Annotated in this window: 111 protein-coding genes, 1 tRNA gene and 1 pseudogene (1 of these 113 only partly in view); 67 read left to right on the forward strand and 46 right to left on the reverse strand. The window is 61.9% G+C overall.

The window, feature by feature from the left end:
- Positions 1 to 2: 2 nt before the first annotated feature.
- The 4 genes from EET67_RS16160 (at position 3) to EET67_RS16175 (ending at position 4307) form a co-directional block, all read left to right on the forward strand.
- Positions 3 to 1091, forward strand: a complete 1089-nt coding sequence (locus EET67_RS16160) for an ABC transporter substrate-binding protein (protein ID WP_128627233.1) — start codon at positions 3 to 5, stop codon at positions 1089 to 1091.
- Between the two features lie 285 nt (positions 1092 to 1376).
- Positions 1377 to 2414, forward strand: coding sequence for an ABC transporter ATP-binding protein (locus EET67_RS16165; RefSeq protein ID WP_128627234.1), 1038 nt, complete (start codon positions 1377 to 1379; stop codon positions 2412 to 2414).
- 238 nt (positions 2415 to 2652) lie between these two features.
- A complete protein-coding gene (locus tag EET67_RS16170) occupies positions 2653 to 3507 on the forward strand; it encodes an ABC transporter permease (RefSeq protein ID WP_128627235.1) in 855 nt (284 codons plus the stop codon).
- Entirely contained in the window at positions 3504 to 4307 is an 804-nt protein-coding gene (locus EET67_RS16175) for an ABC transporter permease (RefSeq protein WP_128627236.1), read from the forward strand. The genes EET67_RS16170 and EET67_RS16175 overlap by 4 nt, the downstream gene beginning before the upstream one ends.
- A 9-nt stretch (positions 4308 to 4316) precedes the next feature.
- Here the strand turns inward: EET67_RS16175 and EET67_RS16180 are convergent, their stop codons facing one another.
- From EET67_RS16180 to EET67_RS16215, 8 genes are all read right to left on the reverse strand, one after another.
- Positions 4317 to 5732 (reverse strand): MATE family efflux transporter, encoded by a 1416-nt coding sequence (locus tag EET67_RS16180; RefSeq protein ID WP_128627237.1) that lies wholly within the window; start codon positions 5730 to 5732, stop codon positions 4317 to 4319.
- A gap of 247 nt (positions 5733 to 5979) precedes the next feature.
- Positions 5980 to 7080: a DUF1513 domain-containing protein gene (locus tag EET67_RS16185; protein WP_128627238.1), complete on the reverse strand. Its 1101-nt coding sequence runs from the start codon at positions 7078 to 7080 to the stop codon at positions 5980 to 5982.
- Between the two features lie 2 nt (positions 7081 to 7082).
- Complete coding sequence (locus EET67_RS16190; protein ID WP_128627239.1) at positions 7083 to 8156, reverse strand: imelysin family protein; 1074 nt, start codon at positions 8154 to 8156, stop codon at positions 7083 to 7085.
- Complete coding sequence (locus tag EET67_RS16195) at positions 8156 to 9733, reverse strand: di-heme oxidoreductase family protein (protein WP_128627240.1); 1578 nt, start codon at positions 9731 to 9733, stop codon at positions 8156 to 8158. The genes EET67_RS16190 and EET67_RS16195 overlap by 1 nt, the downstream gene beginning before the upstream one ends.
- A gap of 13 nt (positions 9734 to 9746) precedes the next feature.
- A complete protein-coding gene (bfr, locus tag EET67_RS16200; RefSeq protein ID WP_128627241.1) occupies positions 9747 to 10232 on the reverse strand; it encodes a bacterioferritin in 486 nt (161 codons plus the stop codon).
- Positions 10198 to 10509 carry a (2Fe-2S)-binding protein gene (locus tag EET67_RS16205; protein ID WP_128627242.1) on the reverse strand — a complete coding sequence of 104 codons (312 nt, stop codon included), beginning with the start codon at positions 10507 to 10509 and terminating at the stop codon, positions 10198 to 10200. The genes bfr and EET67_RS16205 overlap by 35 nt, the downstream gene beginning before the upstream one ends.
- 64 nt (positions 10510 to 10573) lie before the next feature.
- Entirely contained in the window at positions 10574 to 11878 is a 1305-nt protein-coding gene (locus tag EET67_RS16210) for an imelysin family protein (RefSeq protein WP_165899928.1), read from the reverse strand.
- A gap of 10 nt (positions 11879 to 11888) precedes the next feature.
- Entirely contained in the window at positions 11889 to 12380 is a 492-nt protein-coding gene (locus EET67_RS16215) for a hypothetical protein (RefSeq protein ID WP_245450951.1), read from the reverse strand.
- 477 nt (positions 12381 to 12857) lie between these two features.
- On the opposite strand from EET67_RS16215, the gene EET67_RS16220 reads away from it, so the two are divergent.
- Positions 12858 to 14087 (forward strand): NAD(P)/FAD-dependent oxidoreductase, encoded by a 1230-nt coding sequence (locus EET67_RS16220; RefSeq protein WP_128627244.1) that lies wholly within the window; start codon positions 12858 to 12860, stop codon positions 14085 to 14087.
- 14 nt (positions 14088 to 14101) lie between these two features.
- Here the strand turns inward: EET67_RS16220 and EET67_RS16225 are convergent, their stop codons facing one another.
- Positions 14102 to 15541, reverse strand: a complete 1440-nt coding sequence (locus tag EET67_RS16225) for an aldehyde dehydrogenase family protein (RefSeq protein WP_128627245.1) — start codon at positions 15539 to 15541, stop codon at positions 14102 to 14104.
- Between the two features lie 415 nt (positions 15542 to 15956).
- Here EET67_RS16225 and EET67_RS16230 point away from each other — a divergent pair, with 415 nt between their 5' ends.
- A complete protein-coding gene (locus EET67_RS16230; RefSeq protein WP_128627246.1) occupies positions 15957 to 16313 on the forward strand; it encodes a septal ring lytic transglycosylase RlpA family protein in 357 nt (118 codons plus the stop codon).
- Here EET67_RS16230 and EET67_RS16235 read toward each other — a convergent pair.
- The 4 genes from EET67_RS16235 to EET67_RS16250 all read right to left on the reverse strand — a co-directional run bounded on the left by EET67_RS16235 (position 16283) and on the right by EET67_RS16250 (position 19764).
- Positions 16283 to 17362 carry a D-alanine--D-alanine ligase family protein gene (locus EET67_RS16235; RefSeq protein WP_128627247.1) on the reverse strand — a complete coding sequence of 360 codons (1080 nt, stop codon included), beginning with the start codon at positions 17360 to 17362 and terminating at the stop codon, positions 16283 to 16285. The two genes, EET67_RS16230 and EET67_RS16235, sit on opposite strands and share 31 nt — an antisense overlap.
- A gap of 119 nt (positions 17363 to 17481) precedes the next feature.
- Complete coding sequence (locus EET67_RS16240) at positions 17482 to 18363, reverse strand: SMP-30/gluconolactonase/LRE family protein (protein ID WP_128627337.1); 882 nt, start codon at positions 18361 to 18363, stop codon at positions 17482 to 17484.
- A 47-nt stretch (positions 18364 to 18410) separates the two neighbouring features.
- Positions 18411 to 19178, reverse strand: a complete 768-nt coding sequence (locus EET67_RS16245) for an SDR family NAD(P)-dependent oxidoreductase (RefSeq protein WP_128627248.1) — start codon at positions 19176 to 19178, stop codon at positions 18411 to 18413.
- Between the two features lie 175 nt (positions 19179 to 19353).
- Entirely contained in the window at positions 19354 to 19764 is a 411-nt protein-coding gene (locus tag EET67_RS16250) for a hypothetical protein (RefSeq protein ID WP_128627249.1), read from the reverse strand.
- A 145-nt stretch (positions 19765 to 19909) separates the two neighbouring features.
- On the opposite strand from EET67_RS16250, the gene EET67_RS16255 reads away from it, so the two are divergent.
- Positions 19910 to 21214 carry an amidase gene (locus EET67_RS16255; protein ID WP_128627250.1) on the forward strand — a complete coding sequence of 435 codons (1305 nt, stop codon included), beginning with the start codon at positions 19910 to 19912 and terminating at the stop codon, positions 21212 to 21214.
- Between the two features lie 10 nt (positions 21215 to 21224).
- On the opposite strand, the gene EET67_RS16260 is transcribed toward EET67_RS16255, so the two are convergent.
- The gene (locus EET67_RS16260; RefSeq protein WP_128627251.1) at positions 21225 to 21545 is read right to left on the reverse strand and encodes a YnfA family protein; all 321 of its coding nucleotides are present in this window, start codon (positions 21543 to 21545) and stop codon (positions 21225 to 21227) included.
- 122 nt (positions 21546 to 21667) lie between these two features.
- Here EET67_RS16260 and EET67_RS16265 point away from each other — a divergent pair, with 122 nt between their 5' ends.
- Positions 21668 to 23905, forward strand: coding sequence for a heavy metal translocating P-type ATPase (locus EET67_RS16265; protein WP_128627252.1), 2238 nt, complete (start codon positions 21668 to 21670; stop codon positions 23903 to 23905).
- Between the two features lie 130 nt (positions 23906 to 24035).
- Positions 24036 to 24440 (forward strand): Fur family transcriptional regulator, encoded by a 405-nt coding sequence (locus tag EET67_RS16270; RefSeq protein WP_128627338.1) that lies wholly within the window; start codon positions 24036 to 24038, stop codon positions 24438 to 24440.
- 24 nt (positions 24441 to 24464) lie between these two features.
- Here the strand turns inward: EET67_RS16270 and polA are convergent, their stop codons facing one another.
- A complete protein-coding gene (gene polA, locus EET67_RS16275) occupies positions 24465 to 27458 on the reverse strand; it encodes a DNA polymerase I (RefSeq protein WP_128627253.1) in 2994 nt (997 codons plus the stop codon).
- 782 nt (positions 27459 to 28240) lie between these two features.
- On the opposite strand from polA, the gene EET67_RS16280 reads away from it, so the two are divergent.
- The gene (locus EET67_RS16280; protein WP_128627254.1) at positions 28241 to 29629 is read left to right on the forward strand and encodes a M20/M25/M40 family metallo-hydrolase; all 1389 of its coding nucleotides are present in this window, start codon (positions 28241 to 28243) and stop codon (positions 29627 to 29629) included.
- A gap of 17 nt (positions 29630 to 29646) precedes the next feature.
- Complete coding sequence (locus tag EET67_RS16285) at positions 29647 to 30264, forward strand: ribonuclease D (protein ID WP_128627255.1); 618 nt, start codon at positions 29647 to 29649, stop codon at positions 30262 to 30264.
- A gap of 33 nt (positions 30265 to 30297) precedes the next feature.
- Here EET67_RS16285 and EET67_RS16290 read toward each other — a convergent pair whose 3' ends face one another.
- Together EET67_RS16290 and lepA are read right to left on the reverse strand one after the other, a co-directional pair.
- Positions 30298 to 30708 (reverse strand): group II truncated hemoglobin, encoded by a 411-nt coding sequence (locus EET67_RS16290; protein WP_128627256.1) that lies wholly within the window; start codon positions 30706 to 30708, stop codon positions 30298 to 30300.
- Positions 30709 to 30881: 173 nt separating this feature from the next.
- Entirely contained in the window at positions 30882 to 32693 is a 1812-nt protein-coding gene (lepA, locus tag EET67_RS16295) for a translation elongation factor 4 (RefSeq protein WP_128627257.1), read from the reverse strand.
- Positions 32694 to 32927: 234 nt separating this feature from the next.
- Between lepA and EET67_RS16300 the strand changes: the two genes are divergently transcribed.
- The gene (locus EET67_RS16300; RefSeq protein WP_128627258.1) at positions 32928 to 34070 is read left to right on the forward strand and encodes a GGDEF domain-containing protein; all 1143 of its coding nucleotides are present in this window, start codon (positions 32928 to 32930) and stop codon (positions 34068 to 34070) included.
- Positions 34071 to 34365: 295 nt separating this feature from the next.
- The gene (gene selD / locus EET67_RS16305) at positions 34366 to 36708 is read left to right on the forward strand and encodes a selenide, water dikinase SelD (protein ID WP_128627259.1); all 2343 of its coding nucleotides are present in this window, start codon (positions 34366 to 34368) and stop codon (positions 36706 to 36708) included.
- On the opposite strand, the gene EET67_RS16310 is transcribed toward selD, so the two are convergent.
- From EET67_RS16310 to fdnG, 13 genes and pseudogenes are all read right to left on the reverse strand, one after another.
- Complete coding sequence (locus tag EET67_RS16310) at positions 36654 to 37100, reverse strand: glycine cleavage system protein H (protein ID WP_165899929.1); 447 nt, start codon at positions 37098 to 37100, stop codon at positions 36654 to 36656. The genes selD and EET67_RS16310 overlap by 55 nt on opposite strands.
- A gap of 8 nt (positions 37101 to 37108) precedes the next feature.
- Positions 37109 to 37486, reverse strand: a complete 378-nt coding sequence (locus EET67_RS16315; protein WP_128627261.1) for a DsrE family protein — start codon at positions 37484 to 37486, stop codon at positions 37109 to 37111.
- Positions 37483 to 38250, reverse strand: a complete 768-nt coding sequence (locus EET67_RS16320) for a lipoate--protein ligase family protein (protein WP_128627262.1) — start codon at positions 38248 to 38250, stop codon at positions 37483 to 37485. The genes EET67_RS16315 and EET67_RS16320 overlap by 4 nt, the downstream gene beginning before the upstream one ends.
- Positions 38247 to 38648, reverse strand: a complete 402-nt coding sequence (locus EET67_RS16325) for a hypothetical protein (protein WP_128627263.1) — start codon at positions 38646 to 38648, stop codon at positions 38247 to 38249. Before EET67_RS16325 ends, EET67_RS16320 begins: the two co-directional genes overlap by 4 nt.
- Positions 38635 to 39099, reverse strand: a complete 465-nt coding sequence (locus EET67_RS16330; RefSeq protein WP_128627264.1) for a hypothetical protein — start codon at positions 39097 to 39099, stop codon at positions 38635 to 38637. Before EET67_RS16330 ends, EET67_RS16325 begins: the two co-directional genes overlap by 14 nt.
- 92 nt (positions 39100 to 39191) lie before the next feature.
- Positions 39192 to 39287, reverse strand: a tRNA-Sec gene (locus EET67_RS16335).
- Positions 39288 to 39416: 129 nt separating this feature from the next.
- Positions 39417 to 41249: pseudogene (gene selB / locus EET67_RS16340) on the reverse strand (selenocysteine-specific translation elongation factor); the annotation flags it as partial.
- Positions 41246 to 42043 (reverse strand): tetratricopeptide repeat protein, encoded by a 798-nt coding sequence (locus EET67_RS16345; RefSeq protein WP_128627265.1) that lies wholly within the window; start codon positions 42041 to 42043, stop codon positions 41246 to 41248. The pseudogene selB and the gene EET67_RS16345, both read right to left, overlap by 4 nt.
- Positions 42043 to 43464 carry an L-seryl-tRNA(Sec) selenium transferase gene (gene selA, locus EET67_RS16350; RefSeq protein ID WP_128627266.1) on the reverse strand — a complete coding sequence of 474 codons (1422 nt, stop codon included), beginning with the start codon at positions 43462 to 43464 and terminating at the stop codon, positions 42043 to 42045. The genes EET67_RS16345 and selA overlap by 1 nt, the downstream gene beginning before the upstream one ends.
- Positions 43465 to 43470: 6 nt before the next feature.
- Entirely contained in the window at positions 43471 to 44388 is a 918-nt protein-coding gene (gene fdhE / locus EET67_RS16355) for a formate dehydrogenase accessory protein FdhE (protein WP_128627267.1), read from the reverse strand.
- Between the two features lie 53 nt (positions 44389 to 44441).
- On the reverse strand, positions 44442 to 45146 hold the full coding sequence (locus EET67_RS16360) for a formate dehydrogenase subunit gamma (protein ID WP_128627268.1): 705 nt from the start codon (positions 45144 to 45146) through the stop codon (positions 44442 to 44444).
- A complete protein-coding gene (fdxH, locus tag EET67_RS16365; RefSeq protein WP_128627269.1) occupies positions 45143 to 46084 on the reverse strand; it encodes a formate dehydrogenase subunit beta in 942 nt (313 codons plus the stop codon). Before fdxH ends, EET67_RS16360 begins: the two co-directional genes overlap by 4 nt.
- A 9-nt stretch (positions 46085 to 46093) precedes the next feature.
- Complete coding sequence (gene fdnG / locus EET67_RS16370) at positions 46094 to 49168, reverse strand: formate dehydrogenase-N subunit alpha (RefSeq protein ID WP_128627270.1); 3075 nt, start codon at positions 49166 to 49168, stop codon at positions 46094 to 46096.
- 309 nt (positions 49169 to 49477) lie between these two features.
- Between fdnG and EET67_RS16375 the strand changes: the two genes are divergently transcribed.
- The gene (locus EET67_RS16375; RefSeq protein ID WP_128627271.1) at positions 49478 to 49705 is read left to right on the forward strand and encodes a sulfurtransferase TusA family protein; all 228 of its coding nucleotides are present in this window, start codon (positions 49478 to 49480) and stop codon (positions 49703 to 49705) included.
- A 74-nt stretch (positions 49706 to 49779) separates the two neighbouring features.
- On the opposite strand, the gene EET67_RS16380 is transcribed toward EET67_RS16375, so the two are convergent.
- Both EET67_RS16380 and EET67_RS16385 read right to left on the reverse strand, forming a co-directional pair.
- Positions 49780 to 50874 carry a transglutaminase-like domain-containing protein gene (locus EET67_RS16380; RefSeq protein ID WP_245450967.1) on the reverse strand — a complete coding sequence of 365 codons (1095 nt, stop codon included), beginning with the start codon at positions 50872 to 50874 and terminating at the stop codon, positions 49780 to 49782.
- Complete coding sequence (locus tag EET67_RS16385) at positions 50861 to 51412, reverse strand: TlpA disulfide reductase family protein (RefSeq protein ID WP_245450955.1); 552 nt, start codon at positions 51410 to 51412, stop codon at positions 50861 to 50863. Before EET67_RS16385 ends, EET67_RS16380 begins: the two co-directional genes overlap by 14 nt.
- 232 nt (positions 51413 to 51644) lie before the next feature.
- On the opposite strand from EET67_RS16385, the gene EET67_RS16390 reads away from it, so the two are divergent.
- The 16 genes from EET67_RS16390 to EET67_RS25675 all read left to right on the forward strand — a co-directional run bounded on the left by EET67_RS16390 (position 51645) and on the right by EET67_RS25675 (position 66456).
- Positions 51645 to 52913: an amino acid ABC transporter substrate-binding protein gene (locus EET67_RS16390; RefSeq protein WP_128627274.1), complete on the forward strand. Its 1269-nt coding sequence runs from the start codon at positions 51645 to 51647 to the stop codon at positions 52911 to 52913.
- A 165-nt stretch (positions 52914 to 53078) separates the two neighbouring features.
- The gene (locus EET67_RS16395) at positions 53079 to 53957 is read left to right on the forward strand and encodes a branched-chain amino acid ABC transporter permease (RefSeq protein ID WP_128627275.1); all 879 of its coding nucleotides are present in this window, start codon (positions 53079 to 53081) and stop codon (positions 53955 to 53957) included.
- The gene (locus tag EET67_RS16400) at positions 53954 to 54904 is read left to right on the forward strand and encodes a branched-chain amino acid ABC transporter permease (RefSeq protein WP_128627276.1); all 951 of its coding nucleotides are present in this window, start codon (positions 53954 to 53956) and stop codon (positions 54902 to 54904) included. The genes EET67_RS16395 and EET67_RS16400 overlap by 4 nt, the downstream gene beginning before the upstream one ends.
- Positions 54901 to 55626 carry an ABC transporter ATP-binding protein gene (locus tag EET67_RS16405; protein WP_128627277.1) on the forward strand — a complete coding sequence of 242 codons (726 nt, stop codon included), beginning with the start codon at positions 54901 to 54903 and terminating at the stop codon, positions 55624 to 55626. Before EET67_RS16400 ends, EET67_RS16405 begins: the two co-directional genes overlap by 4 nt.
- Positions 55607 to 56338: an ABC transporter ATP-binding protein gene (locus EET67_RS16410; protein ID WP_245450957.1), complete on the forward strand. Its 732-nt coding sequence runs from the start codon at positions 55607 to 55609 to the stop codon at positions 56336 to 56338. The genes EET67_RS16405 and EET67_RS16410 overlap by 20 nt, the downstream gene beginning before the upstream one ends.
- 153 nt (positions 56339 to 56491) lie before the next feature.
- Positions 56492 to 57292, forward strand: coding sequence for an IclR family transcriptional regulator domain-containing protein (locus tag EET67_RS16415; RefSeq protein WP_128627278.1), 801 nt, complete (start codon positions 56492 to 56494; stop codon positions 57290 to 57292).
- Positions 57293 to 57494: 202 nt separating this feature from the next.
- Entirely contained in the window at positions 57495 to 58133 is a 639-nt protein-coding gene (locus tag EET67_RS16420) for an NADPH-dependent FMN reductase (protein WP_245450959.1), read from the forward strand.
- Positions 58134 to 58156: 23 nt separating this feature from the next.
- Positions 58157 to 58969, forward strand: a complete 813-nt coding sequence (locus EET67_RS16425; protein WP_128627279.1) for a citryl-CoA lyase — start codon at positions 58157 to 58159, stop codon at positions 58967 to 58969.
- A gap of 8 nt (positions 58970 to 58977) precedes the next feature.
- Positions 58978 to 60168, forward strand: coding sequence for a CaiB/BaiF CoA transferase family protein (locus tag EET67_RS16430; protein ID WP_128627280.1), 1191 nt, complete (start codon positions 58978 to 58980; stop codon positions 60166 to 60168).
- Between the two features lie 35 nt (positions 60169 to 60203).
- Complete coding sequence (locus EET67_RS16435) at positions 60204 to 61064, forward strand: DODA-type extradiol aromatic ring-opening family dioxygenase (RefSeq protein WP_128627281.1); 861 nt, start codon at positions 60204 to 60206, stop codon at positions 61062 to 61064.
- A complete protein-coding gene (locus EET67_RS16440) occupies positions 61061 to 61426 on the forward strand; it encodes a hypothetical protein (RefSeq protein WP_128627282.1) in 366 nt (121 codons plus the stop codon). The genes EET67_RS16435 and EET67_RS16440 overlap by 4 nt, the downstream gene beginning before the upstream one ends.
- Positions 61427 to 61772: 346 nt before the next feature.
- Positions 61773 to 62561 (forward strand): ABC transporter ATP-binding protein, encoded by a 789-nt coding sequence (locus EET67_RS16445; protein WP_210211132.1) that lies wholly within the window; start codon positions 61773 to 61775, stop codon positions 62559 to 62561.
- A 52-nt stretch (positions 62562 to 62613) separates the two neighbouring features.
- A complete protein-coding gene (locus EET67_RS16450; protein WP_128627283.1) occupies positions 62614 to 63474 on the forward strand; it encodes an ABC transporter permease in 861 nt (286 codons plus the stop codon).
- A gap of 78 nt (positions 63475 to 63552) precedes the next feature.
- Positions 63553 to 64575 carry an ABC transporter substrate-binding protein gene (locus EET67_RS16455; protein WP_128627284.1) on the forward strand — a complete coding sequence of 341 codons (1023 nt, stop codon included), beginning with the start codon at positions 63553 to 63555 and terminating at the stop codon, positions 64573 to 64575.
- A gap of 140 nt (positions 64576 to 64715) precedes the next feature.
- The gene (locus EET67_RS16460; protein ID WP_128627285.1) at positions 64716 to 66113 is read left to right on the forward strand and encodes an amidohydrolase family protein; all 1398 of its coding nucleotides are present in this window, start codon (positions 64716 to 64718) and stop codon (positions 66111 to 66113) included.
- 28 nt (positions 66114 to 66141) lie between these two features.
- A complete protein-coding gene (locus EET67_RS25675) occupies positions 66142 to 66456 on the forward strand; it encodes a DoxX family protein (protein WP_165899930.1) in 315 nt (104 codons plus the stop codon).
- A gap of 76 nt (positions 66457 to 66532) precedes the next feature.
- On the opposite strand, the gene EET67_RS16470 is transcribed toward EET67_RS25675, so the two are convergent.
- On the reverse strand, positions 66533 to 67237 hold the full coding sequence (locus EET67_RS16470; RefSeq protein ID WP_128627287.1) for an SDR family oxidoreductase: 705 nt from the start codon (positions 67235 to 67237) through the stop codon (positions 66533 to 66535).
- 192 nt (positions 67238 to 67429) lie between these two features.
- Here EET67_RS16470 and EET67_RS16475 point away from each other — a divergent pair, with 192 nt between their 5' ends.
- On the forward strand, positions 67430 to 67765 hold the full coding sequence (locus EET67_RS16475; RefSeq protein WP_128627288.1) for a hypothetical protein: 336 nt from the start codon (positions 67430 to 67432) through the stop codon (positions 67763 to 67765).
- Between the two features lie 148 nt (positions 67766 to 67913).
- Here the strand turns inward: EET67_RS16475 and EET67_RS16480 are convergent, their stop codons facing one another.
- Entirely contained in the window at positions 67914 to 69905 is a 1992-nt protein-coding gene (locus EET67_RS16480; RefSeq protein ID WP_128627289.1) for a PhoX family protein, read from the reverse strand.
- 134 nt (positions 69906 to 70039) lie between these two features.
- On the opposite strand from EET67_RS16480, the gene EET67_RS16485 reads away from it, so the two are divergent.
- From EET67_RS16485 to EET67_RS16510, 6 genes are all read left to right on the forward strand, one after another.
- Positions 70040 to 70741 carry a phosphatase PAP2 family protein gene (locus EET67_RS16485; protein ID WP_128627290.1) on the forward strand — a complete coding sequence of 234 codons (702 nt, stop codon included), beginning with the start codon at positions 70040 to 70042 and terminating at the stop codon, positions 70739 to 70741.
- 87 nt (positions 70742 to 70828) lie between these two features.
- A complete protein-coding gene (locus tag EET67_RS16490; RefSeq protein ID WP_128627291.1) occupies positions 70829 to 71098 on the forward strand; it encodes a helix-turn-helix domain-containing protein in 270 nt (89 codons plus the stop codon).
- Between the two features lie 52 nt (positions 71099 to 71150).
- Positions 71151 to 72887, forward strand: a complete 1737-nt coding sequence (locus EET67_RS16495) for a SulP family inorganic anion transporter (RefSeq protein WP_128627292.1) — start codon at positions 71151 to 71153, stop codon at positions 72885 to 72887.
- 54 nt (positions 72888 to 72941) lie between these two features.
- A complete protein-coding gene (locus EET67_RS16500; RefSeq protein WP_128627293.1) occupies positions 72942 to 73286 on the forward strand; it encodes an ArsR/SmtB family transcription factor in 345 nt (114 codons plus the stop codon).
- Positions 73283 to 73714: an SRPBCC family protein gene (locus EET67_RS16505; protein WP_128627294.1), complete on the forward strand. Its 432-nt coding sequence runs from the start codon at positions 73283 to 73285 to the stop codon at positions 73712 to 73714. Before EET67_RS16500 ends, EET67_RS16505 begins: the two co-directional genes overlap by 4 nt.
- Positions 73715 to 73738: 24 nt before the next feature.
- Positions 73739 to 74461 carry a DUF899 domain-containing protein gene (locus tag EET67_RS16510; protein ID WP_128627295.1) on the forward strand — a complete coding sequence of 241 codons (723 nt, stop codon included), beginning with the start codon at positions 73739 to 73741 and terminating at the stop codon, positions 74459 to 74461.
- A gap of 19 nt (positions 74462 to 74480) precedes the next feature.
- Here the strand turns inward: EET67_RS16510 and EET67_RS16515 are convergent, their stop codons facing one another.
- The gene (locus EET67_RS16515; protein ID WP_128627296.1) at positions 74481 to 75335 is read right to left on the reverse strand and encodes a YiiX/YebB-like N1pC/P60 family cysteine hydrolase; all 855 of its coding nucleotides are present in this window, start codon (positions 75333 to 75335) and stop codon (positions 74481 to 74483) included.
- Entirely contained in the window at positions 75332 to 75805 is a 474-nt protein-coding gene (locus EET67_RS16520; RefSeq protein WP_128627297.1) for a CYTH domain-containing protein, read from the reverse strand. The genes EET67_RS16515 and EET67_RS16520 overlap by 4 nt, the downstream gene beginning before the upstream one ends.
- Positions 75806 to 75883: 78 nt before the next feature.
- On the opposite strand from EET67_RS16520, the gene EET67_RS16525 reads away from it, so the two are divergent.
- The 4 genes from EET67_RS16525 to EET67_RS16540 are packed head-to-tail and all read left to right on the forward strand — an operon-like array spanning position 75884 to position 79614.
- Entirely contained in the window at positions 75884 to 76600 is a 717-nt protein-coding gene (locus EET67_RS16525) for a CerR family C-terminal domain-containing protein (protein ID WP_128627298.1), read from the forward strand.
- The gene (locus EET67_RS16530) at positions 76597 to 77544 is read left to right on the forward strand and encodes an HlyD family secretion protein (RefSeq protein ID WP_128627299.1); all 948 of its coding nucleotides are present in this window, start codon (positions 76597 to 76599) and stop codon (positions 77542 to 77544) included. Before EET67_RS16525 ends, EET67_RS16530 begins: the two co-directional genes overlap by 4 nt.
- Before the next feature lie 16 nt (positions 77545 to 77560).
- Positions 77561 to 78478 (forward strand): ABC transporter ATP-binding protein, encoded by a 918-nt coding sequence (locus tag EET67_RS16535; RefSeq protein ID WP_128627300.1) that lies wholly within the window; start codon positions 77561 to 77563, stop codon positions 78476 to 78478.
- Positions 78475 to 79614, forward strand: coding sequence for an ABC transporter permease (locus EET67_RS16540; protein ID WP_128627301.1), 1140 nt, complete (start codon positions 78475 to 78477; stop codon positions 79612 to 79614). Before EET67_RS16535 ends, EET67_RS16540 begins: the two co-directional genes overlap by 4 nt.
- A gap of 58 nt (positions 79615 to 79672) precedes the next feature.
- On the opposite strand, the gene EET67_RS16545 is transcribed toward EET67_RS16540, so the two are convergent.
- Positions 79673 to 79990, reverse strand: coding sequence for a hypothetical protein (locus EET67_RS16545; protein WP_128627302.1), 318 nt, complete (start codon positions 79988 to 79990; stop codon positions 79673 to 79675).
- Positions 79991 to 80143: 153 nt separating this feature from the next.
- Here EET67_RS16545 and mbfA point away from each other — a divergent pair, with 153 nt between their 5' ends.
- Positions 80144 to 81127: an iron exporter MbfA gene (mbfA, locus tag EET67_RS16550; protein WP_128627303.1), complete on the forward strand. Its 984-nt coding sequence runs from the start codon at positions 80144 to 80146 to the stop codon at positions 81125 to 81127.
- Between the two features lie 409 nt (positions 81128 to 81536).
- Here the strand turns inward: mbfA and EET67_RS16560 are convergent, their stop codons facing one another.
- Positions 81537 to 82040: a YciE/YciF ferroxidase family protein gene (locus EET67_RS16560; RefSeq protein ID WP_128627305.1), complete on the reverse strand. Its 504-nt coding sequence runs from the start codon at positions 82038 to 82040 to the stop codon at positions 81537 to 81539.
- A 361-nt stretch (positions 82041 to 82401) separates the two neighbouring features.
- Here EET67_RS16560 and EET67_RS25680 point away from each other — a divergent pair, with 361 nt between their 5' ends.
- Positions 82402 to 82563: a hypothetical protein gene (locus EET67_RS25680; protein ID WP_165899931.1), complete on the forward strand. Its 162-nt coding sequence runs from the start codon at positions 82402 to 82404 to the stop codon at positions 82561 to 82563.
- Between the two features lie 65 nt (positions 82564 to 82628).
- Here the strand turns inward: EET67_RS25680 and EET67_RS16565 are convergent, their stop codons facing one another.
- From EET67_RS16565 to cysK, 4 genes are all read right to left on the reverse strand, one after another.
- A complete protein-coding gene (locus EET67_RS16565) occupies positions 82629 to 83015 on the reverse strand; it encodes a DUF1850 domain-containing protein (RefSeq protein WP_128627342.1) in 387 nt (128 codons plus the stop codon).
- A complete protein-coding gene (locus EET67_RS16570; RefSeq protein ID WP_128627306.1) occupies positions 83012 to 85123 on the reverse strand; it encodes a TRAP transporter permease in 2112 nt (703 codons plus the stop codon). The genes EET67_RS16565 and EET67_RS16570 overlap by 4 nt, the downstream gene beginning before the upstream one ends.
- Positions 85124 to 85260: 137 nt before the next feature.
- Positions 85261 to 86220: a TAXI family TRAP transporter solute-binding subunit gene (locus EET67_RS16575; protein WP_128627343.1), complete on the reverse strand. Its 960-nt coding sequence runs from the start codon at positions 86218 to 86220 to the stop codon at positions 85261 to 85263.
- A gap of 123 nt (positions 86221 to 86343) precedes the next feature.
- On the reverse strand, positions 86344 to 87324 hold the full coding sequence (cysK, locus tag EET67_RS16580) for a cysteine synthase A (protein WP_128627307.1): 981 nt from the start codon (positions 87322 to 87324) through the stop codon (positions 86344 to 86346).
- Positions 87325 to 87584: 260 nt separating this feature from the next.
- Here cysK and EET67_RS16585 point away from each other — a divergent pair, with 260 nt between their 5' ends.
- Together EET67_RS16585 and EET67_RS16590 are read left to right on the forward strand one after the other, a co-directional pair.
- The gene (locus EET67_RS16585; protein ID WP_128627308.1) at positions 87585 to 88160 is read left to right on the forward strand and encodes a cytochrome b; all 576 of its coding nucleotides are present in this window, start codon (positions 87585 to 87587) and stop codon (positions 88158 to 88160) included.
- Between the two features lie 4 nt (positions 88161 to 88164).
- Complete coding sequence (locus EET67_RS16590; RefSeq protein ID WP_245450961.1) at positions 88165 to 88749, forward strand: YceI family protein; 585 nt, start codon at positions 88165 to 88167, stop codon at positions 88747 to 88749.
- Between the two features lie 29 nt (positions 88750 to 88778).
- Here EET67_RS16590 and EET67_RS16595 read toward each other — a convergent pair whose 3' ends face one another.
- Both EET67_RS16595 and hrcA read right to left on the reverse strand, forming a co-directional pair.
- Entirely contained in the window at positions 88779 to 88976 is a 198-nt protein-coding gene (locus EET67_RS16595; protein WP_128627309.1) for a hypothetical protein, read from the reverse strand.
- Between the two features lie 72 nt (positions 88977 to 89048).
- On the reverse strand, positions 89049 to 90119 hold the full coding sequence (gene hrcA / locus EET67_RS16600; protein WP_128627310.1) for a heat-inducible transcriptional repressor HrcA: 1071 nt from the start codon (positions 90117 to 90119) through the stop codon (positions 89049 to 89051).
- Positions 90120 to 90260: 141 nt separating this feature from the next.
- Here hrcA and rph point away from each other — a divergent pair, with 141 nt between their 5' ends.
- The 8 genes from rph (at position 90261) to EET67_RS16640 (ending at position 96777) form a co-directional block, all read left to right on the forward strand.
- Positions 90261 to 90977 carry a ribonuclease PH gene (rph, locus tag EET67_RS16605; RefSeq protein ID WP_128627311.1) on the forward strand — a complete coding sequence of 239 codons (717 nt, stop codon included), beginning with the start codon at positions 90261 to 90263 and terminating at the stop codon, positions 90975 to 90977.
- A gap of 13 nt (positions 90978 to 90990) precedes the next feature.
- A complete protein-coding gene (locus EET67_RS16610; protein WP_128627312.1) occupies positions 90991 to 91404 on the forward strand; it encodes a VOC family protein in 414 nt (137 codons plus the stop codon).
- The gene (rdgB, locus tag EET67_RS16615) at positions 91401 to 92048 is read left to right on the forward strand and encodes an RdgB/HAM1 family non-canonical purine NTP pyrophosphatase (RefSeq protein WP_128627313.1); all 648 of its coding nucleotides are present in this window, start codon (positions 91401 to 91403) and stop codon (positions 92046 to 92048) included. Before EET67_RS16610 ends, rdgB begins: the two co-directional genes overlap by 4 nt.
- A 6-nt stretch (positions 92049 to 92054) precedes the next feature.
- Positions 92055 to 93212 (forward strand): radical SAM family heme chaperone HemW, encoded by a 1158-nt coding sequence (gene hemW, locus EET67_RS16620; RefSeq protein WP_128627314.1) that lies wholly within the window; start codon positions 92055 to 92057, stop codon positions 93210 to 93212.
- A 100-nt stretch (positions 93213 to 93312) separates the two neighbouring features.
- Positions 93313 to 93714 carry an EamA family transporter gene (locus EET67_RS16625; RefSeq protein ID WP_281011127.1) on the forward strand — a complete coding sequence of 134 codons (402 nt, stop codon included), beginning with the start codon at positions 93313 to 93315 and terminating at the stop codon, positions 93712 to 93714.
- Between the two features lie 89 nt (positions 93715 to 93803).
- A complete protein-coding gene (rsmI, locus tag EET67_RS16630; protein ID WP_128627345.1) occupies positions 93804 to 94676 on the forward strand; it encodes a 16S rRNA (cytidine(1402)-2'-O)-methyltransferase in 873 nt (290 codons plus the stop codon).
- Complete coding sequence (locus EET67_RS16635) at positions 94660 to 95040, forward strand: YraN family protein (RefSeq protein WP_128627315.1); 381 nt, start codon at positions 94660 to 94662, stop codon at positions 95038 to 95040. The genes rsmI and EET67_RS16635 overlap by 17 nt, the downstream gene beginning before the upstream one ends.
- A 105-nt stretch (positions 95041 to 95145) precedes the next feature.
- Positions 95146 to 96777 carry an FGGY-family carbohydrate kinase gene (locus EET67_RS16640; protein WP_128627316.1) on the forward strand — a complete coding sequence of 544 codons (1632 nt, stop codon included), beginning with the start codon at positions 95146 to 95148 and terminating at the stop codon, positions 96775 to 96777.
- 62 nt (positions 96778 to 96839) lie between these two features.
- Here the strand turns inward: EET67_RS16640 and EET67_RS16645 are convergent, their stop codons facing one another.
- On the reverse strand, positions 96840 to 97316 hold the full coding sequence (locus tag EET67_RS16645; protein ID WP_128627317.1) for a PAS domain-containing protein: 477 nt from the start codon (positions 97314 to 97316) through the stop codon (positions 96840 to 96842).
- 281 nt (positions 97317 to 97597) lie between these two features.
- Here EET67_RS16645 and EET67_RS16650 point away from each other — a divergent pair, with 281 nt between their 5' ends.
- The 3 genes from EET67_RS16650 (at position 97598) to EET67_RS16660 (ending at position 100743) form a co-directional block, all read left to right on the forward strand.
- Positions 97598 to 98293 carry a hypothetical protein gene (locus tag EET67_RS16650; RefSeq protein ID WP_128627318.1) on the forward strand — a complete coding sequence of 232 codons (696 nt, stop codon included), beginning with the start codon at positions 97598 to 97600 and terminating at the stop codon, positions 98291 to 98293.
- 172 nt (positions 98294 to 98465) lie between these two features.
- Entirely contained in the window at positions 98466 to 99446 is a 981-nt protein-coding gene (locus EET67_RS16655; protein WP_128627319.1) for a PDR/VanB family oxidoreductase, read from the forward strand.
- 172 nt (positions 99447 to 99618) lie between these two features.
- Positions 99619 to 100743: an ABC transporter substrate-binding protein gene (locus tag EET67_RS16660; RefSeq protein ID WP_245450964.1), complete on the forward strand. Its 1125-nt coding sequence runs from the start codon at positions 99619 to 99621 to the stop codon at positions 100741 to 100743.
- 13 nt (positions 100744 to 100756) lie between these two features.
- Here EET67_RS16660 and EET67_RS16665 read toward each other — a convergent pair whose 3' ends face one another.
- Positions 100757 to 101752, reverse strand: coding sequence for a LysR substrate-binding domain-containing protein (locus EET67_RS16665; protein WP_128627321.1), 996 nt, complete (start codon positions 101750 to 101752; stop codon positions 100757 to 100759).
- A gap of 642 nt (positions 101753 to 102394) precedes the next feature.
- On the opposite strand from EET67_RS16665, the gene EET67_RS16670 reads away from it, so the two are divergent.
- From EET67_RS16670 to EET67_RS16720, 11 genes are all read left to right on the forward strand, one after another.
- Complete coding sequence (locus EET67_RS16670; RefSeq protein WP_128627322.1) at positions 102395 to 103267, forward strand: branched-chain amino acid ABC transporter permease; 873 nt, start codon at positions 102395 to 102397, stop codon at positions 103265 to 103267.
- Positions 103264 to 104304 carry a branched-chain amino acid ABC transporter permease gene (locus EET67_RS16675; protein WP_128627323.1) on the forward strand — a complete coding sequence of 347 codons (1041 nt, stop codon included), beginning with the start codon at positions 103264 to 103266 and terminating at the stop codon, positions 104302 to 104304. The genes EET67_RS16670 and EET67_RS16675 overlap by 4 nt, the downstream gene beginning before the upstream one ends.
- Complete coding sequence (locus EET67_RS16680) at positions 104301 to 105095, forward strand: ABC transporter ATP-binding protein (RefSeq protein ID WP_128627324.1); 795 nt, start codon at positions 104301 to 104303, stop codon at positions 105093 to 105095. Before EET67_RS16675 ends, EET67_RS16680 begins: the two co-directional genes overlap by 4 nt.
- Positions 105088 to 105807, forward strand: coding sequence for an ABC transporter ATP-binding protein (locus EET67_RS16685; RefSeq protein WP_128627325.1), 720 nt, complete (start codon positions 105088 to 105090; stop codon positions 105805 to 105807). The genes EET67_RS16680 and EET67_RS16685 overlap by 8 nt, the downstream gene beginning before the upstream one ends.
- A 324-nt stretch (positions 105808 to 106131) precedes the next feature.
- Positions 106132 to 106797 (forward strand): NADPH-dependent F420 reductase, encoded by a 666-nt coding sequence (gene npdG, locus EET67_RS16690; RefSeq protein WP_128627326.1) that lies wholly within the window; start codon positions 106132 to 106134, stop codon positions 106795 to 106797.
- 5 nt (positions 106798 to 106802) lie between these two features.
- A complete protein-coding gene (gene cofE, locus EET67_RS16695; RefSeq protein WP_128627327.1) occupies positions 106803 to 107573 on the forward strand; it encodes a coenzyme F420-0:L-glutamate ligase in 771 nt (256 codons plus the stop codon).
- Positions 107570 to 108577 (forward strand): 2-phospho-L-lactate transferase, encoded by a 1008-nt coding sequence (cofD, locus tag EET67_RS16700; RefSeq protein WP_128627328.1) that lies wholly within the window; start codon positions 107570 to 107572, stop codon positions 108575 to 108577. The genes cofE and cofD overlap by 4 nt, the downstream gene beginning before the upstream one ends.
- On the forward strand, positions 108577 to 109281 hold the full coding sequence (cofC, locus tag EET67_RS16705; RefSeq protein WP_128627329.1) for a 2-phospho-L-lactate guanylyltransferase: 705 nt from the start codon (positions 108577 to 108579) through the stop codon (positions 109279 to 109281). The genes cofD and cofC overlap by 1 nt, the downstream gene beginning before the upstream one ends.
- Complete coding sequence (gene cofH / locus EET67_RS16710; RefSeq protein WP_128627330.1) at positions 109278 to 111698, forward strand: 5-amino-6-(D-ribitylamino)uracil--L-tyrosine 4-hydroxyphenyl transferase CofH; 2421 nt, start codon at positions 109278 to 109280, stop codon at positions 111696 to 111698. The genes cofC and cofH overlap by 4 nt, the downstream gene beginning before the upstream one ends.
- Before the next feature lie 243 nt (positions 111699 to 111941).
- Positions 111942 to 112862 (forward strand): CoA transferase subunit A, encoded by a 921-nt coding sequence (locus EET67_RS16715; RefSeq protein WP_128627346.1) that lies wholly within the window; start codon positions 111942 to 111944, stop codon positions 112860 to 112862.
- Positions 112855 to 113501, forward strand: the 5' portion of a protein-coding gene (locus tag EET67_RS16720; RefSeq protein ID WP_128627331.1) for a CoA-transferase subunit beta. It continues 124 nt past the right edge of the window; 647 of the gene's 771 nt are visible here — the first part of the coding sequence; it begins with the start codon at positions 112855 to 112857; its stop codon lies beyond the right edge, outside the window. The genes EET67_RS16715 and EET67_RS16720 overlap by 8 nt, the downstream gene beginning before the upstream one ends.

The raw sequence follows: 113501 nt of genomic DNA on the forward strand, positions 1-113501 counted from the left end.
ACATGACCGCATTTCTGGACAACAGATTGACCCGTCGCGGCGTGCTTGCCGCAGGCACGGCCGGCGCCGCGCTTCTTGCCATGCCGGCGGTGCTGAGGGCGCAGGACAAGTCGCTGAAGATCGGCGTCTATGGCGGCTATTTCAAGAAGTCCTTTGACGAACACATCTTTCCCGAATTCACCAAGGCGACCGGCATTGCCGTCGAATCAATCGCGGAGCCGACGGGCGAGGCCTGGCTGGTTCAGCTCGAACAGGCGGCCAAGGCCAACCAGGCGCCGGCCGATGTCTCGATGATGTCGCAGACCTCGACCTTGAAGGGACAGGCGACCGAATTGTGGACGCCGATCGATCTTGCCAGGATCAAGAGCGGCGGCGACCTCCTGGAGCGCTTCGTCAACAAATATCCCGACGGGCGCGTAGCCGGCGTCGGTGCGGTGGCGTGGTACATCACGCTGGTCACCAACACCGACGTCTACAAAGAGGCGCCGACTTCCTGGGCGGCCCTGTGGGACCCGGCCAATGCCGACAAGCTCGGCCTGCTGGCGCTTGCCTCGAACTCCTTCCTGCTGGAAGTGACGGCCAAGACCTATCTGGGCGGCACCAATGCCCTCGACACTGAGGAAGGGCTGTTGAAGGCCTTCGAGAAGCTGGCGGAGGTAAAGCCCAATGTCCGGCTCTGGTATCGTGACGAAGCGCAGTTCGAACAGGCGCTGAAATCCGGCGAGATTCCGATGGGCCAGTATTATCACGACGTCACCGGCCTTGCCGCTGCCGATGGCCAGCCGGTGCGCTCGACCTTCCCGAAAGAAGGCGGCATCCAGGATTCCGGCAACTGGGTCCTGTCGCGCGCCTCCACCAAGGTGGAGGAAGCGCATGTCTTCATCGACTATATGAGCCAGCCGGCAATCCAGGGCCTGATGTCGCGCAAGGTCGGCACCGCGCCGACGCTGAAGAAAGAGGTGCTCGATTTGTCGCCCGAGGAGTTCGCGGCCGTGTCGTCGGACATTGATCCGATCATCCCGCGCTACGACCTCTACACGACCAAGGCCGACTGGATTAACCAGAAATGGACCGAGCTGATCGTAGGGTGAGCTGCCGGTTCGCGAAGCGAAGTAATCGTGCCGGTGGCACGATTACAGGCCAGCGAACGCCGGGACGCTGCGGAGCAGCGGGGACCCCGGCCGGGGGAGGCATGATGCAACCCTCTTCACCCGGCCTCCGTTACGCTCGACTGACCTCTCCCCGCCGGGGAGAGGAGAAATGTCGGCGGCACGCTTCCCTCTTCTCCCCAGCGGGGAGAAGGTGGCGCGTAGCGCCGGATGAGGGGCAGATTAATAGGTCCTGATCCTAACCTATTTATATCCAGCAGGTATGCCATGTCCGGCCTGTCATTGAACGACATCACCAAGGAATTCGGCAATTTCACTGCCGTCGACCAGGTGACGCTGAATGTACCGCACGGAACCTTCGTGTGTCTGCTCGGGCCATCGGGCTGCGGCAAGACCACGCTGTTGCGCATGGTGGCCGGGCTGGAGGAGCCGAGCGCCGGAACCATCGTCCTTGACGGTCAGGACATAACCTCGGCGCCGACGCATAAGCGCAATTTCGGCATGGTGTTCCAGTCGCTGGCGCTGTTTCCGCATCTGACGGTGGGCGACAATATCGCCTATTCGCTGCGCATCAGGGGCGCTTCCAGGGATGAGCAGAATACGCGCGTCGATGAGCTTTTGAAGCTCATCCATCTGCCGGGCTTTGCCGATCGGCCGGTGGCCAAGCTTTCCGGCGGCCAGCGCCAGCGCGTGGCGATTGCCCGAGCGCTCGCATTGTCGCCGCGCCTGTTCCTGCTCGACGAGCCGATGTCGGCGCTCGATGCCAAGCTGCGCGAATCCATGCAGGTGGAACTGCGCCAGTTGCAGCAACAACTCGGCATCACCACCATTGTCGTCACCCATGACCAGCGCGAGGCGATGACCATGGCCGATCTGGTGGTGGTGATGGGCGAGGGCCGGATCAGGCAGGCCGCCGCGCCGGTGGAAATCTATCGCCGCCCGGCCGACGCCTTCGTCGCCGATTTCATCGGCTCGACCAATCTTCTGGAGGTGAGTGCCGACAGCGCCGGCCGCGCGACGGTGCTGGGCACGGCTGTTGCCGGCCTTGAACTTCCCGCGCAGGTGGCGCACGCGTCGATCTCGATCCGCCCCGAGGACATTCATCTTACAACGCCCGGCAATGGCGCGATCACCGGCACCGTGACCTTCATCCGCGATCTCGGCGGCACGGTCGAAACCTTCGTGGAAGCCTCCGGCAAGACCATCGTCGCGGTGGCCACGCCGCGCGAGCGGCCGAATGTGACGGTCGGCGCCCAGGTCGGCATCGTGCTGCCGCCCGAAAGCTGTGTGGTGCTGAAAAAATGAGAGGCGCAGCATCCTCCATATGCGACTTCGCCGGGGGCGAGGTGGTTGCATCTGGAATTACCCCCACCCCTAACCCCTCCCCACAAGGGGGAGGGAAATCCTGCCGCCCGGGCCGCCGGCACCAGCATTCAACGCCATCGGCACCCATGACGGCGAAACCATCCCCCTCCCCCTTGTGGGGAGGGGTTAGGGGTGGGGGTACAAGGTCGGCACTTTCTCTTCACACGGAGCGTCGCCCATGAGACGCGAAGCGCCAAAAGCGATCACCGACTACGCGCCGCTGCTCTTTCCGGCTCTGATGCTGATCGTGTTCTTCGTGGTGCCGTTCTCGACCATGATCGCGGTGAGCTTCTTCAAGCGCCAGCAGGGCGGCTTTTACACGCCCGATTTCGTGCTCGACAATTATGCGCGCTTTCTGTCGACCTTCTTCGGCACGGTGCTCGGTTTTTCGCTGATGCTGGCCGTTCTGGTGGCGGTGTGCTGCGTCGCCATTGCTTTCCCCTTCACCTATCTTTTGACCAAGCGCTCGCGCAAGGTGCAGACGCTCTGGCTGGTCGGGCTTCTCTCGGTGCTGTCACTGTCGGAGGTCATCATCGGCTTTGCCTGGTCGACGCTGTTTTCGCGCACGGCAGGCATTACCAATCTTCTGGTTGCGCTTGGATTGATGGCCGAGCCGCAAGCCCTGCTGCCGAGCTTCGGCGCGGTGCTGACCGGCATGGTCTATCAGGCACTGCCCTATACGATTCTCGTTCTTTACCCCGCGCTGGTGCGGCTCGACCCCACATTGCTCGAGGCTGCGCGCACGCTTGGCGCCTCACCGGTGAAGGCCTTTTTCAACGTGGTGACGCCCGCACTTCGCAACACCATAGTGGCGACCTTGATCATGGTCTTCGTCTTTGCGCTTGGCTCCTATTTGCTGCCGCAGATTCTCGGGCGGCCGCGGCACTGGACCCTGTCGGTGCTGATCACCGATCAGGCGATCTACCAGTCGAACATGCCGTTTGCCGCCGCCATGGCCGTGTTCCTGGTGCTGATCTCGCTGGCGCTGGTCGGGCTTACCCTGCTGGTCGGCCGCAGGGAGGCTGCGGCATGATCGAGAAATTTCTGCGCCGGCTATATTTCATCGCTGTTGCGCTGTTCCTCGCCGCGCCGCTGATCGTGGTGCTCGGGGTCTCCGTCAATGAAAGGCAGGACCTGGCCTTTCCGCCGAAGGGCTTCTCGCTGGCATGGTATGCGCAGATATTTACCGATGAGGGCTGGCGCAATGCGCTGTTCGCCTCGGTGGTTCTGGCGCTGACGGCGGCGGCTCTTGCGGTCGCCATCGCGCTGCCGCTCGCCTGGTTCCTGTGGCGCCGCCATGCGCCCTGGGCGCATATTTTCCAGCTTCTCGGCGTGGCGCCCTTCATCCTTCCGCCGGTCATTACCGCGCTCGGCCTGCTGACCTTCTGGGCGACCACCGGCTTTTACGGCCAGCCATGGACGGCGGCGATCAGCCACGCCATCTTCTTCGTCACGCTGCCGCTGGTGACGTTGTCGCTGGGATTTGCCTCCATCGACCGCTCGCTGGTTGAGGCGGCTTCCACCATGGGTGCCGACGACCGGACGGTGGCCAAGACCGTAGTGCTGCCGCTGATCCTGCCCTATCTGGTCTCCGGCTACGCCTTCGCCTTCGTGCTGTCGCTCAACGAATATATCGTCGCCTATATGACAGTCGGCTTCACCATGGAGACGCTGCCGATCAAGATATTCAACGCGCTGCGCTATGGTTACACGCCGACCATGGCGTCGGTGACGGTGTTCTTCGTGCTGATCGCCGCCATCGTGTTCGGTCTTATCGCCAGGTTCGGGGACATCAGGCGGCTGCTTGGGGCGATGAGTTCGGACGGAAAATGAGGCCCGGCGTCAGGCGCCCAAGCCGACGCGCATAGGCGCCGCGCCCATGAGGCCCAGCCGATCGCGCCGCAGCCAGCGGATGAGCAGCAGAAGGGCGACAGCGGCAAGACCCGCCGAAAGCCCCATCCAGATGCCGTTGCCGCGAAAGCCGAAATGGAAGGCGAGCACCACGCCAAGCGGCAGGCCGATGCCCCAATAGCCGATCGCGGCTATGACCATTGGAATGCGGGTATCGTGCAGGCCGCGCAGCATGCCGGCACCCACCGCCTGCGCACCGTCGACGATTTGGAACAGCGCGGCAAAGGCAAGGAACGTTACCGCAATGGTGACCACCTCGGCATTGGCGGGGTTGCCGATGTCGATGAAAATGCTGATCAGCGAGTGCGGCACGGTTATCATGGCAAGGGCGGCAAACGCCATGAAACCGACGCCGATTACATAGGCTGTCCAGCCCGCCCGGCTGATGCCGCTGGGGTCGCGCGCGCCATAGGCGATGCCGACGCGCACCGTCGCCGCCTGGTTGACGCCGAGCGGAACCATGAAGCTGATCGAGCAGACCTGCATGGCGATAGCGTAGGCCGCCAGTGATGCCGCATCGATCAATCCCATCAGGAAGGCGGCGGCATTGAACAGCGTGACCTCGAAAGCCATCATGCCGGCGATCGGCAGGCCAAGCCACAGAAGCTCACGAAAGCGCGGCCAGTCGGCGCGCCAGAAGCGCCCGAACAGGTGGTAGCGCCGAAAGCGGCGATCCAGAGAAACCACCAACGCCATGCCGGCAAACATCAGGAAGCTGGACAGGCTGGTCGCGATGCCGGAGCCGACGATGCCCATTTCGGGGAAGCCGAAATGCCCGAAGACCAGCGCCCAATTGGCGAGCGCGTTGAAGGCAACCGCAATGAAGGCCACCACCAGCGCCCAGCCCGGACGTTCCAGCGTGGCGATGAACGAACGCAGCACGATATAGAAATAAAACGGCAGCAGCCCCCATTGCAGCGCATGCAGATAGTCGCCCGCCTCGGCGGCCAGCGCCGGCTCCTGGCCCATGGCAAGCAGGATGGCCTCGCCGTTCCACAGCAGGGCCCAGACCGGAATGGCAATGAAGACAGCTGCCCATAGGCCCTGGCGCACGGTGCGGCGCAGGTCGCGCACCGAATGGCGGTTGCGGCCGACCTCGCGCGCCATCATCGGCACGGTGGCCAGCATCAGGCCAAGTCCGAACACCAGCGGTGCGAAATAGAGATTGGCGCCAAGCGCGCTCGCGGCCAGCGTGTTGGGTCCGACACGGCCGAGTATCATGACATCGGTCGCCGTCATTGCAGTCTGTGCAAGATTGGTCAGCACCATCGGCCAGCTCAGGGCCAGCATCGCACGAATCTCGGCGCGCCAGGGGCTTGCGCCCGCATAGGCTTGGGTCGACGACATGTGTTTGTCTTTCTGTCGCGCAGCGGTGCAAAACCGCACCGCCCATCGCATTTTTAAATGTAGTGTCCTGAAGCAGGCGCTGCCGCACCATGTGGCCGTTTTTGCAGCAAATCCGTTCGGCAATACTCTAATTTCAGCCGAAAGCTTCCAGGCCAGAGCGTGCTTTTGGACTAAACGCTCGCATTAGGCAAGACGCCAGCGGCCGTAACGATGAGGCCACGATATCGAAGGAGGCGCAGCCGACAGATCAGGCGGTGATGCGCAGCAGGTGATTGTCCCAGACGAATTCTTGCGCCTGAACGGCGCTGCCTTGCGCCGCGACGATTTCGCCGGTGCCGGTGGTGGCTCGGAAGGAGGCGTGGTCGGGCGCTAGGCCGCACACTTCCGTCAGGTCGTGGCGTGCCACAACGCGGCCGCTGGCGGCTTCGATCACGGCGTAGGAATTGCCCTGCGGCGAGGAAACCGCAATGGTGCCGGCATCGCGATTGGCCGCGACCGAGCCGATATAGTTGCGGAAGCCGCCGAGGATGGTTTCGGGCATGTCGAGCAGGTGCAGATTCTTGCCGCGAACGGCGCGGCCGACGAGCAGCGGCTTTTCGGTTGCCGGGCCTTCGTGCTGGCAGCCAAACCACACGGTGCCGGACGCATCCACATCCATATGCCGTATGGACAGCTTGTGCAGGGCAGGCGGCAATTCGTGCCGTTCGATGAGATCGCCGGAGAGCCGGTCGATGAACACCAGCGACGGCTTCATGGTCGAGAGATTGAGTTTGGCGCGGCCGAAATCCGGATGGGTCTCGATGCCGCCATTGGCGATGGCGAGCGTTCTGCCGTCACCGAGCAGCAGCAATTCGTGCGGGCCGACACCGTGGGTCGGGAACTCGCCGATCCGGCGGAAATGATCGTGCGCATCATAGATGCCGATCATGCCGACGGCATTGTCGAAATCGTTTTCGGTCGCATAAAGCAGCGCGCCGTCGGGTGAAAACACGCCATGGCCGAAGAAGTGGCGGTCCGGCGGGCTTGCAATGGTCAAGGGTTCGCGCTGGCCGGAATGATCGAACACCACAGCAAAGGTGCCCGGCTGGCGCGCAAACACGACCGACTGGCGTGATACGGGATCGAAGGTCACGTCATGGCCGCGATCCGGCAACGGCACCTGATGAAGGAGCTTGCCTTCTTCCGAAAGGATTGCCGCGCCGAAACTGCCGTCGCGCTTCTGATAGGCGGTGGCGAACACCGCGTCGGTGGTAAGCGTTGCCGCTGACGCCGCCGGCGAGAGCCCGGCGAAGAAGGCGGCTCCGGCGCCCTTCAGGAAATCGCGGCGATCGATCAGGGGCGAGCGCAAGTTCAATCCCCGTCGAGCGAGGAAAAGCCGGCAGTGAGGCCGAATTCGGCTGACAGCCTTGTGCCGAACAACTCGCTTAGGCTCGAAGTGACAACGCCGGTATAGGTCAGCCGGCCACGCTTGGCGGAATCGGCCAGCACGTCTTCGATTGGCCCATCGGCGCTGGCAAGCGCGTTCAGCGCATTGTTGAACTCGAAGCCGATCGACTTGGCGATCCATTTCTTGTCGGCGGGCAGCGCTTCGGCGAGACCCGATATGTCGAACAGCGCCTTCATGCCCGACAGGTTTCCGGCCAGCGACGGGATCGTTTGTCCCGAGCGCCAGAACAGCGCCTGCTTCGGCTTGTCCTTTTCCGTAGCCTCTCCGAGGAAGCCGCCGATGCGCACGTCGCGTTCCATCTCCAATCCGGTGACGAAAACATCCAGCAATTCGCCCAAAACCTCGCCATTATTGCGATAAAGCGGGTTGGTTTCGGACGGATTTTGCCAGGATTTGGCAAAACCGTCGGGTTTTTCCCAGGCATTTTCGATCTTTCCGGCGATGGAATCGAGATTTTCAGCAATTGCCGCGCCGAATGAGCAGCGATAGGGCGCGTCGCTGGCAAGGGATTCCGAGTCGGTTCCGAACAATACGAATTCGAGCGCGCCCAGCCCCTGCATGGCCACGCTCTTGCCGGAAAGGGTATCGGGGTTGGTGGCGGTCGGGTCCTCTTTCTGGATCGCCGCCTGAACCTGCCTCAGGCCGGTGCTCTTGCGGTCGGGCCAGAACAGGATGCGTTCAAGCCGGTTCTGTTCCGTTACGGGTCCGAAACGGATGATTTCCACCCGCGACCAGCTATCGACGGTCTCACTGAATGTACTGCGCGCTTGTGCCAGAAGGTTCTCGGAAGGCATGGTGCAGAGCTTGCTTGTCACCTCGTTGAGGCGTGACGTCGCGGCGTGAAAGTCGCGATAGGCAGGCCGTATGAAATCATCCACCGCCCTGGAGATGATCGGGCCTGCATCAGGGGTTTCGGTCGCCAGAACAGGAGCGGTGAATACAAGGAAGCCGGCAGCGATGATCGGTAACCTCCGCATCACAAGGACTCCAGGAACCGGATCAGCGCCTCGCGATCGCTCTTGGCCAGTGCAGCGAACCCATCGCGCGCCTTCTGCCCTTCACCACCATGCCATAGAACGGCCTCGGTGAGATTGCGGGCGCGTCCGTCATGCAGGAAGAATGTATGGCCGTTGACGGTCTTGGTCAGGCCGATCCCCCAGAGTGGCGGCGTGCGCCATTCGCGGCCGTCGGCATCACCCACCTGCTGGCCGTCGGCCAAGCCTTCGCCCATGTCGTGAAGCAGGAAATCTGAATAGGGCCAGATCAGCTGGAAGGCCTGCGCCTTGTTTGGTGCGTCGCGGCGGGTGACGAATTTCGGCGTGTGGCAGGAGGCGCAGCCGAGGTCGTAGAAGACTTTTTTGCCGGCAAGAACGTCCGGCTTGTCGATGTCGCGACGGGCCGGAACCGCCAGGTTCTGCGAATAGAATGTCACCAGATCCATGATCGGGTCGGGCAATTCGGTGTCGCCAAGCCGCTGCTGCACGCCGTTCGGCATGGTAAAACAATCCTTCTGCGCCTCGGTGCAACCTCCCCAATGCAATGGGACATCGGGGTTGGAGAGGCCGATGTCATTGGCGAAGGCCTCGGCCGCCTGCCGGCGCACGGTGGGGTTGGACGCCTTCCAGCCGAAGCGGCCGAGCGTGAGCTCGCCGCTTGTGTGGTCGCGCACTATGGACGGCTTGCCGGAAATACCGTCGCTGTCGCGATCGTCGGAATCGGCATGGCCGAGAATATCGGCGGGATGGATCTGCTCGATCAGGCCGAGCCCGATCATCTGCGGGGTGACCCGTGGCGAGAGCGTCGTGCGCGGGTCGAGCGGCCCTTGCGAGAGATCGGTGACGGAATAGCTGGGCTGGCGCACCGAGAGCTTCGTGCCGTCGGCGAGCGTGACGGGGATTTCCTGATAGGAGATCGCCATCTTGCCCTCGGACGCAAGGCCGGGGACGGCGAGGTCCTGGAACTGGCCGCCATAGACCGGATCGGGAAAATTCAGCACCGTACGTTCGGCGACGGCCTTTTTCTCGGCTTCCGTTTCAGCTGTCCGTGCCAGCCGCAGGAACATGGAGGTCGCGTCCGGATTGCCCTCCGGCGGGTGGCCGCGGCCGTCCTTCAGATGGCAGCTTTGGCAGGCGCGGGCATTGAACAGCGGGCCGAGCCCATCGGAAGCCTGCGTCGAGGAGGGGGCCGAAACCCACAATTTACGGAACAGGCCGTTGCCGACCTTGAAAGTTGCCTCTTCCTCGAAGGTGATATTGGCGGAGGAATGCGAGAAGGCATCGCGATTGGCGGCCTTGGTCGAGGTGCCGGCTCCGCCCTGCATGACTTCGAACTGTTCGGCCTTGGAGAAATCCGTCGTCGGGCGGGTGACGGCAAGAACGCGGCGCAAATCCTTCGCTGAAAGGTCGCTGCGTGTCGTGGCCAGCCCTGAGGGCTCGGCCTCGCTGGCCAAGGCCGGCAGTGGCAGGACGAACAAGACAGTCACGCAGGCAAGCCACGCGCGGGCAAAAATGGCGGCAGGTTGGACGCGGCGCGTCAGGAGAATGTCGCGCCGCATGGGTCCATGGCTCCTATTCGGCCTCGTTGGCCGAGGCTGCATTGAGCAGGCCGTATCTCTCTTCGCCGATCGAGTTGAGAAGATCGAGCTGCGTTTCGAGGAAGTCGATATGGCCTTCCTCGTCCTTCAGCAGTTCCTCGAACAGCTTCATGGTCACATAGTCGCCGAGTTCCTGGCAGATCTCGCGCGATTTCTTATAGGAGGTACGAGCGTCATATTCGCCGGCAAGGTCGGATTCGAGCACTTCCTTGACGTTCTGGCCGATGCGCAAGGGAGCCACCGACTGCAGGTTGGGATGGCCCTCGAGAAAAATGATGCGCTCGATGATGTGGTCGGCGTGATGCATTTCCTCGATCGATTCCTCGCGTTCCTTCTTGGCGAGCTTGTTGTAACCCCAGTCGTCCAAAAGCCTGTAGTGCAGCCAGTACTGGTTGACGGCGCCGAGCTCCAGGAAAAGAGCCTCGTTAAGCCGCTCGATGACCTGCTTTTCGCCCTTCATGGTGTCTCCTCCCATATTCGGCCCGCAACGCTCTGACGCGGTCCAGGTGTGAAACGACATCTACCCCGCTTGCGTTCAAACGGGAATGGTAGCTTTCGGTGACCCGAATGATCGTTTCCACCACATTTGGGAAGCAGCCGCAACAACGTCCGCGTTTTTGCATGAAATGATAGACCTTCGCCGGGACGATCAGCGTCCACGGGTCTGCGTCCAGAAGCGCGACTATGGCCTCTTCGACCTCCTTTTGCGTGATCAGGTTACATTGGCAGATAAGCATGGTTCACACTGTCGGCTGACGGCGCCCGTAGCGCCGTTTGGCTATATTATGTCTTCGCCTGGGCTTACTGGAAGACCTTGTCCGGGGCGTCGAGACTGTCGGAGCCTTCGAAGGCGATGGCATCGAGTTTCAGGCTGGCCACGGCGCGTTCGATCGACCTTGTCTGGTCGATCAGCCCGTCGATCGCTGCCTGCACGGCGGCATTTCCCTCAGCATTGCCCTCGCCGATCTGCTGGTCATAGGCCTCGCCACCTTCGGCGCGCTTGGCGACCGCTTCCATGGCGGCAACAGTCGTATCGAGCTTGCCGAGCAACTCGCTGTCGACCACGGGGTCGGCCTCCTTGACCAGCGCGGATAGGGATGGACCCTCGACCACCGAGCCGTCGATGCGCTTGTAGCTGCCCGTGTAGGCATTGCGGATGCCGATCGCATCATAGAGATGCGAGATATGGGTGTTGTCGGAGAAGCAGTCATGCTCCTCCTCCGGATCGTGCAGCAGGAGACCGAGCTTCATGCGCTCGCCCGCCAACTCGCCATAGGACAGCGAGCCCATGCCGGTCAGGATGGTCGAGAGACCGGCATTGACGTCGCCCTCGGCCAGCGCCTTGCGCGCGGCACCGTCGGCAGCCCAGTTGCCCACCATCTCCTCAAGATCGCTCACAAGCAGCTTTGAGGCGGCGGAAAGATACTCGGCGCGCCGGTCGCAATTGCCGCCGGTGCAATTGGCGGTGTCGAAATCGGTATGGGGACGGTTGCCGGCGCCCGGCCCGGTGCCGTTCAGGTCCTGGCCCCAGAGCAGGAATTCGATGGCATGATAGCCGGTTGCGACATTGGCCTCGATGTCGCCGGCCTCTTGCAGCGTCTCCGACAGCACTTGCGGCGTGATCTTGGAGACATCGACCTTGGCGCCGTTGATCTCGATTTCCTTGTTGGCGATCACATTGGCGGTATAGAGCGTGTTCTCGTCGGATTCGGTGCCGTAGCCAGCATCGACATAGTCGATCAGCCCTTCATCCAGCGGCCAGGCGTTGACCCGGCCTTCCCAGTCATCGACGATCGCATTGCCGAAGCGGTAGACCTCGGTCTGCTGATAGGGAATTCGCGATGCCTTCCACGCCGCGCGCGCGGCCTCCAGCGTCTCGGCCGAGGGCTTGGCGACAAGCGCAGCCACGGCCTCGTCAAGCTGCTTGGCGGTGGCCAGTGAATCCTCGTATTTGGCGAGCGCAATATCGGCATAGGTGGCGATCACCGCTTTCGGATCGGTATCGGCCTTTGCCGGAAGAACGAAGGCTGCTGCCGTCAGCGCTGCGGTTGCGGCAATGGCCGCCAACCTTCTGCCCTGTCGTATCGTCACCTGTGTGGCGTTCATGGTCCTCTCCTCAATGGACGGTGTCGCGCCTGACACGCGACAATATGTTCTGGAGTACGGCTCTCGGGATGGGCAGCAGCTGGTGATCGAGTTGCGAAAGCGAATGGGCGAAACTAGCGGCGGCCTCGCCGACCAGTTCCTGCCGTGCCGTGCAGGTGATCGCGCCAAGGCAAAGCTGTGCTGCCTCGTCGTCGTCGTGTTGGATACCGGCGATCAGCCCCAGCGCCATGCATTCGTCGCGGCAGATGTGATGTGCGCCGAAGGGGAAGCTGCGCAGCGGGCAGAGCGCGCATTGGCGCAGCGTGCGTACGAAATGCGACAGTTCGCTCAACACCCGGCGCCCGTCAGCAGGGCCGAGGAGATCGGTATAGAGGGCGAAGGTGAGTTCCCACGGCGCGACCGAGCCGGTATCGAAACCGGCGATCCAGCGGCGATAGCCTTCGAGCACCAGTTTTTCAGGCGCCCGTTCGAAATAGCAGCCATAGGGCTCGATGTCCGACATGCACGCCGCCATCAGCAAGGTCCCGAGCCCAATCGGGAAGTCGCACAGGCTTGCGCAACCACAATATCAACCACTCACGTCCTCCAATCGAACGGGTTCAAGGCCCAGACATCAAAGGGATGCGCCAAGACGCAGGCTTTCATAACACGCTCAGGGTCAGGAAAGTCAACGGGTTTCTCGCCAAAAGAAGATATAAATCAATAGCTTAGAATTATTCTAAACTAGCAAAGTCAAGTTTAAGGGGGCGGTTCTCGACCTGTCCGCAACGCCTAACATCTTGATTCAACGCATGATCCCGCCCTTGGAAATCTGTCCTGGTCAGGCGCGTAGAGGTGATGGCAGCACCTGCCCGACGAAGCGGCGGCTTGACACCGCCTTGTTCAAGGTGCGACCGAAAGGTGGTCTGCCGTGTCGGGGCCGGACAGCTTGGCGGACCCGAAAAAGGCCATATTCGAGTTTTGCCAGGAAGCACTATCCATGAAGAACGGCGTGGTGATTGTCGGTGCAGGTCATGCGGGCGTGCAGGCGGCGGCAAGCCTGCGCGACGAAGGCTATGACGGGCCGCTGACGCTCATCAGCGATGAGGGTGAACTGCCCTATCACAAGCCGCCCTTGTCGAAGACCTTCATCAAGGACAGCGAGGCGCGGCCGCAGATCCTGCGTGCCGAAAGCTTCTACGCCGGCGCCCGCATCGATCTTCGCTTCGCAACGCGCGTCGAGCGCATCGATCCGGTAGCGCAACGCCTGGAACTGGCAGGCGGGGGGGCGCTTTCCTTCGATGCAGCGATCCTGGCGACCGGCTCGCGGCCGCGACTGTTGCCGCTTTCAGGTGCGCTGCTTGCCGGTGTGCTGTCGCTGCGCTCGATCGAGGATGCCCGCCGCATCCGTGCCCTGAGTGCCGAAGTCGAGGACGTGGTCGTGCTCGGCGGCGGCTTCATCGGGCTGGAGATTGCCGCGACATTGTCGCTGGGCGGCAGGCGCGTCACCGTCGTGGAGGCGCAGGACCGTCTGCTTGGCCGCGCCGTGGCGCCGTCCATCTCCGTCCATGTGCGCCGACGCCTCGAAGAGTCTGGCATCCGCATCCTCACCCAGACGACGATCGAGCGGCTTGAAGGTGCTGACGGCCATGTCGAGGCAGCCATCACCTCGGCCGGCGAGCGTATCGCCGCGCGCATGGTGATCGTCGGCGTCGGCGTGGTGCCCAATACCGAACTGGCGCAATCCGCAGGGCTTGAGATCGGCAACGGCATCCGCGTGGATGGGCGGATGCAAACTTCGGTGCCGGGCATATTGGCGATCGGCGACAACGCCAATTATCGCCACTGGTTCTCCGGCGGCGATGTCAGGCTGGAATCGGTGCAGAACGCCACCGACCAGGCCAAGCTGGCGGCGCGAACCATTCTCGGCCACCAGGACGATTACCGCAGCGTGCCCTGGTTCTGGTCGGACATAGGCGACATGAAACTGCAGATGGTGGGGCTATCGCAGGGAAGCGACCGCACCGTCATCGTCGGCGATGTGGCCGACAACAAATTCTCGATCTTCCACTATGAAGGCTCGCGGCTGATCTGCATCGAATCCGTCAACCGGCCGGCCGATCATATGCTTGGCCGCAAGATGCTCGGCGCCGGATTTTCCCCGGACGCCGAGACCGTGCTTGCCGGCACTGATGCGCTCAAGGCAGCGCTGGCGGCTAGCGCCGCCTGAACCCGGTTTCCCGATCAGCTTTCCCAGCCGGCGACGGCCTTCACCTCAAGGAAATCCTCAAGGCCCCATTTGCCGCCCTCGCGGCCTAGCCCGGACTGCTTGTAGCCGCCGAACGGGCTGCCGGAACCGCGCGAGGCGCCATTGATCTGCACCATGCCGGAGCGCAGGCGGCGCGCCACGCGCTGCGCCTTTTGCTTGTCGCCGGTCTGGATATAGCTCGACAGGCCATAGGGCGTGTCATTGGCGATGGCGATGGCATCTTCCTCCGTGTCGAAGGGGATCATTGCCAGGACCGGGCCGAACACTTCCTCCTGCGCGATGCGCATGTCGTTGGAGACGTCGGCAAAGATCGTCGGGCGCACGAAATAGCCGAGGTTGAAGCCTTCCGGCCGGCCGAGCCCGCCGGCGACCAGCCGCGCGCCTTCCTTGATGCCGACATCGATCAGCCCCTGGATCTTGTCGAACTGGGCCTCCGACACCACCGGGCCGATATGGTTGCCATCCTGCGCCGGGTTCCCGACAGACGTGCGGTTGGCATAGCCCTCCGCAAGTTTCACTGCCTGGTCATAGACCGGGCGCTCGACCAGCATGCGCGTGGGCGCGTTGCAGGACTGGCCGGTGTTTTCGAAACAATGCGCCACGCCGCGCTCGACGGCCTGTGGCAGGTCGCTATCGGCAAAGACGATGTTGGGCGACTTGCCGCCGAGTTCCAGCGTCACCCGCTTGACCGTCTCGGCCGCCGCTCTGGTGACGGCGATGCCGGCGCGGGTCGAGCCGGTAAACGACATCATGTCGACGCCGGGATGGCGCGACATTGCCTCGCCGACCGTTGGGCCATCGCCATTGACGAGATTGAAGACGCCGGCCGGAAATCCTGCTTCCTCGACGATCCCGGCAAAGATGATGGAGGAAATCGGAGCGATCTCGGACGGCTTGAGCACGACCGTGCAGCCGGCGGCAAGGGCCGGCACCACCTTCAGTGTGACCTGGTTCATCGGCCAGTTCCACGGCGTGATCAGGCCGCACACGCCGATCGGCTCATGCACGATCCGGTCGTTGGGCGCATGGTCGCCGAGCGGATGCTCGAAGGCGAAGGCCTTCAATTCGCGGATGAAGGTCTTGATATGGCTGATGCCGACCGCGGCCTGTGACTCCGTCGCAAGCTTGATCGGCGCGCCCATTTCCTGCGAGATGGCGAGCGCCATGTCGGGAAGCCGGCGCTTATAGGCAGCGAGCAGCTTTTCGAGATAAGCCACGCGATCTTCGCGGCTCGTCAGGCTCCAGCTTTCGAAGGCGCGGCGTGCGGCAGCGACCGCCTTGTCGACATCGGCGGCGGTGCCCAGCGAAATCACCGCGAAGGGCTGCTCGTCGGCTGGATTGATGACCTCGAATTCCTTCGGCGTGCCTGGCGCCGTCCATTTACCGTCGATGAAGAACTCGGTCTTGCGCTGCATGATGCTCTCCTTGCCATGCCGGCGGAAGCCATTGCCGCCGCCTTTTGCCTATGGATGTCAGGTCTTCATGTAGCGACAGGGCAGGGTGCGAACAACACCGGCGACTGCCGGGCAGGAAGGTGGCATGCAAAGCAAAATCGCCTGGCCCAATGTCGCGCAAGGCCGCGCTTAAATCTTCGAATGGACATTCGTGGTCGACGCCGACTTCGTGCCGGCTGTGCGCGTGTCGCCCACAGCATTGCCCTTGGCTCGGATACTATCCCGTAGTCGGATCAATCACATGATCTGACCGTATGTTTCCACGTGACTCCAAACTTGTTCTCTGCGCCGCCTTATTGCCGGATGTTTGCCGCATTTGCTGCCGCATTTGTGTCCAGACGAGCGCGATACTCGTCAACGGAGAGAATTTCACAATATGAATATGTCCCGCGCTGCGGCTTCCGCGGCAGTGGTTGCGGCTGGCCTGATGGTTGTTGCCTCGACCGGATCCGCATCGGCTCAATGCGGCCGCGCTTCCTGGTATGCCCTGAATTCCAAGACCGCCTCAGGCGAGCGCATGAACCCCGCCGCAATGACCGCCGCCCACCGCACCCTGCCATTCGGCACCAAGGTGCGGGTGACCAATAGCAGGAACGGTCGCAGCGTCGTCGTGCGCATCAATGATCGCGGTCCGTTTATACGCGGTCGCGTCATCGACGTATCCAAGGCCGCTGCCAAAAGCCTGGGCTTTGTTGGTGCCGGTCACACCGCCGTCTGCATGGAGCGCCGCTGAAAGCGGCCTGCAGCGGCAGCAGCCATTGCTTCGGCGAGGTCCAGTTTCCAGTGTTCCCGGCAATAGGCGCGGAAGTCGAAGCAGGGCAGGCCGGGGCAGATTTCGAATTCGATCAGGTGGACGGTGTCGTCCGGCTCGACGCGGAAATCCATCGAAAACACGTCACGCAGCCCGAGCGTGCGCATACAGTGCAGCGCAATCGCCTTGATCTTGTTGGCGGCTTCCGGCTGGCTTGCCGCCACAGGTAGCAAATCGGGCTCCGCATAGACGCCACGTGCGCAGGCCTCTGCGCCGGTCTCGCCATAAAGCGCCAGGCTGTCCTGCATGGTCTGGAAGTCGCCGCCGGCATTGACGAAGGAAATACCGAACGCTTCCGCGCCGGCGCCGGATTCCATTTCCAGGAAACTCAGCCGCACGTTTCGCCCGGTGACATAGGGCTGGACGATTGCATCATCGCGATAGGCTTCGAAGATGCGCCGGCTCAACGCCAGCGCCGTATCCGGCGAGTGGCAGTGCGAGTCCGGATAGATGCCGATCTTAGCGCCGAGCCGGTTCGGCTTGACGAAATAGCCTGATTTCGAGTGCTGCGGCTCGACCAGCCATTGCCCGTCGTGGGCGAGGCCTGCAGCCGGCACCGGCAGGCCGAGTGCGCCGAGCACCGCGCCGGAACGAAACTTGTCCTGACAGAGCGCAAACAGGGAATCGTCGGAGCCGAAGGTCGGCAGGCCGTTCAACCGCGCCAATGCGGGACCGGCACCGCCCCGGAAATAGGCGATTCCGTCGGTGAGGGTCCAGACCAGCGTGACTTCCGGCTTGCGGCCGGCAAGGGTAGCGGACGCCTCGTCCAATGCGACGGGCTCGAAGCGCAGACCGCGCTGCGCGCATGCCTGTGCAATGGCATCGAATTCAGGCGCAAGGTCGGTCGATTGGGCCAGATAAGAGGAGATTTCGGCAGCCCTTTCGGCGGCAAATCCTTCAGTGGCAAGCCGGTCGAGGCAGGCCTTCTCGGTCTCATGGACCAGCAGCAGCGTCGGCATTTGATCGGCCATCCGACCCCCCTCAAGCTCACCAGCGATACAATGCCGCCAGCAGCGTTTCCGGCTACCGCGAAACCGACCTGGCCGGGGCGCCGATGCGACAATCGGAACTGATCCCGTCAAGTGCGCAATCAGATCAGCACGCGCGGCTCCAGCCGGCCTTTGACCGGAAGGTCGAGCAGCATTGTCATGCCGGCACGCTTGTCGCGCTTGCGGGTTGCGGCATTCATGCCTTCCCAGGCCGAGGTGAGCACCAGACGGTCGGCATTGGCGCCGACGAAGGCGGGGCAGGAGGGCTGCCGCGTGGTGATATCGATGCTGCGGATGCGCTTGCCTTGTGGCGAATAGGCGTCGAGGCGGCCCGCTCCCCAGCGGGCATTCCATAACACGCCGTCGACATCGACCACCGAGCCGTCGAGCCCGCCCTTCTTGCCGCTGTGATCGAAGAACATGCCGGCTTCGCCGATGGGCCGGCCGGTCGCCGGATCGCAGCCGATCCGAAACAGGATATTTTCGCGCGTATCCGTATAGTAGGCCACGCTGCCATCGGGCGAAAAGCAGATCGAGTTGGGAATGGTGATATCCGACACCAGCTTGCAGAATTCGCCCTTGAAGAACCAGTAGATCGAACCGCCTTTCGGCTCGGCCTTCCTGCCCATGGTGCTGATCCAGAAGGCCCCGCAGGGATGAACCCGGCAATCATTGGAGCGCGTTAGCGGATTGTCGGCCTCGATCGAGAAATAGGAGGTTATCGCGCCGGTCCTGACGTCGCGGATGTGGAGGCCGCTTTCGGTGACCAGCAATTGATGGCCCTCATTGATCACGGCCAGTGCACTTGTCATTTCCGGCAGGTCGTGAACGATGGTCACGCCACCCGAAAGCTTTTTTTCAAGCAGCTTGCGGCCGAGAATGTCGAACCAGAACAGCGTGTCGGTGTCGGCGTCATAGATCGGGCCCTCGCCGAGGTGGCAGACATGATCCGACAGCACCGAGACGCCGACATCATTTTTCACAGCGCCCTGCGAACAGGCATCATCAGTGTCGAGGGACAGGCCTGGCGTCACAGATATCCTCCATCGACGATCAGCGTCTGCGCCGTCAGCATGCGCGAGGCATCGGAAGCAAGAAACAGGCAGGTGCCGATCAGGTCTTCCGGGACCATCGCCTCACGGATGCATTGCTTAGCGACGTGGGCCGCAAGCGTTTCGGGCGTTACCCAACGCTCGCGCTGCCTGTCGGTCATGACCCATCCGGGAGCGACCGCGTTGACGCGGATGCCATGTGGACCGAGATATCCGGCCAGGCCCTTGGTCAGGCCGACTATGCCGGCCTTGGCCGCTGTATATGACGGCATGTCGGGATGGTTGATCAGGAAGGAGGTCGAGGTGAAGTTGATGATCGAGCCGCGGCCGGCCTGTTTCATACCGGGCATGACCGCCTGGGCGGTGAAAAAATGCGGGCGCAGATTGAGCGCCTGATTGGCATCCCAATAATCGGGGGTGACATCCTCCACCGCATGGCGATCATCCAGCGCGGCATTGTTGATCAATACCGTCACCGGGCCGTGTGCCTTGGCGGCTGCGGAAACCGCCGCCCGCAATGCCTCAATGTCCCGCAAATCCGCCTTCAGGAACAGCGGGCGGGTGCAGATGCTGCTTTCGAGGCGGTCGCACAAAGCGAGGCTTGTTTCCCTGGTGATATCGATGAAGGCGACCTTGGCGCCCTGGCGCGCAAACCCCTCGACGAGTGCAGCGCCGATGCCAGAACCGCCGCCGGTGATCAGCACCGATGCATTCTCCAGATCGGGAAATTTGGCAGACGGCATCATGGGCGGACCTCCTCGGTATCCTCATCTACCACCTTGTCGACGAAAAGCGTCAAGCTGGAGCCCTGCCGATATAGTTTTTCACCCCTCCGCGGCGAACGGAGGGGTGTCTATTGCTGGTCGCGAGGAGTCATGGGTGGACAGTCGCTACGAAACGTCGGCGATCCCGCCAACACGCTCAGTCCGCTCCCATGAGCTCCTTCAACTGAGTGGTCTTCTGCATGCATCCGGCTTCGTCGCCGGCATCGGCCATTTCGCGGGCTTCAGTCATGAGCTTGGCGACCTGATCGGAAGGCTGGTCGGTGGATTGGCCTGTCACCTCCTTCTGGTGAGGCGACACGGCTTCAACCTTGCCAGTCGTGGGGCCTGTGGTGGTGGAGCCGGTGGTCTCCCCACTTGTTCCCTGAGCACCGGGCAGGACTTCTTCCTGATGCTTGGTTACCGGCATGCCGGATTTGTTGGTGGCCGCTCCTGTCTCTGCCGTCACTGCGGGCTGTTCGAGCTTCGTCAATTCTTCGCGGCAGTCAGCGAAAGCCGGCACGGCCATCACCAGCGAAAGAGCGGTGAAAGTTGCCAGGCGTATGGACATCAGACTCTCCTTTCATGAGAGGACATTGCGGGTGATAGCCGGAAAACGGTCCTGTGCTCGAAGGGTTCCGCCTTGGCGGCGGCCGCAATAGCTGCTTGATTGACGGGAGAAGAGTGCGGGCTCCCGAACGAAGGTCAGGCAATCCATGAACAGAACACGTGACCGCCTCGAGCAAATCCTCCAGCGCCTTGAGGCGCGTTCAGGGGAAGAGCGCGTATTCTCAAGACTATATCCCGAGGCTGCACGGGCTGCCGCCGATGCCGCCGATGCGCGGCGAAGGGCAGGCATTTCGCTTGGGTCCCTAGACGGCAGGATCGTTTCGATAAAGGACCTGCTGGATGTTGCCGGCGAGACCACCACTGCGGGCTCGGCCATAAGGCGCACCTGCCCGCCGGCTGTCGAGGATGCAGTCGTTGTACGGCGCCTGCGGCAGGCTGGTGCGGTGATCCTCGGCAAGACCGTCATGACCGAATTCGCCTTCACCGCAGTCGGGCTCAATCCGCATTTCGGCACGCTCGGCAACGCCGCCGACCCGCAGCGTGTTCCCGGTGGTTCGTCCTCGGGCGCTGGCGTGTCCGTTGCCGAAGGCACATGCGACATCGCCATCGGTTCCGACACCGGCGGTTCGATCCGCATTCCGGCAAGCCTCAACGGCGTGGTCGGCTTCAAGCCCACCGCCTCCCACGTCTCGACCGCAGGGGCGTTCCCCCTATCCTTCACGCTGGATTCGCTGGGGCCGCTGGCGCGCAGCGTTGCCGAATGCGCGGCCGCCGATGCCGTCCTGTCGGGTGAGGATGGTGCTTCGTTGGGCCCTGTGTCGTTATCCGGCCTGCAGATCGGTATCCCGCGCGGGCTTCCGCTGGCGGATATGGAGCCGGCTGTGGCGGAGGGGTTCACGCAAAGCCTCGATATACTGGAGGCGGCGGGGGCGCGCCTGGTCGATCATGACATCGATGATATGCTCGCGGCGATGGCGGAGGCGACCAGTATCGGTTCGATCGCCGGCATTGAAGCCGCCGCGGTCCATGCCGACTGGCTTGGCGATGAGCGCAAGGCTGCGATGGTCGATCCGCGCGTGGCCAAGCCGTTGGCGCGCCGGGCAACGGTGCCGGCCGTTGCCTATATCAGGATGATGCAGCGGCGGGCTGAACTCGTGGCCGAGATGAATCGGCGCCTGGCCGCGATCGACATTCTGGCGCTGCCGACGACACCGATGGTCGCGCCGCCGATCGAGCCGCTGGTGGCTGATCGGGAACTCTATAACCGCACCGAGGGCCTGCTGCTGCGCAATCCGCAGATCGCCAACCAGTTCGATCTCGCCGGAATTTCCCTGCCGATGCCGGGCATGAGCCTTCCGGCTGGCCTGATGCTGCTGTGCCGGCACGGCGACGACCGCCGGCTGCTTGCCGTTGCCGCGACAGTGGAACAGGCATTTCGGAACGTCGCGTAGCTTTGGCTGATTATGGCCGTGGCCCGAGCAGGATGACGGCGGCGCCGGCAAGGCAGATCGAGGCGCCCGCAACGTCCCAGCGGTCGGGCCGGTGGCTTTCGGCAAACCACAGCCAGAGCAGCGAGGCGGCGATATAGACGCCGCCATAGGCGGCATAGGCACGTCCGGCGGCCTCGCTCGGCACCAATGTCAGCAGATAGGCAAAAAGCGCCAGCGACAACATGCCCGGCACGAGCCACAGCGGCGATTTGTCCAAGCGCAGCCAGGCCCAGAAAGCAAAACAACCAGCGATTTCGGCAAGCGCGGCGGCCGCGTAGGTGGCGAGAATCATGGCTTAGCATTCCATGCGGCAAGGATTCCGCCAAGTGGGAGAATGCAGTCTTTTTGCCCTTGACCCTATAGCGGCTAGAGCAATTAGCCTGACCCGGAATGAAGGAATTGAAAGGGTTTTCGATGAGCGAGGCTGTTGTGCAAAGCCGCTATCGCGTGGAGGGCATGGATTGCGCAAGCTGTGCGGCCAAGATCGACACGGCGGCAAGGCGTGTGGAAGGCGTGGTGGATATCGCGGTCTCGGTCACCGCAGGAACGATGACCGTGGACCATCGCCAAGGCACCGATATGGCTGCCCTTGCCAAGCGCGTCGGCAGCCTCGGCTATAAGGTGACCCCCGTTGCGCGGGGTTCCACGAGCGCTCCCGAAAATGCGCCGGCTACATGCTGCGGCGGGGATCACTCCGGCCATGCGCACGGTCACGCACATGGCGAGCACGACCATCACCATGATCATTCCCATGGCGAGGCGCATGGCCATCATTATGAACATGGTGAAGGGCCGTGGTGGGCGACGGCAAAGGCGAAACTGACGATTGCCTGTGGTGTCGCCCTGGGCGGGGCCTTTCTCGTCGCCAAGCTGGTTCCGGATATGGCTTCGTGGTTGTTCATCGCCGCGATGGCTGTCGGCCTCGTGCCGATCGCCCGCCGCGCGGTCATGGCTGCGCTCAATGGCATGCCCTTCACCATCGAGACGCTGATGACGATTGCGGCGATCGGCGCGGTCATCATCGGCGCCAGTGAAGAGGCGGCCGTGGTGGTGTTCCTGTTCCTGGTCGGCGAATTGCTGGAAGGTGTTGCTGCTGGCCGCGCCCGCGCCAGCATCAAGGCGCTGGCAGCCCTGATGCCGAGGACGGCATTGCTGGAAACCGGCGGAACCGTTCACGAAGTGCCTGCGACAAGCCTGCCGATCGGTTCGGTCATCCTGGTGCGGCCGGGTGACCGTATTCCCGCTGATGGCACCATCATCTCTGGCCAAAGCTCGGTGGACGAATCGCCGCTTACCGGCGAATCCGTGCCGAAAGCCAAGGCGGCCGGCGAGCCGGTCTATGCCGGCACGATAAACCAGGATGCCGCCATACGGGTCGAAGTGACGAAGGGTGCGGCCGACAACACGATTGCGCGCATCATTTCGCTGGTGGAGCAGGCGCAGGAATCCAAGGCCCCGACGGAGCGTTTCATCGACCGCTTTTCACGTTACTACACACCTGGCGTGATGGTGGTCGCGGCGCTGATCGCAATCGTTCCGCCGCTGTTTTTCGGCGCTGACTGGGACGGCTGGATCTACAAGGGCCTTGCGGTGCTGTTGATCGGCTGCCCCTGCGCCTTGGTGATTTCCACGCCGGCGGCAATCGCGGCAAGCCTGTCGGCAGGTGCGCGCAAGGGCCTGCTGATGAAGGGCGGCGCCGTTCTGGAAACGCTGGGCAAGATCACCAAAGTCGCCTTCGACAAGACCGGCACGCTGACGGAAGGCAAGCCCAAGGTCACCGATGTCATTGCAGGCGACCGTGGCGAGGAAGAGGTCTTGCGCCTTGCGGCCGATCTGGAAACCGGCTCCAGCCACCCGCTGGCAATGGCCATCCTGCTGGAAGCACAAAGGCGCGGCATCGCCGCAGCCTCGGCGTCGCATGCAAGGGCGATCGGCGGCGAAGGCATCGAAGGCGAGGTCGGCGGCGAGAGCCTGTTCCTCGGTTCGCCTCAGGCCGCCGACAGGCGTTCGCCGCTCGGCGCAGACATTCGCGACCGGATCGCTACCCTGAACGGGCAAGGAAAGTCGGTTGCCGTGCTGCTCGCCGGCGCCAAGGTGGCGGGCGTGATTGCCATGCGCGACGAACCCCGCGCGGATGCAGGCGAGGGCATCGGGGCGCTGAAGGCGCTCAATGTGGGGGCGGTCATGCTGACCGGCGACAACCGGGTCACCGCCGAAGCCATTGCCGGCTGGCTCGGGCTTGAGCCGCGCGCCGAATTGCTGCCGCAGGACAAGCAGACCATCGTGGCGGAGTTGCGTGGAGCAGGCCACATCGTCGCCAAGGTCGGCGACGGCATCAATGATGCGCCAGCGCTGGCTGCCGCGGATATCGGCATTGCCATGGGCGGCGGAACCGACGTGGCGCTGGAAACGGCGGACGCTGCGATATTGCATGGCAGGGTGGGCGATGTCGCCGCCATGATCGCGCTGTCGCGCGCTACGATGCGAAACATCGTGCAGAACATCACGATCGCGCTGGGGCTGAAGGCGGTGTTCCTGGTGACGACCGTCATCGGCATCACCGGCCTGTGGCCGGCCATCCTGGCCGATACCGGGGCGACGGTTCTGGTGACGGCCAATGCGATGCGACTTCTGGGCTGGCGCGGGCGATGAGCCTGCTGGGCAGGGCGTCGATATTGCCTTTGCCGGGCTGGCGCGGTAGCAAATCAATCAGGCACTCTCTATCTATGATGAGGGATGGCGCGGGTTGATCCGGGCACGTTTTGAAGTCGAAAGCAGGGAAATGGTGGCAAGGGATACGCTGACGAAGAACCAGTTGCGCGTGCTCGAAAAGCTCGAAACCGCCGCAGGCCCGCTCAGCGCCTACACCTTGCTTGATCTTCTGCGAGACCAGGGTTTTCGTGCGCCCCTGCAGGTCTACCGCGCGTTGGACGGCCTGATGAATGCCGGTTTCGTGCATCGGCTGGAAAGCATGAATGCCTTCGTCGCCTGCTCCGAGCCGCACGATCACAACCATCGCCTGATTGCCTTCGCCATCTGCGACACATGCGGGCAGGTGGAGGAGTTTTCCGACGAGAAAATCGGCAAGCAGCTTGACGCCTGGGTCGGCTCGACCGGCTTTTCCGCCAAGAAGGCCGTCATCGAATTTCGCGGCATCTGCGCCAGATGCGCGGCGCTTGCCGCATAGCTTGAACTCAAAACTACCGAAAAGTCAGTGCGCCTCGTCCCAGTTCGAAGCGGCGCGTGCATCCACCTGTAGCGGCACAGCGAGGCTGACAGCCGGCATTGCAGCATTCTCCATGACGGTGCGGATCAGCGGCAAGGTTTCAGCGACCTCTTCCTCCGGCGCTTCGAAGATCAATTCGTCATGGACCTGCAGCAGCATGCGCGCCGAAAGACCGGCTTCCCTGAGGGCGGCATCCATGCGGGTCATGGCGCGGCGGATGATATCGGCTGCCGAGCCCTGGATCGGCGCATTGATGGCCGCACGCTCGTTGAAGGCGCGGTGCTGCGGATTGGAGGAGCGGATCTCCGGATAATGTGCGCGCCGGCCGAAGATCGTCTCGACATAGCCGTGCTCGCGGGCGAAGGCTTTGGTTCCTTCCATATAGTCCCGGATACCCGGAAAGCGCTCGAAATAGCGCTTGATATAATCGCCGGCTTCCTCGCGCGGGATCGAGAGCTGGTTGGCAAGGCCGAAGGCGGAAATGCCGTAGATGATGCCGAAATTGATCGCCTTGGCGCGGCGCCGTACTTCTGACGGCATGCCATCCACCGGGACGCCGAACATTTCCGATGCGGTCATGGCATGAATGTCGACGCCATCGGCAAAGGCCTGCCGCAGTTGCGGAATATCGGCGACATGCGCCAGCACCCGCAACTCGATCTGGCTGTAATCGGCCGAGACCAGCCGGTTGCCCTTTTCGGCGATGAAGGCGGTCCTGATCCGTCGGCCTTCCGCGGTACGGATCGGGATATTCTGTAGATTGGGCTCGGATGAGGATAGCCGCCCGGTCGAGGTCGAAGCGAGCGCGTAAGAGGTGTGGACACGCTGGGTTTCCGGATCGATATGATCGGGCAGGGCGTCGGTATAGGTGGATTTCAGCTTGGTGAGCTGGCGCCAGTCCACGATTCTGCGCGGCAGCTCATGGCCTTCGGCGGCCAATTCTTCCAGCACTTGTGCCGTGGTCGACCATTGGCCGGACTTGGTTTTCGAACCGCCGGGCAGACCCATGCGGCCGAACAATATGTCGCCGAGCTGCTTGGGCGAGCCGATGGTGAAGCGCTCGCCGGCCATCGCATAGATTTCGTCTTCCAGTGCTGCGGCGCGCTGCGCCAGCTCGCCGGAAAGGCGGCTAAGCATCTGGCGGTCGACGGAAATGCCACGCTCCTCCATGCGCGCCAGAACCGGCACCAGCGGCCGTTCCAGTCGCTCATAGACCGAGACCAGGCCGTTCGCGGCCAGACGCGGCTTGAGGACATTCCACAGCCTGACGGCAAGGTCCACGCCCTCGGTGGCATAGGTCGTCGCCCGTTCGATCTCGACGAAATCGAAGGTGACGAGGTTCTTGCCCGACCCGACCACCTCCTTGAACGGAATGACGGCATGGCCGAGCCAGCGTTCGGCAAGCGCATCGAGGCTGTGGCCGCCATTGCCGGCGTCGAGCACGTAGGAGATCAGCATGGTGTCGTCGAACGGCGCGATGTCGATGTCGAACCGGTGCATCACAAGCCAGTCGAACTTGATGTTGTGGCCGATCTTGAGCACGGAGCGGTCGGTCAGCAGGGGGCGCAGCGCCGCCAGCGCGTCGTCCAGGGAGACTTGATCGGGTGTGTGTCCGTTGCCGAGAAGGTCCGTTTCGCTCGAGCGATGCGCGACCGGCACATAGGCGGCGCGGCCGGGCCGGATGGCGATCGAAAAACCGACCGGCTGCGCCAGCATTGGGTCGAGCGAGGTGGTTTCCGTCCGGAACGCCACCATGCCGGCTTCGCGGGCCTCGGCAACCCATGCGGCAAGCGTGTCCCGATCGCGAATGCACTCGAATTTCGCGGGATCGATCCTGGCGTCAACGGCTGCCGCGGCGCGCGACTTGGCGAGATCGCGAGGCGATACACCGCCTTCCCGCGGATTTGTGTCCGTGGCGAGGACAATCCGGGCATAGATACCGTCCTCGACCTTGTCCCGGGTGCCATCGGACGAGGCACCGTCGGCCAGATGGGCCGAACCGTTTGCCGTGCCTGCGTCAAGATCCGGCCCGCGTGCTGCCGCACCTGCATGCACGGTGATCTGTCCGGCTTCTATTTCAGCCGGATCGGCGCCGGTTGCCTCGGCCACGCGGCGGGTCAGCGAGGAGAACTCCATCGCCTTCAGGAAGGAGATCAGCTTGGGCCCGTTCGGCGGCTGAAGCACGAAATCTTCCAGCGCGTCGGTTACCGGCACGTCGTGCTTGAGCGTGACCAGTTCGCGCGAGATACGCGCTTTCTCGGCATTGTCGATGATCGACAGGCGCCGTTTCTCCTGCTTGATCTCGCCAGCGCGCTCAAGCAGCGTGTCGAGGTCGCCGAATTGTTCGAGCAGCAGGGCGGCCGTCTTGGGCCCGATGCCGGGCACGCCTGGAATATTGTCGATCGAATCGCCGGTCAGAGCCTGCAGGTCGATCATCTTTTCCGGCGGAACGCCCCACTTCTCGATGACTTCGGGAATGCCGATCTGGCGATCCTTCATCGGATCGTACATGGCAACTGTCGGGCCGACCAACTGCATCAGGTCCTTATCGGAGGAGATAATGGTGGTGTCGCCGCCAGCCTCGCAGGCAAGCCGCGCATAGGTCGCGATGAGATCGTCGGCCTCGAAGCCTTCCATCTCGACGCAGGGCAGGTCGAAGGCGCGTGTCGCCTGGCGGATCAGACCGAATTGCGGGATCAGGTCGTCGGGCGGCGTAGAGCGGTTGGCCTTGTATTCGGCATAGAGTTCGTTGCGGAAGGTTTTCGAGGAATAGTCGAAAATCACTGCAAAATGCGTGGGCACGATGCCGACATCAGTGTTGCGCGCATCCTTCATCAGCTTCCACAACATGTTGCAGAAGCCGGAGACCGCGCCGACCGGCAAGCCGTCGGATTTGCGAGTCAGCGGTGGCAGCGCATGATAGGCACGGAAGATGTAGCCGGAGCCGTCAATGAGGAAGAGATGATCGCCTTTTTTCATGCGTAGGACCAATCGACATTCAGGCTTCGGGCGTGGCGCGAGCCGGATTTCGGTCCTGAACAGGAGAAAAGCGCAAGGCGGTGTCGACCACCGTCGAGCATTTTCGACGGTGAGGTCTCGTCTCGGGCGTAGCCCGACAAAGCGTCCAGTGGACGTTTTGAGAGCTGAACGCCCGAAGGGCAGAGGGCAGAAATCCGCCGCGTCCCAAAGGGATATGGCCAAAATCGTCCATTTCCGCGTCGCGAAGCCTCGACGCAGGGCAACTGCGCCTTCGGCTCCGCTCCTCGAACTGAACGATTTTTGCTCATACCACGCCTCAAATCCTGAATGTCGATTGGTCCTAGCTGGTAGCCTGCGCAGCAAAAGCTGTCCACTTCCAAACTCCGATGGTGATCGCTGGCCCGTCCACTCCTGACAGGAAATGGCTATTCACGCGTTTGTTACAAAACTGTAATTTATGTGCCCTTGAATCGCCATGTTCACAACGCCAGATATCACACATCGGCAATCTTAGCCGAGTCCGGAACCAAGGCCCGTCCCCCGCCTGAACCGGACGCTGCGGCAGCCTAATCCCCCCTCTCCGGGCTGCCGCACCCTTTTTGAAAGTATAGCCGCCGTGGTTCCCCTCCACCACGGCGGCTTTTTTTGCTCAAGTTCCGGCTTTTCCCCATGATCGACGAGACCGAATTGCCTTGTTTTTGCGTCTCGTGGTCCCGAAACCGGTTCCCACTTTCGGGAGACATGCTTTAGGGTAGCGCCGCAGATTCGAAAGGCCTCCAAAAATGCTACCCATCGCACCCGTTCTCGACCGTCTTGACGCAAATCTCGATCAGAGCATCGAGCGCCTGTTCGGCCTCTTGCGCATCAAGTCGATCTCGACCGATCCGGCGTTTGCCGCCGACTGCCGCAAGGCTGCCGAGTGGCTGGTCGCCGATCTGAAGTCGATCGGGTTCGAGGCAAGCGTTCGCGAGACGCCGGGCCACCCGATGGTGGTGGCGCATCATGAAGGGCCAAGTGCAGACGCGCCGCATGTGCTGTTTTACGGCCATTATGATGTGCAGCCGGTCGATCCGCTCAATCTGTGGGAAAGTGATCCCTTCGACCCGGCGCTGAAGGAGATCAGTCCCGGACGCAAGGTCATCACCGGTCGAGGCGCTTCCGACGACAAGGGGCAGCTGATGCTCTTCGTCGAGGCCTGTCGGGCCTATAAGCAGGTGCATGGCAAGCTGCCGTGCCGGGTTTCGATCCTGTTCGAGGGCGAGGAGGAGTCCGGCTCACCCTCGCTCAAGCCGTTCCTTGAAGCCAATGCCGAGGAACTGAAGGCGGACTTTGCCATGGTCTGCGATACCGGCATGTGGGACAGGGAGACGCCTGCGCTTTGCGTCGGGCTGCGTGGTCTCGTCGGCGAGGAAATCACCGTCAAGGCCGCCAATCGCGACCTGCATTCGGGCGAGTTCGGCGGTGCGGCGGCCAATCCGATCCGCATCCTGGCAAGAATCCTGTCCGACATGCATGACGATACCGGCCGCGTGACCATTCCCGGCTTCTATGACGGCGTCGAAGAAACCCCGACGCAGGTGCTGAAATCCTGGGAAGCGCTCAACGAGACCGCGGAGAGCTTTCTCGGCGAGGTCGGGCTCTCAATCCCTTCAGGCGAAAAGGGCCGTTCGGTTCTGGAACTGACCTGGGCGCGGCCGACTGCCGAGTTCAATGGCATCGAAGGCGGCTATACCGGCAAGGGCTTCAAGACGGTGATTGCTGCCCAGGCCTCGGCCAAGGTGTCGTTTCGGCTGGTGCACAAGCAGAACCCCGACAAGATCCGGGCTGCCTTCCGCGATTTCGTGCGCGCCCGCATCCCGGCGGACTGCTCGGTCGAGTTCGAGGAACATGGTGGCTCGCCGGCAATCCAGCTTTCCTACGACTCGCCCTTCCTCACCAAGGCAAAGCAGGCGCTGTCGGATGAATGGCCCAATCCGGCGGTGATGCTCGCCATGGGCGGCTCGATCCCGATCGTCGGCGATTTCCAGACGTTTCTCGGCATGGAATCGCTGCTGGCCGGCTTCGCGCTGGTCGATGACCGCATCCATTCGCCCAACGAGAAATACGACCTTTCCTCGTTCCACAAGGGGCAGCGCTCCTGGGCGCGCATCCTCGACGCGCTGACACGCTGAATTACGGACAATTGCAGATGACGATCCGCTTTCATAAAAACGACCTGCCCGATCTTGGCCACTACAATGTCGATGCCATCGCCATCGACACGGAGACGCTGGGGCTCAATCCGCATCGCGACCGGCTCTGTGTGGTGCAGATTTCGCCAGGCGACGGCACGGCCGACGTGATCCAGATCGCGCGGGGGCAGAAGACGGCGCCAAATCTGGTCAAGCTCCTGGCCGATGCGAACATCACCAAGCTGTTCCATTTCGGCCGTTTCGACCTGGCCGTGCTCTACCACACTTTCGGCGTGATGCCTGAGCCGGTATTCTGCACCAAGATCGCCTCGCGGCTGACGCGCACCTATACGGATCGTCACGGGTTGAAGGATATCTGCTCCGAATTGCTCGGCATCAGCCTTTCAAAGGCCCAGCAATCTTCCGATTGGGCGGCCGAAACCCTGTCACCCGAACAGCTCGAATATGCCGCATCGGACGTGCTCTATCTGCATCGGCTGCGGGACGTGCTGGCCTCGAGGCTTGCGCGCGAAAGCCGAACCGAGGAGGCGGACGCCTGCTTCCGCTTCCTGCCGACGCGCGCCAAGCTGGACCTGATGGGCTGGGACGAAACCGACATCTTCGCCCATAGCTGACCGGACCGCGAAGCTGTCGAGCCTTTGCTGCCCTCAGTCGATGTCCTGGTTGCGCGAGGTCTCGGCGGCGCGGGTGAAGTGAACCATCAGGCTGTCCTTCAACTCGCCTTCTATGCCGACCTTGTTGATGGCGCGTTCCATGCATTTCAGCCACAGGTCCCGCATTGCGGGGCCGATATGGATATGCTCGTGGATTTCCTTCAGCCGCGAGTGGCCGTGTTTCTGCACGTAGCGGCTGGGTCCCCCGAAGAAGCCTGACAGGTAGTTGAACTGTTCCTCGCGGGAATGCGCCACGCCATGGCCCCGCAGATGGAGCAGATGCAGTTTGTGGGCGTCCTCGTCCTGTTCGATGATGTCGTAGAAAGTTTCCACCAGATCGCGCAGGCCGTCCTCGTCACCTATCAGCCTGTAGAGTGAATCCTTCCTGGCAGTAGCAATATCCATGTCGACGCAACTCCATTGAGACGCGGCTTGTGAGCTAGGGAGGCCTACAGGATAAACCCACCAAACATAGATTTGCAATGGATGATAGAATTTTTCCTGTCAGGATAATCAGAGCAGCCGCGACAACGCCGCGGCAGCCCATGGCCTGACAGTTTGGCGGTGAAGGTCGGGCGTCAGTCGCCCATCTTCAGCGCTTCGATGAACGCCGTTTGCGGTATTTCGACCTTGCCGAACTGGCGCATGCGCTTCTTGCCTTCTTTCTGCTTTTCCAGCAGCTTGCGCTTGCGGGTGACGTCGCCGCCGTAACATTTGGCGGTCACATCCTTGCGCAGGGCCGAGATCGTCTCGCGCGCGATGATCCGCCCGCCGATTGCCGCCTGGATCGGGATCTTGAACATATGCTGCGGGATGAGCTCCTTGAGCTTCTCGCACATGACGCGGCCGCGCTTTTCGGCGGCCGAGCGATGAACCAGCATCGACAGCGCGTCGACCGGCTCGTCATTGACCAGGATCGACATCTTGACCAGATCACCCTCGCGATAGTCGGTCAGGTGGTAGTCGAAAGAGGCGTAGCCCTTGGAGATCGACTTCAGCCGGTCGTAGAAATCGAAAACCACCTCGTTGAGCGGCAGGTCGTAGACCAGCATGGCGCGCTTGCCGACATAGGACAGATCGGCCTGCAGGCCGCGCCGGTCCTGGCAAAGCTTCAGGATGCCGCCGAGATAGTCGTCGGGCGTCAGGATTGTGGCGCGGATCCACGGCTCCTCGATATGGTCGATCTTGACCACGTCGGGCATGTCGGCCGGATTGTGCAGTTCCTTGACGGTGCCGTCGGTCATGACCATGCGGTAGACGACGCTGGGTGCGGTGGCGATGAGGTCGAGATTGAACTCGCGCTCCAGCCGCTCCTGGATGATTTCGAGGTGGAGCAGACCAAGGAAGCCGCAGCGGAAGCCGAAGCCCAGCGCTGCGGAGGTCTCCATCTCGTAGGAGAACGATGCATCGTTGAGGCGCAGCTTGCCCATTGCCGCCCGCAAATCCTCGAAGTCGGCGGCATCGACCGGAAACAGACCGCAAAACACCACCGGCTGTGCCGGCTTGAAGCCGGGAAGGGCCTTCTCGGTGGGACGGCGGTCCTCGGTGATGGTGTCGCCGACGCGGGTATCCGCCACTTCCTTGATGGAAGCGGTGATGAAGCCGAATTCGCCGGGGCCGATCTCGTCGGCCTGGATCATCTTGGGCGTGAAGAAGCCGGTACGCTCAACCGGATACCGTGCACCGGTGCCCATCATGCGGATGGTCTGGCCCTTCTTCAGCACGCCGTCGATGACGCGCACCAGCACGATGACGCCGAGATAGGCGTCATACCAGCTATCGACCAGCATGGCCTTCAACGGCTTTGCGGCATCGCCCTCGCGCGGTGGCGGCAACTGGTGGACGATCGCCTCCAACACATCGCCGATACCGATGCCGGTCTTGGCCGAAATATAGACTGCCTGGCTGGCATCGATGCCGATGACTTCCTCCACCTGTTCCTTGATACGCTCCGGCTCGGCGGCGGGCAGGTCGATCTTGTTCAGGACAACGACGATCTCGTGGTCGTTGTCGATGGCCTGATAGACATTGGCCAGCGTCTGCGCCTCTACCCCCTGGCTGGCATCGACCACCAGCAGCGAGCCTTCGCAGGCCGACAGGCTGCGCGACACTTCATAGGCGAAATCGACATGGCCGGGCGTGTCGATGAGGTTGAGGACATAGTCCTCGCCATTCTTGGCGCGGTAGTTCAGGCGCACGGTCTGCGCCTTGATGGTGATGCCGCGCTCCTTCTCGATATCCATATTATCGAGAACCTGCTCCTTGCCGGCCATTTCGCGCTCATCCATGCCGCCGGTCATCTGGATCAGACGGTCGGCAAGCGTCGATTTGCCATGGTCGATATGGGCGACGATGGAGAAATTGCGGATGTGGGACAAAACTGTGGTCATGGGCCGCGCATTTATCAGTGCCGGGGCAAAAAACAAAGTGGCATTTCTTGCGTCGCGGATAAGCCGTTCACTTGCCGGCCCCGACAATCCGCTGGATTGGCGTGCACGGTGATGGTGGGCGTCGGCGGGCCGAACTGACCAGGACTTCATTTACGCCGTATAAACCAACTTCTGTAACCTCGAAGTAGCGGAAGCCTGCTTTATTCCCCCGAAAGCATCGGGGGGCGCTTGGGTTTGGAGAATTTCACACTCTTCGGGGCAAATGCGGTTGTCGTCTTCGTGATGGCATCGGCGTTCTTCGTGGCCGGAAGAGCCAGGAAAAGCGAACAGTTCTGGACGTCCTGGTTCCTTGCAAACGTCGTTATCGGCTTTGCGATCCTTGCATTCATGTTCGAGCGGAACCTGCCGGACCTGTTCCTGGTGACTGTTCCGAATGTCCTGCTTGTGCTGGGACTGAGCTGGCGGTGGCGGGCGGCACGCGAATTTGCCGGCCGTGCCGTGTCTCCGCTCGCACTGTGGGGGCCGTCGATCCTGTTCATCGTGGTCTGCGCCTGGCCGTGGGTCTTTGGCTCCTATGGGGCCGTCTATACCATCGTAAACGCGCTGCTGACCTGCCTGGCGGTTGCATCCGGCTTTGAATTCTGGCGCGATCGGGGCGACGGCCTGCCGTCACGATATGGCATGGTTGCAGCCTATGGCATCATCGCCGCATCCTTCGCGGCACGTGTCGGCCAGGGCCTATGGCAAGGCAGTGAAATGTCCCGCCATTTGCCCGACGACCTGATGCTGATGATCCATCTGGCCGTCGCCCTGCTGCATATTGCGGCGACCGGTGCGTTTGCGTTGTCGCTTGCCTATGAACGGGATGCAGTCAGATTGCGCCGGCTTGCGATGCATGACTCGCTCACCGGACTGTTGAATCGTAGTGCTTTCGAGGCACGTATTCGCGACTATCTGGCGACCGGAGAGCGCCATGATTTTGCAATCGTGCTGTTCGATCTCGATCATTTCAAGCAGATCAACGATACTTACGGCCATGCGGTGGGTGACGACACGCTGCGGGCCTGCGCGAAAGTTTTCAGCGAAAGCCTGCGCAACCCGAGCATCGTGGCGAGATGGGGCGGTGAGGAGTTTGCCGCTATTTTGACCAATATCTCGGCAGCTGACGCATTCGCGGTTGCCGAGCGGGTCCGCAGGAAGATCCGTGCCACCGTTATCATGTCGGGGCAGCACGAGGTGTGGGTCACTGTCAGCGCGGGTGTCTGCCATAGCTCCTCGGGGCTTGAAAATTTCGACGAGCTTCTGAAGAGGGCGGATGCCGGGCTCTATACCGCAAAGCATAATGGCCGTGATTGCGTGCAGAGGCTGGTGGCTTGACGGTCTCCAAACGGGAAGCTGCCTGTCATTGACAGGCATAGGGGCTGTCTCTAGCATCGCCTCATGTCGGCTTGGATCGTCATCTTGGGTGGAAAAAGCCTTCCATTGGCTGGGAACTGCGGCGATCGCGGCCCGTGAGGTCTGCATGCGGGCGACGGTCTGTCGCTTCGGAAAAATCTTCATTGGAAACAGGCGGTTCGGTGGTGCGGCGTAGATGCCGGCCTTCCTTCTCAATGAGACACATGAATGAGGCCCGGCAGGACGAATCCGGCCTCGCTGGATGTGACACCGGGTCATGAGGAACGCTGCTCCCATCGATCGTGAGATCGTGCTTGTCGGCGGTGGCCACGCGCATGTGCATGTGTTGACGGCCTTCGCCAAGCGCCCGCAACAAGGCGTCCGTCTGACGCTGGTCACGCGCGACCTCGATACACCCTATTCCGGCATGTTGCCGGGTCTGATCGCCGGCCTGTATCCGCGCGAAGAGGCCCATATCGACCTGGTCCGGCTGACGGCCGCGACCGGTGCAAGGCTGATCCACGCAGCTGCCTGCGGGCTGGATCGCCAGAGTAGCCGCGTGTTGCTGGAGGGGCGGCCGTCGCTCGCCTATGATCTCGTATCGATCGACGTCGGCATCACGCCGGCGCTGGATGCCATATCCGGCGCTGCCGAACACGGCATTGCGGTCAAGCCGATCGGGGGCTTCCTGGCCAAGTTCGAAGCGCTGCGCGAACGCCTGCTGGAACGCAACGGCCCCCGTCGTGTCGTGGTGGTCGGCGGCGGGGCAGGAGGGGTGGAACTCCTGCTGTCACTGCAGCGGCGCGTGATAGATGAAGCACGGCAGGCCGGCTTCGATCCGCATGGGTTCTCCTTTGCGCTGGTAACGGACGAACCGTTGCTCGCTACGCATAATGCGCGCGTGCAGGAGGCTTTTTGCGGTGTTTTCGCGCGCAAAAATATTGCCGTCATCGAGAACCGGCGGGTTGCCTCCATCGATGCGGATGGGATTTGCTTTGCCGATGGCGAAAGGTTCGATGCCGATGCGGTGCTGGTGACGACGCAGGCTGCCGCACCGCGATGGTTCCGCGATACGGGCCTGAAGCTTGACGAGGCTGGCTTCATTGCCGTTTCCCCGACCTTGCAGTCGCTCAACGATCCCACCGTCTTTGCGGCAGGCGATTGCGCAGCACTTGTCGATACGCCGCGCGAGAAGGCCGGTGTCTATGCGGTTCGTGCCGGCCCGCCGCTGACCCGCAACCTGCGCGCAGCCATTCGCGGTGAAAAGCCGAGGCCGTGGCGGCCGCAACGGCGCCATCTGGCCCTGATCTCGACGGGTGAGGCATATGCGGTGGCTTCGCGCGGCGCCTTCAAGGCTGAAGGGGCCTGGCTGTGGCGCCTGAAGGACTGGATCGACCGGCGCTGGATGTGCATGTACCAGGACACTGCGGCCATGTCCGCACGCATGGCCCAAACGGCAGCCGTACGGGTGAAGAACGAGGTCGAGGAGATGCGCTGCGGCGGCTGTGCTGCCAAGGTCGGCCCCGGCCCGCTGTCGCGGGCTTTGGCGCGGCTCGACCCGCCGCTTGGTGATGACAGCGTGCTTGTCGGCCTTGGCGCTCCGGACGACGCTGCGATTATCGCGACACCGAAGAATGGCCATCTGGTGCAGACGGTCGATTTCTTCCGCGCCTTCATCGATGACCCGTATATGTTCGGAGAGATCGCCGCGGGCCATGCGCTGAATGATATTTTTGCCATGGGCGGCACACCGCGCCATGCGCTCGCTACGGCCGTGGTGCCGCATGGTGCCTCGCACATCGTCGAGGAAGCGCTGTTTCAATTGCTGGCGGGTGCGCGGCGCTGCCTCGACCGGGAGGGCGTGACACTGGTTGGCGGCCACTCCAGCGAGGGGGAAGCGCTGTCCATCGGCTTGTCGGTCACCGGGACAGTGGACCCGGAACACATTATCCACAAGGGCGGCGTGCGGCGCGGCGATGCACTCATCCTCACGCGGCCACTCGGCACAGGCATTCTGTTTGCTGCCATGATGCGCGCCAAGGCATCGTCCGCCTCGATCGAGGCCGCACTTGCCGAAATGCGCCGCTCCAACCGCAGCGCCGCCGCCGTGTTGGCCGCGCATTCCGCCCGGGCCATGACCGATGTGACCGGCTTCGGGCTCGCCGGGCACCTGGGCGAGATGCTGGCGGCGAGCGGTGCGATAGCCTCACTCGATCTGTCGGCGCTGCCGCTCTATCCCGAGGTGGAGCTTCTGGCTGCGGGCGGCATCGCTTCGACGCTGCTGCCGGAGAACCTGGCCTTGCGCCGCCTGCTGACCGGTAGCCCGGATGCCCCGACGCTTGCGCTGCTGTTCGATCCGCAGACGGCGGGCGGATTGCTGGCCGGAGTGCCTGCAGAGCAGGCTGCCGCCTGCGTGGCGGCGTTGCATGCCGCCGGCCATATCCACGCGGCAATCATCGGCGGTGTCGAAAAGGACGGGCTTGCCGCCAGTGATGTGCGGATCGTGCCGGAAAGCAGGAGCAGGGCGCCGAGGCAGGCACGGCAAAAGACATCGCCTTCAGGGCATCATGTGCAGGAAGCGCAGCCTTCGAAGCCGTTTTCCTCCATCCATGCCTCATAGGCAGCAGCGACTGCGGGGCCGGTGACGAGATCGGCCTGCCAATCCGTGTCCGTAGGGCGAACCAGCATCATCCAGCCCTCGCCATAGCAATCGCTGTTGACGCTTGCCGCATGCGCCACGAGGGCCTCGTTGATCGCCTCCACCGTGCCGGCAAAGCCGGCGCGCACCGAGCCCACCCATTTGGCGCTTTCGACCGTTGCCATCGCGCGGCCAGCCTCGAACGGCTTGCCGACGCGCTTGGGCGTGAAGATGAGCACTTCGCGGGCGAGGGCCACGCCGACCGGTGTGATGCCGAGGCGCACAAGTCCACCCTCATGCGGTGCATACCAGACATGGCGGACAACGTCGTAAAACAGATTATCGGGAAAGCTGCAGCCGCGAACCAATGCCATGCTTGCCTCTAGTAGGTCAGGACCCGGCAGTCCTCCTCCATGATATCGCGTATCATGGAGGCAGCGCCCATCAGGCCGGAGCATTCGGCGATGAGATCGGATTCGCCGACCTCGAACAGGTCGAGATTGGCTGGGCAAGCCCAGAAGCGGGCGCCATGCTCATGCGCTTCCCTGATCCAGTCGAGAACCGTCTTCGGGTCGCTCGGCTTGACGCGGATCTTTTCCGCAACGCCCTTGATCATCAGCTTTCCGGCGGTGGCCGCGCAAACCACATCGACGGGGTAGTCCATCGCCGCGGCAATTGCCGCATGATAAAAGGGCGCGGCAAGTTCCTCCGGGTTGCGGGGATCGGTGTTGACCAGCACGATAAGCAGGCGCCGTGTCATGCCGGCAAGCTCGCCGGTTGGGAATGGGCCGGCTCCTCCCCTTCGACGAATTCGTCGGTCCCGATTTCTTCGGCAAGAAACTTTGTGGCCATGTCGGATTCCAGCGTGCTCAACCGGCCGCGAACCGGCCGCCTGTCGAGTGCCTGCGCAATGGCGTCACTCACCGCGTTGGCCACGCTTTGAAAATCAGGTGCGGAGCCGCCATCCGCGAGCGTCATGACGGGGAGGGGGATGTCAGCCGCCACTGGCATCCGTAGCACCCGCGCCATCTCCTCAAGATCGGCATCGATCAGCACGGTTCCCTGATGGACCAGGCTGCAGCCATCGTGCCAGCCGGCCGAACCTGACACTTTCTGCCCGCCAATCACGACATCGCCCGGTGGCCGAAAGCGTGCCGCAAAACCGAAGCTGGCGAGTGCGGTGGCGATTGCGCCGCAAACTTTTGTCGAAACCGCCTCCAGCGACGCAGCCGCCGAGCGCGCCATGACCAGATCCCAGGCAAGCACGCCGGGAGACATATAGACTGCCCCGCCGCCGGTGACGCGGCGTGCGATCTCGATGCCCTTGCGCGCGCAGAAGCTTCGATCGACGGCGTCATCGAGCAGCTGATGCCGCCCAAGCAGCACGGACCGCCGGTAGCAATGCAGGCGCAGCGTGTCTTCCAAGCTGCCGCCCAGATGGAGTTCCGAAAGCGCGGCAGTCACGGCGATGTTCCAGCGCGCGGAATTCAAACCGGTATCAATGACACGCAACGGCGTGTTCATTGCATCATCACCTCTTCGATCTTCAGCCGCCGCCCCCAGCGGTCGAAGAAATGGTTCTCGTTGAGGATCAGCCGGTTTGCCGTCAGTTCCTCGGCCAGCGTCTGCAGCTCGACCCGCGCGATTGTATCGGCGATGGGGCCGCCCGTGTCCTTGTCGGGCCGCACGGCAAACAGCACCCCGTCCCAGCCGGCGCCGGACTGGGCAAACAAGGTTGAGAGCTCGGCCCAGCGAACCTCGTCGCCGATGACATGGAAATAGGTGGACCGCAGCGGCGTGACGCTCAGCTCGCCAATAGTCACGAGGATGACAAGAGCGGTGAAGCCGCCCGTGCTGTGGAATTCATGCGCGATCCAATCGTCAAAGCGATTATGATCATGAACGGCTCTAGATTTCGACAAGCGGCAGCTCCACGATTTCCCGCTCCATGAGATTGAGGAACGCCGTGTTCCGGTTCTCCCCATACCATTTTTCGAACGCGGCGAGCGCATCGCCGACCAGCGGCTGCTCGTCCGTTTCCTCGGCAGGCCGCACCGCGCTCCAAATGGCAAGGACAACGGCATCGAACTGGTCAGCGACCTCTTTCTGCTTCTGAGTCGCGCCGTTCCAACTGACCTCACGGAAGAAGACGTTCCGGCCGATCTTCAGCGCATCCTCTTCATTTTCCGCAGAACTGACGGCCCGGCCGATCGCTTTCACCAGATTGAGGCGGCGAAAGGCGAATGCCCGCTCGGTCTTCAACTCCTCGGCCCGTAGCGCCGCCTGCTTGCGGAACTGTTCCTCGGCAATGCTGGCTTCCCGGGCAATGCTTCCGAGGTCTTCCAGATAGGCGGTGTAATATTCGCTGGTCATTGCGCTCCCCAATTCAACCGCTGCAGCCAGCGGGCCTCCTGAACACACCGGCATTTGTTTGCCGGCTCATGATCAGGAGCATGCTAGAATTTTGGCGGAAGAGAGTGGGAGTCGAACCCACCAAAGACCGTCTCACGGCCCCTCCCGGATTTGAAGTCCGGACGCCCCACCAGGGACGCATCTCTTCCAATTGGTTCGTCGGTTTCAACCATAGCCTCATCGGCGGGCCGGCGAAACAGGTCAATCCTGTATTTGTTGATCCGGCGAACATCGCCGCGCCGGAACGTGACGCCGTGCCGGTCGAGGAATTCAAGGATATGGATCGCCACCTTGCGACCATTGTCGAGGCGGTCGCGCAACTGGGCGGCGCTGAACTGTCCATCCTCGGCGGCCGCACTCAATTCGCAGGTGATCTCGACGATCTCGGCGACCGTGCCGCGCAGGAAGAAATGGTCGTGGTTGATCTCGTCCACGCGCCCCATGCGGCCAAGCAGCTTGAACAACCGTCTTATGTCGGGCTCCCGCTCGCCCAGCATTCCGGCGATGTCGCGAACGCGCGGCGGGCGGAACCGCTCCGCTCCGCCAATGAGGGGAGCGACCATCTCCCATAGCGCTTCGTCCTGTGGCGCCAGCCGCACGATATGGCTCGGCAATTTGACCCACGCGCCATCGAGCGCGATGGCGCCTGAATTGGTGAGGTCGCGCAATACGGCAGCGAAAGCCGGTGCGGGAAGTCGTGGCTCGCTCTGGAGACGCAGGCGTTCCACGCCCATGCCGGCAAGGTCCGGGTTCTCGGCGTGGAATTTTTCCAGCCTGGCAAGGATGCCGCGTTTCAGGCGCGGCCACGTCTCTTGCGCAAGCGCAAGTGTCTTGCCGCCCCCGCGCAGCAGGATCAGTTCGCTGCGTCTGGCGAGTGCTTCCACCCGTGTCGGGGTCAAGCCAAGATCGCGGCGGAATGCATCGATGTCGAGATAGTGGGGTGGCGTTTCGAGCAGCAGGGCCAGCGTGCCTTCGGGGTCGGCAATGGAATAGGCGTCCAGTTGCGCGATGCGCTCCGGCGTGCGGCGCTTGCGTGCCGGCGCACGCAGATCGAGAAGACGGCCGCCGCCGATCGTATGCTGGGCGCTGGTGTCGCGCAGCACGAAACGATCGCCCGACGCCGCTGCTATTGGCTTCTCCAGAACGAGCTGGACATATCCTTCCTTGCCCGGCGCAAGCGGCTCGTCGCCGAGCAGCACGACGCGGGCACCGATTTCGCAAGCCGCATGATGCAGCCGCACCGGCATCCATTGCGTGACCGGCTTTGTCTCGGATGCCAGAACATGAAGCTTGGCATCGATGCGGTCACAGGGTGCATGCAAAGATGGATCGAGCACCATGTCGCCGCGCGAGATTGCATCCTTGGAGACAGCATCGCCGGCGAGATTGAGGGCGCAGCGGTCGCCGGCGTTGCCGCGTTCGGCCTTCCTGTTTTGCGCGTGCAGGCTGCGAATTCTGGCCGAAATCCCGCTCGGGCTGACAGTGACATGGTCGCCGACGCCTATGGAACCGGAAAGCACAATGCCGGTCACCACAGTGCCGGCGCCCTGCAGCGTGAAGGAACGGTCGACGGCGAAGCGGAAGGCGTCGGCCTGGCTCCCGCGCTCCACCAGCCGGGAGGCGTCGATCAGCCGGCCATGCAGATCATTCACGCCAACCCCGGTGGCGGATGAAGCCGCGACGATGTCGGCGCCTTCCAGCCTCGTTCCAAGAAGGGCGTTGGCGATCTCGTTGCGCGCTGCCGCCAACCGGTCCGCATCGACAAGGTCGGCCTTGGTGAGGGCGACGATGCCGCGCTCGATTCCGAGCAGGTCGAGGATGGCCAGATGCTCGCGCGTCTGCGGCATCACGCCATCGTCAGCCGCGACCACGAGCAGCGCAAAATCTATGCCCGCCGCACCTGCCAGCATGTTGTGGACGAAGCGCTCATGTCCCGGCACGTCGACGAAGCCGATGACGCTGTCGTGGAGGCCGGGCATATAGGCAAAGCCGATATCGATGGTGATGCCGCGGTCTTTTTCCTCTTTCAGCCGGTCGCCATCCACGCCGGTCAGTGCTCGCACGAGCGAGGTTTTGCCGTGGTCGATATGGCCTGCCGTGCCGATGATCATGCCACCGGCTCCGGCAAGGGCATTTCGGCCCGGCGGCCGGCCTCGGCAATCTGCGCCTCGGAGAGCGTCGCCTTGACCGCCCCGATGAAAGGTTCTGCCAGCTCGCTGCCTCCCGCACGGGCACGCAAGAGCCAGGCAAGCGCAGTCAGCGCATCGCGGGGGACGCCGGCACCCAGATGAAAGGCTGCCCCCAGCATCGCCTGCGCATCCGCCTGGCCGCGCGCGGCTGCGCGATCCCACCACCGCACCGCCTCCGAAGGGTCACGCTCGACGCCAAGCGCGTTGTGATACATCATGCCGAGGCGCGTCATGGACGTGGCGATGTCCTGTTCCGCGGCTTTGCGCGCCCAGCGCAGAGCTTCGGCCGGATCGGGTTCGATGATTTCACCTTCAAGCAGCATCCAGCTCAGCATGTCCTGGCCTTCGGCATCACCGGCCTCCGCCGCCAGTCGGTAAAACTCGGCAGCGCGGACAGGATTTTCCTCCGTGCCGTCGCCCTTGAAATAAGCCGTCGCGAGATTGCGCTGGCCGACCGGATCGCCGCCATCTGCGGCCAGCGTCAGCCATTTCAATGCCAATTCCGGATCACGCTCGACACCAAGGCCGCTCGAAAAGCAGGCGCCGATATTGTTTTGCGCCCGTGCGACCCCCTGATGCGCGAGCGGGCCCCAGATCGACAGGGCTTTCGCATAGTCGCCCTCCCGAGCCGCTGCCAGTGCCATTTCCATCTGCTCCTCGGCACTGAGCGGTGGTGTGGCAGGCGGGCGGCGCAGCAGACGTTCGAACAGGCCCATCATGCGCCTCCTTCGAGACGCAGTTGACCAAGATTGCGCCGGAAGCCGGCTTCATCTTCCAGGCAGCGCAGGTCGAGGATGAAGGCCTGGTCGGCAATGCGGCCAATGACCGGCACGGGAAGCGCCCGGAAGGCCGCCGCCAGACCCGCAACTACATGGCCGCCGGCCTTTGGATCGGTAGGCCGGATTGCAATTCCGGCACTTGCGATCGTCTCTTGCGGTAGTGAACCCGACCCGATCTGGCTGGAGCAAGGCACCACCTCGACACTGAAGCCATCGCCTGTCGCATCCGTCACTGCGGACGCCAGGTCGTATGCCAGTGCTTCGATCGCATCCCTCGGGCGCGACAGCAGGCGCAGCGTCGGCAGGCGCTGTGCGATGCGCTCGGGATCGAGATAGAGCCGAAGCGTGGCCTCGATCGCCGCGAGCCGGATCTTGTCCACCCGCATTGCCCGCTTCATCGGGTTCTTGTTGATACGGGCGATGAGGTCGGCGCGGCCGGCGATGAAACCGGCCTGCGGGCCACCGAGCAGCTTGTCGCCGGAGAATGTGACGATATCGGCGCCTTCGGCTACCGCGTTGGCGACCGTTGGCTCACGCGAAAGGCCATATTGCGACAGGTCCACAAGCGTGCCGGAGCCGAGGTCGTTGACCAACGGGATGCCGTGTTCGCCCGCCAGCGGCGCCAGCGCGCTGGCGGGAACTTCCCGCGTGAACCCTTCGATACGATAATTCGAAGTGTGAACTTTCAGCAAGAGGCCGGTTTCAGGCCGGATCGCGCCGGCATAATCGCTGAAATGCGTGCGGTTTGTGGTGCCGACCTCGACAATATGCGTGCCCGCGCGCTTCATGATGTCGGGCATGCGGAACGCGCCGCCGATCTCGATCAGTTCCCCGCGTGACACCACGCCTTCCCTGCCGTTGGCAAAGGTGTTCAAGGCCAGCAGCACCGCGGCCGCGTTGTTGTTGACGACGGTAACGTCTTCGGCCCCCGTCAGGTCGATCAGCAATTGCCGGATGAGGGAATCGCGCTCGCCGCGCTTGCCGCCATCGAGATCATATTCGAGGGCGAGTGCATGCCGCATTGCCGTCACGGCCGCATCGATTGCTTCCTCTGCCAGTAGGGCTCGGCCGAGATTGGTGTGCAGTACCGTGCCCGTCAGGTTGAAGACCGGCCGCACCTTCGGCAGGCTTGCCGTTTCCAATTGAGCCACTGCCTTAACGGCAATGTCATCGGTGCTGCAGGCCGCACCGCCACGGGCACGGATCGCCTCGCGCGCCGCGCCCAGGCTGTCGCGTACCGAAGTGACAACCAGTGGCCGCCCGAAACGTTCGACCGCAAGTTTTGCCGTTTCGGTACGAAGCACCTGATCGACCGATGGCAGTTTCTGAAAGGGCACCGGATTTGCCTGCGATGCCATGGCTGCTCAATAGCCGATCAGGAAAGGGTTGACCGCGCCGCGCCGGAAGTCGAGCTCGCTGAGAAGCAAGTCCAGCCCCAGCGAGGCCACATCATCGGCGATGGGGTCGAGATCGGGATTGTCGAGCTGGTACAGCACCTTCACATAGCCGTGGCATGAACTGCAGGTTTCGGCCTTGATGTCGCCTGCTTCGCCGTCGATGGCCTGGAACGTGATCTCCTGGGTCGAGCCGCAGAGCGTGCATTTGGCACGGATGTAGTTCCACAGTGTGCCGCAGAGCGAGCAGGAGCAGAAACGCGAGCCATGAGCTCCATTCCAGCCGACGATCAGCGAGCTGGATGGCGTGCCGCCGCAGGTTGGGCAGACGCCGTCGCCCACAGGCTTGAGGGAGGCCGGATCGAGCCGTGCCGCAAGCCGCGCGAAATGAACCTGGAGGACGGCCGCCACCAAGCTGTGTTCTGCCACCGCGTCGGCGGGAGCCGTGTCTGTCAGCACATTGCCAATGATGCCCAGCCGCATGTCCTGGTCGGCAGTTTGAAGGCGCAACAGCGCTTCGCGCGCAGGCTGCGGCATATCGAGCGCGCCAGCGGCGGAGGTCAGCCGGTCGAAAAGGGAGTTGAAACTATCGTCGGCGACAAAATCGCGGCGATTGAGCGGCGGCATCTCATATTGCGCGGCACGCTCGAGCATTTCCGGTTGAGGCAGTTCAGGTTCCGCCAGGTCGCTCTGTATGGCCGCCTGAAGCTCGCAAAGATTGGCGAGGAATGTCAGGTAGGGGCCAAGGTCGTGACCGGCCGCCAGCTGGCGAAAGCGGGCGGCGCGGTCGGTAAAGAGCCTTTCGGGATCGGGAAGCCGCACGAAAGGCGGCTTCGCGATATTGCCCAGCTTGGAAGGATCGGCTTTCAGTTGGTCGAACTTCTTCAATTCCTTACCTCACGAACCGCACGGGCCACGTGTTGCCAGCCCTTCTTCATCCGTTACTCGGCAGGTGTTACCCCTTTGGGCTTGCCTTTGGACTTGTCGGAGACAAGTTCCCTCAGCCAGCGACGATGATGCCGCCATGCCCACCCCCCGGTCACGCGACCGCGGGTCATGGCGCCGATCGTGCCGCGCACCCAGATGGCGGCATAGACATGGACGATCCATACGCAGATCGCCACGATTGCCACGATCGCATGGATCAGCACGGCCACGCGCTGTTGATCGACAGTGAAATATTCACTGAAGAACTGCTGCCAGATCACCACGCCGCTGGCGGCGAGGATCACGATGATCAGCGACATCGACCAGAACACCATCTTCTGTCCGGCATTGTATTTGCCGACCTCAGGCAGCTTCTCATCGTTTTTGGTCAGCACGTCCTTGAGGCGCCCGAGCCAGACATTGTCCGTCCGCTCCCACAGATTGAGCTTCCAGAAGCGGAAGAACAAGCCGAGGAAGCTGAGGAGCAGCACCACCCCGATGAAGGGGTGGATTATTCTTGCAAGCGCGCCGCCGCCAAACAGCCCGGTCAGGAAATACAGGCTCGGATGAAACAGAGCCAGACCGGACAAGGCAAGCAGCACGAGGCTGATTGCCGTGATCCAGTGATTGACACGGGCGGCAGCACTGTAGCGGTCCACCGTGACCGGGTTGCCTCGGTGGACGCTGTCGCCTTTCGCAACTTCGCTGTGCGTGGTCATGTCCTTTCGCCCTCCGCCAGACGTTTTGCTGCTTCCTCATCCGCCGACGAAACCCGATTCGCGCCGGAGACGAGGTGATGGAGGAACCCGAATGCCGCGAAAGCACCGATGGCTGTCAGGCCGGCATATTTGGTCAGGCCCTTCCACGCTTCGACCATCGGGCTGATGCGCGGATTGTTGGCAAGCCCCGCATAGATCTCCGGTCGGTCGTTGTGATGCAGAACATACATCACATGCGTGCCACCCACGCCGGGAGGATCATAGAGGCCGGCATTGGCATAGCCACGCGACTTCAGATCCTCGATGCGGGTCGCCGCATATTGCTTCATCTCCTCCTTGGTACCAAACACGATCGCCTGTGTCGGGCAGGCCTTGGCGCATGCCGGCCCCTGGCCGACCGCAACGCGGTCGACGCAGAGCGAGCATTTGTAGGCCTTGTGATCGACCTTGGAGATGCGCGGAATGTTGAAGGGGCAGCCCTTCACGCAATAGCCGCAGCCGATGCAGTTCTCATGCACGAAGTCGACGATGCCGTTGGTGTACTGCACGATCGCACCGGGGGCCGGGCAGGCCTTGAGGCAGCCCGGATCCTCGCAATGCATGCAGCCATCCTTGCGGATCAGCCATTCGAGATTACCGGTCTCGGTATTCTCGAATTCGGTGAAGCGCATCAACGTCCATGTGTTCGGCGTCAGATCGTGCGGGTTGTCATAGACGCCGGTATTGATGCCGACCTCCTCGACCAGCTCGTTCCACTCAAGACATGCCGACTGGCAGGCCTTGCAGCCGATACATTTCGAGACGTCGATCAGCTTGGCGACTTCGGTTTGCCGCTCAGCCGGCGGCGTGATTGTCGAGGCTGAGCGGCGGAGCAGGTCGGCCTCGCCGAATTTCGGCGGGACCGCTTCCGTGGTTGGGTTTTGGATGGGTGGAAACATCGCCGCCTCCTATGCCACCGGCCCGGAAACGGGCTCGATATCAACAAGGAACGCCTTGAACTCAGGCGTCTGCGAGTTCGCGTCGCCGACAGGTGGCGTGAGCGAGTTTATCGGTGAGGCTTTCTTCGTCTCGCCGATGAAGCCGAAATGCAGCGGCAGACCGATGGTATGAACGGTCTTGCCGTCGACCTGGAGCGGAACGAGCCGCTTGGTGACGACTGCCTTGGCCTTGACCTCGCCGCGGTTGGACCAGATGCGGACCAACTGCCCCATGGCGATACCCTTCTCCTTTGCCAGCTGTTCCGACATTTCCACGATGGCTTCCGGCTGCAGGACCGCGTTCGTATGCACGTTCTTGGTCCAGAAGTGGAAGTGCTCCGTCAGACGATAGGTGGTTGCCACGATGGAGAATTCGGAAGAATCGCCGAAGATCTCCATATCGTTGTTGAACACCCGTGCCGCCGGGTTGCCCCGGATCGCAGGGAAGATCGGATTCTTCACCGGCGATTCAAACGGCTCGTAATGGGCCGGGAACGGTCCATCCGCCATCAGGCCTCTCACCCACAGGCGCGAGACACCTTCCGCGTTCATGATGAACGGTCCGGTAGCCTGCTCCGGCGGAATGGTCGCCACATAGTCCGGCACATCCGGCCCGGTCCAGCGCTGGCCATCCCAGTACATGTACTTCTTGGCCTCGCTCCACGGCTTGCCTTGCGGGTCGGCCGAAGCGCGATTGTACTGGATGCGGCGGTTGGCAGGCCAGGAGAAGCCCCAGTTGCCGAACACGCCCAGCCCCGACGGATCGTCGTTGTCACGGCGTTGGGCGAAGTTGCCCTTGGGGCCGTAGACACCGGTGTAGATCCACATGGAGCCGTCGGTCGAGCCGTCGTCGCGCATCTCGCCGAAACCGGCGAGCTGTTCGCCGGCGCGGCGGATGACATTGCCCTCCGCGTCGGTGACATCTGCCAGCGCCTTGCCGTTGAGCTCCCGCAGGAGTTCGTCGGGCTGCGGCTCGAGCGGGTTCTCATAGCTCCAGTCGATAGCCATCAGCGGATCCTTGCCGGTACCGCCTTCGGTCTCGTAGAGCTTGCGAATCCGCACGAAGAGATCCGAGAGGATATCGATGTCCTTGCGGGACTCGAAATACGGATCGGCGGCAGGCCACTTCCACTGGATGCAGCGGCTGGAGTTGGTGAAGCTGCCCTCTTCCTCGGCAAACGACGTCACCGGGAGCATGAACACTTCGGTCTGGATGCTGGCGGTATCAACATCGTTGAATTCGCCGTGATTCTCCCAGAACCGGACCGTGTCGGTCTCGATCGGATCCATGCTGACGAGGAATTTGAGCTTGGACAGCGCCGCCACCGTCTTGCCGGAATAGGCAATCGACATCAGCGGGTTGAAGCCCTGGCACAGCATTCCCGTGGTCTTGCCCTGATGCATGACATCGAACATGCGCAGGGCGTCATAGGCCACGTCCACCTTGGGCAGCCAGTCATATCCGAAATTGTTTTCCTTTGTCGCCTTGGCCCCGAAGTAGCTCTTCAGGAAGCTGACATAGAATTTCGGATAGTTCTGCCAGTAGCTGGTCTGGTTCGGCTGCAGCGGCTTGAAGGTCCGCTTGGCAAGGTGCGCCTCCAGTGTCGGCTCCTTGTCGGTCGGCAAGGCCAGATAGCCCGGAATTGCCGCCGTAAGCGTGCCGACATCGGTGATGCCCTGGACGTTGGAGTGTCCGCGAAGTGCGTTCACGCCGCCGCCCGGGATGCCGATATTGCCGCACAGCAACTGGATCATCGCCGCGGTGCGGATGTTTTGCGCACCGCTCGAATGCTGCGTCCAGCCCAGCGCATACATGATCGTCATGGCCCGCTCGCCATTGGCGGTGGATGCGGCCCATTCCGCCACCTTCAGGAACTTGTCCTTCGGGGTTCCGCTGACGCGTTCGACCATTTCGGGGGTGTAGATCTCGAAATGCTTCTTCATCAGCTGGAAGACGCAACGCGGGTCTTTGAGCGTCATGTCGCGGACGGCAAAGCCATCCGGCCCCATCACATATTCCCACGTGCTGCGGTCGTAGCTGCGCTTCTCCTCGTCGTATCCGGAGAAGAGACCTTCGTTGAACTCGAAGTCGTCCCTCACGATGTAGGCGGCGTTGGTATAGTGCCGGACATATTCGTGATGGATCTTGTCATTGGTCAGAAGGTAATTGACCACGCCCGAGAGGAAAGCGATGTCGCTTCCCGGACGGATCGGCGCATAGTGATCCGCCACCGCCGCCGACCGGTTGAACCGGGGATCGACGACCATGAGCTTGGCGCCACGCTCGGCTTTCGCCTCGGTGACCCACTTGAAACCGCAAGGATGTGCCTCTGCGGCGTTGCCTCCCATAATCCAGACGAGATCAGTATTCTTGATATCCGTCCAGCTGTTTGTCATCGCACCGCGACCGAATGTTGGGCCCAAACTGGACACCGTCGGTCCGTGTCAAATGCGTGCCTGATTCTCGATCTGCAGCATTCCCAGGCCGCGCGAGACCTTGTAGGTCAGCCAGCCGGTTTCGTTCGTGACCGAACTTCCCGAAAGGAAAGCCATCGTCGGCCAGCGATTGACGGGAACGCCGTCATTGTTGGTCTCGATGAAATTGGCGTCACGATCCTCTTTCATCAACTTGGCGATGCGCTCCATCGCGAAGTCCCACGTCACCCGCTCGAACGTGTTGGTGCCCGGCTTGCGGTACATCGGGTATTTCACGCGGGTCTTGGACTTGATGTAATCAATTGCCGCCGCGCCTTTCGGGCACAGCGTTCCACGGTTCACCGGGTTGTCGACGTCACCCTCGATATGGGTGACTTCCATCTTCCCGGCTTCTGCCTTGCTTTCCGCCGAAAAGATCATCATGCCGCAGCAAACGGCACAATAGGGACACGAGCTGCGTGCTTCCTTGGTAGTGGTCAACCTGAAAGGCTTGACTGACGCGGCATAGGCGGCCTCGACGCCGCCAAACCCGAACGCCCCTAAGGTCGTTCCGGCAACGCCAACGCTCGCGCCCTTCAGGAAGGCGCGACGCGAGAGATCCATATTCATTGGCTTCCTCCACATAGCGACCCCACCGGGGCACGGTCAGAATTCTCACTGACTATCAAAACCATAGCCCTGCAATCGATCTTTGCAACAAACATTTTCAAAGATTGAACTAAGTATTGAGATCGAAGGATTCTTCCTCACCTTTTAAAATATGATAGCATTTGTCATGTTTTCTCTGCCGGACATAGTTCTCCAAGCCGTAAGCAGCGTAAGTGGCCTGGCCCGCTTGCAACATGCACGTCGATGCTGAACAGTATGAGGCGGGCGCGATTACGCTCCGCACATCACGGAAAGATCGACAGGCGACCTATGAAGGAGACCAGACTGGACTTGCGCGGCCTGCGCTGCCCTTACCCTGTGCTGCGTGCCAAGAAGGCGTTGCGCGACATCGACATTGGCGGCGAACTCGTTCTGGAATGCACCGATCCGCTGACCGTGATCGATGTTCCTCATTTCGTCTCCCAGACCGGCCACGCCCTTGTGGCGCAGGACCGGCAGGACGATCTCTTCATCTTCAGGATCGTACGAAAGCGGTGAGCGGGGCGGACGTGCCGCCCAGCTCACCTGATTGTCGCATGATCCGCCGGTTGGGGATCATGCACGCGGCAGATTCATGCCGTGATCTCTGCCGACGTGATCGTGTATTTGAAGCCGTCGGCATCGAGGCAGTCGAGCAAGGCGCCAGCGATCTCGGCCTGCGGGTACATCAGGAAGGCCACCTTGTGATCCGACCCCGGCAGGACGAGATCATGGGCGGTGTTGTAGGCCAGCCAGTTGCCTTCCCACGAGCCGAACAGCTTTTCCCGGACAGCGGTGACCAGCGGCGAATCGATCGCGTTGTCGCGGGGCGGCTCTTCCAGCATCACCTTGCGGACATCGGCCGGATCGGCCGCCACCCAACCGTGATCGGATAGATAGACTTCCGCGCGGCAATGCTGCGACTTGGTGATGGTTTCGGAGCCTGCACCGAGGCTCTTGTAGCCGAACTTCGAGGGCGCGACCCTTATGCCGTAGACATCGCGCGCCGGCAGGCCTGCGGCCCTGGCGAGCGCGACATAAAGCGCATTCAGGTCGGCACATTTACCGCCGAGATTGCCTGAAAGCAGCAGGCTGGCGACATCTCCGGTTCCGCAGCCGAGAGTCTCGGCCTTGCGATAGGTGTTTTCCACGACCCACTCATAGATCGCCCTGGCCTTGTCGGCATCGCCGGACAGGCTGGCCGTGATCTCATCGGCGGTCTGCTTCACCAGGCCATCGGTTGGCATCAGTTCGGTTGCTTCAAGATAGATCTGGCGCTCTGCGTCGCTCAAGGGTGCGGCCTTGCCGGACGCGTTCAATGTGGCGGCGCGGTCGCGCGTCTTGAAGCGGCTTTCGACCTCGATTGTCGACGGCTGATCGCCGGCAAAGCGGGCATGAAGCAGCTTCGCACCATATTTAGGGTCCGTCACGATTTCGGCCGCAGCTTCATTGCCGGTCCATTTATCGCCTACCGGCAATATCCATCCGCCGTCCTCGAGCGCGGGCAGCGGCACCCATGCCTGCACGGCTCCATCCGCCTTCGGAATTTCGAGGCGTGTGGTGATGCGGAAGCTGCGCCACTCGCCGGGCTGGGGATCGAATCGCGCAGTCGCGCCTGCGATGCCGGGCAGTATCAGCGCTGCTGTCGAACAGGCGGTCGCGCCGGCCAGGAAATCACGTCGGTTTATCATTTTCATCTGCCTCCCTCTTATCCACGTCTCGCCGATCGTCCCTCGGCAGGGTTTTGATCAACTCATCCAGTGCGGAGTTGACCGAGGGATCATCCCAATCGACGTCACGCTCCACGAACAGGACGGGCACAAGGTTGGAATCCAATATGAAGCTGCTCGGCAGCGCCTTGACCTGCCAGGCTTTGATGACGGCGCGGTCGCGATCGAGCAGCACCGGGAAACTGGCCGGATTGCGCTTGAAGAAGTTGCGCACGCGCGCGTCCACCTCGCCGACATCAATGGCGAGGATGCTCAGCTCATCGCCTTGCCGGCGCACTGCCAATCGTTCGAGTGACGCCATTTCCTCCACGCATGGCTCGCACCATGTGGCGAAGAAATGGACGAGCACCGCGCGCCCCTTGTGGTCGTCAAGGGAAACCCGGCCGTGATAGAGGCTTTCGAGATGCAGGGGCGGCTTGGGTTCGCCCGTCCAGCGGGCAAGCTCGGCGGAAAAAGCCGCCGTGGCGCCTGAAACCAGCAGGAGAGCCGCAGCCATGGGTTTGAGCCAATGCCGACAGACAACCATCCATCGCGAATGGTGATCGCGGGCTGAGTCGGATGGAAGAGAAGCACCCCGAGCCTCGGGGCCCGTGTCGAAGGCCACGCCTTACCTTCATGTCGATGTGGGGCATTGTCAATGCCATGCAGCGGGCATTGACAATCGGGGGCCAGCGGTACACTCTAAAATCGAAAAAGATTTCGCTTAGCGAATTTTTGGGAGGAAGACGGTGATTACGAGACGAAATTTCAACAGGCTGGCGGCTGCCGCAGCTTCCGGCCTGGCCATGCCGGCCGTGCTGACCGGCCGCGCCTTCGGCCAGGACAAGCCGATCCGGTTCGGGGCGAGCATTTCCCTGACGGGCGCGCTGGCAGGCACCAAGAACGGCCAGATCGGCTATGAACTCTGGCGCGACGACGTCAACGCGGCCGGCGGTCTGCTTGGCAGACCCGTCGAACTGGTCCTGCTCGATGACCAAAGTACAGCTTCAAATATACCTGCAATCTATTCTGCGCTTGTCGATGTCGAGAAGTGCGATGTTCTGTTCGGACCTTACGGCGCCAGCCTCACGGCACCGGTAATGCCCTTCATCAAGCAGCGTGACTTGTTCATGATCGGCATGTTTCCGCTCGCCGGCAATGACCAGGCAAAGCACGACAAATTCTTCCACAGCGCGGCCTGGGGCCCCAATTCGGGAACCGATTGGGCGCGCGGATTCTTCGATCTGGCAAAGTCGGTGGGGGTCAAAAAGCTGGCCATTCTGGCCAACGATCTCGAATTTTCCAAAAACGCCGCCGTGGGTGGAGCGAAGGTTGCCGAGGAATACGGCATGGAGATCGTCTTCAACCAGAGCTATCCGCCCAATACGTCGGATTTTTCCACGATCCTGCGCAATATCAGTGCGGCCAATCCTGATGCGGTGTTCATCGGCTCCTATCCCGCCGACAGCACGGCCATCATCCACAGCGTTCGGGAGATCGGCGTTCCCGACAGCGTCAAGCTGTTCGGCGGCGCCATGATCGGCCCGCAATATGGTTCGCTGCTGAGTTCGCTTGGCCCGGAACTGAACGGGCTGGTGAACTGCCATCTGTTTTCGCCCGAGCCCACCATGCAGTCCGCCGAGATCAAGAGCTTCTTCGATCGCTACGTTCCACGGGCGGAGAAGGAGGGCGTCGATCCGCTCGGCTTCTACATTCCGCCCTTCTACTATGTCGCGGGCCAACTGGCCGCCGCTGCTATCACAGGCGCCGGCTCGCTCGACCAGGCCGCCATGGCTCAATGGCTTCACGCCAACAAGGTGGACACCATCGTCGGCCCGGCGACCTTCAACGAGATCGGCGACTGGACGACGCGCAGGGTTCTGATGGTCCAGATCCAGAATGTGGAGGGCAACGACCTGGCCCAGTTCCGCGAGGCCGGTCGCCAGGTCATTATCGACCCGCCCGAGCTCAAGTCGGGTGACCTCATCCATCCCTACAACAAGGCACGTGCCGGCTAGGCAGCTAGAGCATCGGACCGAAAAGTGGAATCCGGTTTTCGGAATATTCCGATGCTCAATCAAAGTGTTAGAGCGTCCTTTGTGCGTCTGATTAGACGCACGGCGCTCTAAGCAGCGCAGTAGGACGAGGCCGGCCGCGCAGCGGCCGGCCCTGGATGAGGGTGTATGACACAGTTTGATCTATTCATGAACGTGGTCGCCACGGGCGTGCTTCTTGGCAGCGTCTATGCTGCGGTGGCGCTGGGCCTGGCGATCACCTTCGGAATTCTGCATATCCCGAATATCGCCCATCCGGCTCTCGTGATCATGGGCGGCTATTTCGTCGTCCATGCCAATCGGTTCGGCGTCGATCCGTTGATCGCGGCCCTGGTCGGCCTTGTTCCGTTCTACCTGCTGGGGATGCTGCTTTATTCCTTCTATGCCAATACGTTCGAAAGGCGGGGGCGCGCTGACGTATTGCAAAGCCTGACGCTTTTCTTCGGCCTGTCGCTGGTCATCGAAATCATCCTTGTGCTGGCCTATGGGTCGGAGCTCAAATCCCTCACCGCGCCCTATATAGGCAGCAGCCTGAGATTCGGCCCGCTCACCATTCCCTCACGACTGCTCGTGCCGGCTATCCTCGGGCCAGCCACGGTGGGCGCGCTCTGGCTCTACTTCAGATACACCAATTCCGGCACCGCTATCCGCGCGGTCGCCCATGACGAGCGCGCGCTGTCGATTGCCGGGCTCGACCCTGCCGCGATCAAGCGCCAGGCCTTCGGGCTGGCCACGGCAACGGCCGTCATCGGCGGCGCCGCCCTTGCCATGATCGGGCCGATCGATCCGTTCAGCGGGCGCTTCCAGATCGGGCGGGTCTTTGCCATCGTCGTGCTCGCCGGCATGGGCTCCATACCGGGCACGCTGGTGGTGGCCATCGGGCTCGGCATAGCCGAGACGTTGATCGCCTCATATCTCAATCCGGCCTGGTCGCCCGGCGTGGCCTTCGCCATGCTGCTCGGTGCGCTCGCGCTGCGCCCGCAAGGGCTGTTCGGAACTGTGCGATGACGCGTGGCGGTTGGACTTTCGGCTTGGCCATGCTGGTCATCGTGCTGGCGGGGTTCCTTGCGCCCCATGTGCTCAAGAATCCGTTCTATTTCTTTGCCGGCTATGTCATCCTGCAATATGTCGTCATTGCCACCGGCTGGAACATCCTTGGCGGATATGCCGGTTACATCAATTTCGGCGCGGCGGGTTTCTTTGGAGCAGGAGCCTATGCTTCCGCCTTCCTGTTCAACGCTTTCGGCATTCCCTTGTGGGGCAGCCTCATTGCGGCCTGCGTGATCGGCGCCGGGCTTGGCCTTTTGATGGGCTATCTCACGCTGCGCATCCAGGGGGTCTATTTCGCCATTGCCACACTGGGGCTGGTCATCATCCTGGAGACGATCATCCACAATATCCCCGCCCTTGGCGGCGCGCGTGGAATGGTGGTGTACGGGCCGCCGCCGCCCGGCTGGGCCGCCGGGCCTCCGCAATACATGTTCGTCCTGATGCTGTTGATTGCGGTCGCCAGCGTGTCGCTGGCGCGCTGGATGCAATTGTCCTGGGTGGGGCGCGGCCTGCGCGCAGTCCGCGCCAGCGAAGACGCGGCGGAATGCTCAGGCGTTCCGACATTGCGGCTCAAGCTGCTCGCCTGCGCCGTCAGCGGTGCCGTCCTGGCTGCGGCCGGCGCGCCCTATCCATTCTATACATCCTTTGTGGAGCCGGTGACTGCCTTCAGCCTGATCATCGGCCTCAACGCCATCGCCATGCCGCTGATCGGCGGCACGCGCAGTTGGCAGGGCCCGGTCATCGGCGCCCTGCTACTGGCCACCACGCAGCAGATCGCGACGATCACCATCTCCTCCGAACTCAACATCCTCTTTGTCGGCGTCGTGCTTATCGCCTTTGTCGCGCTGGCCCCGAACGGTTTGATCGGGCTTGTCCGCCGGAAGGGCACGGAGGCGCGCCTATGAGCCGGCCTGCCCTGTCGATGTCCGGTGTCGAAAAGTCCTTCGGGCCGTTTCGGGCGCTCGGACCGGTCGATCTCGACCTGATGGCAAATGAAAGGCTTGGCATCATCGGCCCCAACGGTGCCGGCAAGACTACCCTGATCAACTGCATTACCGGCGTGCTGAGGCCGGATAGCGGTTCGGTCCGGTTCGAAGGAGCCGATATCACCGCGCTTCCCAGCTTCAGGCGCGCTCGCCTCGGCATATCCCGCACCTTCCAGATTCCGCATCCCTTCAGGGGAATGTCGGTGGTGGAGAACCTGCTGGTTCCGCTGGACTATATCCATGGTGTCGAGGACAGGCACCGGCGCGCAGCCGAGGTACTGGAGAGGGTGGGGCTGTCGGCGCGTGCCGCCTACCCTTCCGAGGACCTTTCCCAACTTGAACTTCGCAAGCTCGAATTGGCCAGAGCGCTCGTCGGCAATCCGAAAGTGCTGATTGCCGACGAGGCGATGGCCGGGCTTTCGGAAGCCGAGATCGATGAGGTCCTGGCCATATTGTACAGCCTCAACGAGCAGGGCGTGGCGGTGATCATGATTGAGCACATCATGCATGCCGTCATGCGCTTCTCGCAACGTGTCGTGTGCTTTGAGACAGGGCAACTCATAGCTTCGGGCACGGCCGAGGAAGTGACCCGCAACCCGACGGTGCAGAAGGTGTATTTTGGTGAACAGGCTCATCATTGAGAATCTGAGCGCCGGCTATGGTGCGGTGTCTGTCTTCCATGACGTGTCGATCGAGGTCACGGAAGGCGAGTTTGTCGCCCTGCTCGGCACCAATGGAAACGGCAAGAGCACCTTGCTTAACTGCATCATGGGCTTCATCAAGCCCACGCGTGGCCGCATCATTCTCGAATGGGACGGCAAGGCGCTTGATCTGACCGCACTCCCGGCACATGAAATCGTCCGGCGGGGCCTTTCCATGGTTCCCGAAGGGCGACGGCTGGTTCCTAGCCTTTCGGTCGAGGACAATCTCAGGCTGGCGGGAAGCAATCCGGTCGTACGCGATCGGCTAAGCCAGAATCTCGAATATTGCTACCAGACCTTCCCGCTTCTGCGCGAGCGCAAGGCGCAATTGGCCGGCACGATGAGCGGTGGCCAGCAACAATTGCTGGCCATTGCCCGCTCGCTGATGGGAGTGCCCAAGATCATCGTGGTCGACGAACCATCCGTTGGCCTGGCGCCGATCGTCGTCAGCCAGGTCATCGAGGTGATCCGGACGTTGCAGAAGGACAACAACCTGACCATCCTGATGGCCGAGCAGAGCTTCCTGCAGGCGATCGACGTGGCGTCGCGAGCCTATGTCCTGGCTCACGGCCGCATTGCCCGCAATTTCGACAGAAGTTCCGGTGATATCGACCACGACGACATCCGCCGCGCACTGCTCGGTGCAGCCTGATTTCCTCCGCTATCGCCGAAACCGGCTCAGCAAAGTTGAACGAAGCCCAAAAACATTCGCTACACGAAATTCCATTCGACTAATGGCATCCGTGATATATTGACATATCGAGATGAGATTCGTTCAGACGGGCCAATCGGATAGCTGCAGAGAATGAGCGACGAAAAAAACCCGGAATATGTCGAAGCGCTGGCGCGGGGCCTCGCTGTCATTGAAGCCTTCGATGAAGAGACGCCCGAGATGACGCTAACGGAACTGGCGCGCAAGGTCGACATGTCGCCGGCGACCGTCAGGCGCAACCTGCACACACTGGAGGCCTTGGGCTTTGTGTGTCGCAACCACAAGCATTTCCTGCTCGCCCCGCGAATCCTTACGCTGGGCTCGGCCTATCTCAAGGCGGTGCGCGTGGACGAGGCGATCATGCCGGAACTGCACCGCATTACCGAATTGTTCGGCGACGCGGCCAATGTGGCGGTACTGGACGGGGTCAATGTGCTCTACATCGCGCATCTTTCCGAAACGCGGGCGGCGCGGCGCATGGCTAGCATCGGCGTCACCTATCCTGCCTATGCGACCTCTATGGGCAGGGTATTGCTTGCCCATTTGGCGCCCGAAGAGGTCGACGATTATTTCAAGAAAGCCGAGTTGCGCAAACTGACCGACATGACCGTCACCGACGAGGAGGCCCTTCGCGCCATCCTGGCCGAGGTGCGGGTCAATGGCTATTCGATCACGATAGACCAACTCGATTACGGCATCACCGCTCTGGCGGTGCCGATCCGCGACGGTGTCGGCAAGGTGGTGGCCGCCGTCAACACATCCGGCTATTCGCCCCGCCTGAAGCCACAGGACCTGCTTGAGCAGCGACTTGCCGAAATGCGTATTGCCGCCGCACGCGTCTCCAATCTCCTGCTGCGCTATCCCGCCCTGCTGCATTCGCTCGGAACGCACTGAGCCGACTCAATTTCTTTCTTTGCTCGCAAGCCACGGAAAGGCCTGACGGTTCAAGGTCGGCGGCATTGCCGCCACCTTATTTCGCATGCCGTCACGGCGTCTTGGACATCCATTATCTGGTTCACAAAATTCGCTTGCGCACGCTTGACAAGGGCTCACTCGTATCTTCATAATCCGAAAATAATTTCGTTAGGCGAAATTGATGAAACTGGCGAAACTACCGATGCAGATCGGTCGCGGCCAGTCAGGAGGGGATGGAGAAGTGGGGCCATTACGCGTTGCAGTGCTGGTCGGGAGCGCCAGGCAGGGTTCGTTGAACCGGAGCCTTGCGCTGGCGATGATGCGCCTTGGCGATGACCGCCTCGCCTTCGATGTTCCGGCGCTCGACGAGTTGCCCCTGTTCAACCAGAGCGTTCTCGAGGCCGGTATGCCGCAGCCGGTCGCACGTTTGCAAAGCACAATCCAGGCGGCCGACGGCGTCCTGATCGTGACGCCGGAGCACAACCGCTCCATCACCGCTTTGCTGAAAAACGCACTGGACTGGCTGTCGCGACCGGCGGGCGCCAATTCCTGGACCGGCAAGCCGGTGGCGATTGCCGGTGCCTCGGCTGGCCGGCTGGGCACTGTAGCGGCGCAGCAGCATCTGCGCGCGATATTGGGCTATCTCGACATGCCGACCATGGGGCAACCGGAAGTCTATCTCCAGCTCACAGCCAGTTTGATCACGCCGGAAGGCGACATCACTGACGAATCCACCAAGGCCTTCCTGCAGGGCTACATGCACAAGTTCCACCATTGGGTGCGGACCCACCGCAGGGTCGACGCGCCGGCGCTCGGTTAGTTAAGCGAGATTGGGAAAACCTCATGAAGATCGGCAAACAGAACTCACCATTCCAGTCCATCTGCACGTCCAATCCGGACACCATCGTCGTGCGGGGCCACGACCTGGTCGAAGATCTTGTCGGCTCGATCTCCTTTACCGAACATGTCTGGCTGCTGATCACCGGCCAACTGCCGACGGTGCCGCAGCGGCGGATCCTCGATGCGACGCTCGTATCGATTGCAGAGCATGGCATGGTGCCCAGCGTGCAGGTGAGCCGCATGACGCTGGCGGCCGCGCCGGAGGCCCTGCAGGGTGCGGTGGCCGCCGGCCTGCTGGGCTGCGGCTCGGTCATTCTGGGCGCGTCTGAAGATGCAGGCCGGCTGTTCCAGGAAATTCTGGAGGAGCAGAAAAGCACGTCCGCCGCGATGGCGGCTGCGACCGAAGTCGTGCTTCGCCGCTATCGCGCCGAAAAGCGCGCCATTCCGGGCTACGGCCATCCTTTGCACAAGGGTCGCGATCCGCGCGCCGAAAAGCTGGTCGCCTTAGGCGAAAGCACAGGTACGGCCGGCGTCTATGCCGAGATTGCCCGCACGGTGGAGACCGTGTTGCCCGACGTGATCGGCAAGGCGCTGGTGATGAATGTGTCGGGTGCCATCCCCTGTGTGCTGCTCGATGCCGGCTATCCATTGCTTGCGCTGAAGGGCGTGCCGCTGCTGGCCCGCACTGCTAGTCTCGTCGCCCATCTGCTTGAAGAACAGCAGCGCTCCATCGGTTTCATCATGTCACGCGGCGCAGCCGGCGTCATCGAATATGACGGCCCGGCGCCTGACGGCTTCGTGGCCAACGAAAATTAAGGCATCCCATGACCAGCGTATTGGACGGAATCCGTATCGTCGAACAAGGCACCTTCATCACCGGGCCATGCGCCGGGATGATGCTGGCGGATCTCGGCGCAGACATCATCAAGGTGGAATCGGCCGGCAATGGCGACCCTTACCGGGCCTTCAAGACCGGTTTTTACAGCGCCCATTTCCAGGCCTATAACCGCAACAAGCGTGCCATCGGCCTCAACCTGAAAGACGGGGGCGACCGCGACATATTCTACAAGCTGATCGCCCAGTCGGACGTCTATATCCAGAATTTCCGGCCGGGTGCTGCCGCGCGCTTCGGTGCGGATTTCGAGACGCTGATCAAGGTCAACCCGAAGCTGATCTACTGCTCGATCAGCGGCTTCGGGCCGGACGGCCCTTATGCGCAGCGGCCGGTCTATGATTCCGTCGCGCAAGCGGTCAGCGGCTTCCTCAGTGTTGCCATCGATCCCAAGCAGCCACGCTTCATCGGCCCGGCGCTGGCGGATGCGATCACCGGCATCTATGCCTCGCTCGGCATCTCGGCGGCTCTTGTCGAGCGCAGCCGCACGGGTAAGGGAAAGCGCATCGACATCTCGATGCTGGAGGCCATGATGCATTTCGCGGTGGAGCCGTTCATGGGCTATTTCGCGCTTGGTGAAGAGCCGAGCGGCACCGACCGGCCACGGCTGGCACAGGCCTATATCATGCGTTGCAAGGACGGCAAGCTGTTCGCCTTTCATCTCTCGTCGCTGGATAAATTCTGGGATGCGCTGGTGGAAGCGACCGGCGCGCAGCATCTTGCCGCCGACCCGCGCTTTGCTACGCGCCTGCTGCGCATCGACAATTACGACGCCTTGAACCAGGCGCTGAACGAGATCTTCGCCACCCGTAACCGCAGCGAATGGACGGAACGGTTTTCGGCTTTTGACGTGCCCTTTGCGCCGATCAATTCGATCTCGGATGTGCTCACCGATCCGCAGGCGCAGCATCTGGGCATGATCGTGCCGGTCGCCGAGCGCGTTGAAGGCGCATACAAGTCGGTCCGCCCGGCCTATTCGTTCGATGGCAAGCGTGCGAAGGAGGTGACAGCCGCCCCGGTCGTCAACCAGCATGGCGCCGCCATCCGCGAGGCGCTGGCGCGCTCGCCTATGGCATGGCCGCGAAGGGAAACAGAAACGATGCCGGCTGCCGCGCAGGCATAGGCCAGCAAGGCAAGGCTCAGGAGGGAGGAGAATCAATGGCAAAGCTGGCAGCCGTGCTCGCCACAACGCATCACCCATTCTATCTGAAGGCGACGACCGCCCCGGTAGAACAGCAGATTCCGCAGGCCGCAGAATGGAAACGCAAGGTCGAGGCCTATCGCGAAACCTTGACGAAAGCCGAGCCGGAACTTCTGGTGATGGTCGGGGCTGACCATTTCCACCAGTTCTTCCTGGACAATTATCCGCAATTTCTGATCGGCAAGGCGCCTCGCTACGACGCGACCTTCTATAATGAGGAGCGGGAATTCGGCATTCCGAAATATGTCCTGGAAGGCCATGAAGACCTTTCGAACTTCATGCACAAGGGTCTGTTGGCGCGCGGCTTCGATTTCGCCTTCAGCAATGAGCTGAAGCTCGACCACTCGATCATCTGTCCGATCATCACCACGAGGCCGCAGGCCGATCTGCCGGTGGTGCCGATCTACACCAATATCTTCGCTCCGCCTTTGCCCTCGCCGAAGCGCTTCTGGGAGTTGGGGCGGGCCATTCGCGAGATCATCGACGAATATCCCTCCGACAAGCGCATCGCCGCGATCGGCTCCGGACACCTGTCGCTTGAGCTTGGCGGACCGCGCCAGTTCCGGGAGACTGGTCCCGACCCGGAATTTGACCGCCAGGCAATCGAATGGCTGTCGACGGGCAATATCGATGCCATTCTTGCCAATGTCACCCATGAGAGCATGGCTAGAAGCGGCAACGCCACGCATGGCTTCATGGACCTCATTCTGATGATGGGCATCGCCGGGCCGATCCCCGCTGCCTATAGCGACAGCCTGAGCCTCTTCCATACGATGGAAGCCTATATCACCTGGTACCCGGAAGGAGCGGCGCAATGAGCAGATATTACGTCAACAAGTTCCTTTATACCGTCGACCGGGACCCCGAGCTGCTGCGCCGGTACAAGGAAGATCCGCGCAATCTCGTTGCCACCTGGGAGCAGTCGATCGGCCCGAAGCTGAGCGATGTCGAAACGTCGACCGTGCATAGCTTGACCGACGCCGAACGCGAGGCGCTCATCAATCATGATATTGTCGCCCTGTTCGAGATGGGGGCGCATTTCTTCCTGTCGCTGACAATATTCATTGCCATCTATGACGACGAATGGACGGCCAAATACGGGCCGCTCTCGTTCCAGCGAGATTTCGCCAAGCGCCTCGCCCATTGGGAAGGTCGTGACTACCCGCCGGTCGGGGAGTGAGGCTTTACCCTCGGCAGGTATTTCCGGGCATGCCTTAACTGCATGCTCGGAGATATTTCAGGCGCATGCGGCGGCAGCTGCCGCGCCGATGCAGCAACGATATCCGACTGCTCGGTCGATCTGCCTGGGGCTACCAGTCGGCGGATTGCCTGTCCTTTGTGACGCTACATGATTTCGGTCACGACACAAAAAATCGACGTTAAGCGAAAAATATTTCGTTGACCGAAATACTGAGGGATGTTAGAGTTTGATTATTGGTGGGAGGACCAATGATGAAGAGTGCGCAGAATGCCCTTCTTCCAACGGGCCTTACCTCCGTCAACGCGAATAGCCGAGGTTCGGGCGTATGGACGGTGTAAGACTGCAGATTTCCGGCCTGCATTGCGGCTACATGACGCCTGACCGAGGCTTGGTGCCCGCAGTGGAAGGTGTGGATCTGGCATTGAACCGCAACGAGTTCGTGTCGATCATCGGCCCGAGCGGTTGCGGAAAATCGACCCTATTCAACATCATTGCCGGGCTCTTGAAGCCGACTTCCGGCGAAGTTGCGCTGGACGGCAAGGAGATTGTCGGTCGCCCCGGTCATGTCGCCTATATGATGCAGCGCGACCTGCTGCTGCCCTGGCGTACCATCCTCGACAATGTCGTGCTCGGGCCGGAGCTTGCCGGCAAGCCGATGGAACCAGTGCGCAACCGGGCACTCGCCTTGCTGCGCCGCTTCGGCCTCGAGGGCTACGAGAACTCCTATCCGACCGCGCTCTCCGGCGGCATGCGCCAGCGTGCGGCGCTGTTGCGAACGATCATGTGCGAGCGTTCCGTGGTTCTGCTCGACGAGCCCTTCGGAGCGCTGGACGCACTGACCAGGGCGACCATGCATGAGTGGCTTCTGGGCATCCAGCGCGAGTTTCAGCAGACCATGATCCTCATCACTCACGACCCGGATGAAGCCGTCTATCTGTCGGACCGTGTCTATGTGGCGACGCCGCGGCCGATGAGCTTTGCCGGCATCGTGCCGATCACTTTGCCCTATGACAGAGGGCGGGACGTGACCATGACTCCTGAATTCGCCGACCATAAGCGGCAGGTTCTTGCCCTGTTGCGCGGCGACAAAGGTGCGACTGACGCCCTGCATTGAACTTTCAGCGCAACGTCCCCCGCCGGACCAGCTATTCGACGAAGGCACCGTAATGAACGCGCAGAAAACAAACCACGCTTCCTTCCTTTCTCGTCTCGGCGATGCCGCATTGCCGCTTGGCATTGTGGTCGCTTTGCTTGCGATCTGGGAGGCCGCTGTCCATCTTCTGCAGATACAGCCCTTCGTGTTGCCGGCGCCGACCGAGATATTCAAGGAACTGATGATCAGCGGGCCAACCGTGATCCTGCCGCAGCTGCATGTGACCATGGCCGAGACGATGGCCGGCTATCTCGCCGCCATTGTGGTTGCAGCGGTCTTGAGCGTGCTCATTCTCTATTCTTCCGCTTTCAGGCGGGGCGTGTTGCCGCTCGTCGTGGCATCGCAGACCATCCCGATCATCACCATGGCGCCGGTGCTGGTGATCTGGTTCGGCTATAACAGCCTGCCGCGCATCATCATCACCGCGATCGTCGCCTTCTTTCCGCTGACGATTGCCGCCGTGACCGGGCTGAAAAGCCTCGAGCCGCACTTCATCGATTTCTTCCGCTCGCTCAATGCCACGCCGGCGCAGATATTCTTCAAGCTGCGGCTGCCGGTGGCCCTGCCCAGCATCTTTGGCGGGTTGAAGGTGGCAGCAACGCTTGCCGTGATCGGCGCCACCATCAGCGAATGGGTCGGCGCGAGCCAGGGTATCGGCTACCTGATTGCCCAGGATACCGCCTTGCTTAACACTACCCGCGTTTTCGCCTCGCTGACTGTGCTTGGCATCGCCGGTATGGCGCTGTTCGGCCTGGTCGGCCTGATCGAGCGCTTGTCTATGCCGTGGATCTACGCCCGTCCGACTATGGCCTGGCTGCGGGCCCAGCGCAGCCCGCAATCACCCGCTGCGGCGGTTGCACGCCCAAGGCAGTAGCCGCCGCCCTCGCTACCGATTTCCTAAGCCTGCCATAACAACAGACGCTCAACCGTCGCAAATAAGGGGAAGCAAAACATGACTGTCATAAATAAATTGAAACCATTGGCCTGCGTCGCCGTCGCTGCATTGGCATCGACGCTTGCATTGACCAGTTCGCTCACCGCTGCCGAACTGACCAAGTTCAGATATGCGCTGATTGCCAAGCCCGGCATCTGGGACGCTGCCGTGCTCAACGGCATCGACAAGAAGTTCTTCGCCGACGAGGGGCTGGAGCTGGAACTGATCTCGCCGACTTCGCCGGCGGACGGCCTGAAGCTCGTGGCGACTGGCGGCGCCGAGCTTGCCACGGCGCATTCGACCGACGTCATCATTGCCCGCAGCAAGGGCCTGCCGGTGGTGTCGATCGGCACCAACCATCAGACCGGTACGACGGGTGTTCTGGTGCCGGCAGAAGCCGGTGTGAAGGATATCAAGGAGCTCGAAGGCAAGAATGTTGGCATCACCGGCATTCCCTTCAACAAGGTCATGCTCGAGCACAGCCTGAAGTCCGGCGGCGCCGATCTCTCCAAGGTCAATATTGTGACCGTCGGCTTCACGCAGATGCCGCTGCTGCTCAGCCAGCGCATCGATGCGCTCGGCGACGCGATCAGCTGGGACGAGCCGCCGATCTACAATGTGCAGATCAAGAAGCCGGCCGACGACAAGTCGACCTATACCTATTTCACCTTCACCGATTATGGCGTGCCGCGCTTCTACACTTTCGGCCTCGTGGGTGACGAGGAAGCGCTGAAGGCCGAGCCGGACAGCTACAAGGCTTTCCTGCGCGCCTGGCGCAAGAGCGTCGAGTGGATGATGGCCAACCAGGCGGATGCCGCCGACGGTGTCATCAAGCAGATTCCGTCGATCAGCAAGGAGGAGGCAGTCGTTTCCCTGGCAGAGATCGCACGCATTTCGGTTAGCCCGGAAACCGAGGCGAACGGCATTGGCTGGCAGGACGTCGCCGTGTGGGAGAAGCAGGAAAAGTTCATGCTAGAGAACGGTCTGATTTCGACCGACGTCGATGTCAGCAAGGCCGTCACGAACGACTACCTGAAATAGCCCGATCGGCATTTGCCGCCGGCACGGTCGGGTGGACGTAAAATGCCCGACCGTGCCTCTTTATTAGACGACTTGAGCAGTAGGGCACAGATTGAGTGACGATGCTCCCAAACACAGAAATTGCATAAGGACCTTCGATCATGTCGGCCATCTTCGAACAGAAAAAAGGCAGCTACCTCATCCGTGGTGGAGCGGTGATTACGGTCGACCGGTCGGTCGGCACGCTGCCGCGTGCCGACGTGCTCGTCCGCGACGGCCGTATCGAGAAGGTTGCAGAGAGCATCGAGGCGGATGGTGTCGAGATTGTCGACGCCAGCAACATGATCGTCATGCCGGGCCTGATCGATTCCCACTACCATATGTGGAGCACGCTCGGCCGCAACTTCATCTCCGATGGCGGCTATGAATATTTCCCGGCGAAATGGGCGACCGCTGCACTTTATGACGCCGAGGATTTCTACAACAGCGTCAGGCTCGGCCTGGCCGAACTCGCCAATGGCGGTGTCACGACGGTGCATAACTGGTCGCACAACAATCGTTCGCCCGCCCATGTCGATGCCGAGCTGCGGGCGCATCGCGACTCCGGCCTGCGCGCCCGCTACGCCATGGGCCATATCGACAAGATGCCGGTCGATCAGGTGAACCGCTATGAAGACCTGCCGCGCGTTCGGGACGTATGGTTTGCCGACCCGTCGCGGCTGCAGGGGCTGGTCCATCTCGGCGTCAATCTGCGCGGCCCGATCCAGAGCAATATCGAAGTCTTCTATGAAGAAATGGAGATGATGCTTAAGCTCGGGCTTCCTGTCGCCATCCATGCCAGCCAGGCCGCGCCGAATACGGACGATGCCGCTGACTATGAGCGCCGCGGCTTCCTCGGGTCTAATTTCCTGTTCTGCCACTATATCGCAGCCACGCAAAGCGACCGGGAGGCGATGGCGCGCACCAGGACGCCGCTGAGCTATGCGACGCACTCCGAACTGCGCCTCGGCGAAACCGGCGATGCCCGGCGCGCGCTTCTGAAGATGCGCGAGGCGGGTGTGATGGTCTCGCTGTCGTCGGACGCAACCTCGATTGCGCCGCCGAACATGCTGGAGAACATGCGCCTGACTTGGAACATGGGTATCCCATGGCAAGGCAGCGACACCGAACACCTGCCGCCGATCGGCCTGCACGAGGTCATCGAGATGGGCACCATCAACGGTGCCCGCGCGCTCGGCCTTGGAGATGTCACCGGTTCGCTTATGCCCGGAAAGCAGGCCGATATCATCCTGATCCGCACCGATGACGTAAACATCGCCCCGCTCGCCAATATCGAGGCGACGGTGGTGATGTCGGCAACGCCTGCCAATATCGATACCGTCATGGTCGATGGCCGCATCCTCAAGCGTGGCGGCAAGCTGGTCGGCGCCGATGTGCCGAATATTGTCGGCAGTGCGGGAAAGTCGGCTATGCGTATCCGCACGGCGGCCGGCGGCATCCTCACCCCGCAATGCCCGGGTTGCGCCGGCAATGCGGTGTATCGCGCCACGCAATGTTGAGGCGGGAAAATTTCTGGGAGGGGCGGCTATGCTTGAACAGATCACCGTGTGGGCGCTGGTGCTGATTTTCGTCGGCTCAGCCTATCTCAATCTCACCGGGCCCGAATTCGTGAAGGCCGAATTCGCGCATTGGAACTATCCGCCCTGGTTGCGCCTAGCGGTGGGCATCATGGAACTGGCGGCTGCGGCTGGGTTGCTGTTTGCAACCAGCCGCAGCCTGGGCGCCCTGCTGGCATTGGCGATCCTGGCCGGGGTGGTGTTCTCGCTCGGCAAGACGCAGGAATGGCTGCGTATGCAGTTCCCGCTGCTGATGGGCGCGCTCTGCATCGGCCTCATTCTATAGAGGCGCGCTGTGTCGATGTCGGCGCAGTTTTGCAGCATGATCTGTCCGAAAGTCTGCAAACCTTCAAGATCGTGTCCTATACCGAGCGCGTGATACCGCCGTCGACGCGGATGTTCTGGCCGGTGATATAGCTCGACTTGTCGCTGGCCAGGAAGGCGATGAGTTCCGAGACTTCCTCGACGCGGCCATAGCGGCCCATCGGAATGCGCTCGCGGCGTTCCTCGCGCTCTGCCAGGCTGTCAATGAAGCCCGGCAGCACATTGTTCATGCGGATGTTCTCGGCCGCATATTTATCGGCATAGAGCTTGGTGAAGGCGGCAAGCCCGGCGCGGAACACGCCCGACGTGGGAAACAGCGCCTCCGGCTCGAAGGCCGCATAGGTCGAGATATTGACGATGGAGCCGGATTTCTGCGTCTGCATCGCCGGGGTGACCAGGCGCGCGACCCGCACGGCGTTGAGCAGATAGGTCTCCATGCCCAGATGCCAGTCCTCGTCGCTGATTTCCAGCACCGGGGCGCGTGGCCCATGGCCGGCGCTGTTGACGGCGGCGTCGACGCGGCCCCATTTTTCCAGTGCGGCATCGACAAGGCGCTTCAGGTCGTCATTGGAGCGGTTCGAGCCGGTGACGCCGATGCCGCCCAGCTTTGTCGCAAGCGCTTCGCCCTTGCCCGACGAGGACAGGATCGCGACCTTGAACCCGTCTTCAGCGAGTTTGCGTGCCGCATCGGCGCCCATGCCACTGCCGCCGGCGGTGATGATCGCTACCTTGACTTCGGACATCTTCGAAAGCCTCTCTCTTCATTGCTGGTCGGCGAAACCTAAGCACCATGCGGCGAAACAAGCGCCTGGACCAATAGGTGGCCAGCCCTATCGCATCAAGGCCGTGGGCACCATCTTGACGCAATCGACCCTTTGGCCGACAGATCATGCAGCCGAGCGCGCCGCGCCGGATCAGTCTTTCGGAGGCTTGATTTGTCCCTGTCCGGCATCGTGCAGCTCGCCGCCTCGACGGCGATATTCCTGCTTGCGGCAACTGTCGCCAAATATTGGGCGCTGGCGCCAGGCCTCGGCAAGCTGGCGCTGACCCTGCTGCTCTATTCCCTGGGTAATCTGATCATGCTGCGGCTGGTGCGCGAATTCGGCATGTCGTCGGCCTTCAGCCTGTCGGCGGTGATCCAACTGGTGGCCGTCAATGTGATCGCGCTGGCCTATTTCAGCGAGCGGCTCGGCACTGTGCAGAGCGCGGGGCTTGTGCTGGCGGTCGTTGCGGTCGGCATGATCATGTTCGGACCGGCAGCCGCGAAGTAGGCGGGCGTTGGGGGGGTAGAATTTCGGCTTTTATACTGCCCCTCATCCCCTGCCGGACCTTCTCCCCGTAAACGGGGAGAAGGAGGCAACGGCGACATCGAGGATAGCCGCCTCCCGCGAGCGGGGAGAAGAGGGAAGTTGCGAGCTATCAGACGGCGATCTTGCCGCCGCCCTGTTTGGTGATGGCCACGACCGCCGGACGCACCGGCATGTCGTCCTTGAAGTCGGGCCAGCGGGTGGAAAGGTCCTCGTAATAGGACGGGCGGCCGAAGCCTTCCCAGTCGTCGCCGCCATCGCCCGGATGCTGGACGGCGACGAAGGCGGTCTCGTCATCCGGCGTGAACAGCGGCCCGCACATTTCGGCGCCGACCGGCACGCGGAAGAACAGCTTGGAGGTGGCGCGCGCCTCGCCTTCTGTGTCCACCGCCCACAGCCCATCGGTACGTCCGGTGGCCTTGGGCGAGTTGCCGTCAGTCGAGATCCACAGGCGGCCGGCCGAATCCACGGCGCAATTGTCCGGCATGCCGAACCAGCCATTGGCGGTGGTTGAGGTGGAGAAGGAAGCGCCGACTTCGGCAACCGACGGATCGCCACATTTCAGCAGCACTTCCCACTTGCCCTTGGTGGCTGCGAAATCGCCGCCTTCCTCGACCAGCTCGATAATGTGGCCGAAGGCGTTCTCGGCGCGCGGATTGGCGGCGTCGACCTGGTCGTCCTTACGCTTGGTGTTGTTGGTCAGCATGACATAGACCTTGCCGTTGACGCCATTGGGCTGGATGTCCTCCGGGCGGTCCATCTTGGTCGCGCCGAGCAGGTCGGCGGCACGGCGGGTCTCGATCACGACATCGGCCTGGCTGGCAAAGCCATTTTCGGGCGTCAGCGGTCCCTGCCCATGCACCAGCGGCAGCCATTCAAAATTGCCGTCCTCAGCGAATTTGGCGACATAGAGCGTGCCCTCATCAAGCAAATCCATATTGGCAGCCCGGTCGTCCGGATTGAATTTTCCGGCGGTCACGAATTTGTAGACATAGTCGAAGCGCTCGTCGTCGCCGAGATAGAAGACGACCTGGCCGTCCTTGGCAACGATGGATTCCGCACCCTCATGCTTGAAGCGGCCGAGCGCGGTGCGCTTCTTCGGCGTCGAATTGGGGTCGTTGACATCGACCTCGACGATCCAGCCGAAGCGGTTGGGCTCGTTGGGCTCCTTGGCGACGTCGAAGCGGTCGTAGAAGCCGGCCCATTGATAGGTGCCTTCCGGAATGCCGAGGCGCTCGTAATTGGCCGCTTCCGGATGGTCGGCCGGTAATTCACCGCCAAAATAGCCATGGATGTTTTCCTCGGCCATGATGTAGGTGCCCCAGGGGGTGACACCGCCGGCGCAATTGTTGATGGTTCCAAGGACCTTCGTGCCGGTTGCGTCGGCATTGGTCTTCAGCCGATCATGGCCGGCAGCCGGGCCGGTGATCTGCATCGGCGTGTCGGCGGTGATGCGGCGGTTCAGCTTGCCTTCCTTGACGACCTGCCATTTGCCGTCTGCTTTGCGGATTTCGACCACCGTGCCGCCATGAGCCGCAATCTCGATGTCGACCTGTTCCTTGGTCAGCGGGGCCATGGTGATCTTGCCTTCGGCAAGGGTGACAAGGCCGGGGAACATCAGATGCGGGTCGGTATATTCATGGTTGACCACCAGCAGGCCGTGCTCGGCCGAGCCGTCGATCGGGATATAGCCGACATAGTCGTTATTGTAGCCGAACTGGCGGCGCTGGGCGTCGGCGCTCTGCTTGGTCGGATCGAATTCCGGTGCATCGGCAAACAGGCCATCGCCCCAGCGCAGCAGCACATCGGCATCATAGCCGGCGGCGACATGATGCTTTTCGTCAATGCCGGCCTCGACCTCGTCGAAGGAAAAGGCCGAGCCGCTCGCGGCGCGGGCATTGTCGGCGGTGATCAGCGCGATCGGGCTGACGGTCGCGGCGATCGCGGTTGCCGCCAGCGAGCCTTGCAGGAAGCCGCGGCGCGAGAAACGCGCGGCGATGACCTCGCCCATCGTCCGGTTCTGGGTCGGGTTGCGGCTCGGCCCGTCATTCTCCTCAAGCCGGCTGGTGCGGAATTTCTGGTCGGGAGAGAGATGTTCGTTCATCACGGTTTTCCTCTGGCTTCATCCATGGCTGGAGACGGGGCCACCGCTAGCCTCGCTGCATAACAGCAACATGACAGGCGCCATGGTGCAGTCGCGCGTTGCACACCGCCGGCAGCCTGCCTATTGAGGAGGAGATGATAAAACCACTATCGCCCTTGCGCGTCAAAATCGAATTCATCGTGTTGCTCGCCTTGCTGGTCATTGCCGGCGGGCTATGGGGCTTCGTCGAATTGATGGAGGTCGCGCGTGATGCCGAGCCACACGGTTTCGACACCGAAATCCTGCTGGCTTTCCGTGTCGCCGGCGACCCGTCTTCCCCCATCGGCCCGGCCTGGATGGAAGAAGCGGTGCGCGACGTCACCAGCCTTGGCGGCACGGTGGTGCTGATCTTCATCACGCTTTCAACGATCGTCTATCTGCTGCTTGCCCGCAAGCCGGCAGCCGCGCTGTTCGTGTTCGCCGCAATTGCGGGCGGCCAGATATTGTCCAGCGTGTTGAAGCTCGGCATCGACCGGCCGCGCCCGGACCTCGTCTCGCATCTGGTCGAAGTGCATACGCTAAGCTTCCCGAGCGGTCATGCGATGCTTTCGGCGGTCACCTATCTGACCCTCGGCGCGCTTCTGACGCATATTCTGCCGGACCGCGCCACAAAGCTCTATGTGCTTTTCCTGGCGGTGCTGGTGACGTTTTGCGTCGGGGTAAGCCGCATCTATCTGGGCGTGCACTGGCCTTCCGACGTTCTTGCCGGATGGTGTGCCGGCACTGCCTGGGCGATGCTGTGCTGGCTGATCGCCCGCTGGTTCCTGAAGCGAGAGCGAAACGGAGACGATGTCTGATGCCTGGTAAGTCTAAACTGATGCTTGAAACATCATTATGATTGTATCATACATTGATTTTGCGGACTCAGGCAGGAGCCCCGACCAATGATCACAGCAGCGCAAATGCGCGCCGCAAGGGCGTTGGCCGGCATCGATCAGAAGACGCTCGCCGAACTTGCCGGCGTTTCGCTGCCCACCATCCAGCGGATGGAGGCAAGCGATGGTGTGGTGCGGGGGGTGGTCGATACGCTGGTCAAGGTGATCCAGGCGCTGGAAAGCGCGGGCGTGGAGCTGATCGGCGAAAACCAGCCGAGCGAGAGCGGCGGCCGGGGTGTGCGCCTCAGGCAACCTGGCCCCGGCGGGACTTCCGGCTGATCCGCACAACAGGCGTGGCCTGGCTTTCAGGTGCGCACAGCGGAAGACAGAGATGAGCGAACGCCACCGGACCGGCGCGAGCCGGCCACAACCGAGTTTTTCAGAACTGTTCACCCCGAAACTGGTGACGGTACTGCGTGAAGGCTACTGCTTCGCGCATTTTCGTGCCGATGCCATCGCCGGCCTTACCGTTGCCATCGTGGCGCTGCCGCTTTCCATGGCAATCGCCATCGCCTCCGGCGTCGGGCCTGAGCGGGGGCTGTTCACGGCCATTGTCGGCGGCTTCATTGTCTCGCTGCTGGGCGGCAGCCGCTTCCAGATCGGCGGGCCAGCCGGCGCCTTCATCGTGCTGGTGGCGGCAAGCGTCGAGCGGCATGGCGTCGACGGGCTGATCCTGGCAGCGATGATGTCAGGCGTCTTCCTTGTTATCACAGGCTATCTGCGGCTTGGAACCTATATCAAATTCATTCCCTATCCGGTGACGGTCGGCTTCACCGCAGGCATTGCGGTGATCATCTTTGCCAGCCAGCTGCACGACCTGTTCGGCCTGACGTTGGCTGAGAAGGAACCGGGCGACCTGCTGCCCAAGCTGATCATGCTCGGCCAAGCCATGGGAACCGTCAATGGCGCAGCAATAGCTGTGGCGGTGCTGACGATCGCCACGATTGCCGGGCTCAAGCGCTGGCGGCCGGGCTGGCCGGGTTTCCTGATCGCGGTGGGGCTGGCCTCGCTCGCCGTCACTATTTTTAACCTGCCAGTGGAGACGATCGGCACGCGCTTCGGCGGTATTCCGCGCATGTTGCCCGAACCCGCGCTGCCTTCCTTCAGTCTCCACAAGGCCGTGGCCGTGCTTCCCGACGCCATCGCCTTCACGCTTCTGGGCGCGATCGAATCGCTGCTGTCGGCCGTCGTCGCCGACGGCATGACCGGGCGGCGGCACCGTTCCAATTGCGAACTGGTGGCGCAGGGCTTTGCCAATATCGGCTCGGCGCTGTTCGGCGGCATCTGCGTGACGGGAACCATCGCGCGCACGGCGACCAACATACGCGCCGGTGCGCATGGCCCGGTGTCGGGAATGCTCCACGCAGTCTTCCTCTTGCTGTTCATGCTGGTTGCCGCCCCGCTCGCCAGCTACATTCCGCTTGCTGCCCTTGCCGGCGTACTCGCCATCGTCGCCTGGAACATGGTGGAACGGCCTGCCTTTGCTGCCCTCATCCGCTCCTCGCGCGGCGATGCGCTGGTGCTGCTCGCCACGTTCGGCCTGGTCATCTTCCGCGATCTGACCACCGGTATCGTCGTCGGTTTCGCGCTTGGGGCGCTTCTGTTCATCGACCGGATGGCCAAGGCGATCGAGGTGGAAGCGCATGCGCCGGTCGTCATGGAGGACCGTGCCGATACGGCCAATGGCGACCGCGTCGCCTATGACGCGGCCGAAGCCAGCGACCCCGAAACCGTAGTCTACCGGATTTCCGGCGCCTTCTTCTTCGGCGCGGCTTCGACCGTGGGTGCGGTTCTCGACCGGATCGCCGACAGGCACAAGAATTTCGTGCTCGACTGCTCGGCGGTGCCGTTCCTGGATTCGACGGCGGCAAATGTCATCGAAGGCGTGGGGCGCAAGGCAGAAAATGCCGGTGTCCGATTCTTCATCACCGGCGCGTCGCCGCAAATGCGCAAGATGCTGGCCACCCATGGCGTGAAGCCTCCACATGTCCATCATCGAGCTACCATCGACAGCGCCCTTGCACAGATCAGGGCAGACAGCCGCAGGGACGATCAGCCCGTCGTCTGAGGTTCTTTCGCCGGGCGGTTGACAGCACGCCAATTTGGCCTGATACTTAACTTTATGGTTAAGTATGCCGATGCCGATCTCGACCGCACCTTTGCCGCCCTTGCCGATCCGACCCGGCGGGCGCTGCTGACGCGATTGGAAAAGGAAGACAGCCTTTCGGTGAGTGAACTGGCACGGCCGTTTCCGGTCTCGCTGCCGGCGATCATGAAGCATCTGGACGTGCTGTCGGATGCCGGCCTGATCACCCGTGCAAAGACCGGACGCACTGTCGCTTGCCGCTTGAATGCCGGGCCCATGGAAGAGGCAATGAACTGGCTCGCTCGTTATGAGCGCTTCTGGTCGGCCAGCCTCGACCGGCTCGCCAGATTTGTCGAGGAGACCGGAGAGGAGGATCGATGAACGCAAAACCCAGCCTGACCCTGAAACGCCGGCTGAACGCCACGCCGCGGAAGGTCTACGACGCCTGGACAAGGGCGGAGAGCATGAAGGCCTGGTGGGGGCCGCAGGAGGGCGACGAGGTGCTGCTTCTGGAAACCGACGTGCGCGTCGGCGGAAGCTTCCACATCGTTTTCCGTGCCCTGGATGGAGAGGAGCACAGCGTCAGCGGCACCTATCGCGAGGTGGTGCCTGATGAAAAGCTGGTGTTCAGCTGGGCGTGGCGCTCGACGCCGGAACGCGAATCCCTGGTGACGGTGGCGCTGCGGCCGGAAGGCGAGGGCACCATGCTGACGCTGACACATGAACAATTCTTCGACGAAAAGGCACGCGACAATCACCGCATGGGCTGGATGGGGGCTCTGGACAAGCTGGAACGGCATTTCGCCTGACCCGCCTACATAGGAGGAAAGCAGATGCAACCGCACAAGATCGTATCCCAAGGCGAGTGGATGGCCGCGCACAAGGTGCATCTCGCCAAGGAAAAGGAATTTACCCGGATGCGCGACCGCCTGCGCGCCGAGCGGCTGGCGCTGCCCTGGGTGCGGGTCGACAAGACCTATGAATTCGACACACCGGAGGGCCGCAAGACGCTGGCCGAACTGTTCGACGGGCGCAGCCAGCTTGCAATGTATCATTTCATGCTTGGGCCTGACTGGAAGCAGGGCTGCGTCGGCTGTTCCTTCGGCGCCGACCATTTCGATGGAGCCAATCTGCACCTGCAGCATCATGACGTGACGTTCCTGGCCGTATCGCGCGCGCCGCTGGAAAAGATCGAGGCCTATAAGAAGCGCATGGGCTGGAAATTCCCCTGGGTCTCCTCGTTCAGCAGCGACTTCAACTATGATTTCAACGTGTCCTTCCACAAGGAGGACATCAAGGCCGGCCGGGCCATCTACAACTACGTGCCGCTCGATTACGAGATGGACGAACTGCACGGAACCACCGCCTTCTACAAGGACGAGAAGGGCGACATATTCCGTACGTTCTCCCGCTATGCGCGCGGCGACGAGGATATCATGGGCACTTATATGATCCTCGACATCATGCCCAAGGGCCGCAATGAAAGCGGCACCATGGACTGGGTCAAGCGGCATGACGAATATGAATCGGCTGAACGGGTTCAGGCTGCATCCTGACGATGCGGGCGGAGGTGACTCAAGCCTTGTGCTTGCTGTCCTCGACGGTGTCCTGCCGGTCGGCGTCATCGACGCCGGCCGATTTCATTTCTTCCGGCTTGCTGTCGCCCCAGACCACGGTCTTGTAGTCGAAGCCATATTCCAGCGTCGGCTTGACGATCTGGAAATAGGGCGACAGGTCGAAGTCGCGCGGCGTGTAGAGCGAATGGTGGCGGATATGCAGGATCTCCCGGCGCATATAGGTCGATTGCGCCGAGGCGCGGCCGGGGGCGAGCGTGATTTCCGGCAGGATAGGATAGCGGATGCCGCCATAGGCCTCCGCGATCATCGATGAGCAGATGGCGCGTGTCGGATCGCCGGAGCCGAAGGCGAGCAGGCGCCGCCGCCACCGTACCGGCACCGGCGGCGTCGGCATGAAATAGCGCAGCATGTCGACAATATTTTTCAGGTCGTATTTGAGGCCGAGCCTAGCGATCATGAAATCCACGACCTTCTGGCGGTCGTCGGGCGTCAGCCCGCGCGCGCGGCAGATGCGCGTATTGTAGGTGCGATATTTCGACAAGGGCACGGCCACGCAGCCTTCGCCGAGATTGACCTCGATCAGGCGGGGGCGCTCCGAGCCGTCTTCGGGCTCGGGCAGGGCGTCGCCGACATAGAGGCATGAATGCGACCATGTCGACTGGGTCAGATATTTGATGGCAGCCGAAATGTGCTGATTGCCCTCGACCAGCAGAATGTCTCCCGGTTGCAGCGTGCGGCGCAGGATCTCTGGATCGGACGGCGTATAGGGCTGATAGCCGGAGGATTCCTGCTGCAGCCGGCCGGCAAGCCAGCGGCCGAGCCGGTCGAGGAGCGTGTCGGTCTGCGCCGTCATGATTGCTCCACAGGCCGGCTGCCTATGGCGAGCGTGGCGTTGTAATAGGCCGCCTCGCCGGTCACCTCCCGCCCGAGCCACGACGGCAGGTCGCCACCCGGCACATCCTCGGCGGTTTCCAGCTCGGCGATCACGAGACCCTGCAATTCTCCCGCGAATAGATCGACCTCGTAGAGGCGGTCCTTGTGGCGGACGATATAGCGGGTCTTCTCGATGATCCGACCGACGGCGAAGCCGCGCATCTCTTCGGCCTCGGCAAGCGTGATCGCATATTCGAACTCGTCACGCATGCGCGCCTGCGTGCCGAATTTCAGCGTTAGCCGCGCCTCCGTGCCGTCCTTTATGCGGATGCGTACCGAACGATCCTCCGCCGCCACGAGATAGAATTGCTGAAGCCTGGCGGAGCGCTCCACTTCGCTGCGCCAGCCTTCCCCCGACACCAGAAATTTGCGCTCGATCTCCTTCGCCATGGTGGGAGAATAAAGCCTACCGAAGCCCCTGGAGCAAGCGTGCTTGACTTTAATCATTCGTTTGATTAAATAGGAAAAATGAAAGGTACCACTGCAGCTTCCGGACGTGGCAAGGCTCCGGTTCCCTCGGCCGACCAGACCCGTGCAGCACTGGTGCGGGCGGCACTGAAGCTCTTCGGCAGCCAGGGCTTCACCGGCACGTCCACGCGCGAGATCGCGACGCTCGCGCGCGCCAATATCGGCTCGATCGCCTATCATTTCGGCGGCAAGGAGGGGCTCCGCCTCGCCGCGGCCGACCACATTGTCGAAACGATCCAGACCGTCGCCGGCCAGGCGCTTGGGGGCTTCGACGCGATCAGCGAACCAGCTTCGACCCCGGAGGCCGCGCAGGCGCAATTGCATGCTGCTCTCGACCGCATGGTGCTTTTCATCGTCGCGCAGCCCGAGGCCGGCGAGATCGTGCAATTCCTGCTGCGCGAGCTTTCGCATCCGACCGCCGCGCTGGACCGCATCTATAGCGGCGTGTTCGAGCCGGTGCATCGGAGGCTCTGCATGGTCTGGGAGGCTGCGACCAGCGAGCCTGCCGACAGCGACCGCACGAAGCTCGCCATCTTTACGCTGATCGGGCAGGTCGTCTATTTCCGCATCGGCCGCGAGGCGGTGCGTCGCCGCATGGGCTGGGAGGCCATCGGCCCGGCGCAGGCCGCGCTGGTGACGGCGGTCGCCAAGGACAATCTCGACGCCATGCTGGCTTTCAGGAAGGGCGTCTCGCGCGAGCGGGAGGGCAGCCTATGAGCCTGCTTTGCGCCATTCCCTTTGCGGCTTCGGTGTTTTCATCCTGCACCGCAGTCTCGCCACTGGCGGTCGGCTATGTCGAGGGCGACTATGTCCTCCTGGCGCCGATCGAAGTGGCGCAGGTGCAGTCGCTCGCGGTCAGGCGTGGTGACCATGTCGAGGCCGGCCAGACGATTGGCATGCTTGAGATCGCCGACGCCGAAATAGCTGTGGCGCAAGCGGAAGCCGCCCTGGCGCAGGCCGAGGCGCAACTCGCCGACCTCAGGCTCGGCAAGCGCCCGGAAGAGATCGCGGTGCTGGAAGCGGCGGTTCGCTCGGCCGAGGCCAAGGCGGAGGAGGCAGACCGCGTACTTTCGCGTGTGACCGACCTGTTCAGGCGCGGCATCGCCACACAGGCGCAGTTCGACGAGGCTTCTACCTCGGTGGAGGTCGCCAAGGCGGAAATCGGACAAAGCAAGGCCAATCTGGCGGTGGCAGGGCTACCCGCCCGGGCCGAGACGATCAGGGCCGCCGAGCAACAGGTGAAGGGCGCGCAGGCGCAACTGGAGCAGGCGCGCTGGCGGCTTTCCCGGCGGACGATCCAGGCTCCCTCGGCCGGCCGCATCAGCGACGTCATCCGCAATCCGGGCGATGTGGCCGGCCCCTCGGCGCCGGTGATCTCCATGCTGCCGGACGGTGCCGTGAAGCTGAAGGTCTATGTACCGGAAGCCTCCTTCTCGTCGATCAGTCCGGGAACTAAGCTTTCCGTGCGCTGCGACGGCTGCGGTCCGGATCTGAAGGCGACTGTTAGCTATGTATCGCCCGAGCCGGAATTCACGCCCCCGGTGATCTACTCGCTGGAGACGCGCCAGAAGCTGGTCTATCTGGTGGAAGCACGGCCCCAGGGTGATGCCGGCCCGCTGCAGCCGGGGCAGATCGTCGACGTCGTCCTGGCGTCCGAATGAATGGTGGCGATACGCCATGAACGCCATTGAAGTCAGGAACCTGGTCAAGCGCTTCGGCGACAAGACGGTCGTCGATCATGTGACCATGAGCGTTGCCGAGGGCGAGATCGTCGGCTTCCTGGGGCCCAACGGTTCTGGCAAGACGACGACGATCCGCATCATGTGCGGGTTGCTGACGCCAGATGCCGGCGAGGGCACGGTGCTCGGCCATAACCTTCTGACCGACAGCCTGAAGATCAAGCGCGAGGTCGGCTATATGACCCAGAAATTCTCGTTCTACGAGGACCTGACCATCGGCGAGAATCTCGAATTCGTGGCGCGTCTCTATCAGCTCAGGCCGGCCGGAGAATATGTCGGCCGCACGCTGGAGGAACTGGGCCTCGCCTCGCGCCGGGACCAGCTTGCCGGCACGCTTTCCGGAGGCTGGAAGCAGCGCCTGGCACTTGCCGCCTGCATCATGCACAAGCCGCGGCTGCTTCTGCTCGACGAGCCGACCGCCGGCGTCGACCCCAAGGCAAGACGCGAATTCTGGGACGAAATCCACCGGCTGGCGCGCGACGGGCTGACCGTGCTGGTTTCCACCCATTATATGGACGAGGCCGAGCGCTGCCACCGCATCAGCTACATCTCCTACGGCAGGCTGCTCGCCACCGGCACGGTCGAGCAAGTCATCGAAAATGCCGGACTGACGACTTTCATCGTCACCGGGCCTGATCTGAATGAAGTGGCGGCGGAGTTGGAGGGCAGGCCCGGCGTGGAACAGGTGGCGCCCTTCGGCACGACGCTGCATGTCGTCGGCTCGAACCGGCAGCTGCTTGAGAAGACCCTGAAGGAGATCGGCCGGCGCAAGGGCACACGTGTCGAGCCCGGCGAGACCAGCCTGGAGGATGTCTTCATCCAGTTCATGGCCGGGTCGAAGGACAATATGGCATGAGGAATACGGTCTTTTCCTTTGCCCGCCTCGGCGCATTGCTGACCAAGGAATTCATCCAGATGCGGCGCGACCGCATCACCTTCGCCATGATGCTGGGGGTGCCGCTGATGCAACTCGTGCTCTTCGGCTACGCCATCAACAATGATCCGAAAGGCCTGCCGGCGGCGCTGGTGGCAACCAGCCAGGACCAATATACGCGGGCGATCGCCTCGGCCCTGGAAAACACCGGCTATTATCGCTTCGACCATGTCGTGCAGAGCGCCGCCGAGGCCGAGGCGCTGATGGCGGAAGGCGCCGTCTCCTTTGTAGTGACCATTCCCAGCGACTTTGCCCGCCGGGTGGAGCGGCGCGACGAGCCGCGCATATTGATCGAGGCGGACGCCACCGACCCGTCGGTCGCAAGCAATGCGATTTCGACGCTCAGTACGGTTGCAAGCCAGGCTTTGCTGCGCGAGCAAGGCATGCAGGCCGAGGCCGCGGAACAGGCCAAGCAGCAGCTTCAGGTCATCGTGCATCGGCGCTACAACCCCGAGGGCATCTCGCAATACAACATCGTGCCCGGCTTGCTCGGCGTCATCCTGCAGATGACCATGGTGATGATGACGTCGATGGCGCTGACGCGCGAGACCGAGCGCGGCACGATGGAAAATCTGCTGGCCATGCCCACCAGCCCGGTCGAGATCATGCTCGGCAAGGTGCTGCCCTATCTCGTTGTCGGTGCGGTACAGGTCATGGTGGTGCTGGCGGCGGCAACGCTGATGTTTGCCGTGCCCTTCGTCGGCTCCATGCCGCTGCTGTTTTCGGCGATCCTGATCTTCGTGTTGTCGCTGGTGCTGCTTGGCTACACCATTTCGACGGTCTCCCACACGCAGATGCAGGCCATGCAGCTGACTTTCTTTTTCTTCCTGCCCTCGCTAATGCTGTCGGGCTTCATGTTTCCATTTCGCGGCATGCCGGACTGGGCCCAATGGCTGGGCGAAATCTTTCCGCTGACGCATTTCCTGCGCATTATCCGGGCGGTGATGCTGAAGGGCGCGAACTTCGCTGCCATTTCAACCGAGATCGCCGCGCTGACGATCTTCGTCATCCTGTTTGCCGCAATGGCACTGTTCAGGTTCCGCCGTACGCTCGACTGAGTATCGGCGGCAAAAAGCCAAATCGTTGGCTTTTCGCCAGCCTCCGGCTGGGCGTTTCTCACCCAAGCAGCACTTTTCTGCGGGTCTCGCCGCCCGCCTTGCGCCATGCCTTGAAGCGGTGGGTGGCGGCGGCAAAGGATATGTGCATGGCCTGGGCCACCGAATAGCGGCTCTTGCCCTCGTCGAACATGCGATAGCAGCATTCGACGCCTTCCTCCGTCAGCTTGCCGTCGCTGGTCTTGTTGTGCGGATTGGCCGGGTCGAATTTCCGTGTCGGTGGCTGGAGCATGGCTTTCAGCCGGTCGAGATCCGCTTGGATACTGGCGATCAGGTCAAGAACGGGTTTGGGGTCCAGGGATTGCTTTGCGGCCGGCATGGGGAGTTTCCTTTTCGGGGGAAGGTTCCTCATATAGGCAAACCTAAGCCTATAATAAGGGCGGGCCGGCGAATTTTTATCTCCACGATTTTGTCCATTGATCGGGCCTGAGCATGATCTTATTTAGAATAGTTCTAAACTAGGAGCTTTCTCATGCTGTCCCGCGTCTTCGGCTTTGGCCGCCGTTCCTTCCAATCGCTTTCGGAGCAGGAAATCCTCGCCCTCGCGATCTCGTCGGAAGAGGACGATGCAAGAATCTATCGCGCCTATGCCGATGGTCTGGCCGAGCAGTTCCCGGCATCCGCGAAGGTTTTCGAGGAGATGGCGCAGGAGGAAGATGGCCACCGCGCGGCGCTGATCGAGCTTCACCGCGAGCGCTTCGGCGAGCGCATTCCGCTGATCAGGCGCGAGCATGTGCGCGACTATTACGACCGCAAGCCGGATTGGCTGGTGCGTCCGCTCGGCATCGACAAGGTGCGCGGACAGGCCGAGCAAATGGAGGCGCAGGCCTATCGCTTTTATGTCGAGGCAGCCAAGCGCACCAGCGATGCCTCGACCCGCAAGTTGCTGGGCGACCTGGCTGCAGCCGAAAAATCGCATGAAACGCTGGCGCAGCGCCTTGGCCTGAAACATGTCCCGCAAGACGTGCAATCGAGCGAAGCGGCCACCGAACGGCGGCAGTTCATATTGACCATGGTGCAACCGGGGCTGGCCGGGCTGATGGATGGCTCAGTGTCCACCTTGGCGCCGATCTTTGCGGCAGCCTTTGCCACGCAGGACACTTGGCAGACATTCCTGGTCGGCCTGTCCGCCTCGGTCGGCGCGGGCATCTCGATGGGCTTCACCGAGGCGGCGCATGACGACGGCAAGCTTTCCGGGCGCGGTTCGCCGATCATCAGGGGCCTGGCGTCAGGTATAATGACCACGATCGGCGGCCTGGGTCATGCGCTGCCCTATCTGATTGCCGACTTCTGGACAGCGACCACCATCGCCGTTGCCGTCGTCTTCGTCGAGTTGTGGGCGATCGTCTTTATCCAGAACCGCTATATGGAGACGCCGTGGCTGCGCGCCTCCCTGCAGGTGGTGCTTGGAGGCGCGCTGGTGCTGGCGGCAGGCGTCCTGATCGGCAATGCCTAGGACCAATCGACATTCAGGATTTGAGGCGTGGTATGAGCAAAATCGTTCAGGTCTAGACCATGATGCCGAAAAGTGTGAAGCAGTTTTCGGACGACATCATGGTCTATCTAGTTGATTTTGCCGCATGTATGCGACGCCAAGTGATTCCAGCTTGGCTGCAACATGCTCTAGGAGCGGAGCCGATGGCGCAGTTGGCCTGCGTCGAGGCTTCGCGACGCGGAAATGGACGATTTTGGCCATATCCCTTCGGGACGCGGCGGATTTCGCGCTCAAGTTCGTTGAAAAGCCCTTGTGGTGGTCGACACCACGGCGGTCTTTTCGCCTGCTTGAGCACGAAATCCGGCTCGCGCCACGCCCGAAACCTGAATGTCGATTGGTCCTAGGGCGCCGGCAATCAAATGACGGCTTGTCAAGCGGCCTGGCGGTTGACCCTGCTTTCGGCCATTTCGGTCAGCTTCCTGTCGGTCGCTTCCTCTTCCTTGAGGTTCTTGGCAAGAATGGAGGCGCAATCGCTGCGGCCAAGCTGTTTGGCCCAGGCCATGAGCGTGCCGTAGCGAGTCATTTCGTAGTGCTCGACGGCCTGCGCCGATGCGATGAGGGCGGCGTCCAGCACCTGCTTGTCATCAATGTCGCTGCTGACCTCGTCCGCCTCCTCCAGGATGCCGTCTATGGCTGGGCAGTTGACCGCCTTGGCCCTGACGCCGTGCATCTCGAACACTTCCTCCAGCCGCGCAATATGGCCCTCGGTTTCCTTGAGGTGCTTCTCAAAGCCGGCCTTGAGGGTGGGGTCGCTCGCCTTGTCGATCATTTTCGGCAGCGCCTTCTCGATCTGCTTTTCGGCGTAGTAGATGTCGCGCAGCGTATGCACGAAGAGATCGTCAAGCGTTTTGATGTCCTTCGAAAAAAAGCCCATGTCATGGCTCCTTCCTATCATCGAAGTGGGTGAAATCGGAGCAGCCTTGGTTGGAGCCCGCTCCATCAGGGCACAGCCCGGTTCTTCTTCCGAACGTCTCGCCTCGGGGCCGGTTCCGTCAAATCAGGCCCGGCAACGGAAAAGTCCGCGCCCGACACTGAAGTGTTTGTTGCGGAGAAGACACAGCGTCTACACGAAGCGACGGCCGCCGAGGAAAGGCCGCGAATCAACCGCTTTTCGGCCATGATCCAGCGGGTTTCGGCCCGAAGATTAACACTCCGTTCACGGACTATTCACGACGGGACGCTAGCATCATCCCCATATTTCGGAAGGGACATCCGAAGCGACAGGGACGAAGACAATGACAACCTCAATCTGGACCCACATCGCCAGCTACGCGACCGCAATTCGTGAATTCGTGGCTCCGACCTACCGGCCGGAGCGCTACTATATGCGCGGCCCCGGCCCGGCCTATGCGCGCCGTCAGGGCAGGCCGCTCGAAAGACCCGCCAGCTTTCGCTGATCGACCGGAGGGTCCTGGCTCCACGATATGCAAAAGCGTCGCTGAGAGGCCAGGACACTCCAAATCTACTTCGCGGGAGCGTGACGCCCCCGCCCGTCGCAGGCCGACAGTTCGACATCTGAACCGGGCAACAGCCCAAGTTCGAGACATTTGCCGCCCGCACAAAGCGACCAGCCGCCCGCCGTGGCACCCGAGGAGGCAAGCGTCAGTTTCGCTTGCGCAGGCAGTTTCGGAGCATAGACCCACCAGCCGTCTTTCAGCACGGCGTCCGCCGGCGGTTCCATGCCGGCGCCGGAGCCCTGGATGCGGGCTTCCACGATCTGCAGGCCGGCGGGCGTGACACGCCAGTCCTCCTCCCAACGGGTTTTTTCCACCGAATGGGTCCATGCCAAGGTGAAGGCAGTGACTGCCAGGACGCTCAGCTTGCCTCCAGCAAGCAGGCACAGGCTCATCGCACCGCCGTGGCGTGTCGAGCGCGATGCATGCGCCACCAATGCTGTCCGATCACGAGAGCAGCAAGCAGATAGCCCGCCTCGTCGGTGAGGGGGAGAGCGGCGATCAGCAACACGCCGGCAAGGAAGGCGGCAAGCCGCTCCCATATCGCCAGTGGCCCGATGAGGAAGCCGACCGCGGCCGCACCCCAGAGCGCGATGCCGAGACAGGCCTTGAAGACGATATAGGTGACCTCGACCGGATAGCCGTAGCTTGCAGCGATGTGACCGGCATCCTGCAGCATCAGCGCCGGGGTGTAGACCGCCATGAAGGGCACAACAAAGCCGGCCACGGCAAGCTTGGACGCCTGCACGGCTATCTTCATGCCCGACTCGCGCGCCATCGGCGCGGCAGCGAAGGCTGCGAGCGCCACCGGCGGTGTCAGGTCGGCCATGATGCCGAAATAGAAGACGAACATATGGCTGACCAGCAGCGGCACGCCGAGTTCCAGCAAGGCGGGGCCCGCCAGCGAGGACGTGATGATGTAGTTGGGGATGGTTGGGATGCCCATCCCCAGGACCAGGCAGGTGATCATGGTCAGGATGAGCGACACGAACAGATTGTCCTGGCCGATGGCGATGATGGCGCCGATGAAGGTCGAGGCGATGCCGGTCAACGTCAGCGTACCGATGACGATGCCGACGATGGCGCAGGCAATGCCGACCTGCAGCGCGTTCTTGGCGCCATAGGCAAGCGACTCGATGCAGATCACCAGTGTTTCGCGCCCACCCTTGAACAGCAGGCAAGCCAGCACCAGCCCGGCCATGACCAGCGCCAATATATTGACGCCGAATTTCATGAAGGCTGCGGCAGCAAGGCCGAGCGCGATCCAGAACATGACGCGGAACGCGAACGGGCCGATAAGGGCCGCGAGCGGCGTGCCGAGGATGAGCACTATGGTCAGCGCCAGCCCCATGGTTCCGGCAAAGATCGGCGTATAGCCGGCAAAAAGCAGATAGACGAGTGCGGCCAGCGGCAGGATCAGCGCCCAATGCTCTTTCACCGCTTCCCAGGGGTTCGGCAGTGCGGCCTTGTCCATGCCGCTCAGCCTGGCCTTGCCCGCCTCCAGATAGACCTGCCAGAAGCAGGCACCGAAATAGAGCATTGCCGGGATGATCGCCGCCTTGACCACCGCGGCATAAGGTACGTTCAGCGTCTCGGCCATGATGAAGGCGACAGCTCCCATCACCGGCGGCATAATCTGCCCGCCCATGGAAGAGGTCGCCTCCACGCCCCCGGCAAAGGCCGGGCGGAAGCCGAAGCGCTTCATCAGCGGAATGGTGAACTGGCCGCTTGCCACCACATTGGCGACGCCCGAGCCGGAGATGGTGCCCATCAGCGCCGATGACAGGACGCAGACCTGCGCCGGCCCGCCGCGCCATGAACCGACGAGGCCGAGCGCGACATCGTTGAACAGCGCGATCATACCCGCCCTTTCGAGGAAGGCGGCAAAGACCACGAAGATGAAGATATAGGCAGCCGAGACATAGACGGGAGTGCCGTAGATGCCCTCTGTGCCGAAAGCGAAATTCTCGATGATCTGCGCAAAATCATAGCCGCGATGGATGAAGGGGGCCGGCAGGTAGTGCCCGAGGAAGCAGTAGGCGAGGAAAATGCCGGCGATGATGGCGAGCGGCAGGCCCATGAGGCGCCGCGCGCCTTCGAAGACCAGGACGATCAACATCACGCCGACGACGAGATCCATATGGGTCAGGAAACCGCTGCGCTGGATCAGCGGCACATATTCGATCCAGTTATAGATGCCCGTCGCCATGCCAAGCCCGCCGAGCAGCCAGAACCAGGCCTTGCCGATGGTCGAGCGCGCGGTGAGATTGCCGATCAGCACGAAGCCGAGCAGCAGAAGGAAGCCGACATGCATGGCGCGCACCACCTGGCTGGGTAGTGTGCCATAGGCGGCGGTGTAGAGCTGGAACGCGGAAAACGCGACCGCGATCCAGAAGGCGACCCGTCCGGCAAGGCCCTCACCCCAGCCGGGCGGCAGGCCCTCCGTCGCCTCTTCGGGTTCGGAGGATAGGAAGGTCTGCGTTTGCGGTTTAGGTTCGGTCATCGCCAGGCTTCCAGCAAACGAGGGAAATGGGTTCCAGCACAGTCAAAAATATACCGCTTCTCCCCGCTGACGGGGAGAAGGCACTGGTCTGACGAATGCGCGAGGTTGTGCGAATCCCCGCCAAAGCGGCTCCTAGCCTACTTCAGTAGGCCTTTTTCCTTGTAGTAGCGCTCGGCGCCAGGATGGAGGGGCACGGGCATGCCGTCGAGTGCCTTGGCCGGATCAATGGCCTTGGCGGCCGCATGGGCGGCGGTCAGCTTGTCGAGATTTTCGAACAGGAGCTTGGTCATCTGATAGGCGGTTTCTTCCGAAACGCCGTCATGGCTGATGAGGAAGTTGCCGACCGCAGCCGTTTCGACATCTTCCGTCTGCCCATCATAGGTGTTGGCGGGAATCACCACCGAAATATACGGTGCGCCGATTTTTTCGACATCGGCCTTGGGCACGGCAACGACATTGATCTTCAGCGAGGTCGACAGGTCGCGGATCGAGGCCACGCCGAGGCCGGCGGATTGCAGTGTCGCATCGAGCTGGCGGTTCTTGATCAGTTCGACCGATTCGGCGAAGGGAAGATATTCGACCTTGCCGAGATCTTCGTATTTCATGCCGGCCGCTTCGAAGATGGCGCGCGCATTGAGTTCGGTTCCCGATGCCGGGGCGCCGACCGAAAGGCTCTTGCCTTTCAGATCGGCCAGCGTCTTGATGCCTGACTCGGCGCTGGCGACGATCTGGATATAGTTCGGGTAGATGGCGGCGATGCCGCGTAATTTGTCGAGCTTGCCGGGATAGCCGGCTTCCTTATTGCCCTCCCAGGCAAGCTTCACCGAATCGCCCAGCGCAAATGCGATCTCGCCCTTGCCCTGCTGCAACAGATTGAGGTTCTCCACCGATGCCTTGGTTGCCTGCACCTGCGCGCGGGCGCCTTCGATGTCTTTGCCATAGATGTCCGACAGCGCCACGCCGAGCGGATAGTAAACGCCTGAGGTACCGCCGGTCAGCACATTGATGAATTCCTGCGCTTTGACAGGCATTGTCGCCAGGCCGAGCGAAAGCGCGACCGCGCCCGCGGCAATGAATTTTGATTTCAGGTCGAGCATCATTTGGTTTCCTCCCTGTTTGACGCCGCGCCACCTTCCCGACCCGACGTGAGCCGGGCGAGTTTAAACAGCGGGACGGAAATGCCAACCCGAATATTCGTCGTAGGGTTGTACTCCGCCGGGTTACAGGCCCAGACCGTCAAAGAGGACGGTCGAGAGATAGCGCTCGGCGAAGGAGGGAATGATGACGACGAGGTTCTTGCCTGCATTTTCCGGGCGCGAGCCGACGACAGCTGCTGCCTGCAGGGCCGCACCCGACGAGATGCCGACCGGCACGCCCTCCAGCCGCGCGACCAGGCGGGCATTGGCGATCGCATCCTCATTTGAGACCTGGACGATCTCGTCATAGATCGAGGTATCGAGAACCTTGGGCGCAAAGCCGGCGCCGATGCCCTGGATCTTATGGGGGCCAGGATTGCCGCCTGACAGGACCGGCGAGGCCTCCGGCTCGACGGCGATCATGCGCACGTCCGGCTTACGTTCCTTCAATACCTGGCCGATGCCGGTGATGGTGCCGCCGGTGCCGATGCCGGAAACGACGATATCGACCTCACCCCTGGTGTCGTTCCAGATCTCCTCGGCGGTCGTCCGGCGGTGGATTTCAGGATTGGCGGGATTTTCGAACTGCTGCGGAATGACGGAACCGGGAATGCTTCGGCTTAGCTCTTCGGCCTTGGCGATAGCACCCTTCATGCCTTTGGAACCGTCGGTCAGCACCAGCTCGGCACCGAGCAGGAGCAGCATCTTGCGGCGCTCAGCCGACATGGTTTCGGGCATGGTCAGGATCAGCTTGTAGCCCTTGGCCGCGGCCGCGAAGGCAAGGGCAATGCCGGTATTGCCCGAGGTCGGCTCGATTAACGTCGATTTACCGGGGGAAATGGTTCCGTCCGCCTCCAGCGCCTCGATCATCGCCACGCCGATGCGGTCTTTGACCGACGCGATCGGATTGAAGAATTCAAGCTTGGCCATCAAATTGGCGACGATCCCTTTTTCAGCCGCGAATTTGTCGAGCCGCACCAGTGGCGTGTCGCCAATCGTCTCTGTGATCGAATTGAAGATACGGCCCCTCCCGGGCGCGTGGGTGCTGGCAATGGGTTTGTTCACTTGTATTGCTCCCAGATTGCGGCGCCCGCAAAAGGCGGCGTTAAAGAAACCGAGCGGATAAGGCCGGCCGAAGCCCTTCGAGACATGAATTCCGCTGGTCAGTAGATAATCGGAGCAGGCCTGCGCTTCAACCGGCCGCGGACGCGCTTGCGTGCATCGTTTCGATGCTATCGCGAATAAATCACAAGCTCGTGCGATGATTTTTCCCGGGCTCGGCACTATCCTTGGCAGAGCTGCTCTGAAATTGCCGGACATCCACGATGCTGCGCAATGGCAACGAGACCTTCGGATTGGTGACGATCCTGTTCCACTGGATCATTGCCTTGCTGTTTATCGGCCAACTGGTGCTGGGTGTGACGACCCAATGGGTGCACAGCATGGCGCTGCAGTTCGTGCTGATCCAGTGGCACAAATCCTTCGGTTTCCTGCTGCTAGGCCTGTCGATCCTGCGGCTGGCATGGGCCGGAACGCAAACGCGCCCGCGGGCGGTGGCGACGCTGGGCAAAGTCGAGCGCTTTGCGGCCTGGGTGGTGCAGTCGCTGCTCTATCTCTTGCTGCTTGCCCTGCCCATGGCCGGCTGGGCGCTGGTTTCCAGTTCGACACTCGATGTGCCGAGCTTCGCCTTCAATCTGGTGATTATTCCCGATCTGCCGCTTGTCCGATCGGAAGCCGGCGAGAACTTTTGGCGCGGGGCCCATCTCTGGCTCGCTTATGGCACGGCCGCTCTGGTCGCCGGGCATATGGGCGCAGCCCTTCGCCACCATTTCTGGGTCGGCGACAATGTCCTCAAACGCATGCTGCGTCCAAGCAGGGAACTGGACGAACCCTGGAGGTGAGAAAATGTCTTGCCATATTATGAAGTGGTTACGGATCGCTTGCCTGATACCGGCTTTGACCTTGGTCGCCAGTGCCCATGCCGATGCGCTGTCGGAAGCGGCGGGTAACTACCGCATCGAGCCGTCCTCGCGCATCGCCTTTCATGTCGGTCAGATCGCGGGCGGCGGGATCGATGGCAATTTTGCGCAGTTTCACGGTACTTTCAGCATTGACGGTGGTGATGTCGGGCGTTCGAAAGTCGACATCACACTCCTTCCGGCAAGCGTCAGGGCCCGGGAAAAGCGCGTCGAAAACTTCCTGCGCTCGGATGCGGTGTTCGATGTGGAGAATTTCCCCGAAATTACCTTCCGTTCAACGAGCGTCACGCGCACGGGCGAATCCAGCGCGCTGATAGATGGAGTGCTGACCGCGCGCGGCAAGACGCGCAAGGCACAGTTTCAGGCCAGCGTGAGCGATCGCAGCCGTCGCCGGATTGTCTTCCACGTACAAGGCAAGGTGCTGCGTTCGCCCTATGGCATGGATGTCGGCACGCCGATCTACTCAAATGTGGTCGAATTCGACATGGTGCTGCAGGGCCTGCGTGGGTAACCCCCGGGCGGCGGACCGGTTGGTAATATTCAACCGTCGGCCTGTTGGAAGCCCGTGTCGAGGCGCTTCTCCAATTCGACGAGATCGGCCGGCAACGGCATTCCCATCGCGCGCAGTTCGTTCAATTGTTCGCGAATGCGCTCATGCACCTCATGGACGTCTTCCGGCTGCTCGATCATCTGCTCGATGAGCAAGCTGATCCGCGCCTTGATTTCCTCAAGCGCCATGGGCCTCTCCTTGCGGTGTCAAGCAGGCAGGTTACACCCGTTGGCCGCTGCGCGCTACGGCGCGGGCAGCAATCAGCGCAGCATCCGGGAGATGATCTGGGCGGTGTAGTCGACCATCGGCACGATGCGAGCATAATTGAGCCTGGTGGGGCCGATGACGCCGAGCGCGCCGACCACGCGGGCATCCTTGTCACGATAGGGCGCCACCACCAACGACGAGCCGGATAGCGAGAACAGCCGGTTTTCCGAGCCGATGAAGATACGCACGCCCGAGCCCGCTTCGGCCAGGTCCAGAAGCTGGACCATGCCTTCCTGCGTTTCGAGATCGTCGAACAGATGGCGCAGCAATTCGATGTCGGCTTGTGCGGTGACGTTTTCCAGCAGATTGGCGCGGCCGCGCACGATCAGGCGCGAGGGCAGCCCGTCTTCCGCACCGGCCCAGACGGCAAGCCCCCGCTCGACCAGATCCTGCGACAGTGTATCGAGCGCTGCCCTCGTTTCCTGCCTGAGCCGGGCGATCTCGCTCTTTGCCTCGGCAAGGGTCCGCCCGCCTATATGGGCATTCAGGTAGTTCGAGGCTTCGTGCATCTGCGAGCTTGTTACGCCCGGCGGCAACTCGACCACGCGGTTTTCCACATCGCCATTTTGCGACACCAGTACGGCAAGTGCCCGCTGAGGCTCGAGCTGGATGAATTCGATGTGCTTGAGCGGTACCTCGTTCTTCGCCGCGAGGACCACTCCGGCACCTCGCGACATGCCCGACAGCATCTGGCTGGCCTCGGTCAGCATCTGTTCCAGCGTACCGCCCTTGCCGGAGGCCTTGACCTGCGTCTCGATATTGCGGCGCTCTTCGTCGGTCAGGTCGCCCAGTTCCATGAAACTGTCGACGAAGAAACGCAGGCCCTTCTGGGTCGGCAGGCGGCCGGCCGAGATGTGCGGTGCGTAGACGAGTCCCAGATGCTCCAGGTCGCTCATGACATTGCGCACGGTCGCCGGCGACAGCGAGGAAGGCAGCATGCGCGCAAGGTTACGCGAGCCGACCGGTTCGCCGTCCAGCAGATAGGAATCGACGATGCGGCGGAAAATGTCGCGCGAACGCGCATCGAGCGATTGCAATGCCTGGTCCAGTGCCGGTTGCGTCATGGTTTTACCAAACCTCCGGCAGAATCATATAAACTGGCGCTGCGGGAACACAACCGTCTGCCCTGTCGGGTTTTGCTTTGCCCCCGCCGTCTCATGAGCTACAAGCGCGGGATTCCCGTAAAGCTAACAGAAAGAACCTTCATGCGCCCTTCCAAACGCCAATTCGACGAAATGCGTGCGATCTCCTTCGAGCGCAACGTCTCCAAGCATGCGGAAGGCTCCTGCCTGGTCAAATTCGGCGACACCCATGTGCTGTGCACGGCAAGCCTGGAAGAGCGGGTGCCAGGATGGATGCGCAATAGCGGCAAGGGCTGGGTGACGGCCGAATACGGCATGTTGCCGCGTTCCACCGGCGACCGTATGCGTCGCGAGGCCTCTGCCGGCAAGCAGGGTGGTCGCACCCTGGAAATCCAGCGCCTGATCGGCCGCTCGTTGCGTGCTGTCGTCGATCTGCAGGCGCTGGGCGAAATGCAGATCACCGTGGATTGCGACGTGCTGCAAGCCGATGGCGGCACCCGCACCGCTTCCATCACGGGCGGCTGGGTCGCGCTTCACGATTGCCTGCGCTGGATGGAAGCGCGCCAGATGGTCAGCGTCTCGAAAGTGCTGAAGGATCATGTCGCTGCGATTTCCTGCGGCATCCATGACGGTCAGCCGGTGCTCGATCTCGACTATCTGGAAGATTCCAGCGCCGGTACCGACGCCAATTTCGTCATGACCGGCAAGGGCGGCATCGTCGAGATTCAGGGTACTGCCGAGGGCGTACCATTCTCGGAAGAAGAGTTTGCAGCCCTGATGGCGCTCGCCAAGAAGGGCATTTCGCGTCTGGTCGATCTGCAGCAGATGGCGGTTGCCTGAGGCAAGAGCGCCGATGACCCCCTCCGCCATTCTTGAAACTGCGCTTTATGTGACCGATCTCGCTGCGGCGGAAGCCTTTTACAGCGATGTGATGGGCCTTGAGCGCATTGCCAGGGTGGAGGGCCGCCACGTCTTCTTCCGTTGCGGGCAGGGTGTGCTGCTGCTCTTCAATGCCGAGGCTACCAAGGTGCCTCCGCCGGCGGATGCAAGGCTGCCTGTGCCTCCGCATGGCACGGCGGGGCAGGGCCATCTCTGCTTTGCCGCAAGTGCCGAAGAGATTGAGCGATGGAAGGCAAGGCTGCAAGCCAAAGGCGTCATCATCGAGGCGGATTTCAAATGGCCGCAGGGCGGGCGCTCGATCTATTTCCGCGATCCATCTGGCAATTCGCTGGAATTTGCCGAACCACGCATCTGGGGACTTGAATGAGGCCGCTTGAAGACAGGAAGATCGTCGTTGCCAGCCATAATGACGGCAAATTGCGGGAGTTTGCCGGCCTGATGGCGCCTTTCGGCTTCGAGGCAAAATCGGCCCGGCAATTCGGCCTGCCGGAGCCCGACGAGACCGGTACGACGTTCGAGCAGAACGCCTATATCAAGGCACATGCGGCCGCCAGCGCCACCGGGCTGCCGGCACTGTCGGACGATTCCGGGCTGTGCATCGACGCGCTTGACGGGCAACCGGGCGTCTACACCGCCAACTGGGCCGAACTGCCGGACGGCAGCCGTGATTTCGGCATGGCCATGCAGCGTGCCGAAGTGGCAATGCAGGAAGTCGGCGCGGCGTCGCCCGAAAGCCGCACTGGACGCTTCGTTGCCGTCATCTGCCTTGCCTGGCCGGACGGCCACGCCGAATATTTCCGGGGCGAGGCGGAAGGACATCTGGTCTGGCCGCCGCGTGGCGAAAAAGGTTTCGGCTACGATCCGGTTTTCGTGCCGGAGGGCTACGACAAGACTTTCGGCGAGATGGAAGCGCAGGAAAAGCATGGCTGGAAGCCGGGACAGGCGAATGCGCTTTCCCATCGTGCCCGCGCCTTCCAGAAATTTGCCCGCGCCAAACTTGGCTCGGCTTAAGGAGAAATGGTGTCAGAGCGCGATCCGGGCTTCGGCGTCTATATTCATTGGCCGTTCTGCGCGGCCAAATGCCCTTACTGCGACTTCAACAGCCATGTCCGCCACCAGCCGGTCGATCAGGAGCGCTTCGCCCGCGCCTTTGAGACGGAACTTGCGACGATGAGTGCGCGCACCGGCCCCCGCCAAGTGACCAGCATTTTTCTCGGCGGAGGCACGCCGTCGTTGATGAAGCCGCAAACGGTTGCAACCGTATTGGAAGCGGTGGCGCGGAACTGGACGGTTCCAGACGGCATCGAAATCACGCTGGAGGCTAACCCGTCCTCCGTCGAGGCCGAACGCTTTCGTGGCTATCGCGCCGCCGGCGTCAACCGCGTGTCGCTCGGCGTGCAGGCGCTGAACGATGCGGATCTGCGCTTTCTCGGCCGGCTGCACAATGTCGCCGAGGCGCTGCATGCCATCGGTCTGGCACGCGAAATCTTCCCGCGCCTGTCCTTCGACCTGATCTACGCACGGCCGAACCAGAAACCGGAAGCCTGGGCGTCCGAACTTGAGCAGGCGATCGGCCATGCCGCGGACCACCTGTCGCTTTACCAGTTGACCATCGAGGAAGGTACGCGCTTCCATGCGCTGCATCAGGCTCACAAATTCGAAATCCCCGATGCCGACCACGCAGCCGAGCTTTACGCGATCACCCAGGAAGTGACTGCAAGTCGCGGTCTGCCGGCCTATGAGATTTCCAACCACGCCAGACCGGGTGCCGAAAGCCGCCACAACCTGACCTATTGGCGCTATGGCGAATATGTCGGCATCGGCCCCGGCGCTCATGGCCGCTTCGTCGAGGGCGGCCGTCGAGTGGTAACGATAACCGAGAAGATGCCCGAAACCTGGGCGAATCTCGTTGAGGCGAGGGGGCATGGCGTCACCGGCGGCGAAGTGCTGACCCGTTCGGAGGAAGCTGACGAATTTCTGCTGATGGGGTTGAGGCTGGCCGAGGGCATCGACCTTGTTCGCTATGAGGCCCTGTCGGGCCGGCCGCTGTCGTCGCCGCGCATATCCGTGCTCCAGGAGGAGGGGCTGGTCGCGTCAATCGGCAATTCGCGCCTGCGCGCCACGGCGTCGGGCATGATCGTGCTTGATGCGGTCGTCGCCGATCTGGCACGTTAGCCTAGCGATTGCGAAAAACGACGGCACTCCTCATTATGCCGGACATCTTGCGGAGGAGTATGTCATGAATTCTGCCTTTGCTTCCTAGCAGTTATGGGCGGTGCTTTCGGCTTCCTTCGCCGCGATGACGGCAATTTTCGCCAAGGTCGGTGTCGAAAATGTCAATGCGGATTTCGCCACGCTGATCCGCACCCTGGTTATTGTCGCTGTGCTGGCGGCGATCGTCGCCGCGACCGGGCAGGCCCAGAACCTTACCGAAATCTCGGGAAAGACTTACGGCTTCCTCGCCTTGTCGGGTCTTGCGACTGGTGCGTCGTGGCTCTGCTATTTCCGCGCGCTGAAACTCGGCAACGCCGCGCAGGTCGCGCCGATCGACAAGCTGAGCGTGGTACTGGTTGCGATCTTCGGCGTCGTCTTTCTGGGCGAGCGGCTGAGCGGCTTAAACTGGCTCGGTATCGCCCTGATTGCCGTCGGTGCGGTTTTGGTCGCCTATAAGGTTTAGCTGCCCTTTTGCCATGCGCCTGCCACCGTGCCAAAGAGGAATCCATCAGGAGGCTGGCGGTGCATAAGGACGGTGACAACAGAAGTTTCATGGTGGCGCAGGCGGAAATCATCGCCCGCCCATTGGAGGCCGCGCTTTATCTCGTCGCCACCCCGATCGGCAATCTCGGCGACATCACGCTGCGCGCGCTGGAAACGCTGGCCGGCGCCGATATTCTTGCCTGCGAGGACACTCGCGTCAGCCGTGTGCTGTTGGAGCGTTACGGCATCCGTCAGCGTCCGGTGCCCTATCATGAGCACAATGCCGCAGAGGCCGGCCCGCGCCTGATCGAGGCGCTTGAAGCCGGCCGCAGCGTGGCGCTGATCTCGGATGCCGGCACGCCGCTGGTCTCCGATCCGGGCTATAGGCTGGTCGGCCAGGCGCTGGAGCGCGGTATCCGCGTGGTTCCGGTGCCGGGCGCGTCTGCGGTTCTGGCCGCGCTCACGGCTTCGGGCCTGCCCTCCGACGCATTTTTGTTTGCCGGCTTCCTGCCGGTCAAGGACGGTCAACGCCGAGCCCGTCTGGGGGAACTGCGGAGCGTGCCGGCAACGCTGATCTTTTTCGAGTCGCCTCGCCGGACCGCCGACACGCTGAAGGCGATGGCGGAGGTCTATGGTGACCGTAAGGCGGCAATCGCGCGTGAGTTGACGAAGGCCTATGAGGAAATGCGCGCCGGCAGCCTCACCGCTTTGGCGGCTCACTATGCCCAGGCGCCCACGCCGAAAGGAGAGATCGTCATCTGTGTCGGACCGCCAGAGGAAGAGGCCTTTGCAGATGCACAGGACGTCGACCGGCTGCTGCTCTCGCTGGCACAGGAAATGCCGGCCTCCAAGGCGGCGGCCGAGGCTGCGCGCATGACCGGCGGGCAAAAGCCTGCGCTCTATCGCCGGCTGCTCGAACTCAAGGATGATAAAGGTGGCTGATGCGCTCACACGGCGAAAGGCGAACCGGCGCGGTCACCGCGGCGAATTCCTGGCCGCGCTGACGCTGATGCTCAAGGGCTACCGCATCGTTGCCCGCCGCTACCGCACGAAGCTCGGTGAAATCGACCTGATCGCGCGGCGCGGCGATCTCGTTCTCATCGTCGAGGTCAAGGTGCGCCCTACCTTGCTGTCGGCAATGGAGGCCATTGCCTATCAATCCGAACGACGTATCGAAGCTGCGGCCGACCTGTGGCTCGCCCGCCAGCCGGACCATGGCAGGCTCTCTGTGCGATTCGACATGGTTGCGGTGCTGCCGCGCCGCTGGCCGGTGCATGTCGAGAATGCCTTTCAGGCGCGGAATTGACTTGGAGGAATTGCCGTAAGAAGCGGCGGGCGTGATGTTGCTATGGCAAACTGCAGGGCGGTGAAGAGTAAACGTGCCTTCGCCTGACAATGAGCAGGTTATGTGATGACGAGTTATTTCATCGGGATCGATGTGGGCACCGGCAGTGCCCGGGCAGGCATCTTCGGTATGTCTGGAAACATGGTGTCGTCGGCCAGGCGCGATATCGCGCTTTATCGGGATGGGCCTGGCATCGCCGAGCAAGCCAGCGATGATATCTGGAAGGCGGTTTGCGCCAGTGTTCGCGAGGCGGTTAATGCGGCCGGCCTTACCGGTGAAGATATTGGCGGCATCGGCTTCGATGCAACCTGTTCGCTGGTCGTAATTGGCCCGAACGGCGCGCCGATGGCCGTCGGCGCACATGGGAACGACAGCCGAAATATCATCGTCTGGATGGATCACCGCGCGACCGACCAGGCGCGCAGGATCAATGAAACGGGGCACAAGGTGCTGGGCTATGTCGGCGGCTCGATCTCCCCGGAGATGGAAACGCCGAAGCTGCTCTGGCTGAAGGAAAACCTGCCCGAGACCTACGCTTCCGCCTGGCAGTTCTTCGACCTCGCCGATTTTCTGACCTGGCGGGCCACGGCAAGTCTGGCGCGGTCGATATGCACGGTGACCTGTAAATGGACCTATCTCGCCCATGAACGGCGCTGGGATGACGGCTATTTCCGGCAGGTCGGCTTGGGCGATCTTGCCGAACAGGGGTTTGCCCGGATCGGAATCGAAATCGTCCCCGGAGGCAGTGCGCTCAGCCGCGGGCTGACGGCAGAGGCGGCAGCCGATCTTGCCCTGAACCCTTCCACTCCGGTTGGCGCCGGTCTGATCGACGCTCATGCAGGCGGCTTAGGTTCGGTAGGTGCGCGCGGTGGCAAGGGCTCGGTTACAACACGCATGGCCTATGTCTTCGGCACGTCCGCCTGCACCATGGCCAGCAGCGTGGAGCCGATCTTCATCCCCGGCGTATGGGGGCCGTACCACTCGGCGATGATACCGGGCCTGTGGTTGAGCGAAGGCGGGCAGTCGGGTGCTGGCGCTGCCATCGATCAGCTCATTTCGTTCCATCCTGCCGCCGCCGGGGAGGCTCTTGAGGTCGCCTCGTCCCAGGGGTTGTCTGTGCCAAACCTGCTTGCCGATATGGCTGCCGCATGCGTATCGACATACTCGGAAGCTGTGCATCTGGCCAAAGGGCTCGTGGTCGTGCCGGAATTTCTCGGCAATCGCTCGCCGCATGCCGACCCGCATGCGCGCGCGGTCATCTCAGGCCTCGGCATGGAGCGCGGCCTGGACAATCTGGTATCGCTTTACGTCGCCGGGGTCCTCGGACTGGGCTACGGGCTGCGCCAGGTCATAGCCGCGAGCCGGACGCAGGGAGCGACCATCGACGCCCTTGCCTTGAGCGGTGGCGCCGGCCAGCACCCGCTGGTGCGCCAGCTCCTCGCCGATTGCACCGGCCTGCCGCTATTGATCTCGCGTGAGCCCGAGCCGGTTTTGCTGGGAGCCGCAATGCTTGGGGCAACCGCGGCCAACGCCTTTGCCGATCTGGAAGCGGCCATGGAGGCGATGTCGTCCGTTGGCGAAAGTGTGGAGCCGGCTACCGGCAAAATTGCCAAGCTTCACGACCGGCGCTTTGCGGCGTTCGAGGCGTTGCAGAAATCAGCGGCGTCGGTCCGTCATATCTTGAACGGAGAGGCATGAGTTGTGGACAAGTGACGGAGCCGTCGCGATAAGGCGGCCATCCGATGCGCTGCTGGGCCGAGTCAGGCGGATGACAGTGCTTGGCTCGTCAGCTTCTTGCGCAGACTTTTCAGCTCTTCAAACCGCTTTGTGACGTCTGTCATCACCGCGACCATCCCCCGGATTTCGGCACCTGCGCCGACCAGGAGAGTGATGGTGAATTCGACTGAAATCCGGTGCCCATCCTTGTGTAGCCCTGGCACTGACAGAACATCGCCGGCGCCATACCGGCTGGTGCCGGAGCGCATGGTCTGACGGTATCCCTCCCAATGACGGGCGCGCAGCGGTTCCGGGATTATGATATCGAGCGATTTGCCGAGAGCCTCGTGCTCGGCAAATCCGAAAACACGCTCTGCCCCGGCATTCCAGAGCACTATCGTTCCTGTTTGATCGCTGACGACGATTGCGTTGGCTGCGCTGTCGAGGATGCCGGTAGCAATCTCTTCCCGCGTGAGCGGGGTCGTGCTGACATTTGCCGGGCGGGAAGATTCATCGGTCATGGCAATAGCGGGTTCTCTGAAATCTGGTGGCATATTCATGCATCCATCGGGCCGGAGGGCCAAGGAATTTTAAGTTCTGCTTTCGTCTACCTGTGAAATTTCCCAGAGGGCCGCACTGGGCTTGGCCGCCGTGCCGCTCGCCTCTCCGACCATGGCGAGTGATCCGGTTCGTTAGTTTTCCTATAGTTCGCCGGAGGTAATCTAAAGGACTTCCATGTTGACCTGAAGACAGGTTGATTTTCTAATCGCTACGAATAATCCAGTAGCGAGGAGAGACAATCATGTTGGATACGAGGAAGGTTAGGGGCGGAAATGGACTTGCGCCTATCGATGCAGAGATAGATACTATACTTGATGATGTTTTTAATATTACGAAGGAAGCGACGGAGTCTTTCTTTAATGCTTACAATGCCAACCCCGACAAGCGCGTGCTGGCATCGTGGCTCGAGACGCGGACCTGGCGCGAGATCGACTATGTCTTTCTGTTGAACGAACAGATCCGCCGTTACGGCCTGCGGTTCCAGCGCAACCACATCACCCTGCTGGCCAAGCAGTCCTTCCAGGAGGCCGAGCATTATGAAGAGCTCGGCAAGGCCGTCCTGTCCCTTGGCGGCATTGTCCCGATTACGGTGCCGAAGGCGGCTGTTTCGTGGAGCAACTGGCTCTGGGAGTGCATGGATCGCCACTATCTTGCGGCTATTGCCGCCTGGTATGTCTCGGAAACCTCTGCATCGGGCAGTTTCGAGCCCACCTTCAAGGGTGCGGAAGTGCAGGGCCACATGGATGTGGTGCGGATCTACAAGCAGATCGAAATTGACGAGAAATTCCACACCGGGCTGGGCCGTCAGGTTCTTTCGACCTACGCCGAGACGGATGAGGATCGCGATGAGATCCTTCGCGCGATGAAGGGTATGCGGGACATCGCCTGGAAGTCGTTTACGCCGGAGGTTGTCGCTGCAACGATGCGGGCGGCCTGACCGCAAAGGTGCAGAACCGAAAGCGTTGACTGGCCCGGTTCCTGGCGCGCCTTCCCTAGCAGGCGCGCCGGCAACCCAGAGTTGGCGCATTCCCCTATTCAGTAACCTCATCTGAACAGGACGAGTGCGCGAACCGGGCAGTCGTCAACTCCAGAATTTGGAAGGTGGCCTCATGAATCCTCGCCCGGACAATATTTTCCAGAGTTTCAGCGACCAGCTATCGCTCAAAGTCGAGGCCGTCGAAGTCGAGGCCGAAGGCGTGCTGTCGCTGGTGCTGACCGATGGCTTTGGCGGTGCTTTGCCGGCATGGGAGCCTGGCGCACATATCGATCTGATCCTTTCGCCTGACATGACGCGGCAATATTCGCTGTGTGGCGACCCTGCCGAGCGCGACCGCTGGCGGATCGGCGTTCTCCTGGCGCCCGATAGCCGGGGCGGCTCGCAATTCGTGCACACCAGACTCCACGCCGGAGACATCGTGCAGGTGGTCGGGCCGCGCAATAATTTTCGTCTGGTGGAGGCCGAGCATCATCTGTTTATCGCAGGCGGCATCGGCATAACGCCGATCCTGCCGATGATCCGCGAAGTCGCCGCCAAGGGAGGACGCTGGACCCTGCTCTATGGCGGCCGAACCGAGAATTCCATGGCTTTCGTCAAGGAAATTCAGGAACTGTCAGGCGGCGATGTCCATCTCGTGCCCCAGGACAAGTATGGCCTTCTCGATCTCAAGCGCTTTCTTGCCGCCCACAAGCCTGGCCAGGTCGTCTATTGCTGCGGTCCCAGCCCTTTGATCGATGCGGTGGAGGCGCTGTGCGCCGGGTGGCCTTCCGGTTCGCTGCATCAGGAGCGCTTTGCGCCACGTGCTCGCCAGGAGGTTGGCGAAGACGGCGAATTCGAGGTCGAGCTGGCCAGTTCTGGGCGTACACTCAGCGTTCCCGCCGGGAAGAGCCTGCTCAAGGTTCTCGAGGAGGCCGGCTGCAAGATTTCCAACTCTTGCAGGGCGGGCATCTGCGGCACCTGCCTGGTCAAGGTGCTCGATGGAGTTCCCGAACACAATGATGATCTTCTGGACGACGAGCAGCGCGAATCCGGCACAGTGATCCTGCCATGCGTGTCGAGATCGAAGACAAAGACCCTGATTCTTGATCTCTAGGCCGGTCGAGGACCTTCGTCAGACCTCAAGAGAAAACGGGATTTATCGAAAGGATGAAAAAATTCCGGGCCTCAAAAAGGCCGGATAACCGCAGGAATCCGCCATTTCCGATTATTCAAACTGGGAGGTAGAATAGATGAGGAAGCGTAGTTCAATACTCAGATCCGCAGTGATGTCGTGCGCGCTGATATTCGGTGCCGCGGCGCAGTCTCACGCCGACGATATCAATATCGGCGTCAACATGCCTTTGACCGGTGCGTTTGCTGCCTCGGGTGATTATGTCACCAATGGCGCCAAGATAGCGGTTGAGGAGATAAACGCCAAGGGTGGCGTGCTCGGCCGCAAGCTCAATCTCATCATCGAGGACAACAAGAGCAATCCGACCGAAGCGGCAGCCGTCACAGAAAAGCTGATTGTTCGCGATCAGGTGCCGGTCCTGCTGGGTGCCTGGGGCTCGAGCCTGACGCTCGCGACGATGCCGAAGCTCATGCAGTATCAGGTACCGATGGTCGTGGAGACCTCCGGTGCCAACAAGATCACCGAGAGCGGCAACCCGTATGTCTTCCGGATTGCGGCTACGCAACATATCGAAGCCAAGGGTTTTGAGGAAAAGCTTGGGCTCTTCAATATCAAGAAGGTCGATTTCCTGGTGATCAACAATGACTGGGGGCGCAGCACGGTCACCGAATTCACCAAGATGCTCGAGAACAAGTCGATCCAGGTCGGCTATGTCGAGATGATGGACCAGGCGACCCAGGATGTCAGTTCTCAGCTTTCAAAGCTCAAAGGGTCTGATTCCGATACGATCATTGTCACGACCGCCGTCGAGCAATTGACACTGGTCCTGAAACAGGCGCAGGCGCTCGGCATCGACAAGCAGATCATCACCACCGGCGGTTCCCAGAATCCGGATCAGTTGATTGAGCAAGCCGGGAGCGCTGCAGAAAACACCACGCATCTGGTCTTTTTCGCGCCATGGGAGCCGGACAGCACCGCATCGCCCGACAAGACCAAGGCTTTTATCGATGCATGGAAGGCCAAGGGCTATGACTTTGCCGGCCTGACCGAAAGCTTCCGCGGCTATGACGGCATGCAAGTCATAGCCGCGGCGATAGAGAAAGCTGGCGCGGTCGATCCAGCGGCCATCCAGAAAGCGCTCTGGGACACGAAGGTCGATGTGCTTAACGGCGCAGTGTCTTTCGCCAAGGTTGGGCAGGCTGGCGCCGAAAGCGCACAAAGCACGCCCAACATCTATTTCGGCAAGATCGAGAACGGCAAGGTCCACGTTCTGAGATAGTCGTTCGACCGCCCTATGACGCCAGTGCGTTCTTCTCCTGCTTTCGTGCCAGCCCCACGATCCAGCGATGGAATTCACTGGCGCCGGTTTTGTCGAACACCGGCTTATTCCAGGCCAGAACATAAGGAAGAGGCAGTTTGAGGACGGGCTCGAAAGGAGCAATCAGTCGGCCGGTCCTCAATTCCTCGGTCACCATGGCTTTCTGGGCAAGCGCAATGCCGCGTCCCTCGATGGCGGCCTCGATTGCCAAGCTCGACAATGAAAGCATGAAGAAATCATGAATCTCGCAGCCATCCAGGCCGGCCAGATGGAACCAGTCCTGCCAGGTCGGCGCAGGCGAAAGGTAGGGTCGCCAGTCGATGGTGAGCAATCGATGTTTAAGCAGGTCCGACGGCTCCTCAAGGGGTTGGGACGCGGCAAGCTGCGGGCTGCACACGGGGAACAGCCCATCCGTAAAAAGCGGCATGAAGCTGTCGTATAAATGCGCCTTGTCAGCGTAGGTGATGCGGAAATCGAAGGGTTTTTCCTCGATGACCGGCTCGACCGCCGTGCCTTCCAGATGGAAGCAGACATTGGGATGGCCCTTCTGCCAGGTGAACATGTTGGCTGAAAGCCAGCGGCTGGCAAATAATGGCAGCGAACTGATGATCAGCGCGCCCGAGCGGTGGGTTTTGAGGATGTCGTCGCTTGCCTTGTGAAAATCGGCGAAGATTTTTGCCACCACCTGATGATAGGCGATCCCAACTTCGGTCAAGGCAAGGCCGTTTCCCTTGCGGGTTATGAGGTGAAGCCCTAGGGCTTCCTCGAGAATCTTGATCTGCTGACTTATGGCGCCAGGTGAGACTTTGAGTTCCTGGGCGGCCTTGGTCATGCTTCCGAAGCGCCCGACGACTGCGAAAACCTGCAGCGCGCGAAGGGGCGGCAGCTCAACCATCCTAACCTCTCGGTTTGCTTTTGCTGTGCAGTTTCGGCCCGGTGCACGTGAGGATCGTATCCGCTGCGGAAACAAAAGTGAAGGAACTTGGACGCGAGAGCACCCCGTTCAGGGCCGATCCGGGGCAGCACTTTCGACCTATAAGATCCGGCTGGGCCGGACTTCATCTCTTAACCGAGGCACAGGTCCCGACCGTAGGTTTTCTGAGTCGGTTCCGACATTTTTCGGCCAACAGCCAGTTGTCTGTCTGAGTTCGGCAGTGCGCCAGACCACCGATGGCTCTGCTCCAATGCCAATCATCACGAAAAAGGGTTGCGTTCTTGCCGCTCATATCTTATTATGGTTCTAATGATAATATGACCATAACGTGTATTGGCCTTTGATTGATCCCCGGATCCAGGCAGAGGACCAAGACACCATCGCCATGAAGTGGGTAGGAGCGTGCTTCGTGGACGGCGTGGGTCATTATTGCCATCGGGTAAGCTGGAGGAGCAAGCGAATGGTTGACTTTATCAACGGCCACGATGGCGGTGGCGCGCAGTGAGCGTGCGCTCGGTTGTGTGGCCTAGCGGGCCGCGCGTCCGAAATGTTTCACATCACAGGAAATCCCCGCGGTAACGCGGAGGGATGGTGTTGCAGCCCCTCGAGATGGCGGCGCAACCATGTCTATTTACGCGCAAACGGCGTGTTCTTCAAAGGAATAGGTGAGGAGCAGTCTTGGATCAGTTACTTCAACACCTCGTCAACACGCTTATTATGGGCGGAACCTATGCATTGCTTGGAATTGGGCTCACGCTGATCTTCGGTATCATGAAGATCGTCAATTTCACGCATGGCGAGCTCTACGCCTTTGGCGCCTATATGATGTATTTCTTTGCCGTCATCCTCGGCATGGATTTCTTCCTCTCCATAGCCTTTGCGATCGTTGCGGGCATGGTTCTGGGGGCGGCCATCGAGTTCACGCTTTTGAGAACCAAGCGCGGCGCCGATATCGATACCACCATGATTTTGATGATCGGCGCCTGGATCGTGCTCCAGAATGCCGAGCAGCTGACCTGGGGTGGCATCGCCAAATCCGTGCCGTCGCCTCTCCCGACCGAGCCTCTGGTAATCGGCCCGATCTCCATTTCTTACCTGCGCGCCATGGTTCTTCTGATCGCGCTGATGCTGATTGCCGGAACCTACCTGGTGATCAACCGGACCAAGCTTGGCAAGGCCATGCGTGCAACGTTCCAGGATAGCGGCACCGCTGCTCTGATGGGTGTCAATATCAGTGCCATTTACACCATGACCTTCGCTCTCGGCTCGGCCCTGGCTGCTGCGGCGGGTGCGTTGCTCGGGCCGGTTTTCGTCATCGCTCCCACCATGGGTGATCTGGCTTCGCTCAAGGCGTTCGCCATCGTCATCCTTGGCGGTCTCGGCAACATCACCGGCGCGGCAATCGGCGGCTTTATCCTGGCATTCTCCGAGGAAATCGGCGCTGGCTACATCTCGTCAGGTTACCGTGACGCGATGGGCTTCCTGATCATCATCATCGTCTTGCTTTTCAAGCCTACGGGGCTTTTCGCACGCTCGGAGCGCATCGGATGAAACGCTTTCTTCCCTATATTGCCGTCGCATTCTTCGCCTCAGTCCCGCTGTGGCTGCAAGACCAGTATTTCCTGCATACCCTGGTGGTTTCCGGCATCTTCATGCTCGCGGCCATGAGCCTCAACCTGCTGCTGGGCTATACCGGACAACTCAGCCTGGGGCACGTCGCCTTCTTCGGTATCGGTGCCTATGTCAGCGCGCTGACATCGCTTGGCTTCAGCGTGTCGATCTTCGGTTTCCAGATCACGCATGAACCCTGGCCACCGGTGGTCGGCGTCATTCTAGGGACGCTGGTTGCTGGCATCTGCGGCTACCTGATCGGCAAGCTCGCCTTTCGGGTCCGCGGGGCGTATTTCGTTATTGTTTCGATCAGCTTTGCCGAAGTCGTGCGCTTGGTCGCGCTGAATTGGGTCGAGCTCACCAACGGGCCGCTGGCGCTGCCCGGTATCCCGCCGCTGACGATCGGCTTCGAGTGGACCGGCTATGCCACGCTCTGGGGCAAGGCGCAGAACTACTATGTCGTGCTCGTCGCCATCATCATCGCCTATGTGATCATCAAGCGTCTGGTCTACTCACCCTTCGGACGCGCGATGATCGCGCTGCGGGAAAATGAAACCCTTGCCATGTCGGTCGGCATCAGCGTCACCAAATACCTGGTTCTGGCGGCGATCTTCGCCGGTGCGATGGCTGGTACGGCGGGCGGCCTTTATGCCCATTACATCCAGATCATCGATCCGATGGTCTTCATGTTCCTGAATACCGTCACCATGGTCATCATGGTCATTACGGGCGGCAAGGGGACTCTGGCCGGTCCGCTCGTTGGTGGCCTGATCTTCGGCCTGGCACCGGTGGTGCTGCGCTCCTATGTCGGTCCCGAGCTGCAGTGGATCCTCTATGGCCTGCTGATGATCCTTATCGTCTTCGTCCTGCCGGACGGCATCGTTCCGGCCATCGAGCGCTGGTTCGGCCGTAGCTCCGGTAACGCCGACGATCAACGCCCCCTGACCCTCGAGACCAGCAAGGCGCCCCAATCATGAACGCTGAGACAACTTCTCGTCAGCCAATTCTTGCCATTGAGCATGTTGCGGTCCATTTCGGAGGCCTCATCGCCATCTCCGACATGAATTTCCATGTCGGGGAAGGTGAACTGGTCAGCCTGATCGGCCCCAATGGCGCCGGCAAGACCACGGCCTTCAACGTCATCACCGGTTTTCTCAAGCCGACGAAGGGCAGGGTGACGTTCCGTGGTACTTCGCTCAACGGGCTCAAGCCGCATGAAGTAACGTCGCTTGGACTGGTGCGGACATTCCAGCGTACCAGCGTGTTCGACAAGATCACCGTCTTCGAGAATGTGCTGATCGGTCTGCATCGCCGCACGGCCGCCAGCCTGTTCGGCACGCTTATGTCCTTGCCGAAGGAGCGCAATGCCGAAGCGGCGTTGCGCGAACAGGCCTGGGAGATCCTGAAGCTGGTCGGTATCGACCACCAGGCCGACGAACTCGGCGGCAGCCTTCCCTATGGCGACCAGCGCCTGCTGGGTGTGGCGCTGGCACTTGCAGCGGATCCCTCGGCGCTGCTGCTCGATGAGCCGGTTTCGGGCATGAATGCCTCCGAGACAGCGCGCTTCGTCAGCTTGCTCAACAAGCTGCGCGCCAAGGGCAAGACCATCCTGCTGGTCGAGCACGACATGCCGATGGTGATGGGGGTGTCGGATCGCATCGTCGTTCTCAACTACGGCCGTATCATCGCCAATGGCACGCCGTCGGAAATCCAGAACGACCCCGAAGTCATCCAGGCCTATCTGGGTCAGGGAGTTAAGCATGCTTGAGATCAGGAACCTGGTTTGCCGCTACGGCAAAGTCACTGCGCTTAAGGGGATCTCGTTGACCGTGCCCGAAAAGCAGCTTGTCGTGCTGGTTGGCGCCAATGGTGCAGGCAAAAGCACGACGCTGCGCGCCATCTCCGGCCTGGTGCCGGCTGCAAGTGGCGGCATTTTCTTTTGCGGTCAGGAAATCACCGGCATGTCGGCCAGTCGTATCCTGTCCCTCGGCATTGCCCATTGTCCGGAAGGGCGGCGGGTATTTCCGCACATGACCGTACTCGAAAACCTCGAAATGGGCTGCTATCTGCGTTCCGACGGCAAGGAGATCAGCTCCGACCTCGATCGTATCTTCAGCCTTTTCCCCAGGCTTGCCGAACGCCGCAAGCAGGTTGCCGGTACCTTGTCGGGTGGCGAGCAGCAGATGCTGGCGATCGGGCGCGCAATGATGTCGCGACCGAAGCTGATCATGTTTGATGAACCCTCGCTTGGCCTGGCGCCGAATATCGTCGAGCAGACCTTCGCGATCATCCAGAGTATTCGCGAGTCCGGTACTACGGTGCTGATGGTCGAACAGAACGCCTATGCGGCGCTCGACATGTGCAACTATGCCTATCTCCTGGAGGCGGGTTCGATGGTGCTCGAGGGTCCCGGTGAAAAGCTGATCAACGATCCGCATGTCCGCGAAGCCTATCTCGGCGCCGGACTTGCCCATGCCTGATCCGGCGATGCGAGTGCGCAGCCGCTCGCACCAACTCGGCCCCAACGGGTCTGCGATCTGGGCCGCCTTAGGCCGCCTGCAGCCGGAATAGCTCCCGGCTGCGTCGCCGTGCTGCGTGATGAGACGCAAAGGATGCCAGCCGGAAGGCATCCCATCATGGAATTCCCGCAAACTTCTCGAATCCGACTTGTATTATCTTACTATTGATAGTAAGTATTTTGTATGGCGAGTCCTTGATCAAGCACTCGCGCAGTCGGGAGCGGCGTATACGTCACGACGCCTCGCGGCTGACTGCCACAACAACAGTCTCGAGGTTTGATAGACATGTCTGATACGTCGAAGCCGGTCATCGGCATCATCGGAGGAACTGGTGATCTGGGCTCGGGCCTTGCCAAGGGCTGGGCCGCGGCCGGCTACAAGGTCGTGATCGGCTCCCGCTCCCGCGAAAAGGCTGCGGCGCTTGCCCCGGAACTCGGCGCCGGCGTGATCGGCGAAGACAATGTCGGGGCTGCCAGCGCAGCCGACATCGTCGTGCTTGCCGTGCCTTTTGCCAGCCACGATGCGACCATCGAAGAGATCAAGCCGGCGGTGCAGGGCAAGATCGTCGTTGATGCGGCCGTGCCTCTCGTGCCGCCCAAGGTTTCGACGGTCCAGCTTCCCGGCGAAGGTTCAGCCGCCCAGATCGCGCAGCGCCTGCTTGGCGATGGCGTCAAGGTGGTTTCGGCCTTCCACAATGTCGGTGCGGCCAAGCTTCATGCCGGCGGGCGCGTCGATTGCGACGTGCTTGTCTTCAGCGATGACAAGGAGGCGCGCGCCGCGGTGATCGAGATCGCCGGTGCTGTTGCCAATCGTGGCGTCGGCGGAGGCGTTCTGGCGAATTCTGCGGCGGCCGAGGCGTTGACCTCCGTGCTGATCTGGATCAATCGCCATTACAAGGTGCCGGGTGCTGGCATCAGCATCACCGGCCTCGAAGGCGCAGCCCAGGCCTGACCATTATGTCCCTCGCCCCCGTTTCCTTTTTCGCGCTGCCCGGCATTCCACTCATAGAGCCGGGCGACGATCTCGCCAGCCTGCTGGCAGGTGTCCTGCGCGAGAACGGTTTGGGACTGGTGGAGGGGGATATCCTGGTCATTGCCCAGAAGATCGTCTCCAAGGCCGAGGGGCTCTATATCGACCTCGATGAGGTGAAGCCTTCGCGACAGGCGCAGGAGCTGGCCGAAAAGCTCGGCAAGGATCCGCGCCATGTCGAGGTCGTGCTCTCCGAATCCGGCGAGATCGTCAAGGTCGGGCAGCATGTCATTGTTGCTGCCCATAAGCTCGGCTTCGTCATGGCCAATGCGGGCATCGACGAATCCAATATCAGCCATGGCGAAAGCGGCAACCGCGTCCTGCTACTGCCGCGCGATCCGGACGGGTCGGCGGCGAAGCTGAAGCAGCGACTGGGAGAAATATTCGGCGCATCGATTGGCGTCGTCATCAATGACAGTTTCGGCCGCCCCTGGCGCAATGGTGTCGTTGGCGTCGCCTTGGGTGCGGCGGGCGTGCCCTCGCTTGTCGACCGCGTGGGCAGCAAGGATCTGTTCGGCCGAACCCTGCGGGTGACCGAAATCGCCGTTGCCGACGAGCTTGCATCGGCGGCCTCGCTATTGATGGGGCAGGCTGACGAGGGGCTTCCTGCCGTACTGGTGCGCGGCTTCCGTTCCACAGCGCCCAGCCGCGATGCGTCGTCTCTGATCCGAAACCGCGAGAGGGACATGTTCCGATGAAAGCTTCAGCGAAAGACGGAATCGACCTGCAATCCGGCAAGGGTCGCGTTGTTGCGCTTTGCGGCGGCGTCGGCGGCGCGAAGCTTGCCTTCGGCCTGTCGCGGGTGATCGGTTCGGACCTGACTGTCGTGGTCAATACCGGTGACGATTTCGAGCATCTGGGATTGCTGATTTCGCCCGATCTCGACACGGTTCTCTATACGCTGGGCGGGATTGCCAACAAGGAGCTGGGTTGGGGGCGCGCGGACGAAAGCTGGAACTTCATGGAGGCGTTGCGCCATCTCGGTGGTGAGGCCTGGTTCCAGCTCGGTGATCGTGACCTGGCGCTGCATGTCGAGCGCACCCACCAGCTACGCTCCGGCCGTTCGCTCACGGATTTCATGAGGACGGCAGCCGAACGGCACGGGATTGCATCGAAGATACTGCCAATGTCTGACGACCCGGTTCGCACCATGGTGGCGACATCGGCGGGAATGCTGCCCTTCCAGCGCTACTTCGTCGAACAGCGCTGCGCCCCGGAGGTCAATGGCATCGTTTTCGACGGTGCAGCTGCCGCCCTGCCATCGACTGAGGTGTTGGCTGCGCTGCAGGCGCCGGATCTGCGCGGGATCATCATCTGTCCCTCTAATCCATTCCTCAGCATCGATCCGATCCTGGCTGTTCCCGGCATCCGTAAACTGCTCGATGCGGCGCAAGTACCAGTTGTCGCGGTGTCGCCGATCATCGGAGGAGTAGCGGTCAAGGGCCCGACCGTGAAAATCATGGACGAACTTGGCGTGCCGGCGACATCGCGGGCAATCGCGCAACACTATGGCGGCTTGCTGCATGGCCTCGTCATTGATGAGGTAGACGCTGCCGAGGGTGCCGAGATTGGCGGCCGGATCCATGTAACGCCGACCTTGATGAAGAGCGACGAAGATCGCGAAAGGTTGGCGCGCGAGGTATTGGGTTTCGTCGACATGATCGCCGCCGATCTGCAACCAAGGGCGAAGGCGGTTGGGTGATGGCGGGCTCCTGCATGCAAGGTGGTGTCTGGGCGCTGGTTCCGATCAAGCAGCTCGATCGCGCGAAGTCGCGACTCGCAACCGTTCTTGATGCGAGCGAGCGTAAGACCCTTGCAAGGGCAATGCTGTGCGACGTGCTGGGTACGCTATCCCGTGTTGACGGGCTCGCCGGTATCCTGGTGGTCACCAGCGATAAGGAAGCAGCTTCGATTGCGGCAGGCTTTGGTGCCACAGTCGTTTCCGATCCGGTCGAAGGCGGTCTCAATGCGGCCGTCCGACATGGCATGCGCTGGCTCGATGCCGAGCATGAAGCCGGTGCGATCGTCGTTCCGGGTGATGTTCCTTTCGTCACCGGCGCCGAACTGGATTCCGTTCTGAGGGCGATGTGTTCCAGCCAGATCGTGATTGCTCCGGCACGCCGCGATGGCGGCACCAACATCCTGGCGATGAAGCCGCCATCGCTTCTGACACCCTCGTTCGGGCCCGACAGTTTCGCGCGGCATGTGTCCGGTGCGCGCGCCCTTGGGATCGAACCAAGGACGCTTCTGCTCGACGGTGCCGGCCACGATATCGATGTCACCGCCGATCTTGCCTTTTACGACGGCGAGGGTCCGGCCAACCGGACGCGCGCCTGCATCGGGCGCTTCGTCGGTATCGGTTTCCCGGTTCCGGCCGGTTCATTCAAGGAGGTATTGCTGCCATGAGCGTCTCCCCGCTTCTCACGAATTTTGCGCTGGATCGTCGCCTCACCCGGGAAGAAGCGCTTTCGCTGGTCGATATCTCCGATCTGTCTCCGCTGCTGGCGGTTGCCTCGGCGCGCCGTGACGCAGCTCATGGCGGGGCGATATCCTACTCGCGCAAGGTTTTCATTCCGTTGACGCAGCTTTGCCGCGACGTTTGTCACTACTGCACCTTCGCGCACCCGCCTCGCAAAGGCGAAAGAGCCTTCCTGACCCGCGAGCAGGTGCTGGCCATCGCCGAGCAGGGCAAGCGCGCCGGATGCAAGGAGGCGCTGTTTACGCTCGGCGACAAGCCGGAGCTTCGCTACCGGCAGGCGCGTGAGGAATTGCGCGAGCTCGGCCATGAAACAACGCTTTCCTATCTGGCCGAAATGGCAGAAATGGTGCTGCGCGAAACCGGTCTCCTGCCGCATGTCAATCCAGGTCTGCTGACCGACGAGGATCTGACGGCGCTTCGTCGGGTGTCCGTTTCGCAAGGTATCATGCTGGAGAGCACTTCCGAGCGGCTTTGTGCCAAGGGAGGCGCCCATTACGGCTCGCCCGACAAGCTGCCGGCGGCGCGTCTCGATACGATCAGACGCGCGGGCGAACAGGCTGTGCCGTTCACTTCGGGCATCCTGATCGGCATTGGCGAAACACGCGCCGAGCGGATCGATTCGCTGCTGGCCCTGCGCGATCTCAACGATGCCCATGGTCATATCCAGGAAATCATCGTCCAGAATTTCAGGCCGAAGCCCGGCACGCTTATGGCCAATGCCGAGGCTCCCTCACTTGAGGACCATCTGTGGACCATCGCGGTAGCCCGGCTGCTGTTCGAACCCGAAATGAACATCCAGGCGCCGCCCAATCTGACCCCGGGAGTGTTCAATCGGCTGGTCGCCGCCGGTATCAACGATTGGGGCGGGGTCTCGCCGGTTACGCCGGACCATGTCAATCCCGAAGCGCCCTGGCCGCATCTCAAGGAACTTGAAGCCGCGACCAAGGCCGCCGGCAAGGAACTCACCGAGCGGCTGGCGATCTATCCCGCCTATGCCCGTCATGCACTGCGCTGGGTCGACGCGAAGCTGCGCACGACGCTCTATAACTTCATCGATGCCGATGGCTGGCCGCGTGCGGATGGCTGGTGCCCCGGACGCCTGGATGATTTGCCGGCTGCCGATGTTGCCTTGCTGAAGGCGCCCGCGGTGGCGCTGGCGAGCACGGAGTTGCAGTCGATCCTCGACAAGGCGGCAGACGCAAGGCCGCTTGCCGAAGCGGAGATCGTCCGGCTGTTTCGCGCGCGCGGCGAAGAATTTGCCGCAGTCTGCCGGGCGGCCGACCATTTGCGCCGCAAGGTCAATGGCGATGTCGTCAGCTACGTCGTCACGCGCAATATCAACTACACCAATATCTGCTATTTCAAATGTCAGTTCTGTGCCTTCTCCAAGGGCAAGCTCAGCGAAAACCTTCGTGGGCGCCCGTATGATCTGGAGATGGCGGAAGTGGCGCGGCGGGTACGTGAGGCCTGGGAGCGCGGCGCGTCGGAAGTCTGCATGCAGGGCGGCATTCATCCCTCTTATACCGGCAGCAAATATATCGAGCTGTGCCATGCGGTAAAGGAAGCCGTGCCTGGGATGCATATCCATGCCTTCTCCCCGCTCGAAGTCTCCCAAGGCGCCAAGACGCTGGGCATTCCGGTGGTGGAATTCCTTGGCAGGCTGAAGGAAGCAGGCCTGAGCACGCTCCCCGGAACGGCAGCGGAAATTCTCGACGACGAGGTGCGCGCGCTCTTGTGCGCAGACAAGATCAAGACCGACGAGTGGCTCGATGTCATGCGCGCGGCCCATGGTCTTGGCTATCGCACGACAGCGACGATCATGTTCGGCCATATCGAGCGCTATGAGCATTGGGCGCGGCATTTGATTCGTGTCCGCGACCTGCAGATGGAGACGGGCGGCTTCACCGAATTCGTGCCGTTGCCATTCGTCCATATGGAGGCGCCCATTTATCTGAAGGGCAAGTCGCGGCCGGGCCCGACCTTCCGGGAATCGATCCTGATGCATGCTGTGGCACGGCTGGCGCTGCATCCCCACATCACCAACATCCAGGCCTCCTGGGTTAAGCTCGGACCGGACGGTGTCCGGCACTGCCTGAACGCGGGCGTCAACGATCTGGGTGGCACGCTCATGGATGAGAGCATTTCGCGCTCTGCCGGCGCGAGCTACGGCCAGGAAATGACACCACAGCGAATGGAGGAAATCATCCGTTCGTCCGGCCGTCTGCCCCGGCAGCGCAATACGCTCTATGGCAACGCGCCCGTAGCCCTGCGTGAGCGTTCCTACACGCGCGGACTGCATATTCAGGATACGCCAGTGAGCCTTCGGCCAGCCTGCGCTGGCTGAATTTCAACCGGAGCGGCGGGCTTTGTCGGGACGGTGGATTCTTTTCGCCTCGGGCTAGTCTTACTAACATTAGTATGATAGGTTGACTTTAACGCTGCGTGAGACAGGGGCTTCAGAGCCGTCTCGCCACGAAATCAATGCCGAAGTCGGCTCAGTCAACAGGGAGCGGTTTGCCGCCGCCAATGGAAGGAGGAGTGTGTGCTTGAAGCTCAAGTAGAGCCCTACAAGCGGCTCAGGGACAACATGTCCCAGCGCGACAGGAGTTTACGCGAGAAGGTCGTGTCGCTCGAGGAGGCAGCCTCATTCGTCCAGGACGGAATGAAGGTCGGCATCGGCGGTTCCACCATGTCGCGTACGCCGATGGCGCTGATCTGGGAACTGGTTCGGCAGCGCCGCAAGAACCTGTCCTGTTCGCGCAGCATCGTCTCGACCGATGGCGACTTGCTGTTCGGCTCCGGCGTTTCCGATCACATCATCACCAGCTGGTTTGCCCAGGGCATCCTGTGGGGCCTCTCCAAGGTGATGCGCCATCATGTCGAAAAGCAAGGCAAGCGTTACGAGGAGTGGAGCCATATGGGCGTCGGCATGCGCTTCCGTGCCGGCGGCATGGGCGTGCCCTTCCTGCCGATGCGCGCTATGCTCGGCTCCGATGTCCTGGCGCAACGGCCGGAGGCCAAGGAGATCGAGTGCCCGTTCACTGGCGAGCGTGTGCTGCTGGTGCCGGCGCTCAATCCGGATGTCGCGCTGATCCATGTCCAGCGCTGTGATGCCTATGGCAACGCGCAGATCGACGGGCTCCAGTTCATGGACATCGACTTGGCCCTTGCGGCCGACCGGGTGATCCTGACCACCGAGCGGATCGTTTCAAACGACCAGATTCGCCGCGCGCCTGACCAGACGAAGATTCCCTTCTTCTGTGTCGATGCCGTGGTCGAGGTGCCTTACGGCTCGGCCCCGCATGAGTGCTACGGCCTCTACGAGCCGATGATGAAGCATCTGGAAGCCTATGTGCAGCAGGTCAATGCCGATCCGGTGGATGGCATGAAGACCTATCTCGACCGCTACTTCCATGAGCCGAAGTCCTGGAACGACTATCTCGCCATGATCGGCATGGACGAACTTCTCGAGGCGAGCCAGCGCGGAAGGAGCATCTACAATGACTGAAGCGCGAAACTACACCGCAGCCGAAATCCTGCCGATCCTCAGTGCGCGGCAGTTGCGCGACGGGCAGGTGGTGTTCGCCGGGGTCGGCACGCCGCTGCTGGCGGCGACGCTGGCCCAGCGCCTGAACTGCCCGCGGCTGACCATCCTGTTCGAGGGCGGCGTCGTCGGTGCCTTTGTCGAGCCGGGCAAATTGCCGCCCTCGACCAATGACCAGCGCTGCACGCGACGCGCCAATATGGTGCTTGGCAGCTCCGATGTGCTGTTGTTGCTGCAGCGCGGCTATGTCGATATCGGCTTCATGGGTGGCGCGCAGATCGACCAGTTCGGCAATCTGAACTCGTCCTTCATCGGCGATCCGGCAAATCCCAAGACCCGTCTGCCCGGAACCGGCGGCGGCAACGACATTTCCAGTCTCACCAACATGATCGTCGCCATGAAGCATGAGAAGCGACGCTTCGTGGAGAATGTCGATTTCATCACCAGCCCGGGCTTCATTCGCGGCGGCACCAGCCGGCACGACAGCGGCCTGCCGGCGGGCGGCATGTTCCGGGTGATCACCGAACTAGCGATCTTCGGTTTCGATGAGAAGACCAGACGCATGAAGGTCCTGGCCCTGAATCCCGGCGTGACGCGCGAGGA

Source organism: Borborobacter arsenicus (assembly GCF_003934165.1).
In the GTDB taxonomy this organism is placed as follows: domain Bacteria; phylum Pseudomonadota; class Alphaproteobacteria; order Rhizobiales; family Rhizobiaceae; genus Pseudaminobacter; species Pseudaminobacter arsenicus.

Coding starts and splice junctions, on each gene's coding strand:
- EET67_RS16160 (WP_128627233.1), top strand. CDS start 3: ATGACCGCATTTCTGGACAACAGATTGACCCGTCGCGGCGTGCTTGCC.
- EET67_RS16165 (WP_128627234.1), top strand. CDS start 1,377: ATGTCCGGCCTGTCATTGAACGACATCACCAAGGAATTCGGCAATTTC.
- EET67_RS16170 (WP_128627235.1), top strand. CDS start 2,653: ATGAGACGCGAAGCGCCAAAAGCGATCACCGACTACGCGCCGCTGCTC.
- EET67_RS16175 (WP_128627236.1), top strand. CDS start 3,504: ATGATCGAGAAATTTCTGCGCCGGCTATATTTCATCGCTGTTGCGCTG.
- EET67_RS16180 (WP_128627237.1), bottom strand. CDS start 5,732: ATGTCGTCGACCCAAGCCTATGCGGGCGCAAGCCCCTGGCGCGCCGAG.
- EET67_RS16190 (WP_128627239.1), bottom strand. CDS start 8,156: ATGCGGAGGTTACCGATCATCGCTGCCGGCTTCCTTGTATTCACCGCT.
- EET67_RS16195 (WP_128627240.1), bottom strand. CDS start 9,733: ATGCGGCGCGACATTCTCCTGACGCGCCGCGTCCAACCTGCCGCCATT.
- bfr (WP_128627241.1), bottom strand. CDS start 10,232: ATGAAGGGCGAAAAGCAGGTCATCGAGCGGCTTAACGAGGCTCTTTTC.
- EET67_RS16205 (WP_128627242.1), bottom strand. CDS start 10,509: ATGCTTATCTGCCAATGTAACCTGATCACGCAAAAGGAGGTCGAAGAG.
- EET67_RS16210 (WP_165899928.1), bottom strand. CDS start 11,878: ATGAACGCCACACAGGTGACGATACGACAGGGCAGAAGGTTGGCGGCC.
- EET67_RS16215 (WP_245450951.1), bottom strand. CDS start 12,380: ATGTCGGACATCGAGCCCTATGGCTGCTATTTCGAACGGGCGCCTGAA.
- EET67_RS16220 (WP_128627244.1), top strand. CDS start 12,858: ATGAAGAACGGCGTGGTGATTGTCGGTGCAGGTCATGCGGGCGTGCAG.
- EET67_RS16225 (WP_128627245.1), bottom strand. CDS start 15,541: ATGCAGCGCAAGACCGAGTTCTTCATCGACGGTAAATGGACGGCGCCA.
- EET67_RS16230 (WP_128627246.1), top strand. CDS start 15,957: ATGAATATGTCCCGCGCTGCGGCTTCCGCGGCAGTGGTTGCGGCTGGC.
- EET67_RS16235 (WP_128627247.1), bottom strand. CDS start 17,362: ATGGCCGATCAAATGCCGACGCTGCTGCTGGTCCATGAGACCGAGAAG.
- EET67_RS16245 (WP_128627248.1), bottom strand. CDS start 19,178: ATGATGCCGTCTGCCAAATTTCCCGATCTGGAGAATGCATCGGTGCTG.
- EET67_RS16250 (WP_128627249.1), bottom strand. CDS start 19,764: ATGTCCATACGCCTGGCAACTTTCACCGCTCTTTCGCTGGTGATGGCC.
- EET67_RS16255 (WP_128627250.1), top strand. CDS start 19,910: ATGAACAGAACACGTGACCGCCTCGAGCAAATCCTCCAGCGCCTTGAG.
- EET67_RS16260 (WP_128627251.1), bottom strand. CDS start 21,545: ATGATTCTCGCCACCTACGCGGCCGCCGCGCTTGCCGAAATCGCTGGT.
- EET67_RS16265 (WP_128627252.1), top strand. CDS start 21,668: ATGAGCGAGGCTGTTGTGCAAAGCCGCTATCGCGTGGAGGGCATGGAT.
- EET67_RS16270 (WP_128627338.1), top strand. CDS start 24,036: ATGGTGGCAAGGGATACGCTGACGAAGAACCAGTTGCGCGTGCTCGAA.
- polA (WP_128627253.1), bottom strand. CDS start 27,458: ATGAAAAAAGGCGATCATCTCTTCCTCATTGACGGCTCCGGCTACATC.
- EET67_RS16280 (WP_128627254.1), top strand. CDS start 28,241: ATGCTACCCATCGCACCCGTTCTCGACCGTCTTGACGCAAATCTCGAT.
- EET67_RS16285 (WP_128627255.1), top strand. CDS start 29,647: ATGACGATCCGCTTTCATAAAAACGACCTGCCCGATCTTGGCCACTAC.
- EET67_RS16290 (WP_128627256.1), bottom strand. CDS start 30,708: ATGGATATTGCTACTGCCAGGAAGGATTCACTCTACAGGCTGATAGGT.
- lepA (WP_128627257.1), bottom strand. CDS start 32,693: ATGACCACAGTTTTGTCCCACATCCGCAATTTCTCCATCGTCGCCCAT.
- selD (WP_128627259.1), top strand. CDS start 34,366: ATGAGGAACGCTGCTCCCATCGATCGTGAGATCGTGCTTGTCGGCGGT.
- EET67_RS16310 (WP_165899929.1), bottom strand. CDS start 37,100: ATGGCATTGGTTCGCGGCTGCAGCTTTCCCGATAATCTGTTTTACGAC.
- EET67_RS16315 (WP_128627261.1), bottom strand. CDS start 37,486: ATGACACGGCGCCTGCTTATCGTGCTGGTCAACACCGATCCCCGCAAC.
- EET67_RS16320 (WP_128627262.1), bottom strand. CDS start 38,250: ATGAACACGCCGTTGCGTGTCATTGATACCGGTTTGAATTCCGCGCGC.
- EET67_RS16330 (WP_128627264.1), bottom strand. CDS start 39,099: ATGACCAGCGAATATTACACCGCCTATCTGGAAGACCTCGGAAGCATT.
- EET67_RS16345 (WP_128627265.1), bottom strand. CDS start 42,043: ATGGGCCTGTTCGAACGTCTGCTGCGCCGCCCGCCTGCCACACCACCG.
- selA (WP_128627266.1), bottom strand. CDS start 43,464: ATGGCATCGCAGGCAAATCCGGTGCCCTTTCAGAAACTGCCATCGGTC.
- EET67_RS16360 (WP_128627268.1), bottom strand. CDS start 45,146: ATGACCACGCACAGCGAAGTTGCGAAAGGCGACAGCGTCCACCGAGGC.
- fdxH (WP_128627269.1), bottom strand. CDS start 46,084: ATGTTTCCACCCATCCAAAACCCAACCACGGAAGCGGTCCCGCCGAAA.
- EET67_RS16375 (WP_128627271.1), top strand. CDS start 49,478: ATGAAGGAGACCAGACTGGACTTGCGCGGCCTGCGCTGCCCTTACCCT.
- EET67_RS16385 (WP_245450955.1), bottom strand. CDS start 51,412: ATGGCTGCGGCTCTCCTGCTGGTTTCAGGCGCCACGGCGGCTTTTTCC.
- EET67_RS16395 (WP_128627275.1), top strand. CDS start 53,079: ATGACACAGTTTGATCTATTCATGAACGTGGTCGCCACGGGCGTGCTT.
- EET67_RS16400 (WP_128627276.1), top strand. CDS start 53,954: ATGACGCGTGGCGGTTGGACTTTCGGCTTGGCCATGCTGGTCATCGTG.
- EET67_RS16405 (WP_128627277.1), top strand. CDS start 54,901: ATGAGCCGGCCTGCCCTGTCGATGTCCGGTGTCGAAAAGTCCTTCGGG.
- EET67_RS16415 (WP_128627278.1), top strand. CDS start 56,492: ATGAGCGACGAAAAAAACCCGGAATATGTCGAAGCGCTGGCGCGGGGC.
- EET67_RS16420 (WP_245450959.1), top strand. CDS start 57,495: ATGAAACTGGCGAAACTACCGATGCAGATCGGTCGCGGCCAGTCAGGA.
- EET67_RS16425 (WP_128627279.1), top strand. CDS start 58,157: ATGAAGATCGGCAAACAGAACTCACCATTCCAGTCCATCTGCACGTCC.
- EET67_RS16430 (WP_128627280.1), top strand. CDS start 58,978: ATGACCAGCGTATTGGACGGAATCCGTATCGTCGAACAAGGCACCTTC.
- EET67_RS16435 (WP_128627281.1), top strand. CDS start 60,204: ATGGCAAAGCTGGCAGCCGTGCTCGCCACAACGCATCACCCATTCTAT.
- EET67_RS16440 (WP_128627282.1), top strand. CDS start 61,061: ATGAGCAGATATTACGTCAACAAGTTCCTTTATACCGTCGACCGGGAC.
- EET67_RS16445 (WP_210211132.1), top strand. CDS start 61,773: ATGGACGGTGTAAGACTGCAGATTTCCGGCCTGCATTGCGGCTACATG.
- EET67_RS16450 (WP_128627283.1), top strand. CDS start 62,614: ATGAACGCGCAGAAAACAAACCACGCTTCCTTCCTTTCTCGTCTCGGC.
- EET67_RS16455 (WP_128627284.1), top strand. CDS start 63,553: ATGACTGTCATAAATAAATTGAAACCATTGGCCTGCGTCGCCGTCGCT.
- EET67_RS16460 (WP_128627285.1), top strand. CDS start 64,716: ATGTCGGCCATCTTCGAACAGAAAAAAGGCAGCTACCTCATCCGTGGT.
- EET67_RS25675 (WP_165899930.1), top strand. CDS start 66,142: ATGCTTGAACAGATCACCGTGTGGGCGCTGGTGCTGATTTTCGTCGGC.
- EET67_RS16470 (WP_128627287.1), bottom strand. CDS start 67,237: ATGTCCGAAGTCAAGGTAGCGATCATCACCGCCGGCGGCAGTGGCATG.
- EET67_RS16480 (WP_128627289.1), bottom strand. CDS start 69,905: ATGAACGAACATCTCTCTCCCGACCAGAAATTCCGCACCAGCCGGCTT.
- EET67_RS16485 (WP_128627290.1), top strand. CDS start 70,040: ATGATAAAACCACTATCGCCCTTGCGCGTCAAAATCGAATTCATCGTG.
- EET67_RS16490 (WP_128627291.1), top strand. CDS start 70,829: ATGATCACAGCAGCGCAAATGCGCGCCGCAAGGGCGTTGGCCGGCATC.
- EET67_RS16495 (WP_128627292.1), top strand. CDS start 71,151: ATGAGCGAACGCCACCGGACCGGCGCGAGCCGGCCACAACCGAGTTTT.
- EET67_RS16500 (WP_128627293.1), top strand. CDS start 72,942: ATGGTTAAGTATGCCGATGCCGATCTCGACCGCACCTTTGCCGCCCTT.
- EET67_RS16505 (WP_128627294.1), top strand. CDS start 73,283: ATGAACGCAAAACCCAGCCTGACCCTGAAACGCCGGCTGAACGCCACG.
- EET67_RS16510 (WP_128627295.1), top strand. CDS start 73,739: ATGCAACCGCACAAGATCGTATCCCAAGGCGAGTGGATGGCCGCGCAC.
- EET67_RS16515 (WP_128627296.1), bottom strand. CDS start 75,335: ATGACGGCGCAGACCGACACGCTCCTCGACCGGCTCGGCCGCTGGCTT.
- EET67_RS16520 (WP_128627297.1), bottom strand. CDS start 75,805: ATGGCGAAGGAGATCGAGCGCAAATTTCTGGTGTCGGGGGAAGGCTGG.
- EET67_RS16525 (WP_128627298.1), top strand. CDS start 75,884: ATGAAAGGTACCACTGCAGCTTCCGGACGTGGCAAGGCTCCGGTTCCC.
- EET67_RS16530 (WP_128627299.1), top strand. CDS start 76,597: ATGAGCCTGCTTTGCGCCATTCCCTTTGCGGCTTCGGTGTTTTCATCC.
- EET67_RS16535 (WP_128627300.1), top strand. CDS start 77,561: ATGAACGCCATTGAAGTCAGGAACCTGGTCAAGCGCTTCGGCGACAAG.
- EET67_RS16540 (WP_128627301.1), top strand. CDS start 78,475: ATGAGGAATACGGTCTTTTCCTTTGCCCGCCTCGGCGCATTGCTGACC.
- EET67_RS16545 (WP_128627302.1), bottom strand. CDS start 79,990: ATGCCGGCCGCAAAGCAATCCCTGGACCCCAAACCCGTTCTTGACCTG.
- mbfA (WP_128627303.1), top strand. CDS start 80,144: ATGCTGTCCCGCGTCTTCGGCTTTGGCCGCCGTTCCTTCCAATCGCTT.
- EET67_RS16560 (WP_128627305.1), bottom strand. CDS start 82,040: ATGGGCTTTTTTTCGAAGGACATCAAAACGCTTGACGATCTCTTCGTG.
- EET67_RS25680 (WP_165899931.1), top strand. CDS start 82,402: ATGACAACCTCAATCTGGACCCACATCGCCAGCTACGCGACCGCAATT.
- EET67_RS16565 (WP_128627342.1), bottom strand. CDS start 83,015: ATGAGCCTGTGCCTGCTTGCTGGAGGCAAGCTGAGCGTCCTGGCAGTC.
- EET67_RS16570 (WP_128627306.1), bottom strand. CDS start 85,123: ATGACCGAACCTAAACCGCAAACGCAGACCTTCCTATCCTCCGAACCC.
- EET67_RS16575 (WP_128627343.1), bottom strand. CDS start 86,220: ATGCTCGACCTGAAATCAAAATTCATTGCCGCGGGCGCGGTCGCGCTT.
- EET67_RS16585 (WP_128627308.1), top strand. CDS start 87,585: ATGCTGCGCAATGGCAACGAGACCTTCGGATTGGTGACGATCCTGTTC.
- EET67_RS16590 (WP_245450961.1), top strand. CDS start 88,165: ATGTCTTGCCATATTATGAAGTGGTTACGGATCGCTTGCCTGATACCG.
- EET67_RS16595 (WP_128627309.1), bottom strand. CDS start 88,976: ATGGCGCTTGAGGAAATCAAGGCGCGGATCAGCTTGCTCATCGAGCAG.
- hrcA (WP_128627310.1), bottom strand. CDS start 90,119: ATGACGCAACCGGCACTGGACCAGGCATTGCAATCGCTCGATGCGCGT.
- rph (WP_128627311.1), top strand. CDS start 90,261: ATGCGCCCTTCCAAACGCCAATTCGACGAAATGCGTGCGATCTCCTTC.
- EET67_RS16610 (WP_128627312.1), top strand. CDS start 90,991: ATGACCCCCTCCGCCATTCTTGAAACTGCGCTTTATGTGACCGATCTC.
- rdgB (WP_128627313.1), top strand. CDS start 91,401: ATGAGGCCGCTTGAAGACAGGAAGATCGTCGTTGCCAGCCATAATGAC.
- hemW (WP_128627314.1), top strand. CDS start 92,055: ATGGTGTCAGAGCGCGATCCGGGCTTCGGCGTCTATATTCATTGGCCG.
- rsmI (WP_128627345.1), top strand. CDS start 93,804: ATGGTGGCGCAGGCGGAAATCATCGCCCGCCCATTGGAGGCCGCGCTT.
- EET67_RS16635 (WP_128627315.1), top strand. CDS start 94,660: ATGATAAAGGTGGCTGATGCGCTCACACGGCGAAAGGCGAACCGGCGC.
- EET67_RS16640 (WP_128627316.1), top strand. CDS start 95,146: ATGACGAGTTATTTCATCGGGATCGATGTGGGCACCGGCAGTGCCCGG.
- EET67_RS16645 (WP_128627317.1), bottom strand. CDS start 97,316: ATGACCGATGAATCTTCCCGCCCGGCAAATGTCAGCACGACCCCGCTC.
- EET67_RS16650 (WP_128627318.1), top strand. CDS start 97,598: ATGTTGGATACGAGGAAGGTTAGGGGCGGAAATGGACTTGCGCCTATC.
- EET67_RS16655 (WP_128627319.1), top strand. CDS start 98,466: ATGAATCCTCGCCCGGACAATATTTTCCAGAGTTTCAGCGACCAGCTA.
- EET67_RS16660 (WP_245450964.1), top strand. CDS start 99,619: ATGTCGTGCGCGCTGATATTCGGTGCCGCGGCGCAGTCTCACGCCGAC.
- EET67_RS16675 (WP_128627323.1), top strand. CDS start 103,264: ATGAAACGCTTTCTTCCCTATATTGCCGTCGCATTCTTCGCCTCAGTC.
- EET67_RS16680 (WP_128627324.1), top strand. CDS start 104,301: ATGAACGCTGAGACAACTTCTCGTCAGCCAATTCTTGCCATTGAGCAT.
- EET67_RS16685 (WP_128627325.1), top strand. CDS start 105,088: ATGCTTGAGATCAGGAACCTGGTTTGCCGCTACGGCAAAGTCACTGCG.
- npdG (WP_128627326.1), top strand. CDS start 106,132: ATGTCTGATACGTCGAAGCCGGTCATCGGCATCATCGGAGGAACTGGT.
- cofE (WP_128627327.1), top strand. CDS start 106,803: ATGTCCCTCGCCCCCGTTTCCTTTTTCGCGCTGCCCGGCATTCCACTC.
- cofD (WP_128627328.1), top strand. CDS start 107,570: ATGAAAGCTTCAGCGAAAGACGGAATCGACCTGCAATCCGGCAAGGGT.
- cofC (WP_128627329.1), top strand. CDS start 108,577: ATGGCGGGCTCCTGCATGCAAGGTGGTGTCTGGGCGCTGGTTCCGATC.
- cofH (WP_128627330.1), top strand. CDS start 109,278: ATGAGCGTCTCCCCGCTTCTCACGAATTTTGCGCTGGATCGTCGCCTC.
- EET67_RS16715 (WP_128627346.1), top strand. CDS start 111,942: ATGTCCCAGCGCGACAGGAGTTTACGCGAGAAGGTCGTGTCGCTCGAG.